The 113,213-nt window shown below is 62.2% G+C and carries 106 protein-coding genes, 2 tRNA genes and 1 pseudogene (1 of these 109 running past the window's edge); 55 read left to right on the top strand and 54 right to left on the bottom strand.

Annotated elements, in window-relative coordinates:
* On the top strand, nt 1-1,135 hold the 3' portion of the coding sequence (locus tag Q0974_RS04235; RefSeq protein WP_299323019.1) for an acetyl-CoA acetyltransferase. It extends 398 nt beyond the left edge of the window; the window shows 1,135 of its 1,533 coding nt (coding positions 399-1,533); its start codon lies beyond the left edge, outside the window; the stop codon is at nt 1,133-1,135.
* A gap of 3 nt (nt 1,136-1,138) precedes the next feature.
* Here the strand turns inward: Q0974_RS04235 and Q0974_RS04230 are convergent, their stop codons facing one another.
* Both Q0974_RS04230 and Q0974_RS04225 read right to left on the bottom strand, forming a co-directional pair.
* Nucleotides 1,139-1,648 carry a flavin reductase family protein gene (locus Q0974_RS04230; RefSeq protein ID WP_299323017.1) on the bottom strand — a complete coding sequence of 170 codons (510 nt, stop codon included), beginning with the start codon at nt 1,646-1,648 and terminating at the stop codon, nt 1,139-1,141.
* A gap of 37 nt (nt 1,649-1,685) precedes the next feature.
* The gene (locus tag Q0974_RS04225) at nt 1,686-2,846 is read right to left on the bottom strand and encodes an acyl-CoA dehydrogenase family protein (RefSeq protein ID WP_299323015.1); all 1,161 of its coding nucleotides are present in this window, start codon (nt 2,844-2,846) and stop codon (nt 1,686-1,688) included.
* A gap of 219 nt (nt 2,847-3,065) precedes the next feature.
* Between Q0974_RS04225 and Q0974_RS04220 the strand changes: the two genes are divergently transcribed.
* Nucleotides 3,066-3,521, top strand: a complete 456-nt coding sequence (locus tag Q0974_RS04220) for a MaoC family dehydratase (RefSeq protein ID WP_299323013.1) — start codon at nt 3,066-3,068, stop codon at nt 3,519-3,521.
* On the opposite strand, the gene Q0974_RS04215 is transcribed toward Q0974_RS04220, so the two are convergent.
* The 3 genes from Q0974_RS04215 to Q0974_RS04205 form a co-directional block, all read right to left on the bottom strand.
* Entirely contained in the window at nt 3,518-5,152 is a 1,635-nt protein-coding gene (locus tag Q0974_RS04215) for a tetratricopeptide repeat protein (protein WP_299323011.1), read from the bottom strand. The two genes, Q0974_RS04220 and Q0974_RS04215, sit on opposite strands and share 4 nt — an antisense overlap.
* Nucleotides 5,153-5,291: 139 nt before the next feature.
* Complete coding sequence (locus Q0974_RS04210; RefSeq protein WP_299323009.1) at nt 5,292-5,960, bottom strand: PEP-CTERM sorting domain-containing protein; 669 nt, start codon at nt 5,958-5,960, stop codon at nt 5,292-5,294.
* A gap of 117 nt (nt 5,961-6,077) precedes the next feature.
* Nucleotides 6,078-6,533, bottom strand: a complete 456-nt coding sequence (locus tag Q0974_RS04205) for a hypothetical protein (RefSeq protein WP_299323007.1) — start codon at nt 6,531-6,533, stop codon at nt 6,078-6,080.
* A 106-nt stretch (nt 6,534-6,639) separates the two neighbouring features.
* Here Q0974_RS04205 and Q0974_RS04200 point away from each other — a divergent pair, with 106 nt between their 5' ends.
* The 3 genes from Q0974_RS04200 to Q0974_RS04190 all read left to right on the top strand — a co-directional run bounded on the left by Q0974_RS04200 (nt 6,640) and on the right by Q0974_RS04190 (nt 9,139).
* Nucleotides 6,640-7,020 (top strand): histidine triad nucleotide-binding protein, encoded by a 381-nt coding sequence (locus Q0974_RS04200; RefSeq protein ID WP_299323004.1) that lies wholly within the window; start codon nt 6,640-6,642, stop codon nt 7,018-7,020.
* Nucleotides 7,021-7,146: 126 nt separating this feature from the next.
* Complete coding sequence (locus tag Q0974_RS04195; protein ID WP_299323002.1) at nt 7,147-8,610, top strand: sodium-dependent transporter; 1,464 nt, start codon at nt 7,147-7,149, stop codon at nt 8,608-8,610.
* Nucleotides 8,611-8,614: 4 nt separating this feature from the next.
* Nucleotides 8,615-9,139 (top strand): GrpB family protein, encoded by a 525-nt coding sequence (locus Q0974_RS04190; protein WP_299323000.1) that lies wholly within the window; start codon nt 8,615-8,617, stop codon nt 9,137-9,139.
* On the opposite strand, the gene Q0974_RS04185 is transcribed toward Q0974_RS04190, so the two are convergent.
* Nucleotides 9,136-10,134, bottom strand: coding sequence for an adenosine kinase (locus Q0974_RS04185; RefSeq protein WP_299322998.1), 999 nt, complete (start codon nt 10,132-10,134; stop codon nt 9,136-9,138). The two genes, Q0974_RS04190 and Q0974_RS04185, sit on opposite strands and share 4 nt — an antisense overlap.
* Before the next feature lie 212 nt (nt 10,135-10,346).
* Between Q0974_RS04185 and Q0974_RS04180 the strand changes: the two genes are divergently transcribed.
* Together Q0974_RS04180 and Q0974_RS04175 are read left to right on the top strand one after the other, a co-directional pair.
* On the top strand, nt 10,347-11,033 hold the full coding sequence (locus Q0974_RS04180; RefSeq protein ID WP_299322995.1) for an EI24 domain-containing protein: 687 nt from the start codon (nt 10,347-10,349) through the stop codon (nt 11,031-11,033).
* A complete protein-coding gene (locus Q0974_RS04175) occupies nt 11,026-11,373 on the top strand; it encodes a hypothetical protein (RefSeq protein ID WP_299322992.1) in 348 nt (115 codons plus the stop codon). The genes Q0974_RS04180 and Q0974_RS04175 overlap by 8 nt, the downstream gene beginning before the upstream one ends.
* 85 nt (nt 11,374-11,458) lie before the next feature.
* On the opposite strand, the gene queG is transcribed toward Q0974_RS04175, so the two are convergent.
* Nucleotides 11,459-12,550, bottom strand: a complete 1,092-nt coding sequence (gene queG / locus Q0974_RS04170; protein ID WP_299322990.1) for a tRNA epoxyqueuosine(34) reductase QueG — start codon at nt 12,548-12,550, stop codon at nt 11,459-11,461.
* 89 nt (nt 12,551-12,639) lie between these two features.
* Here queG and Q0974_RS04165 point away from each other — a divergent pair, with 89 nt between their 5' ends.
* The 5 genes from Q0974_RS04165 (at nt 12,640) to Q0974_RS04145 (ending at nt 19,067) form a co-directional block, all read left to right on the top strand.
* Nucleotides 12,640-13,596, top strand: a complete 957-nt coding sequence (locus Q0974_RS04165; RefSeq protein ID WP_299322987.1) for an ATP-binding cassette domain-containing protein — start codon at nt 12,640-12,642, stop codon at nt 13,594-13,596.
* Complete coding sequence (locus Q0974_RS04160) at nt 13,593-14,843, top strand: ABC transporter permease (RefSeq protein ID WP_299322985.1); 1,251 nt, start codon at nt 13,593-13,595, stop codon at nt 14,841-14,843. The genes Q0974_RS04165 and Q0974_RS04160 overlap by 4 nt, the downstream gene beginning before the upstream one ends.
* A gap of 237 nt (nt 14,844-15,080) precedes the next feature.
* Nucleotides 15,081-16,415 carry a cytochrome P450 gene (locus tag Q0974_RS04155; protein WP_299322982.1) on the top strand — a complete coding sequence of 445 codons (1,335 nt, stop codon included), beginning with the start codon at nt 15,081-15,083 and terminating at the stop codon, nt 16,413-16,415.
* 74 nt (nt 16,416-16,489) lie between these two features.
* Nucleotides 16,490-17,764, top strand: coding sequence for a cytochrome P450 (locus Q0974_RS04150; RefSeq protein WP_299322981.1), 1,275 nt, complete (start codon nt 16,490-16,492; stop codon nt 17,762-17,764).
* A gap of 37 nt (nt 17,765-17,801) precedes the next feature.
* On the top strand, nt 17,802-19,067 hold the full coding sequence (locus tag Q0974_RS04145; RefSeq protein ID WP_299322979.1) for a cytochrome P450: 1,266 nt from the start codon (nt 17,802-17,804) through the stop codon (nt 19,065-19,067).
* 140 nt (nt 19,068-19,207) lie between these two features.
* Here Q0974_RS04145 and Q0974_RS04140 read toward each other — a convergent pair whose 3' ends face one another.
* The 4 genes from Q0974_RS04140 to Q0974_RS04125 form a co-directional block, all read right to left on the bottom strand.
* Nucleotides 19,208-20,446 (bottom strand): adenylate/guanylate cyclase domain-containing protein, encoded by a 1,239-nt coding sequence (locus Q0974_RS04140; RefSeq protein ID WP_299322978.1) that lies wholly within the window; start codon nt 20,444-20,446, stop codon nt 19,208-19,210.
* A gap of 71 nt (nt 20,447-20,517) precedes the next feature.
* Complete coding sequence (locus Q0974_RS04135; protein WP_299322976.1) at nt 20,518-21,291, bottom strand: isocitrate lyase/phosphoenolpyruvate mutase family protein; 774 nt, start codon at nt 21,289-21,291, stop codon at nt 20,518-20,520.
* Between the two features lie 170 nt (nt 21,292-21,461).
* The gene (locus Q0974_RS04130; RefSeq protein WP_299322975.1) at nt 21,462-22,262 is read right to left on the bottom strand and encodes a LytTR family DNA-binding domain-containing protein; all 801 of its coding nucleotides are present in this window, start codon (nt 22,260-22,262) and stop codon (nt 21,462-21,464) included.
* Nucleotides 22,259-23,353 (bottom strand): histidine kinase, encoded by a 1,095-nt coding sequence (locus Q0974_RS04125; protein WP_299322971.1) that lies wholly within the window; start codon nt 23,351-23,353, stop codon nt 22,259-22,261. Before Q0974_RS04125 ends, Q0974_RS04130 begins: the two co-directional genes overlap by 4 nt.
* Before the next feature lie 197 nt (nt 23,354-23,550).
* On the opposite strand from Q0974_RS04125, the gene Q0974_RS04120 reads away from it, so the two are divergent.
* From Q0974_RS04120 to Q0974_RS04090, 7 genes are all read left to right on the top strand, one after another.
* A complete protein-coding gene (locus Q0974_RS04120; RefSeq protein ID WP_299322969.1) occupies nt 23,551-24,588 on the top strand; it encodes a substrate-binding domain-containing protein in 1,038 nt (345 codons plus the stop codon).
* A gap of 115 nt (nt 24,589-24,703) precedes the next feature.
* A complete protein-coding gene (gene phoU / locus Q0974_RS04115) occupies nt 24,704-25,402 on the top strand; it encodes a phosphate signaling complex protein PhoU (RefSeq protein ID WP_299322966.1) in 699 nt (232 codons plus the stop codon).
* 98 nt (nt 25,403-25,500) lie between these two features.
* Nucleotides 25,501-26,262, top strand: coding sequence for a thioesterase family protein (locus Q0974_RS04110; RefSeq protein ID WP_299322964.1), 762 nt, complete (start codon nt 25,501-25,503; stop codon nt 26,260-26,262).
* 31 nt (nt 26,263-26,293) lie between these two features.
* Nucleotides 26,294-27,259, top strand: a complete 966-nt coding sequence (locus Q0974_RS04105) for an oxidoreductase (RefSeq protein WP_299322962.1) — start codon at nt 26,294-26,296, stop codon at nt 27,257-27,259.
* 296 nt (nt 27,260-27,555) lie between these two features.
* Nucleotides 27,556-28,458, top strand: a complete 903-nt coding sequence (locus tag Q0974_RS04100) for a hypothetical protein (RefSeq protein ID WP_299322960.1) — start codon at nt 27,556-27,558, stop codon at nt 28,456-28,458.
* Between the two features lie 95 nt (nt 28,459-28,553).
* Complete coding sequence (dcm, locus tag Q0974_RS04095) at nt 28,554-29,756, top strand: DNA (cytosine-5-)-methyltransferase (protein ID WP_299322957.1); 1,203 nt, start codon at nt 28,554-28,556, stop codon at nt 29,754-29,756.
* 4 nt (nt 29,757-29,760) lie between these two features.
* The gene (locus Q0974_RS04090; protein WP_299322955.1) at nt 29,761-30,216 is read left to right on the top strand and encodes a very short patch repair endonuclease; all 456 of its coding nucleotides are present in this window, start codon (nt 29,761-29,763) and stop codon (nt 30,214-30,216) included.
* Here Q0974_RS04090 and Q0974_RS04085 read toward each other — a convergent pair.
* Genes Q0974_RS04085 through lepA form a run of 3 tightly spaced genes read right to left on the bottom strand, consistent with a single transcriptional unit; the run spans nt 30,213 to nt 33,228 of the window.
* The gene (locus Q0974_RS04085; RefSeq protein ID WP_299322952.1) at nt 30,213-31,127 is read right to left on the bottom strand and encodes a hypothetical protein; all 915 of its coding nucleotides are present in this window, start codon (nt 31,125-31,127) and stop codon (nt 30,213-30,215) included. The two genes, Q0974_RS04090 and Q0974_RS04085, sit on opposite strands and share 4 nt — an antisense overlap.
* 54 nt (nt 31,128-31,181) lie before the next feature.
* A complete protein-coding gene (locus Q0974_RS04080; protein ID WP_299322950.1) occupies nt 31,182-31,424 on the bottom strand; it encodes a hypothetical protein in 243 nt (80 codons plus the stop codon).
* Between the two features lies 1 nt (nt 31,425).
* A complete protein-coding gene (gene lepA / locus Q0974_RS04075) occupies nt 31,426-33,228 on the bottom strand; it encodes a translation elongation factor 4 (protein WP_299322948.1) in 1,803 nt (600 codons plus the stop codon).
* A 177-nt stretch (nt 33,229-33,405) separates the two neighbouring features.
* On the opposite strand from lepA, the gene Q0974_RS04070 reads away from it, so the two are divergent.
* Nucleotides 33,406-34,830 carry a S41 family peptidase gene (locus Q0974_RS04070; RefSeq protein ID WP_299322946.1) on the top strand — a complete coding sequence of 475 codons (1,425 nt, stop codon included), beginning with the start codon at nt 33,406-33,408 and terminating at the stop codon, nt 34,828-34,830.
* A 12-nt stretch (nt 34,831-34,842) separates the two neighbouring features.
* On the opposite strand, the gene Q0974_RS04065 is transcribed toward Q0974_RS04070, so the two are convergent.
* The 3 genes from Q0974_RS04065 to Q0974_RS04055 all read right to left on the bottom strand — a co-directional run bounded on the left by Q0974_RS04065 (nt 34,843) and on the right by Q0974_RS04055 (nt 37,104).
* Nucleotides 34,843-35,724 carry an SDR family oxidoreductase gene (locus Q0974_RS04065; protein ID WP_299322945.1) on the bottom strand — a complete coding sequence of 294 codons (882 nt, stop codon included), beginning with the start codon at nt 35,722-35,724 and terminating at the stop codon, nt 34,843-34,845.
* A 135-nt stretch (nt 35,725-35,859) separates the two neighbouring features.
* Entirely contained in the window at nt 35,860-36,546 is a 687-nt protein-coding gene (locus tag Q0974_RS04060) for a hypothetical protein (protein ID WP_299322944.1), read from the bottom strand.
* An 18-nt stretch (nt 36,547-36,564) separates the two neighbouring features.
* Nucleotides 36,565-37,104, bottom strand: coding sequence for a hypothetical protein (locus Q0974_RS04055; protein ID WP_299322942.1), 540 nt, complete (start codon nt 37,102-37,104; stop codon nt 36,565-36,567).
* A 318-nt stretch (nt 37,105-37,422) separates the two neighbouring features.
* Here Q0974_RS04055 and Q0974_RS04050 point away from each other — a divergent pair, with 318 nt between their 5' ends.
* Nucleotides 37,423-38,730, top strand: a complete 1,308-nt coding sequence (locus Q0974_RS04050; protein WP_299322940.1) for an FAD-dependent oxidoreductase — start codon at nt 37,423-37,425, stop codon at nt 38,728-38,730.
* Here Q0974_RS04050 and Q0974_RS04045 read toward each other — a convergent pair.
* Nucleotides 38,727-39,620 carry an alpha/beta hydrolase gene (locus Q0974_RS04045; protein WP_299322938.1) on the bottom strand — a complete coding sequence of 298 codons (894 nt, stop codon included), beginning with the start codon at nt 39,618-39,620 and terminating at the stop codon, nt 38,727-38,729. The genes Q0974_RS04050 and Q0974_RS04045 overlap by 4 nt on opposite strands.
* An 83-nt stretch (nt 39,621-39,703) precedes the next feature.
* On the opposite strand from Q0974_RS04045, the gene Q0974_RS04040 reads away from it, so the two are divergent.
* Together Q0974_RS04040 and Q0974_RS04035 are read left to right on the top strand one after the other, a co-directional pair.
* The gene (locus tag Q0974_RS04040; RefSeq protein ID WP_299322936.1) at nt 39,704-41,449 is read left to right on the top strand and encodes an amidohydrolase family protein; all 1,746 of its coding nucleotides are present in this window, start codon (nt 39,704-39,706) and stop codon (nt 41,447-41,449) included.
* 97 nt (nt 41,450-41,546) lie between these two features.
* A tRNA-Pro gene (locus Q0974_RS04035) sits at nt 41,547-41,623 on the top strand.
* A gap of 158 nt (nt 41,624-41,781) precedes the next feature.
* Here Q0974_RS04035 and Q0974_RS04030 read toward each other — a convergent pair.
* From Q0974_RS04030 to Q0974_RS04020, 3 genes are read right to left on the bottom strand one after another with little or no spacing between them, the layout of a single operon-like run.
* Nucleotides 41,782-45,096, bottom strand: coding sequence for an error-prone DNA polymerase (locus Q0974_RS04030; RefSeq protein ID WP_299322934.1), 3,315 nt, complete (start codon nt 45,094-45,096; stop codon nt 41,782-41,784).
* Nucleotides 45,096-46,634, bottom strand: a complete 1,539-nt coding sequence (locus Q0974_RS04025; protein WP_299322931.1) for a DNA polymerase Y family protein — start codon at nt 46,632-46,634, stop codon at nt 45,096-45,098. The genes Q0974_RS04030 and Q0974_RS04025 overlap by 1 nt, the downstream gene beginning before the upstream one ends.
* A complete protein-coding gene (locus Q0974_RS04020) occupies nt 46,552-47,007 on the bottom strand; it encodes a hypothetical protein (RefSeq protein ID WP_299322929.1) in 456 nt (151 codons plus the stop codon). Before Q0974_RS04020 ends, Q0974_RS04025 begins: the two co-directional genes overlap by 83 nt.
* Nucleotides 47,008-47,316: 309 nt before the next feature.
* Here Q0974_RS04020 and Q0974_RS04015 point away from each other — a divergent pair.
* A pseudogene (locus tag Q0974_RS04015) lies at nt 47,317-47,811 on the top strand (tyrosine-type recombinase/integrase).
* A 63-nt stretch (nt 47,812-47,874) separates the two neighbouring features.
* Here the strand turns inward: Q0974_RS04015 and Q0974_RS04010 are convergent.
* From Q0974_RS04010 to Q0974_RS03985, 6 genes are read right to left on the bottom strand one after another with little or no spacing between them, the layout of a single operon-like run.
* The gene (locus Q0974_RS04010; RefSeq protein WP_299322926.1) at nt 47,875-48,618 is read right to left on the bottom strand and encodes an energy-coupling factor transporter transmembrane protein EcfT; all 744 of its coding nucleotides are present in this window, start codon (nt 48,616-48,618) and stop codon (nt 47,875-47,877) included.
* A complete protein-coding gene (locus Q0974_RS04005; protein ID WP_299322922.1) occupies nt 48,615-50,804 on the bottom strand; it encodes an ATP-binding cassette domain-containing protein in 2,190 nt (729 codons plus the stop codon). The genes Q0974_RS04010 and Q0974_RS04005 overlap by 4 nt, the downstream gene beginning before the upstream one ends.
* On the bottom strand, nt 50,797-51,525 hold the full coding sequence (locus tag Q0974_RS04000) for an energy transducer TonB (RefSeq protein WP_299322919.1): 729 nt from the start codon (nt 51,523-51,525) through the stop codon (nt 50,797-50,799). Before Q0974_RS04000 ends, Q0974_RS04005 begins: the two co-directional genes overlap by 8 nt.
* Nucleotides 51,522-51,938, bottom strand: a complete 417-nt coding sequence (locus Q0974_RS03995) for a biopolymer transporter ExbD (RefSeq protein ID WP_299322917.1) — start codon at nt 51,936-51,938, stop codon at nt 51,522-51,524. Before Q0974_RS03995 ends, Q0974_RS04000 begins: the two co-directional genes overlap by 4 nt.
* Nucleotides 51,935-52,342 (bottom strand): biopolymer transporter ExbD, encoded by a 408-nt coding sequence (locus Q0974_RS03990; RefSeq protein ID WP_299322914.1) that lies wholly within the window; start codon nt 52,340-52,342, stop codon nt 51,935-51,937. Before Q0974_RS03990 ends, Q0974_RS03995 begins: the two co-directional genes overlap by 4 nt.
* Complete coding sequence (locus tag Q0974_RS03985) at nt 52,342-53,103, bottom strand: MotA/TolQ/ExbB proton channel family protein (RefSeq protein ID WP_299322911.1); 762 nt, start codon at nt 53,101-53,103, stop codon at nt 52,342-52,344. The genes Q0974_RS03990 and Q0974_RS03985 overlap by 1 nt, the downstream gene beginning before the upstream one ends.
* 269 nt (nt 53,104-53,372) lie before the next feature.
* Here Q0974_RS03985 and Q0974_RS03980 point away from each other — a divergent pair, with 269 nt between their 5' ends.
* On the top strand, nt 53,373-54,074 hold the full coding sequence (locus Q0974_RS03980; RefSeq protein WP_299322909.1) for a DUF4386 domain-containing protein: 702 nt from the start codon (nt 53,373-53,375) through the stop codon (nt 54,072-54,074).
* Between the two features lie 130 nt (nt 54,075-54,204).
* On the opposite strand, the gene Q0974_RS03975 is transcribed toward Q0974_RS03980, so the two are convergent.
* Both Q0974_RS03975 and Q0974_RS03970 read right to left on the bottom strand, forming a co-directional pair.
* On the bottom strand, nt 54,205-55,851 hold the full coding sequence (locus tag Q0974_RS03975; protein WP_299322906.1) for a M28 family metallopeptidase: 1,647 nt from the start codon (nt 55,849-55,851) through the stop codon (nt 54,205-54,207).
* A 121-nt stretch (nt 55,852-55,972) separates the two neighbouring features.
* On the bottom strand, nt 55,973-56,755 hold the full coding sequence (locus Q0974_RS03970) for a L,D-transpeptidase family protein (protein WP_299322904.1): 783 nt from the start codon (nt 56,753-56,755) through the stop codon (nt 55,973-55,975).
* Between the two features lie 199 nt (nt 56,756-56,954).
* Between Q0974_RS03970 and Q0974_RS03965 the strand changes: the two genes are divergently transcribed.
* Complete coding sequence (locus tag Q0974_RS03965; RefSeq protein WP_299322901.1) at nt 56,955-58,958, top strand: amidohydrolase family protein; 2,004 nt, start codon at nt 56,955-56,957, stop codon at nt 58,956-58,958.
* Between the two features lie 37 nt (nt 58,959-58,995).
* Nucleotides 58,996-59,286 carry a hypothetical protein gene (locus Q0974_RS03960; protein WP_299322899.1) on the top strand — a complete coding sequence of 97 codons (291 nt, stop codon included), beginning with the start codon at nt 58,996-58,998 and terminating at the stop codon, nt 59,284-59,286.
* 47 nt (nt 59,287-59,333) lie between these two features.
* On the opposite strand, the gene Q0974_RS03955 is transcribed toward Q0974_RS03960, so the two are convergent.
* The 4 genes from Q0974_RS03955 to Q0974_RS03940 all read right to left on the bottom strand — a co-directional run bounded on the left by Q0974_RS03955 (nt 59,334) and on the right by Q0974_RS03940 (nt 62,553).
* Nucleotides 59,334-59,663: a PspC domain-containing protein gene (locus Q0974_RS03955; protein WP_299322896.1), complete on the bottom strand. Its 330-nt coding sequence runs from the start codon at nt 59,661-59,663 to the stop codon at nt 59,334-59,336.
* A 16-nt stretch (nt 59,664-59,679) separates the two neighbouring features.
* The gene (locus Q0974_RS03950; RefSeq protein WP_366943573.1) at nt 59,680-60,441 is read right to left on the bottom strand and encodes a PspA/IM30 family protein; all 762 of its coding nucleotides are present in this window, start codon (nt 60,439-60,441) and stop codon (nt 59,680-59,682) included.
* Nucleotides 60,441-60,602, bottom strand: coding sequence for a hypothetical protein (locus tag Q0974_RS03945; RefSeq protein ID WP_299322894.1), 162 nt, complete (start codon nt 60,600-60,602; stop codon nt 60,441-60,443). Before Q0974_RS03945 ends, Q0974_RS03950 begins: the two co-directional genes overlap by 1 nt.
* 190 nt (nt 60,603-60,792) lie before the next feature.
* Entirely contained in the window at nt 60,793-62,553 is a 1,761-nt protein-coding gene (locus Q0974_RS03940; RefSeq protein ID WP_299322891.1) for a DUF885 family protein, read from the bottom strand.
* Between the two features lie 159 nt (nt 62,554-62,712).
* Here Q0974_RS03940 and Q0974_RS03935 point away from each other — a divergent pair, with 159 nt between their 5' ends.
* The 6 genes from Q0974_RS03935 to Q0974_RS03910 are packed head-to-tail and all read left to right on the top strand — an operon-like array spanning nt 62,713 to nt 67,916.
* Nucleotides 62,713-63,777: a phosphotransferase family protein gene (locus tag Q0974_RS03935; protein WP_299322889.1), complete on the top strand. Its 1,065-nt coding sequence runs from the start codon at nt 62,713-62,715 to the stop codon at nt 63,775-63,777.
* Between the two features lie 11 nt (nt 63,778-63,788).
* The gene (locus Q0974_RS03930; RefSeq protein ID WP_299322888.1) at nt 63,789-64,553 is read left to right on the top strand and encodes an SDR family NAD(P)-dependent oxidoreductase; all 765 of its coding nucleotides are present in this window, start codon (nt 63,789-63,791) and stop codon (nt 64,551-64,553) included.
* 19 nt (nt 64,554-64,572) lie between these two features.
* A complete protein-coding gene (locus Q0974_RS03925) occupies nt 64,573-65,376 on the top strand; it encodes an SDR family oxidoreductase (protein ID WP_299322886.1) in 804 nt (267 codons plus the stop codon).
* Nucleotides 65,376-66,173, top strand: a complete 798-nt coding sequence (locus Q0974_RS03920; RefSeq protein WP_299322885.1) for an SDR family oxidoreductase — start codon at nt 65,376-65,378, stop codon at nt 66,171-66,173. Before Q0974_RS03925 ends, Q0974_RS03920 begins: the two co-directional genes overlap by 1 nt.
* A gap of 4 nt (nt 66,174-66,177) precedes the next feature.
* Nucleotides 66,178-67,128 (top strand): aldo/keto reductase family protein, encoded by a 951-nt coding sequence (locus Q0974_RS03915; protein ID WP_299322882.1) that lies wholly within the window; start codon nt 66,178-66,180, stop codon nt 67,126-67,128.
* 14 nt (nt 67,129-67,142) lie between these two features.
* Complete coding sequence (locus tag Q0974_RS03910; RefSeq protein ID WP_299322880.1) at nt 67,143-67,916, top strand: thioesterase family protein; 774 nt, start codon at nt 67,143-67,145, stop codon at nt 67,914-67,916.
* 175 nt (nt 67,917-68,091) lie between these two features.
* On the opposite strand, the gene Q0974_RS03905 is transcribed toward Q0974_RS03910, so the two are convergent.
* Nucleotides 68,092-69,810, bottom strand: a complete 1,719-nt coding sequence (locus Q0974_RS03905) for a class I adenylate-forming enzyme family protein (RefSeq protein WP_299323065.1) — start codon at nt 69,808-69,810, stop codon at nt 68,092-68,094.
* 228 nt (nt 69,811-70,038) lie between these two features.
* Here Q0974_RS03905 and Q0974_RS03900 point away from each other — a divergent pair, with 228 nt between their 5' ends.
* The 6 genes from Q0974_RS03900 (at nt 70,039) to Q0974_RS03875 (ending at nt 76,996) form a co-directional block, all read left to right on the top strand.
* On the top strand, nt 70,039-72,090 hold the full coding sequence (locus Q0974_RS03900; protein ID WP_299322877.1) for a 3-hydroxyacyl-CoA dehydrogenase NAD-binding domain-containing protein: 2,052 nt from the start codon (nt 70,039-70,041) through the stop codon (nt 72,088-72,090).
* Between the two features lie 43 nt (nt 72,091-72,133).
* Nucleotides 72,134-72,784, top strand: a complete 651-nt coding sequence (locus Q0974_RS03895) for a class I SAM-dependent methyltransferase (protein ID WP_299322874.1) — start codon at nt 72,134-72,136, stop codon at nt 72,782-72,784.
* A complete protein-coding gene (locus Q0974_RS03890; protein WP_299322872.1) occupies nt 72,781-74,106 on the top strand; it encodes an amidase family protein in 1,326 nt (441 codons plus the stop codon). Before Q0974_RS03895 ends, Q0974_RS03890 begins: the two co-directional genes overlap by 4 nt.
* Complete coding sequence (locus Q0974_RS03885) at nt 74,099-74,512, top strand: hypothetical protein (protein ID WP_299322869.1); 414 nt, start codon at nt 74,099-74,101, stop codon at nt 74,510-74,512. The genes Q0974_RS03890 and Q0974_RS03885 overlap by 8 nt, the downstream gene beginning before the upstream one ends.
* A 93-nt stretch (nt 74,513-74,605) precedes the next feature.
* Entirely contained in the window at nt 74,606-75,691 is a 1,086-nt protein-coding gene (locus tag Q0974_RS03880; protein ID WP_299322866.1) for an acyl-CoA dehydrogenase family protein, read from the top strand.
* Between the two features lie 27 nt (nt 75,692-75,718).
* Complete coding sequence (locus Q0974_RS03875; protein ID WP_299322864.1) at nt 75,719-76,996, top strand: MFS transporter; 1,278 nt, start codon at nt 75,719-75,721, stop codon at nt 76,994-76,996.
* Here Q0974_RS03875 and hmgA read toward each other — a convergent pair.
* From hmgA to Q0974_RS03855, 4 genes are all read right to left on the bottom strand, one after another.
* A complete protein-coding gene (hmgA, locus tag Q0974_RS03870) occupies nt 76,993-78,279 on the bottom strand; it encodes a homogentisate 1,2-dioxygenase (RefSeq protein WP_299322862.1) in 1,287 nt (428 codons plus the stop codon). The genes Q0974_RS03875 and hmgA overlap by 4 nt on opposite strands.
* Before the next feature lie 18 nt (nt 78,280-78,297).
* A complete protein-coding gene (gene hppD, locus Q0974_RS03865) occupies nt 78,298-79,371 on the bottom strand; it encodes a 4-hydroxyphenylpyruvate dioxygenase (RefSeq protein ID WP_299322861.1) in 1,074 nt (357 codons plus the stop codon).
* A 214-nt stretch (nt 79,372-79,585) separates the two neighbouring features.
* Nucleotides 79,586-80,767 (bottom strand): CaiB/BaiF CoA-transferase family protein, encoded by a 1,182-nt coding sequence (locus Q0974_RS03860; protein WP_299322858.1) that lies wholly within the window; start codon nt 80,765-80,767, stop codon nt 79,586-79,588.
* A complete protein-coding gene (locus Q0974_RS03855; protein WP_299322856.1) occupies nt 80,767-82,017 on the bottom strand; it encodes an acyl-CoA dehydrogenase in 1,251 nt (416 codons plus the stop codon). Before Q0974_RS03855 ends, Q0974_RS03860 begins: the two co-directional genes overlap by 1 nt.
* A gap of 311 nt (nt 82,018-82,328) precedes the next feature.
* On the opposite strand from Q0974_RS03855, the gene Q0974_RS03850 reads away from it, so the two are divergent.
* Nucleotides 82,329-82,808 carry a DUF4440 domain-containing protein gene (locus tag Q0974_RS03850; RefSeq protein WP_299322854.1) on the top strand — a complete coding sequence of 160 codons (480 nt, stop codon included), beginning with the start codon at nt 82,329-82,331 and terminating at the stop codon, nt 82,806-82,808.
* Here Q0974_RS03850 and Q0974_RS03845 read toward each other — a convergent pair.
* Nucleotides 82,805-83,989, bottom strand: a complete 1,185-nt coding sequence (locus tag Q0974_RS03845) for an acetyl-CoA C-acyltransferase (RefSeq protein WP_299322851.1) — start codon at nt 83,987-83,989, stop codon at nt 82,805-82,807. The two genes, Q0974_RS03850 and Q0974_RS03845, sit on opposite strands and share 4 nt — an antisense overlap.
* A 321-nt stretch (nt 83,990-84,310) precedes the next feature.
* Between Q0974_RS03845 and Q0974_RS03840 the strand changes: the two genes are divergently transcribed.
* A complete protein-coding gene (locus Q0974_RS03840; protein ID WP_299322850.1) occupies nt 84,311-85,474 on the top strand; it encodes a serine hydrolase in 1,164 nt (387 codons plus the stop codon).
* 9 nt (nt 85,475-85,483) lie between these two features.
* On the opposite strand, the gene Q0974_RS03835 is transcribed toward Q0974_RS03840, so the two are convergent.
* From Q0974_RS03835 to Q0974_RS03820, 4 genes are all read right to left on the bottom strand, one after another.
* Nucleotides 85,484-87,103, bottom strand: a complete 1,620-nt coding sequence (locus tag Q0974_RS03835; protein ID WP_299322849.1) for an alkaline phosphatase D family protein — start codon at nt 87,101-87,103, stop codon at nt 85,484-85,486.
* Nucleotides 87,104-87,167: 64 nt separating this feature from the next.
* Nucleotides 87,168-87,968 carry a tryptophan 2,3-dioxygenase family protein gene (locus Q0974_RS03830; protein WP_299322847.1) on the bottom strand — a complete coding sequence of 267 codons (801 nt, stop codon included), beginning with the start codon at nt 87,966-87,968 and terminating at the stop codon, nt 87,168-87,170.
* Between the two features lie 60 nt (nt 87,969-88,028).
* Nucleotides 88,029-90,119 carry a bifunctional (p)ppGpp synthetase/guanosine-3',5'-bis(diphosphate) 3'-pyrophosphohydrolase gene (locus tag Q0974_RS03825; protein WP_299322845.1) on the bottom strand — a complete coding sequence of 697 codons (2,091 nt, stop codon included), beginning with the start codon at nt 90,117-90,119 and terminating at the stop codon, nt 88,029-88,031.
* 57 nt (nt 90,120-90,176) lie between these two features.
* The gene (locus tag Q0974_RS03820) at nt 90,177-90,485 is read right to left on the bottom strand and encodes a hypothetical protein (protein ID WP_299322843.1); all 309 of its coding nucleotides are present in this window, start codon (nt 90,483-90,485) and stop codon (nt 90,177-90,179) included.
* 241 nt (nt 90,486-90,726) lie between these two features.
* Here Q0974_RS03820 and Q0974_RS03815 point away from each other — a divergent pair, with 241 nt between their 5' ends.
* Nucleotides 90,727-91,206: a helix-turn-helix domain-containing protein gene (locus Q0974_RS03815; protein WP_299322840.1), complete on the top strand. Its 480-nt coding sequence runs from the start codon at nt 90,727-90,729 to the stop codon at nt 91,204-91,206.
* A 72-nt stretch (nt 91,207-91,278) separates the two neighbouring features.
* Here Q0974_RS03815 and rpoZ read toward each other — a convergent pair whose 3' ends face one another.
* Nucleotides 91,279-91,623, bottom strand: coding sequence for a DNA-directed RNA polymerase subunit omega (rpoZ, locus tag Q0974_RS03810; protein WP_299322839.1), 345 nt, complete (start codon nt 91,621-91,623; stop codon nt 91,279-91,281).
* A 118-nt stretch (nt 91,624-91,741) separates the two neighbouring features.
* On the opposite strand from rpoZ, the gene Q0974_RS03805 reads away from it, so the two are divergent.
* Nucleotides 91,742-92,908, top strand: a complete 1,167-nt coding sequence (locus Q0974_RS03805) for a phosphatidylserine/phosphatidylglycerophosphate/cardiolipin synthase family protein (protein WP_299322837.1) — start codon at nt 91,742-91,744, stop codon at nt 92,906-92,908.
* A gap of 22 nt (nt 92,909-92,930) precedes the next feature.
* Here the strand turns inward: Q0974_RS03805 and Q0974_RS03800 are convergent, their stop codons facing one another.
* The gene (locus Q0974_RS03800; protein WP_299322835.1) at nt 92,931-93,554 is read right to left on the bottom strand and encodes a methyltransferase domain-containing protein; all 624 of its coding nucleotides are present in this window, start codon (nt 93,552-93,554) and stop codon (nt 92,931-92,933) included.
* 166 nt (nt 93,555-93,720) lie between these two features.
* Between Q0974_RS03800 and Q0974_RS03795 the strand changes: the two genes are divergently transcribed.
* The gene (locus tag Q0974_RS03795; RefSeq protein ID WP_299322834.1) at nt 93,721-95,016 is read left to right on the top strand and encodes an MFS transporter; all 1,296 of its coding nucleotides are present in this window, start codon (nt 93,721-93,723) and stop codon (nt 95,014-95,016) included.
* Nucleotides 95,017-95,169: 153 nt separating this feature from the next.
* On the opposite strand, the gene Q0974_RS03790 is transcribed toward Q0974_RS03795, so the two are convergent.
* Nucleotides 95,170-97,482 (bottom strand): CDC48 family AAA ATPase, encoded by a 2,313-nt coding sequence (locus tag Q0974_RS03790; protein WP_299322832.1) that lies wholly within the window; start codon nt 97,480-97,482, stop codon nt 95,170-95,172.
* A gap of 262 nt (nt 97,483-97,744) precedes the next feature.
* Here Q0974_RS03790 and Q0974_RS03785 point away from each other — a divergent pair, with 262 nt between their 5' ends.
* Nucleotides 97,745-98,674, top strand: coding sequence for a LysR substrate-binding domain-containing protein (locus Q0974_RS03785; protein ID WP_299322830.1), 930 nt, complete (start codon nt 97,745-97,747; stop codon nt 98,672-98,674).
* Here Q0974_RS03785 and Q0974_RS03780 read toward each other — a convergent pair.
* The 3 genes from Q0974_RS03780 to Q0974_RS03770 are packed head-to-tail and all read right to left on the bottom strand — an operon-like array spanning nt 98,655 to nt 100,930.
* Nucleotides 98,655-99,416: an SDR family oxidoreductase gene (locus Q0974_RS03780; RefSeq protein WP_299322828.1), complete on the bottom strand. Its 762-nt coding sequence runs from the start codon at nt 99,414-99,416 to the stop codon at nt 98,655-98,657. The genes Q0974_RS03785 and Q0974_RS03780 overlap by 20 nt on opposite strands.
* A gap of 4 nt (nt 99,417-99,420) precedes the next feature.
* Complete coding sequence (locus tag Q0974_RS03775) at nt 99,421-99,867, bottom strand: peptidylprolyl isomerase (protein WP_299322825.1); 447 nt, start codon at nt 99,865-99,867, stop codon at nt 99,421-99,423.
* A 37-nt stretch (nt 99,868-99,904) separates the two neighbouring features.
* Nucleotides 99,905-100,930: an LLM class flavin-dependent oxidoreductase gene (locus Q0974_RS03770; protein ID WP_299322822.1), complete on the bottom strand. Its 1,026-nt coding sequence runs from the start codon at nt 100,928-100,930 to the stop codon at nt 99,905-99,907.
* Nucleotides 100,931-101,049: 119 nt separating this feature from the next.
* Here Q0974_RS03770 and mgtE point away from each other — a divergent pair, with 119 nt between their 5' ends.
* The 3 genes from mgtE to Q0974_RS03755 all read left to right on the top strand — a co-directional run bounded on the left by mgtE (nt 101,050) and on the right by Q0974_RS03755 (nt 103,093).
* A complete protein-coding gene (mgtE, locus tag Q0974_RS03765; protein ID WP_299322821.1) occupies nt 101,050-102,456 on the top strand; it encodes a magnesium transporter in 1,407 nt (468 codons plus the stop codon).
* Between the two features lie 83 nt (nt 102,457-102,539).
* Nucleotides 102,540-102,610: transfer RNA gene (locus Q0974_RS03760), tRNA-Leu, on the top strand.
* A gap of 78 nt (nt 102,611-102,688) precedes the next feature.
* Nucleotides 102,689-103,093, top strand: coding sequence for a DUF1489 domain-containing protein (locus tag Q0974_RS03755; protein ID WP_299322818.1), 405 nt, complete (start codon nt 102,689-102,691; stop codon nt 103,091-103,093).
* A gap of 1 nt (nt 103,094) precedes the next feature.
* Here Q0974_RS03755 and Q0974_RS03750 read toward each other — a convergent pair whose 3' ends face one another.
* Nucleotides 103,095-103,823: a DUF2807 domain-containing protein gene (locus Q0974_RS03750; RefSeq protein WP_299322815.1), complete on the bottom strand. Its 729-nt coding sequence runs from the start codon at nt 103,821-103,823 to the stop codon at nt 103,095-103,097.
* The gene (locus tag Q0974_RS03745; protein WP_299322813.1) at nt 103,820-104,440 is read right to left on the bottom strand and encodes a class I SAM-dependent methyltransferase; all 621 of its coding nucleotides are present in this window, start codon (nt 104,438-104,440) and stop codon (nt 103,820-103,822) included. The genes Q0974_RS03750 and Q0974_RS03745 overlap by 4 nt, the downstream gene beginning before the upstream one ends.
* An 89-nt stretch (nt 104,441-104,529) precedes the next feature.
* Here Q0974_RS03745 and Q0974_RS03740 point away from each other — a divergent pair, with 89 nt between their 5' ends.
* Nucleotides 104,530-104,838 carry a metalloregulator ArsR/SmtB family transcription factor gene (locus tag Q0974_RS03740; RefSeq protein WP_299322811.1) on the top strand — a complete coding sequence of 103 codons (309 nt, stop codon included), beginning with the start codon at nt 104,530-104,532 and terminating at the stop codon, nt 104,836-104,838.
* Nucleotides 104,835-105,389 (top strand): SRPBCC family protein, encoded by a 555-nt coding sequence (locus Q0974_RS03735; protein WP_299322807.1) that lies wholly within the window; start codon nt 104,835-104,837, stop codon nt 105,387-105,389. The genes Q0974_RS03740 and Q0974_RS03735 overlap by 4 nt, the downstream gene beginning before the upstream one ends.
* A gap of 13 nt (nt 105,390-105,402) precedes the next feature.
* Here the strand turns inward: Q0974_RS03735 and Q0974_RS03730 are convergent, their stop codons facing one another.
* Nucleotides 105,403-105,615 carry a hypothetical protein gene (locus Q0974_RS03730; protein WP_299322805.1) on the bottom strand — a complete coding sequence of 71 codons (213 nt, stop codon included), beginning with the start codon at nt 105,613-105,615 and terminating at the stop codon, nt 105,403-105,405.
* Nucleotides 105,616-105,743: 128 nt separating this feature from the next.
* On the bottom strand, nt 105,744-106,397 hold the full coding sequence (locus Q0974_RS03725; RefSeq protein WP_299322802.1) for a cell wall hydrolase: 654 nt from the start codon (nt 106,395-106,397) through the stop codon (nt 105,744-105,746).
* Nucleotides 106,398-106,716: 319 nt separating this feature from the next.
* On the opposite strand from Q0974_RS03725, the gene Q0974_RS03720 reads away from it, so the two are divergent.
* Genes Q0974_RS03720 through Q0974_RS03705 form a run of 4 tightly spaced genes read left to right on the top strand, consistent with a single transcriptional unit; the run spans nt 106,717 to nt 110,750 of the window.
* Nucleotides 106,717-107,634 carry a GDSL-type esterase/lipase family protein gene (locus Q0974_RS03720; protein WP_299322800.1) on the top strand — a complete coding sequence of 306 codons (918 nt, stop codon included), beginning with the start codon at nt 106,717-106,719 and terminating at the stop codon, nt 107,632-107,634.
* The gene (locus Q0974_RS03715) at nt 107,631-108,878 is read left to right on the top strand and encodes a GDSL-type esterase/lipase family protein (RefSeq protein WP_299322797.1); all 1,248 of its coding nucleotides are present in this window, start codon (nt 107,631-107,633) and stop codon (nt 108,876-108,878) included. Before Q0974_RS03720 ends, Q0974_RS03715 begins: the two co-directional genes overlap by 4 nt.
* A 6-nt stretch (nt 108,879-108,884) precedes the next feature.
* A complete protein-coding gene (locus Q0974_RS03710) occupies nt 108,885-110,294 on the top strand; it encodes an MBOAT family protein (RefSeq protein WP_299322794.1) in 1,410 nt (469 codons plus the stop codon).
* 15 nt (nt 110,295-110,309) lie between these two features.
* Nucleotides 110,310-110,750: a hypothetical protein gene (locus Q0974_RS03705; protein WP_299322792.1), complete on the top strand. Its 441-nt coding sequence runs from the start codon at nt 110,310-110,312 to the stop codon at nt 110,748-110,750.
* Nucleotides 110,751-110,810: 60 nt separating this feature from the next.
* On the opposite strand, the gene Q0974_RS03700 is transcribed toward Q0974_RS03705, so the two are convergent.
* Nucleotides 110,811-111,452, bottom strand: coding sequence for a cell wall hydrolase (locus tag Q0974_RS03700; RefSeq protein ID WP_299322789.1), 642 nt, complete (start codon nt 111,450-111,452; stop codon nt 110,811-110,813).
* Between the two features lie 377 nt (nt 111,453-111,829).
* On the opposite strand from Q0974_RS03700, the gene Q0974_RS03695 reads away from it, so the two are divergent.
* Entirely contained in the window at nt 111,830-113,077 is a 1,248-nt protein-coding gene (locus tag Q0974_RS03695) for a CapA family protein (RefSeq protein ID WP_299322787.1), read from the top strand.
* Nucleotides 113,078-113,213 lie beyond the last annotated feature (136 nt).

Raw genomic sequence — 113,213 nt, 5'->3', positions numbered from 1 at the left:
GATTTCGACGGTGCTGACGCTGAGCAAGTCCGGTGAAAAGCCGGACTGGTCGGAAGAGGTGGACGGGAGCCTCGAGGATCGCGGTCTCGGCATGCGCGGCCTGCTCGATAAGACTTTGATCGCGCATGGCCTTGTGACACCGATCTCGCTTTACGCGCTGTTCGAGAATGCCCGGCGTGCCGAACGGGGCATGGGGCTGGATGCCTATCGCCAGGAGATTGGCGAGCTGTTCGCGCCTTTCAGCCAAGTCGCGGCGCGTAACCCCTATGCGGCGGCGCCCGTCGCCCGGACGGCCGAGGAACTGGCGACCGTCACCGAGCGCAACCGGATCGTCGCCGAACCCTATACGCGGATGACGGTCGCGCGCGACCAGGTGAACCAGGCCGCCGCGATCCTGATCGCTTCGGCTGCCCGGGCGCGCGAGCTCGGCGTACCGGAGGAGCAATGGGTGCATATCCATGCCGTCACCGATGCAAAGGAGCTGTCAGTGCTCGAACGCCCCGATATGGCGGTGAGCCCGGCCTCGATCGCTTCGGTGCGCGACGCGCTGGAGATTGCCGGGATCGACATGGATGCGATTGGCTATTTCGATCTTTACAGCTGTTTCGCGATCGCGGTCACCAATGTTAGCGAGGCGTTCGGCATCGCGCCCGACGATCCGCGCGGCCTGACGCTGACGGGCGGACTGCCCTTTTTCGGCGGGGCCGGGAACAATTATTCCGCGCACGCAGTTGCCGAGGCCGTGCAGAAGGTCCGCGCCGACGAGAACGCCTATGCGCTGGTCGGCGCAAATGGCGGCTTCATGAGCAAATATGCGACCGGCATCTATTCCCGGCTGCCCGCCGATTGGATTGAGGGTGAACGGTTCCGGAAGCTGCCGGAACAAACGGAAAAGCTGTTGGTGCAGGACGAGTATGCGGGCGAAGCGGTGGTCGACACATATACGATTGTGCCGGGCAAGCAGGGGACGGTCGCAACGGTCGTTGCGCGGACACAGGCGGATGCACGGATCGCGGCGAACGCCGCGTCTGACGACGCGGAGACGCTGGCGGTCTTGCAGGAGGGCGCGCCGTTCGGGCGGACAATTACGGTGCGGGCCGAGGGCGGCCGCAATCTCTTTACCTTCGCCGACTAGACGCTAGTCGAAGTGCAGCTCGCGATAGCTGCCGCGATAATAGAGGAGCGGGTCGAGATCGGCATCGAAGCGGACCCGGATCACGCGTCCCAGCAGGATCAGATGATCGCCGCCGTCATATTCGGCGAATTTCGCGCATTCGAAATTGGCGAGCGAATCGCCGAGCATCGGCACGCCCGTCGACCAGGCCTCCCAATCGGTATCCTTGAACCGGTCGGCATCGGGTGTCGCGAAGCGCTGGGCGAGTTCCATCTGGCCGATATGGAGGACGTTGACCGCGAAGGCTTCGGCGCGCTCGAACCAAGGCAGCTGGGTCGATTTGCGGTTGAGGCAGACGAGCAGCAGTTCGGGATCGAGCGAGACGGACGTGAAGCTGTTTGCAGTCAGCCCGATCGGCCGGTCGTCTCGGTCCAGCGTCGTGACGACCGTGACGCCCGTGCCGAAACAGCCCAGCGCATCGCGCAGGGTGCGGCTGTCGGAACCGGTGCGGAAATCATGGGTGTCGGACGGCATGGCGCGGATATAGGGCGCGTGCCGGAGTACGCCAAGCTTAGCTTCTCTGGTTGAACCGCCGCCCGATTAGCGCCGCCGCGATGTTGGTTTTCTGCACATCGGTCGTGCCGCCCGCGATGCCCCAGGCGAAGCCGTCGCGGACACGCTGTTCCATCCCATATTCCTTCGAATAGCCGTATCCGCCCATGATCTGCATGCCATCGGCGGTCACCTCACGGACCATCTCATTGGCGAAGCATTTGCCGACGCTGCTCTCAAAGATATTCGGCAGACCCTGCGAGGCGTTGACTGCCGCGCGATAGATGAGGAGCCGCGACGCCTCGACTTTCATCGCCATGCTGGCGAGCTTCAATTGAATCGCCTGAAAATCGACGATCGGCTTGCCGAACTGCTCGCGCTCCTGCGCATATGCCGTCGCTTCTTCGAGCGCGGCGGCGGCAAGGCCGAGCGACATGGTCGCATTGCCGCACCGTTCGAGACTGAACGCCTGCATCAGCTTGGCGAAACCCCCGGCCGGCACGATCATATTGCCCTTCGGTACGCGCACTTCGTCGAGGAAGATGTCGGCGGAGGGAATGCCGCGAAAGCCCATCAGCTCTTCCTGGCTGCCAAAGCTCACGCCCTCGCGGTCCTTCTCGACCAGCACCGCACCGATGCCCTTCGCGCCCGGTTCGTCGGAGAGGCGGCAATAGACGATATAGACGTCTGAATGACCAGCGCCCGAGGTCCAGCGCTTCTGGCCGCTCATCACGATTTCCTCGCCTTCGATCCGCGCGCTGGTCTTGAGGTCCGTCAGCGCCGTCCCGGCATCGGGCTCGGACATGGAGACGGCGACGATCGTCTCGCCCTTCACGACATCGGGGATGATCTGGGCCTTCAATTCGTCCGAGGCGAAATGCTGGATCGTGCGGACCGGGCCGGTCAGCGCCTCGAAGATCGGAAAGGCGACCGCGACCGAGACCATCGCAAACTGTTCGAGCACGAGCAAAGCCTCGAGATGGCCGAGCCCCAGCCCGCCATATTCCTCAGGCAGATTGACACCGAGAAAGCCCATCTCGCCATAGCGGCGGCGCATTTCGGGCGGCACGGGCGTGTTCGTGGCCTCAAGTTCGCGTGCCAGCTCAACGGTCTCCGCGCGCGCGAACTTGCGCGCTGCTTCCTGCAATTCGGCTTGTGCGTCGGTGAGCTGGAAATCCATCGGAGGTGGTCCTTATCCTGTGTGCGGCGACTGTATGGTTTGGTTGGCGCGACACAAGCCCAATACGCATTCATCATTCCGGACTTGATCCGGAATCTAGGGCAAAAACGATAGCGCTTGCTGCCCTGGACCCCGGATCAAGTCCGGGGTGACGGTGGGGTTTAATTGCAAGCGGGCTGGTTCTAGGACGTGCCAAAGACATTATCCGGAGCAGCGACAATGGCAGGCAAATGGTTCGACGAACTCGAAGTGGGGCAGACCTTCGATCATCCGATCCGACGGACGATTACCGAGACCGACAATGTCCTCTTCACGACGATGACGCACAATCCGGCCCAGCTCCATCTCGACGAGGAATATTGCAAGGTGGAAACCGAGTTCGGCACGCGGATCGTCAACAGCTGTTACACGCTGTCGCTCATGGTCGGCGTGTCGGTCGGCGATACGACGCTCGGCACGGCGGTCGCCAATCTCGGCTGGGACGAGGTGCGCTTTCCGAAACCGCTCTTTCACGGCGATACGGTGCGTGTCGAGACCGAGGTGATCGCGCTGCGCGAAAGCAAATCGCGGCCCGATCAGGGCATCGTGACCTTTGAGCACCGCGCCTATAATCAGCATGACGAGCTGGTCGCGACCTGCAAACGTTCGGGGCTCCAGAAGAAGAGGCCGGCCTAACCCAGCCCTTCGCGGAACGCTTCTATCTGCTCGCGCTGTTCGCCGGATATGAGGGCGAGCAATGTGCCGGCCAGCCTGCGCGCATCCTCGCGCTGGCCGTTGATCGCAAGCGCCTGAGCGAGGTGCCAGCGGATTTGCGCATTGCCGGGATCGAGCCGTGCCGCGCGGCGCAGCATCGTCAGCGCTTCCGATCGGTTGCCGCCGGTTTCGAGCGTCACCCAGCCCAGCGTGTCGAGCACGGACGGGTCGTCGGGCACGAGCGCATGGGCGCGCTCCGCAAGCTCGAGTGCCGTCTCGCCCCGCTCGGCGCGCAGATTCGCCATTGCTGCATTGTTGAGGATCAGCGGATGGTCGCCATAGCCCCGCTGGATCAGCGCGCCATAGTGGCGGGCCGCGGCCGGCCAGTCATTCTGCGTCATCGCCTGCTGCGCCGCGCGCAAACCATCGGCTGCTTCGGCGAGATCGGGCGCGGCGGCGCGGCGCGCGAGCATCTCCGCGCTCTCATGGCTCAGCTCGTCGGCAAGCCGCGCGGCCAGCGCCACGACCTGCGGCGAAGCAGTCGCCCGGCCGGCGGCCGTTGCAATCGCCGCATGGGCTTGGCGCGCGCTGCCCGTATCCATCAGAGCATGGGCGAGCAGGAAGGCGGCTTTCGAATGATAGGGATCGAAGCGGCGGAATTCGGTAAGCCAGCGAATGCCCTGCTCATTATTGCCAAGCCGGATCGCGAGTTCGCCGAGCAATAGTTGGAGCGGTGGTGCGTCGCGCGCGGCCTCTTCCAGCGCTGGCGCCAGTTCGCGGGCGCGATCGAGCTCGCCGCGGTTCAGCGCATCCTTCGCCGCGATGAAGATCGCGGCCGGATGGCCGGGTGCGATACGCTCGATCTGCGCCATGGCGACGTCCATCTCGTCGGCTTCACCGCGATCGGCATGGATAGCGGCGCGTGCGATATGCAGCTGCACATGTTCGGGAAAACGCTCGACGCCCGCCGCATAATGGCCAAGCGCACCCTGGAGATCGCCGCGGATCGACGCGATGCGGCCCATCAGCAGATAGGATTCGACGCTCGGCGTATCGCTGGCGAGCGAGCGCCGCGCATAGTGTTCGGCATCGGCGATATTGCCGGTCGACAGCCGATATTGTCCGGCCAGCGCGAGCAGATCGGGATCGTCGCCCGCCGCGCTCAGCGCTGTCTCGATGATATCCCAGGCCGCGTCCGCTTCGCCTTTCTGCAGATGCGCCTGGGCACGGATGCGCTGAGCATAGAGCGTGCTGCCGCCCGCTTCGCCGAGCCGGGCGAGCGCTGCATCGGCTTCGCCCTGAAGCAGATGCGCATGGGCGAGATAGGGTGCGAGTTCGTCGGCGCGGTCGCTATCGAGCTCCAGCGCGCGCTCGAACGCGGTCTCAGCGACAACACCGTCACCCTGGGCGAGCGCGGCGCGGCCGAGAAATATCCGCAAATCGGGATCGTTGGGCGCCGCATCGATGGCGTTGGCGAGATGGACGCGGGCTTCGGCATAATGGCCGTTGGCAAAGGCGGCTTCGGCGCGTTCGGCCGGCGGCCGATTGTCGACGCCGCATGAAGCGAGCATCGCCATGACGGCGGTCAGCGCGACGATAAGATGCCATGGCACGATCTGCTTCCCCCGAACGGTTATTCCCTCAAGAAAGCCTATAGCTGCAGAGGGTTAAGGCGCGGTTAGGTGCGCTCACAAGAAAAAGCCCGTCCCGCGCAGCTGGCGGAACGGGCTTTTCGGGTCCGCTAATACGGCTTCAAGCCTGGGCGGCCGTCTTTTTCCGGCGGCGCCGGCCATAGACGAGGCCAGCCATGCCGAGCGCGAGCAGCGCGATCGGCGCGGGCTCGGGCACTTCGGTCGGCCGCCGCACGAGCTTGGCGTTGACGTCCCAATGCCGCTCGGCATCGCCGTTGGGATTGAGGACGTTCAGCCAGGCCGACAGGCCGAATTCCGGCCGCTTGTCGTTCGCGCCGAAACCGAACTGCACCGTCGTATTGCCGGTCAGCGGATCGTTCGGGTCCAGCGTGAACGGATTGCTGAAACCGGCGAAATCGAACGTGCCGCTGGCATTGGTGAAATAGTCCTGCCGCAACGGATCGGCGGGGCCGCCGCCGGCCTTGTAGCTGAAACCGGTGCCGACCAGCGAATCGAGCAACCCGCTGAACTGCAGTTCGAGCGGGGTCAACCGGCCGATATTGTTGACGACGGTCGCGGACAGCGTGCCTGTGCCGGTGTCGGTATCGAGCACGAATGTCGAACCTGGCTGGAACGCCCAGCTGCGATCGGAAAAGGTATTGTTCGTCCACAGGCCATGGCCGCCGCCTGTATAGTTGAACACGTCATAGGTGATGATTTCCGCCTGAGCCGGCTGGCTCAGGGCGAGGGCGGACGATGCCGCCAAGATTGCCAGAATGCCCTTGTTCATTGGTATGCCTCCCAATTAGCGAGGCCGTTAATATTTTCTAAATCTTAATTAAGTCCTTATGAACAAGGTAAATTTCGAAAATTTTCGTTTACCATAAGCAGTTTGCGATCTCGCCGATTATGGCAGCGGCGTCAATGTGCCCGCAGCGACATTGAGACGGAACCGGAGCGTTCCCTCGATCAGGCTGCCATCCTCCTGGCTGTAGCTGCGCGTCGGAACGGACAGGGTCAGCCCTTCGGCCGGATCGTAGCTGGATTCGGTTGCATCGACATCGATTCCGCCATGGCCGGCAGTAACCCAGCAATGCCTCTCGATATCGCTAAGCTCCGAACCGGTCCACATCATCACGATGATCCCGCCCGAACCCGCGGCCGGTTCGATCGTATCGATCTGCAAAAGGGTGACAGCCCCGTTGTAAAATGTCCGGATACCCTCGCCATTCTCGCCTATCGCTAGATTCTGGAGCTGGGCGGGCCAAGCATCTTCGCAATCCTCAAAGCCGGTCGGTTGCGCCTGTGCGGCAATAGGCAGGCTCAGCGCAGCCATAAGTGCGGCGGTTCGTATCGTGGTCATTTTGCTCTCTCCCCCCCGATGTCAGACGCCGACGCTATCATCGCCGCACTGGATATGCTGTGATCGCAATCATAGGATGGCGCAAGCCAATGACAAAGGATTATCCATGCCTATCGATGCCACCCAGCCCTATGATCCCGACAATATCTTCGCCAAGATACTGCGCGGGGAGATCCCCAACGAGACGGTCTATGAGGACGAGCATGTGCTCGCCTTCAAGGATATAAATCCGCAGGCGCCGATCCATGTGCTGGTGATCCCCAAAGGCGACTATGTGAGCTGGGACGATTTCAGTGCCAGGGCCAGCGACGTGGAAATCGGTCATTTCGTCCGCAAGGTCGGCGAGATCGCCCGCGACCTCGATCTCGTCGAACCCGGCTATCGCCTGCTCGCCAATATCGGCGGCCATGGCCATCAGGAAGTCCCGCATTTGCATGTGCACCTGTTCGGCGGCCGCCCGCTTGGGCCTATGCTTGCGCGGATTTAGGTTTGTCAGACCTTCGGCTTCGCCTCAGGCGCCGCACTGGCGAACACCTTCCCCCGCTTCCCCTAGCGCGCACGACCCGCTAGGTAGCCGCGTAACAAAAGCATAGAGTTTTCGGGGAGAGTGAGTGTGGCGGTAGCAACGCAAGGGGGCGAGGGCTGGTCTTCGCGCTGGGCGTTCGTCATGGCGGCGGTCGGTTCGGCCGTCGGTCTTGGCAATCTCGTGCGCTTTCCAGCCGAAGCCGGGGCGAATGGCGGTGGGGCGTTCGTCATCTTCTATATATTTTGCGTGGCGCTGATCGGCTTGCCGGTGCTGCTTTCAGAAACGCTGATCGGCCGGCACGGAAAATCCTCGGCAATCGAGAGCGTCAAGCGCGTTGCCGCTGAATCGAACGCGTCAGGATGGTGGTCTGTTGCGGCGGGCGTCGGCATGGTCGCGGCTTTCCTGATTCTCACCTATTATAGCGTTCTTGCCGGTTGGATAGTCTATTTCATCGGCGTATTCGCCAGCGATTTCGCTGGCGCAATCGGATCGGGAGCCCCTTTTGCGGGGGCGCTGCCGGACAGAACGGTCGAAGAGGTGCGGGGCATTCTCCCAGCGCTGCAGGCAGACAGCATGACGATGCTCGTGATGCATGCAATCTTCATGGCTGTGACAGTGTTCGTCGTCGCGCGCGGCGTTTTGGACGGGATTGAGAAGATCGCGGTCTGGCTGATGCCAGCCTTTTTTGTCCTGCTACTGAGCATTACGGTTTACGGCGCATTCTCCGGTGCTTTCGGCGCAGCGCTGGAGTTCCTTTTCGCTTTTGACGCCAACCGGCTGCTCGACCCGACCGTCCAGCTTTCCGCGCTCGGCCAAGCGCTGTTTTCGCTCTCTTTGGGGTCGGCGATGATGATCACCTATGGGGCCTATGCGTCACGCGAAACCAATCTCGCAAAGACGTCCGGGCAGATCGCGACGGCCGACACATCGGTTGCGATCATCGCCGGATTGGCGATTTTTCCGATCGTTTTCGGCGCAATGGCGGCAAGCGATGTCAGCGCCGTTCTTTCGGGCGAGCAGCAGGTCCAAGGCGGGCTTGGACTGCTGTTCATCAACCTGCCGGTTGCCTTTCAGACAATGCCGGCCGGATCGTTGATCGGCCTGCTATTCTTCATCATGGTGGTTTTCGCCGCGCTCACCAGTTCGGTCGCCCTGCTTGAGGCCTCGGTGAGCTGGGCTATTCGCCGCTTCAATTTGTCGCGGCCCGTGGCGACGCTAATCCTCGGCGGCACGGCCTATCTGATCGGCGCCTGGGCGAGCTTCTCGTTCAACAGCCAGGCCGAATTTACACCGCTCGATTTCCTGATCTTCTCGGGGCAGCCTGTATTCGGCATAATCGATGAATTGACGGCCAAGATCATGCTGCCGGTGTCGGCGCTGCTCGTCGCGCTATTTGTCGGCTGGATTGCCGATAAGAAGTTGATCGACAGCGAGAATGGGCTCAGCGGAGGGCTGCACCTGTTTTGGCGGTTTCTTGTGCGTTGGCTCTGCCCGCTCGTGATCGCCGCGATCCTGCTATTCGGCCTGTTCCCGGGTCTCCTCGGCAATTAGCGAGATGGCGTCGGACAGGATTGAGTTCGTCGATCCTGATCCGCAATGGTCGGCACAGTTCGAAGCCGAAAAATGCCGGATAGCCGAAACGCTGGCGGATGAAACAGTGTTGGCTATCGAACATGTCGGGAGCACGGCGGTACCGGGTCTGGCGGCCAAGCCGATCATCGACATCATGATCGCCGTTCCGTCGGTCGAGCAGGCGCGGGGCCGCTTTCCCGAGGCGCTTAAGCCGCTCGATTATGTCTTCTGGGCCGATAACCCCGATGCCGACCGGTTGTTCTTCGTGAAGGGCATGCCGCCCTTTGGCGAGCGGCGGACGCATCATGTGCATGTGTGCGAGCCCGGCCCGTTGATGACGGATCGGCTTGCGTTTCGCGATCATCTGCGCGCCCATCCGGACGAAGCACGCCGCTACGCCGACCTTAAGGCCGAACTTTCCAGGCGGCATGGGGACGATCGGGAGGCCTATACGCGCGGCAAGGACGATTTCGTCGCGCGGATTTTGGCGCTGGCCGGGGCGGACTAGCCGAGCCGTTGCCGGACGAGTTCTTTGATGTCCGCTTCGGGCCGCGGGCCATAATGCTGGATCACTTCGGCGGCGCAGACGGCGCCCATGATGAGGCTGTCTTCGATCGACCGGCCCTCGGCCTGGCCGGCGAGGAAGCCGGCAGCGAACTGGTCGCCCGCGCCCGTCGCGTCGACGACCCGGTCGATCGGTTCGGCGGAGACGGTGACGCGTTCGCCATCCTTCACGGCGATCGCTCCCTTCTCGCTGCGCGTGACGACGAGGAGCGGTGTTTTGGCGGCAGTCGCGGCGACGGCGGCGTCGAAATCGTCGGTTTCGTGCAGCGACATTATTTCGTCCTCATTGGCGAAGAGGATGTCGATTCGTCCATCGTCGAGCAGTTTCAGGAAGTCGCCGCGATGGCGGTCGACGCAAAAACCGTCGGAGAGGGTGAAGGCGACCCGGCCGCCCGCATTCCGCGCGATATCGATCGCCTTGTCCATCGCCGCGCGCGGGTCTTCGGGGTCCCAGAGATAGCCTTCGAGATAGAGGATCGCCGCGCTCTCGATCAGGTTTGTATCGAGCGCGGATGCCGGCAGGTGCTGCGACGCTCCGAGGAAAGTGTTCATCGTTCGCTCGCCATCCGGCGTGACGAGGATCAGGCTGCGCGCCGTCGCCGGTTCGCCGGACCGGACGGGCGTATCGAAGGCGACGCCGAGCGCTGTGATATCGTGCCGGAAGACCTTGCCGAGCTCGTCATCCGCAACCTGCCCGATAAAGCCGCATCTGCCGCCCAGCGCCGCTATGCCGGCGACCGTATTCGCCGCCGAACCGCCGCTCGCTTCCACGCCCGGGCCCATCTTGGCGTAAAGCGCTTCGGCTTCCTCGGTCGTGAACAGCAATTGCATCGCGCCTTTGGAGAGGCCCTCGGAGGCGATAAACGCATCGTCAGCCTGGGCGATCACATCGACAATGGCATTGCCGATGGCGACGATATCGAGAGCGGGTTCGGACATTGGGTCTCCTCGGGCGCTGCGCGCTAAACAATAGACAAACGTCATTCCGGACTTGATCCGGAATCCAAGGCTAAAAGCGATGCCGCCGGCTGCCCTGGATTCCGGATCAAGTCCGGAATGACGGAAATGTGAACTGCCCCTAGTCGCCTGTTCTGCCGGGCGCAACTCCACAGGCGATTGACGCGCCAAATCCCGGTCTGCATCACACTCGCATGTTCCGCGCGCTGCTCCTCTCGCTTGGCCAGCTTGGCGATCCGGCCTTCCTCAAGGTGCTCGCCAAGTCGCTGGGCCTGACGATCCTGCTGTTCCTGATCGGCGGGTTCGCCGTCTATTGGGCGCTGATCTGGCTGTTCGACTGGCTGGGCTGGGGCGAGGGCGGGGGGCTCGCGGCGGCGGCCAGCGCGGTGGTGATCGCCGGCTTGAGCTTCTGGCTGATGTTCCGCGCGGTCGCGATGGGCGTCATCTCCATCTTCACCGACGAGATCGTCGATGCCGTCGAGCGCAAACATTATCCCGACAAGGCTGAAGTCGCGCAGGTTGCGGGCTATAGTGATCAAATCCGCGTCGGCCTCGCCTCGGCGGGCCGGGCGATCGGCTGGAACCTGCTCGTCCTGCCGCTCTACCTCGTGCTGCTGGTGACGGGCGTCGGCACGGTGCTGCTCTTTATCGGGCTCAATACGATCCTGCTCGCGCGCGATCTTGGCGAGCTAATCGCGATCCGCCATGTGCCGCGTGCCGAATGGGGCGACTGGCGGAGGGAGACGCGCGGTAAACGGATGCAGATCGGGCTTGTCGCGGCGGTGTTATTCGTGATTCCTGTCGCCAATCTGCTCGCGCCGATCCTGAGCGCGGCCATGGCAGCCCATATGCTGCACGGGGGAGATGGTGACGATGCGTAGGATAATCGCGCTTGGTGCGCTGATGGCGGTGGCGGGGTGCGCAAGCACGCCGACGGTGATCCCGGCGACGCCCAGCCAACCGATGACCGCGACCGGGCTCGAACGTGTGATCGGCAGCAATGCGGCGCAATTGGTCCGGCTGTTCGGCGAAGCGGTGCAGGATTTTCGCGAAAACGATGCGCGCAAGCTGCAATTCACCGGCGATGCCTGCGTCCTCGACACCTATCTCTATCCGGAGAATGGCAATCGCGAACCAGTGGTCACCTATGTCGACGCCCGCAACGCGGCCGGCGAGGATGTAGACCGAGCGGCCTGTGTGGAAGCGCTAGCAAGGCGGTAGTCAGACGTCATGCTGAACTTGTTTCAGCATCCACCTCTCCTCCTGAGACGCCGGCGCTGATGGAGGAGTGGACCCTGAAACAAGTTCAGGGTGACGATAGGGAGAGCCTTTCCATCGCCCATTCGGCCGCCTCGCGCACCACATCATCCGGATCGGCGAGCAGCGCCCGCACCGGCTCCGCCAGCGCCGCCTCCCCGCTATTGCCTGCTGCGATCAGGCAGTTGCGGACCATCCGGTTCCGCCCGATCCGCTTGATCGGCGAGCCGGCGAAAATCTTGCGAAAGCCAGTATCGTCGAGCGCCAACAGATCGGCGAGCTTGGGCGCGGCGAGTTCGGCGCGGGCGGCGAAATGTTTGTTCGCCTCGGCCTGTTCGGCGAACTTGTTCCACGGGCAGACGGCCAGGCAATCGTCGCAGCCATAGATGCGGTTGCCCATCGCTTGGCGGAATTCTTGCGGGATTGGGCCTTTATGCTCAATCGTCAGATAGGAGATGCAGCGGCGCGCATCGAGCTGATAGGGCGCGGGAAAGGCGTCGGTCGGGCAGGCAGTCTGGCAGGCGACGCAGGACCCGCAGCGGTCCTCGCCCGGCGTATCGGGTTCGAGCTCGAGCGTCGTGTAGATCGCGCCGAGGAACAGCCAGTTGCCATGATCACGCGATAGCAGGTTCGTATGCTTGCCCTGCCAGCCGATCCCGGCCGCTTCGGCCAGCGGCTTTTCCATGACCGGCGCAGTATCGACGAAGACTTTGACGCCTGGCCCGGACTCCGACCCGGGCTCCCCCCCGATGCCGTCCGCTGCCGCCTCCGCGACGAGCCAGCGCGCGAGCCGTTTCAGCGCCTTTTTGACGACATCATGATAATCCTTGCCCTGCGCATAGACGGAAATCCGACCGATATCGGTTTCGCCTTCGAGCCGCAGCGGGTCCTCTTTCGGCGCATAGCTCATGCCGAGCATCACGACCGAGCGCGCCTCGGGCCAGAGTGCTTTGGGCCGCTCGCGGTGATGCGCGCGGCTTTCCATCCAGTCCATCCCGCCATGCGCGCCGGATGCCAGCCAGTCGCGCAGCCGGCCGGCGCTTTCCGGCGCGGCATCGGCGGAGGCTATCCCGCACGCGGCAAAGCCTTCGGCCTCGGCCTGTGCCTTGAGGCGTTCCGGCAGGGTAGGGCGATCTTCCACCCGCTCTCTCTATCGCCAATCCGGCTGGCGCGGCAATCGGCGACGGATTGAGGCTATTCTCTTAACCATCCTGCGGCTAAGGGCGGGGCATGGCATCCGGTTTCGCCCTCACGGCAGATCATCTCATCAAGGATTTCGGCGCGAAGCGCGCGGTCGACGGTGTCGATATCGCCGTGCCCGAGGGTAGCATCTACGGCATTTTGGGCCCCAATGGCGCGGGCAAGACGACGACCTTGCGCATGCTGCTCGGCATTATCGATCCCGATAGCGGCACGCGCGAACTGCTCGGCACGACGCGGCCGCGCAGCGTCAGCGACCGGGTCGGCTATCTGCCCGAGGAGCGCGGCCTCTATCCGGGGATGAAATCGCGCGATGCTATTGCGTTCATGGGCGCGCTCCGCGGGCTGCCCTGGGCCGAAGGGCGGGCCCGGGCCGACGATATGCTCGCCGATGCCGGGCTCGGCCATGCGGCGGGCGACAAGATCAAGAAGCTCTCCAAGGGCATGGCGCAGTTCGTCCAATTGCTCGGCTCTATAGTCCACCGGCCCGAACTGATCGTGCTCGACGAGCCTTTTTCCGGGCTGGACCCGGTCAACCAGGAACGGCTCGAGGCGCTGATCCTCGCCGAGCGGGATCGCGGCGCGACGATCCTCTTTTCGACGCATATCATGGGCCATGCCGAGCGGCTGTGCGACCGGTTGGCGATCATCGCGGGCGGCAAGCTGCGCTATGAAGGCAGCGTCGCCGAGGCGCGCGCGACCATGCCGATTCAAGCGCATTACACGCCGCGCGAGGACAGCCCGGCGCTCGCCAAGCTGCTCCCGCCCGAGGCCGCGCGCGACAATGGCGGCTATGTGTTCGACGTGCCCGATAGCGGGATGGAGGCGCTGCTCGCCACATTGCTCGAATGCGGCCATGGCGTGGCCGGTCTCTCGCTCGAACGGCCGAGCCTGCACGATGTGTTCGTCAAGCTGGTCGGCGAGGAGACGGTCGAGAAAATGGAAGCCGAGGCCGAAGCGGAAGCAAAAATGGAAGCTGGCGCATGACCAGCCATTTCCGCCAGGCTGCCGTGATCGCGCGCCGCGATTTTATCGCGACAGTCGCCACACCGGCGTTCCTCATGTTCCTGCTTGCGCCGCTCTTCATGCTGATGTTCGCGCTGGTCGGCGGTACGGGCGCGCGGATGATCGCCGATAGCGGGGACGATGCACAGCGCCTCGTAATCCTTGCCGATGCCGACTATGCCGCGCGGATCGAAGCGGCCGATGCGCGGATCCGCCCGACTTTCCCGCTTGGCATCGCCCCGCCCGCGCTCGAACGCCGGTCGCCGGTGCACGATGTCAGCGGGGCGGGCACCGAAGCCGAGGCGCGCGCTTTGTTTTCCGATAGCGGTGTCGATGTCGCCGCCGTGCTCTATGGTTCGCCGGATGCGCCGCGCCTGCTGATCGGCTCGGGCAGCGATCGTTATGCCGATTATCTCGCCCTGCTTGCCGAAACCGCCGCGCGCGACGTCCGCAGCGGTGTGCCGCCGGGCGACGCGGTCACGGAAATCACCCGCGAGCCCTTCGAACGCACGAGCGCGACGATTGGCGGCCAGCAATCGCTGGGCTTTACTGCGCTGTTCCTGCTGTTCCTGCTCACGCTGTTGCTCGCCGGGCAGACGGTGAGCGTGCTCGCCGAGGAGAAGGGCAACAAGGTCATCGAAATCCTCGCCGCCGCTGTGCCGCTCGAGGCTGTGTTTCTCGGCAAGCTGATCGGGCTGTTCGGCGTGGCGCTGCTGTTTATCGCCTTTTGGGGCGGCATCGCGATGATCGGCTTGGCCGCCGTGCCGGACAGCCGCGCGACGATGGTCGCCTTCGATCCGGCGATCGGTTTCGGCCCGTTCCTTGCACTCGGCGTCCTCTATTTCGCGATGGGCTATCTGCTGCTCGGCGCGGTTTTTCTCGCTGTGGGCGGTCAGGCCAATTCGATGCGGGAGATTCAGATGCTCTCGCTGCCAATCACCTTTTTTCAGATGGGCATGTTCGGCCTTGCCTCGGCCGCCGCCGCCAGCCCGGGCAGCGGCCTTGCGCTGTTCGCCGAGCTTTTTCCGTTCAGCTCGCCCTTTGCGATGGTCGCCAAAGGCGCGTCGGACCCGGCACTCTGGCCCCATCTGGCCGCCATTGCCTGGCAATTGCTCTGGGTGTCGATCACCATCGCGCTCGGCGCGCGCTGGTTCCGCAAGGGCGTGCTTAAATCGGGACCGTCGGTGTTCCGGCGGCTCGGCCAGGCTTTGCGTGGCAAGGCGGCCTGAGCGCGGCCGCGTACGCCCGTTAAGCTCGGGCTAACCGCGAATAGATAGAATCCATCGGCGAACAGGGCGAAATACAGTCGGATCGCTATTGACATTCGTGTCAATTGTGTCAGTCTCAATTTGCTACTGATCGCGGCGAGTCTATACTCGCGCGAGAGAATCATTGGGCCGTGGCACAGCGCTAGTCCGGTTCGCGCGCCCGGCCGCTGAGGAGATATCCTCGATAGGGAGAGAGTTATGGCGACGCAGCCCGATACCGAAGGCATGACTGCCGAACAAAAATATCGCGAGGAATATGCACGCGAATGGCGCGAGGGGATCGACCGGTCCACGCTCGAAAAGCCGCTCGCGACGGGCGATACGCCGATTGACGAGATCGATGTGAGCCGGCCCGAGCTTTACGCGCTCGATCGCTGGCAGCCGGTGTTCGAAAAGCTGCGCGCCGAAGATCCAATCCATTGGTGCGAAGACAGCGTGTTTGGCGGCTTCTGGTCGCTGACGACGTACAAGCCGATCGTCCATGTCGAGGCGCTGCCCGATATTTTCAGCTCGGCCTGGTATAATGGCGGCTTCACGATCCTCGATTCCACCGACGACAAGGAACTCGCGCTGCCGATGTTTATCGGCATGGACCGGCCCGAACATACCGCCCAGCGCCGCACCGTCTCGCCGGCCTTCACGCCGAGCGAGATCACCCGGCTCGAAGTCGATGTCCGCAAGCGCACCGAGGAACTGCTCGACAGTCTGCCGCGCGGCGAGGAATTCGACTGGGTCGATACGGTCTCGATCGAGCTGACGACCGGCATGCTCGCGATCCTGTTCGGCTTCCCCTGGGAAGACCGGCGCAAGCTGACCGAATGGTCGGACTGGATGGGCGATGTCGTCGCAGCGATGGACCCTGAACTCGGCCCGATCCGTATGCAGAAAATGTGGGAAGCGGCCGCTTATTTCCAAGAGCTTTGGAAACAGCGCAAGGCGAGTCCGCCGGCGCCCGATCTCCTCTCGATGATGGCGCATTCCGATGCGCTGGGCGAGATGGACGACCGCAACTTCCTCGGCAATATCACGCTCCTGATCGTCGGCGGCAACGATACGACGCGCAACACCATGTCGGCCTATGCCTATGCGCTGAACCAGTTCCCCGAAGAGGCGCGCAAGCTCGAAGAAAATCCCGATCTCGCGGCCAATGCGGGGCAGGAGCTGATCCGCTGGCAGACGCCGCTCGCCCATATGCGGCGCACGGCGATGGAGGACTATGACCTCTTCGGCAAGCAGATCAAAAAGGGCGACAAGCTCGTCATGTGGTATCTCTCGGCCAACCGCGACGCGGACGTGTTCGAAGATGCCGACGAGATCAAGTTCGACCGCGACAATGCGCGCCGCCAGCTCGCCTTCGGTTACGGCATTCACCGCTGTGTCGGCGCCCGGCTCGCCGAGCTGCAGATTCGCGTGCTGATCGAAGAGATGGCGAAGCGCCGCCTGCGGCCCGAGATCACCGGGGAGATCGAGCGGGTGAATTCGAACTTCGTCCATGGCTATAAGAAGATGCCGGTGACGCTGTCCGAATATTGAGGATAACCGGCGGCGCGGTTTGACTTGCGCTTCTTCAAAGCGGACACTCTGCCGGTTCCATAAGGAGGACGGCGATGGCGACGGCTGCGGAGTCTGAAACGGAGAAACCGGAAACGGTCGTCGTAGAAGCGCCGCATCCCTGGGACGTTACCGTTCCCGAGATTTACGCCGAAAATCGCTGGCAGCCGATCTTCAAGGAGATGCGTGAGACCGCGCCGATCAACAAGGTGACGGGATCGGCATTTGGCGATTATTGGAACATCGCCGCGCACAAGCCGATCCAGCATGTCGAGGCGCTGCCCGAGATTTACTCCTCCGATTCCGCGCATGGCGGCATCACCATCTACGGCAATGCCGATACGCTGCCCGAAGAGCTGCGCCGCGAAACGCCGAGTTTTATCGCGATGGACCGGCCCGAGCATACGGCCCAGCGTCGCACCGTTGCCCCGGCCTTTACGCCGGCCGAGATGGAGCGGCTGTCGGGCGATATTCGGGCGCGGACCGGCAAGCTGCTGGACTCGCTGCCGCGCGGCGAGGCGTTCGACTGGGTCGATACGGTGTCGATCGAGCTGACCACCGGCATGCTCGCCATCCTGTTCGACTTTCCCTGGGAAGACCGGCGCAAGCTGACCCTGTGGTCGGACTGGATCAGCGATATCGATTATCTCGACGATCTCGATCGGGCGTACGAACGCCGCGAGCATCTGCGCGCGATGACGGCCTATTTCTCCGATCTCTGGGATCAGCGCGTCGACAAGGATGAGACGCCCGATCTGATTTCGCGGATGATCCATAGCGAGGCGATGGCGGATATGGACCGCTATACCTTTATCGGCAATCTCACCCTGCTGATCGTTGGCGGCAACGATACGACGCGCAATTCAATGTCGGCCTATGCCTATGGGCTCGAGCGGTTTGCGGACGAACGCGCCCGCCTTGAGGCCGATCCCGAGCTGATTCCCAATACGGTGCAGGAACTGATCCGCTGGCAGACGCCGCTCGCCCATATGCGTCGCACGGCGGTCGAGGATCATGAACTGTTCGGGCATGATATCCGTGCCGGCGATGCGGTCGTGCTCTGGTATATTTCGGCCAATCGCGATGAGAGCGTGTTTGAGCGGGCGGATGACATTATCGTCGATCGGGAGAATGCCCGGCGGCATCTGGCCTTCGGCTACGGCATCCACCGCTGTGTCGGCGCGCGTCTCGCCGAGCTGCAATTGCGGATACTGCTCGAGGAAATGGCGGCCCGGCGGTTGCGCCCCAATGTGATCGGCGAGCCCGAGCGCGTCTCGTCCTGCTTCGTCAATGGCTATCGGTCGATGCAGGTGGAACTGAGCGAATATTGAGAGAGCGGCGGCTGGCCGCCCGTGAGGAGAGAAGAGAATGGCAACTGCGGCGAAACCCGAACCGGTCGAAACCATCGTCACCGATGTGAGCGAAACGCCGCATCCCTGGGACGTCAGCGTGTCGGACATTTACGTCGAAGACCGCTGGCAGCCGATCTTCAAGGAAATGCGCGAGAAAGCGCCGGTCAACAAGGTCGTGGGCTCCGCCTATGGCGATTATTGGAACGTCACGACCTATAAGGAAATCCAGCATATCGAGGCGCTGCCGGATCTCTACAGCTCGGCCAAGGGCATCACGATCATCACCGATCCCGACAATCTGCCCGACGATCTCAATATCCAGCTGCCGATGTTCATCGCCATGGACCGGCCCGAACATACCGAGCAGCGCCGCGTGATTGCGCCCGCCTTTACCCCGGCGGAAATGACCCGGATGACGGACGAGATACGCGGGCGGACGGCCGAGATCCTCGACGCGCTGCCCGTCGGCGAGACATTCGACTGGGTCGACAAGGTCTCGATCGAATTGACCACGCAGATGCTCGCCATCCTGTTCGATTTTCCCTGGGAGGACCGTCGCAAGCTCACCGAATGGTCGGACTGGATGGGCGATGTCGAAAGCTCATTATCGATCGAAAGCCGCCGCGAACAGCTCGAACATGTCTATGAGGCCGGCGCCTATTTCCAGCGGCTCTGGGACGAACGGCTCGAAAAGGGTGAAGCACCGGACCTGCTCAGCCGCATGATCCATAGCGAGATGCGCAACATGGATCAGTTCACTTTCATGGGGAATCTGATGCTGCTGATCGTCGGCGGCAACGATACGACGCGCAACTCCATGTCCGGCTACGCCTATGGGTTCGAACAGTTCCCCGAGCAGCGCAAGATGCTCGAGGACGATCCGGAGCTGATCCCGGCGGCCGTGCAGGAACTCATCCGCTGGCAGACGCCGCTCGCCCATATGCGGCGGACCGTGACCGAGGATCATCAGATGTTCGGCCATGAGGTGAAGGAAGGGGATGCGGTCATCCTCTGGTATATCTCGGCCAATCGCGACGAGAATTTCTTCGATCGCCCCGACGATATCTGGCTCGAACGGCCCAAGCCCGGCCGGCATCTCTCCTTCGGCTATGGCATCCATCGCTGCGTCGGCGCGCGGCTCGCCGAGCTGCAGCTGCGCCTGCTGCTCGAGGAAATGGCGAAGCGGAAGCTGCGTGTGAACGTGCTCGGCGAACCCGACCGCGTGTCGGCCTGTTTCGTCCATGGCTACAAGAAGATGGACGTCGAACTCAGCACCTATTGAGCGATCGTTCCTTCTCCGATGGGGCGAAGTTGGATGAGGGGTTTAGAGCTGACAGATAGCGCGCAACCCCTCACCCAGCTCCGCCTAAATTCACTCCGCTCACTAAGGCTACACAACCCTCTCCCTGTGGGAGAGGGTTCTTACATCTTCACCCGATAGACTTCGGTCTCGCCGATGCCCTTGAGCGTCAACGTTTCGGGCGAGTCATAGTCCACCGCATCCCGGGTCTGGTGATAGGTCGCCGCTGACACCGCGATGCCGTTGTGCGCCGCCGTGCCTTCGATCCGGCTCGCGATGTTCATCGTGTCGCCCCAATAGTCATAGGCAAGCCGGCTGCTGCCGATAACCCCGCCGACCACGGGCCCCGTATGAATGCCGACGCGCAGCTTGACGTCCACACCTTCGGCTTCGGTGATCTCTTCGAGCGCGGCGATCAGATCGCGGCCGAAGGCGATGGCGGCGAGCGCGTCGCTGGCGGTCGATGCCGTACCACCCGAAACGGCGAGATAAGCGTCGCCGATTGTCTTCACCTTTTCGATCCCGTGCCGCTCGGCAACCTCGTCGGCGAGCAGGAAGAAGCGGTTGAGCTGCGCCACCAGCTCGCTTGCCGGCATCGTCTTCGCGAGCGTCGAAAAGCCCACCACATCGACGAAGATCACCGACACATTGTTGAATGAATCGGCGACCGTCTCCCCGCTCTTGATCCGCGCCGCGACATGTTCGGGCAGGACATTGTAGAGCAACTCCTCGGACCGCCGTTTCTCCGCGTCGAGCGCCATATTGGCGGCGAAGGTCTTGCGCGCGCGCCGGTCGATATCCCAGTTCACGAAAGTCGCGAACACGAAGAAGGTCGAGAAATTCGTGAAAGTATAGACTTTCGAGATGAACGCCCGGTCGGCCTGCAGCAGGAAACCGATATAGAGCAGCAGTATCGTTACGGCCCAGAGCAGGTACAGCCGCGTATTAGCGACGAAACCGATGCTCGCAAACACGACGAGGATCCCCATATTGACGATCGCCATGCCGAAGCGGGAAATGCCGGTGACCGCCGCCTGTGCCGCCAGCGCCTCGATCAGCATCCCCATCGCGACGGTCAGCGCGATGAACAGCACAAGGTCGATCCAGGGTTTTTCGATATAGAAGCGCGTGCGGATCACCAGCAGGAAGCTGCCGAGCACGCCCATGAACACGCCGGCCGCGATATTGTATTGGATCACGCCCTCGCGCGGGAAATACATCGGGTTGAGGGTGAGATAGGTGACGAAAGTGAGGAGGCCGATCCATAGCAGCGCGCGGCTCGCCGGGATGCGCGCGATGCGCTCGCTCTCGACATAGCGGCGCTCGACTTCGGGATCTTCGAAACGATTGATCAGCGCCAACGGTGCCCCCTACCGGCCTGTGGGAAGCCGCTATGCCATCAATTGACGGGACGCGCCACGCCCTTGCGGGGTCAGCCCTCGAACACTGCCCGCGCCGCCTCGGTCAGCGCGGCCATCGCGTCGCGCCACGGGCCGGGGCCGTAGCTGATCCGCGCAACGCCGAGTTCGGCAAGCCGCCTGCTATCGGGCATGCCGTCGAACATCATCACGTTTACCGGTAGCGGGCTCGCTTCGCACAATGCGCCGATCTGGTCCGCATCGGTGAGGCCGGGTGCGAAAAAGCCGCTGGCGCCGGCATCGGCATAGGCTTGGGCGCGTTCGACGGCCGCGTCGAAGCGATCCTCCTCGGCGACCGTCGATACGCCCGCCCGCAGCCACATGTCCGTGCGCGCATTGATGAAGAAGTCGATGTCCGCATTGTCGGCGACCGTGCGGATCGCGGCAATGCGTTCGACCTGCAGATCGACCGGGTGCAGCCCGTCGCCGCCGACGACCTGGTCCTCGAAATTGATGCCGATCGCGCCGGTTTCAATGATCGCCTGGGCATGGACACCGACGAGCACCGGCTTGACCGCATATCCGCCCTCGAAATCGACGGTGAGCGGGAGGTTCACGGCCTCGACGATCCGCTCGGCATTGGTCAGCGCCTGCTGCATCGGCAGCGATTCGGCATCCGCATAGCCGCGCGCGCCCGCGACCGAGGCGCTGCCCGTCGCGAGTGCCTTGGCTCCGGCTTCGGCTACCGCGAGCGCGCTGCCTGCGTCCCAGATATTGAACAGGATCACCGGATCGCCGGGCACATGCAGGGCGTGAAAGGCGCGGGCGCGGTCTTGCTGGTCGGTCATGAATATCTCCCGAAGCCGGTGTTAGCGGATCGGCCGGTCAGCGTCCCCCCGAAAGTTGCGATGAAAGGATGCAATACACTCTTGTGCTCCTGCGCAGGCAGGAACTGAGGGCGGTACGGAATATCGCGTGAGGCTCCAGGTTCCTGCCTGCGCAGGAGCACAAGTAACGCCTAATGCACGAACCGCGCGACCACGTCCCGGTAGCTGCGGCTGACTTTCACCTGCGCGCCGCTCTCCAGCACCAGGAAGCACTCGCCATTCGTATGCGGCTTCACCTGCCGCACCTGGTCGAGGTTCACGATCGTCGAGCGGTGGACGCGCTGGAAGGTGCGGGGGTCGAGGCGTTTTTCGAGATCCTTCATCGTCTCGCGCAGGATCAGCGTATTATCGCCGGTATAGATGCACATATAGTCGCCGGCCGCGTCGATCCGTTCGATGCTCTCGACATCGACGCGGAAAATCTGGCCGCGATCCTTGACGTTGATGAGCTTTTCGTAGCGGCTGGCCGCGGGCGCATCGCCTTCGCTCGCCAGGTCTTCGGCTGCATCCGGCGCGACTTCGGACAGCACCTCTTTCAGCCGCGTAATCTCTTCGCTGCTATTCTTCTCGGCCAGCCGCTCGCGCACGCGCGCCAGCGTATCGGCGAGCCGGTCTTCCTCGACCGGCTTCATCAGATAGTCGACGGCTTGGGCCTCGAAGGCGCGGATCGCGTGATCGGAATAGGCCGTGACGAAGACGAAGAGCGGCGGCTCGATATCCATCAGCCCCTGGACGACGGAAAAACCGTCGAAACCCGGCATCTGGATATCGAGAAACACGACATCGGGTTTGTGGGTCTTGACCGAGCGGATCGCCTCGCGGCCATTGGTGCAGGTGTCGACGATTTCGACATCGTCATGCGGTTCGAGTCTGACTTGCAGGCCCTGAATGGCGAGCGGTTCGTCATCGACGATGATAGCGCGGATGGTCATGCGGCTTCCTTTGCCTCTTCGAACTGGAGCGGGATTTCGATTTCGACGCAGAAACCGCCGCTGTCATTCGCTTTAATCTCAAATCTTTGTTCTTCGCCAAAAGCCTGGACCAGACGGTCCCGGATATTGGCGAGCCCCACGCCCGTCGAAGAGTGGCGCGTCACGGCGCCTTCTTGCAAGCCCGGGCCGGTGTCGGACACGGTGATCTGCACGCGATTTCCGACCTGTTGCGCCGAAATGCGGATTTCCGCGCCTTCTTCCTGCGGCGTCACGGCATATTTGATCGCATTCTCGACCAGTGGTTGCAGCAACAGCGAGGGCAGCCGCGCCCGGGTCACACGCGGGTCGATCTCGAAACTTGGACGCAGCCGGTCCTCGAACCGCATCCGCTCTATTTCGAGATAGAGCTTCAAAGTTTCAACCTCCTGCGCCAATGGCACGCGCGCGGTCGGCTCATTGGCCAATGTGTATCGCAAGAAGGACGATAATCGCGACAGCATGGCATTGGCGCGCTCGGTCTGTTTCAAGAGCACGAGCGTCGAGATCGAATTCAGCGTGTTGAACAGGAAATGCGGATTGAGCTGGTAGCGCAGCATGGCGAGATGCGCGTTGGAGCTTTGCGTTTCGAGGCGCAGCAGCTGATCATTCTGCTCCTCGATCAGGATGTAGAAATTGATCCCGTAATAGAGGCCGGACCAGGCGACGAGCAGGGTGAAGTCCAAGAGGATCGCGCCGAAAAACTGCAATCCGGAGGGCATTTCGCCGCCGCGATAAAAGGCGGTAAAAGCCCAGACCTCGATAAAGGAGAAGATCGCCGAAGCGATGAGCACGACGGTGACCGATCCGCCCCAGGTAACGCGCGGAGTCTTGGTAATCAGCTGGCGGAAGATCACCGCCATGATCAGCGTCAGGCAATATCCGGTCGCCGTCGCGATCGCCGTCGGCAGGATGAAGAGCGGCCCCATATTGTTCGCGATCCCGCCCAGCGAACGCAGGATGAAATAGCCCGACCAGCCGACCGACTGGAGCACCCAGAATGCCCGGTTCTTGTCGACGAAGAACGGCTTTTTGGTCAGGTCTTCAAGCGCCATGGCCTCTATCTAGTCGATTTCATGGGGTGCGGGAAGCAATTGCGCATCTCGCTTGCGCCCGCCCCGGGGGCGCATCGGCGCAGGCCGGTGTAACTTCCCTGTCATATAGAGGCCGCATAGGGTTTGCATTCGCGTCGCTTGACGGAACTGCCCGGATCGGGCCCTCATAACCCGCATATTCGCTCATGGAGGAAAATGTGCGCGCTCCAATCACCGGATTATTGGCGGCGATGGCCGCGACGCTTGCGGCCTGCGGCGGCGGCGATGGCGGCGTGCGCGCCATCACGGTCGTCGGCAGCTCGACCGTCTATCCCTTCACCCGCGCCGTTGCCGAGAATTTCGCCCGCAACAATCCGGAATTCCGCTCGCCTGTCGTGGAATCGACGGGCACGGGCGGCGGGATCGAGCTGTTCTGCTCGGGCGTCGGCGCCGATCATCCCGATATCGTGAACGCCTCGCGCCGCATGCGGATGAGCGAGTTCGAGACCTGCAATGCCAATGGCGTCGACCATATTATCGAGCTGCGCGTCGGCATCGACGGGCTCGCGGTTGTGGAATCGCCCGAAGGCCCGGAAATCGCGCTGACCCGCGCGCAGATTTACGAAGCGCTCGCCGCCGAACCCTATGGCGGGGCGCAGACCACCGAGACTTGGTCCGATGTCGATCCGTCGCTGCCCGACATTCCGATCCGCGTCTATGGCCCGCCGACGACGAGCGGCACCCGCGACGCCTTTATCGAACTGATCATGGAAGCCGGCTGCGAAACCAATCCCGCCATCGTCGCGATGGAAGAGGACGATGAGGACCGCAAGGACCGGATCTGCACCACCGTGCGCGACGATCAGGCCTTTATCGAGGCGGGCGAGAACGACAATCTGATTATCCAGCGCGTCGCCCAGAATCCCGGCTATCTCGGCCTGCTCGGTTATAGCTTTATGGCGGAGAATGAAGACGAGGTGATCGGCGTGACGATCGACGGGGTCGAGCCGACCTATGACAGTATCGCCAATTTCGAATATCCGGGCGCCCGGCCGCTCTACGTCTATATCAAGGGCAACCACCTCCAGGCGATCCGGGGCTTGCGCGAATTTGTGCTGGAATATGTCTCCGCCTGGGGGCCGGATGGCTATCTGGTGCAGGAGGGCATGATCGCCAATCCGGAGGAAACGCGCGCGCATTTCGCCGCGATCGCCGAGGAGATGCGGCCGCTGACCGCTGAAGACGTTCAAAGCTGAGCAATCATCGATATTGTATGCGGGGTGGGCGATCGCTGCCTGGCCCCGCTTTTCCGCCATGTGGAGCGGTTATTTGCCCGGCCGGGGCGTTTGGTGTAACATAAGTGTAATATTTATGGCGAGTGAAGCAAAACATACGGTTTCGGCGTTCGACGACGAACTTGGCGCGCTGCGCGCAAACATCCTCGAACTGGGGTGGCGCACCTCGCTCGCCATGGCGGATGCGATCCGTGCGCTGGAAGAGCGCGACACGGCGCTTGCCGAGGCCGTCATCGCCAGCGATCCGGAAATCGACGCGCTGGCCACGCAGATCGAGGCGGCGGCGGTCAATGTCATCGCCCTGCGCGCGCCGATGGCCGACGATCTGCGCGTGCTCATCTCCGCCATCAAGATCGCCGCGACGTTGGAGCGGACGGCTGACTATGCCCGCAATATCGCCCGCGTCGTCCCGCAATTCACGGGCAAATATCCGAAGAAACTCCGCAAGCGGATCGCGACGATGAACGATGCCGCAAAGACCATGCTCGGCGATGTCGTGCGCGCCTATGCCGATGGCGATGTCGAGCTCGCCCGCGAGGTCCGCACGCGCGACGATGCGGTCGACCGGCTGCACGACGAGGTTACCGAGATGCTCATGGCCTATATGATCGCCAAGCCCGAGCGCATCAGCCAGGCCGCGCATCTGCTGTTCGTCAGCAAGCATCTGGAACGGATCGGCGACCAGGCGACGAATATTGCCGAGATGGTCACCTATTCGGTCACCGGCAACCAGCTGCGCGTCCGCGATACGGAAAGCGAGCGGCTCGCGGCGTAACCCCGCCACTTTGCCGGGTTGAACCGGCGCCCGATAATCGACAGGATGGACGCTCGCGAAGGTGCGGCTCTGCGCAGCCGTATGGCTGTGGAGTGTGCATGCAATTCTGGACTCCCGAACCGGCGATCGACGATCCCAATCACTATTTTTACCGTCCACCGCCAACCGCCTTTGTTGGTACGCCGGCGCGGACATTTTTGATGGGCGGGGTCGGCTTTGCGACGATGCTTGAAGCGCTCGAAAAGACCGCGGACAGGCCGTTGCTCTGGGCGACGACGCAATTTGTGTCGAGTGCGGTGCCGGGCGCCGAACTGGAGATCGATATCGAACCGGCGATGGTCGGGCGCAGCGTCATCCAGGCACGGGTGACCTTGCGAGAGGGCAACCGCATCATTCAGCAAGCGCTGGCCGCGCTCGGCGGGCGTTCGGATGCCGTCGACCATGTTTTCGGCACGATGCCCGCCGTGCCGCAGCCGGAAGACTGTCGGTTGGCCGAGGATCGCGGCGCGATGCCGGACTCGCTGGTCACCCAGTTCGAACAGCGTATCGCCGCGCAAGACGAAGACGCCGGTGCGGCCCATATCTGGTATCGCGAGGTCGATGGCGCGCCGATGAGCGTCGGGCTGATCGCGATCATCGCCGATTTCATGGGCGGCGCGCATCCCGCGACGATGGGCTGTACCAGCCTCGACAACACCTTGCGTATCTTCACCGTGAAACCGGCCGACTGGGTGCTTGGCGTGACCGAATTTTCCGGCTTCGCCAAGGGGGTCTTTCACGGCACAATGCATCTCTATTCCGAAGACGGTACATTGCTTGCCAAGGCCAGCCAGACGGCGCTTATCGGACGCGGGGGCTGAGCGAACGGCGTACGGATAGAGGAGAGATATCATGACCAGCGATCGTAGCGCATTCGGCGCGGAAACCACGGCAGACGAAGTGCTCGACGGCACGGACCTTGGCGGCAAGCTCGCCTTCATCACCGGCGGTGCTTCGGGCCTTGGCGCCGAAACCGCCCGGGCGCTCGCCAGTCGCGGAGCGGCGATCATCATTGCCGCGCGGGATGTCGACAAAGGCGAAGAGGCCGCGCAATCGATCCGCGATGCGGTCGATGGCGCGCAAGTCGAGGTGATCGCGCTCGATCTCACCTCGCTCGACAGCATCCGCAGCTGTGCGGAGGAATTCCTCGCTTCCCATGACAGGCTCGACCTGCTGATCAACAATGCCGGCGTCATGGCCTGTCCGAAGATGCAGACCGCCGACGGCTTCGAAATGCAATTCGGCACCAATCATGTCGGCCATTTCCTGCTGACCAATTTGCTGAGCCCCACGCTGATCGCTGCGGCGCCGTCGCGGGTCGTCAATCTCAGTTCGCGCGGTCATCACCGCGACAGCGTCCATTTCGACGATCTGCATTTTGCCGATCGCGACTATGATAAGTGGCAGGCCTATGGCCAGTCCAAGACCGCCAATGTCCTTTTCACCGTCGGCCTCGACAAGCGACTGCGGGAGCAGGGCGTACGGTCCTATGCCGTGCATCCGGGCGGCATCGTCACCAATCTCGGCCGCCATCTGAACGACGAGGATGTCCAGTTCCTGATGGCCCAGATGCAAAAACACAGCGGCGGCAAGGCGACGCTTAAAACCATTCCCCAGGGCGCCGCGACGAGCTGCTATGCCGCCACAGCGCCCGAGCTGGACGGCGAGGGCGGCGTCTATCTCGAAGACTGCCATGTCGCGGCCCAGGACAACGAGGATATGACCGGCGGTGTCCGATCCTACGCGATCGATCCGGACAATGCCGAGAAGCTCTGGGCGGTGTCGGAAAAGCTGGTCGGCGAAAAATTCGCTTATTAGGCGAGTTCATTGTCAGAAACTTCCTGTCGGAAGTTCGCCGCACCGGGTTTTGATTGTCAGAACATTGCTCTCGCAATGTCGCGGCACCAGCCCGCGCGCCCTCCCGACCTCCCATGAGTGTACCCTGTTTGGGAGGTCGGGAGGGGGTGCGGGCCGGTGCCGCGCCGAGGCGAAGCCGAGGTCTGACAAAGAAACCTGCCGCGCCTGAGCGAAGCGAAGGTCTGACAAAACCCCTCCTTGCAATGTTGGAGAAACGCGCGTCCCTATCCGCGTCCGAAAGGATGAGGCCGCCCCGCATGAAAAACCGCACCCCCGTTATCTGCGATCGCTGCCGCGCCACCGGCTATCTCGGCGAAGGCAAGTTCGCCCAGCTCAAGCCCCGGCTCGATTTCACCCCCGTGCCCCGCAAGACGCAGCGCCATGACGGCTGGACGCCCGAGCGGCAGCGCGGCTTTATCGAGGCGCTGGCCCGCACCGGCTCCGTCACCCGCGCGGCCGCGGCCGTCAACATGGCCAAGGAAGGCGCCTATCAGCTCCGCCTCCACCCGGAGGCCGCCGAGTTCCGCGATGCCTGGGCCGCCGCGCTCGACTATGGCACGCACGTCCTCGCCGATGCCGCGCTCGATCGCGCGATCCACGGCGTCCCCATCCCCATCATGCATGATGGCAAGCAGGTCGCCGAGCGCCGTACCTTCAACGAACGCCTGACCATGTGGCAGCTTCAGCACCGGATGCCCGAAACCTATGGCAAACCCGGCGGCGCGGGCACCAAATCCCCCGAGACCAATGCGCGCGAGGATTGGGAGGCGCGCGCCGACGATCGCCTGCGCGCGCTGGAGATCATGCTGATCCACTATCGTAACCGCGTGCAGATGGAGCGCGAACACCGCCGCGCCGGCGAGATCGACGAGGCCGATTTCTACGCGCGCCAGCTGACGCATATCGAGGTGCTGATCGAAGCCGGCGGCGGCGCGAACGACCTGATGGACATCGCCAACGGCAAACGCGATTCCGACCGCCCCTGGACGCTCACCGATGACGACGCGCGCAAAAGCACGGTGCTGACCGACCTGCTCGCCCAGATGCGCGCAGAGGCCTGGGCCGCCGACGCGGCGGGCGAAGAGCTGATCGGCCAGCACGGCCATGAGCAAGAACTGCGCGCGATCGCGCGGCGGGGGCGGGAGGGTGGGGATGAATAGGATTCACCCACAACTAAGTTACTTGATTCATGTTTTGTTCTTGTCAAAAGGGACGGATTTATGCAATCTGACACAAATCGTCCCAGGAGCTTTCCATGCCCCAACAACCCTCACAATTTTCACATCTGAGGAAGACAGCAGGACTTGGGATTGATGAAATAGCGAATGAGTTCGGCTTTTCACGAAGTACGGTTTACCGTTGGGAACGGGGCGAGGCCGAGCCGCGCAAGGTTGTCATGCAGTCACTTTCTGTGTTGGCCAAATTTCCGGGTGCAGAGAAAGGCGAACAGATTTCGTTCAACTTCATAGACCTTTTTGCCGGTATTGGTGGGCTTCGAATCGGTTTTCAGGGAATAGGCGGGCATTGCGTTTTTACGTCCGAATGGGACAAGTTCGCGCAGAAAACCTATCAAGCAAATTTTCGTGATAATCACCCGGTTGCAGGCGATATTCGAGAATATTCCGACGATCCGGACCGCATTCCTGAGCACGATCTCCTTTTGGCCGGATTCCCCTGCCAACCATTCTCGATTGCAGGAGTATCAAAAAAAAATGCTCTGGGGCGGCCGCATGGATTTCTCTGTGACACGCAGGGTACGCTCTTCTTCGACACTGCGAAAATAATCGCTCATCACGAGCCGGCGGCCTTTGTGCTTGAGAACGTAAAAAATCTCGAGCGTCATGATAGAGGCCAGACGTTCAGGACGATCATGAACGTCCTTGAAAACGAGCTCGGCTACAAGGTGCAATCAAGGGTGATAAATGCCCGGCATTGGGTGCCGCAAAAACGGGAACGAATTTTCATCGTTGGCTTCAAAAATCCAACTGCGTTTAATCTTAACAGCCTTGAGTTGCCTGATACCAACCCAACTTTGGGCAGCGTTCTTGATTGTAATGAAGATGTTGATCCCAAATACACGCTCACACCAAGGTTGTGGGAGTATCTGCAGGCCTATCGTGCAAAGCATGAAGCCAAAGGAAACGGCTTCGGTTTTGGCCTTTGTGGTCCGGACGATGTCGCTCGAACGCTGTCGGCTAGATACTACAAGGACGGCTCCGAAATCCTGATCGCTCAGGAGGGAAACAGACCTCGTCGATTGACACCACAGGAATGTGGACGGTTGATGGGTTTCGAGCGGGAAGGACGAAAATGGCAAATTCCTGTGTCCGATACGCAAGCGTACCGGCAGTTTGGGAATGCCGTTGTCGTTCCGGTGGTCGAATTCATCGCGAACGCGATGAAACCTCATCTAATGTCTGCGCTTGCACAGGAATCCGTCGAGACCAGAGCGGCTTAATCTGATGGCCGACGTTGTTTCGAAAGAAGTTCGGAGCCGGATGATGTCCGGCATACGCTCGAAAGATACGAAACCAGAGTTGATGTTAAGGCGTGGATTGCACGCGAGGGGTTTTCGTTTTCGTCTGCACCAGAGCGATCTGCCGGGCAAACCTGATATAGTTCTCCGAAAACACCATGCAGTCGTGTTCGTCCATGGGTGTTTCTGGCACGGTCACGGTTGTAGCTTGTTCAAATGGCCAAGCACTAAAGCAGAATTCTGGAGGGGAAAGATTGAAGGAAACCGCAGGCGAGATCAGAACCATATCGACTGCTTAACAAAACTTGGTTGGCGTACTGCTATCGTCTGGGAATGCGCTTTGCGTGGGAAGCATCAGCTTGGAATTGGACAAACCGTCGACGAAGTCGAAGCTTGGTTGTTATCACAACGGCCGACTGTTGAGGTTTCCGAGCGCGTTTAAGGATAGGAAGGAAGCTCGCCAGATTTCGAATACGACAGCATATCGGTCGCGAAAATTTCAATTGGGCGATAGAATCGGCTCCCAAAACTGATGATGTCTTGGCTTGTTATCGATCGTGCATCTGAGGCCAAGAGATCCAAGGTTTCTTGAGGCATATATATTGCGGCCGCTTGTGTCTGAAGGAGCAAGCGGGTTCTGCCTTCGTTAAATTCGCTTGCATCGATGAAATATCCAGCGCCAACTTTCGGACGATTCAGATCTCTCAACCCTCTAAGCAACCGCTCACGCGCGTGGTAACTTTTGATTTCAATTCCCAAGTTACCTTTGTTTGACGACGTGGAGTGGACAATTATGTCCCCTTCTGATTCGGCCCCAGTCTGACTGAATGAAGTGCTTTCCATTCCGATGTTTTCGAGGCATCGAATAAGGAGAAGTTCGTTTAAGGTACCAGCAACTGAAACAAGGCCATTGCCCGCGCCTTTTGAAAACTCGGCGAAATCACCGAGCAAGAAAGTCATCAATTCCTTGAGCGGAATGGTACAAATATCGCTTTCTATATGCTCGAACAAACCTTCTCGGACGACTTGTTCTACAACAGGTTCAAATGCAGCTTTGACTATGTCAGCACAGGCTCGATTCATGGAAACAACGTTATCTTCCGTGACTGGCTCGCCTAGGCGTTTCTCAGCCATATCGATAATCGAGTTCGACGGCGGCAGTACTCCAAGAACTGAGCCGAAAAATTCCGGTTTTTCCTGAAAGAACTTTTTCAGATGCTTTAGTTTGGTAGCGTCCTTTGCCGTCCCGAGCGATGGGTGGGCGAATAAGGACTCTTTGGAGATTGGAACTCCAGAATCCAGATAACCCAGCAAGAGTTGGCTGAAGGTTTTTTGATAATCAACTCTTGCCAACTGTTGCACTCCTTTGTTGTGCACCAAGCTTGGGTAGCCGGACCCCCCGGACGATCACGCTAGTTTAAAAGGCTTTCTCCCGTCCACATCTTCTCTCTTAACCAAGCCGCGCTTCATCAGTCCTCCTAGAAGCGAATAGCTCAGGTAGTTCTTTTGCCGCCCGTCGAAATCAGATTCCAGCCCCAACTCGCGCGCGATCTGGTTGTTGATTGCACCTTCTGGATGATTTCTGAGATAGTCCAGTATTGCTTGTTCAAGCTCGGCTCGCGCTGCGGCAGCCCGTTCCTTCGGTTTCATCTCACTCCTCCCCCATCTTCAACGCCGCAATAAACGCCTCCTGCGGGATGCTGACGTTGCCATACTCCCGCATCTTCGCCTTCCCCTTTTTCTGCTTCTCAAGCAGCTTCTTCTTCCGCGTAATATCCCCGCCATAGCATTTCGCGGTCACGTCCTTGCGCATCGCGCCGATCGTTTCGCGGGCGATGACTTTGCCGCCGATCGCGGCCTGGATGGGGATTTTGAACAGGTGGCGGGGGATCAGGTCTTTGAGGCGCTCGCACATATGGCGGCCGCGGGTCTCCGCCGCGTCGCGGTGGACGATCATGCTCAGCGCGTCGACGGGTTCCTGGTTGACGAGGATGTTCATTTTGACCAGATCGCCCTCGCGATAGCCGATAGCCTCGTAATCGAAGGAAGCGTAGCCGCGCGAAATGCTCTTCAGCCGGTCGTAAAAGTCGAAGACCACTTCGTTGAGCGGTAGCTCGTAAACGAGCTGGGCGCGGCCGCCGACATAGGTCAGCTGCTTCTGGATGCCGCGCCGGTCCTGGCAGAGTTTGAGGATGGGGCCGAGATAATCGTCGGGCACATAGATGGTCGCCTTGATCCAGGGCTCCTCGATATGCGCGATCTTCACGACGTCCGGCATGTCGGCCGGGTTGTGCAGCTCTTGCGTCGCGCCGTCGGTCATGGTCAGCTTGTAGACCACCGAGGGCGCAGTCGTGATCAGGTCGAGATCATATTCGCGCGTCAACCGTTCCTGGATGATCTCGAGATGCAGCAGGCCGAGAAAGCCGGCGCGAAAGCCCTGGCCGAGCGCGGCGCTCGTCTCCATCTCGAAGGTGAAGCTCGCATCGTTGAGGCGGAGCTTGGAGATGCTCTCGCGGAGTTTCTCGAAGTCCGCCGCATCCACCGGGAAGAGCCCGCAAAAGACGACCGACTGGACTTCGCGGAAACCGGGCAGGGGCTCGGTCGCGCCATTCTTGACGGTCGTGATCGTGTCGCCGACCGCGGTGTCCGCGACCTCCTTGATCTGCGCGGTGATGAAGCCGATTTCGCCGGGGCCGAGTTCTTCGAGCTGCTCGATCTTGGGGCGCATGCAGCCGACGCGGTCCACCAGATGCTGGGTGCCGTTCTGCATGAATTTGATCTGGAGGCCCTTGCGCAGGACGCCGTCGATCACGCGGACGAGGATGACGACGCCGAGATAGGGATCGTACCAGCTGTCGACGAGCATGGCCTTGAGCGGCGCGTCGCGGTCGCCGCCCGGGGGCGGGATTTTCTGGACGATCTGTTCGAGGATGGCCTCGATGCCTTCGCCCGTCTTGGCGCTGGCGAGGACGGCGTCATCGGCGGGGATGCCGATCACTTCCTCGATCTCGGCGCGGACCTTTTTGGGGTCGGCGGCGGGGAGGTCGATCTTGTTGATGACGGGGAGGATCTCGTGATCATGCTCGATCGACTGGTAGACATTGGCGAGCGTCTGGGCTTCGACGCCCTGGGCCGCGTCGACGACGAGCAGCGCGCCCTCGCAGGCGGCGAGGCTGCGGGAGACCTCATAGGCGAAATCGACATGGCCGGGCGTGTCCATGAGGCTGAGCTGATAGGTCTCGCCGTCCTGCGCGGTGTAGGTGAGGCGGACGGTCTGGGCCTTGATCGTGATCCCGCGCTCGCGCTCGATATCCATATTGTCGAGCACCTGCTCCTCCATCTCGCGTTCAGACAAACCGCCGGTTTGCTGAATAAGACGGTCGGCCAGCGTCGACTTCCCATGGTCGATATGCGCGATAATCGAGAAGTTCCGGATATGCGAAAGGTCTGTCATCGCCAGCCGATTAGCCGGGGCAGCCGCTCCTGTCATCCGCCAAATCGCGGCGCCGGCAATTTGACGACATGGGTCGTAATTCCTATCCCCGCACGTAACACGACAGACGGGGAGGGAATGGCGATGCTGGTGTTGCGGCAGATTGGTTGCGCGTTCGCGTTCGTCCTAGGGGTTGGCTTGACCGGCTCACCACCAGCAGCGGCACAGGACGACGGTGCGTCGATATGGGCGGAATTGGCGCTAGGTGATCTGGAGGCGATCCGGGATCTGCTCGCCGAAAATCATCCTGGCCCCGTCGATCTGGAGAACAGCCGCTATGGCGAATGGCTGCGCGATGGTTTCGCCGAAGCGTCGCAGCGAGCGGGTAGAGCAGACTCGATGGCCGATTATGAGCGCACATTGCGCTTTTTCGTCAACGGCTTTCGCGACGGCCATATCGCGCTTGGACTCAACTATCAGCCGCGCATCTATTCCTGGCCGCGTTTTCTCGTTCGGCGCTCGGTCGACGGAAACGCTGATTCCGTTTTTTATTCGAATACCGATGCGGTTCCGGTGGGAGCCAAACTGCAATCTTGCGACGGGCAGGCGGTGGACGCGCTACTTGGCGAGCGCGTTGATCCCTATTTTTTTAACGCCGATATCCCGCATACGCGCCGTTGGTACGTGCCGCGCCTCTTCACCCTCGATCCGGGCGATGAGGAACTGCAACTCGCCCAATGCACGTTTCTGATTGATGGAGAGACGCGTGCGGTCGATCTAGAATGGGCGCGTCTGTCGGCCAGAACGCGGTCCGAACAATTCGCATCGCTCCGGTCCGACCGACCCGAGCTCGGCATTGCCGAACGCGACGGCATAGTCTTCGTTGGCCTGCCAAGCTTCGTGCAGACAGGATCGCGAGCTCGGACCATGCAGGCCGTCATTGACGAGATTGGGGAGCGGCGAGATGAGTTGCGCAGCCGGGCCGTCGTGTTCGACGTGCGCGGCAATGGCGGCGGCAACAGCGCCTGGGGCGTCGCCGTGGCGCAGGCGCTTTACGGCGAGGAATGGGTTAGCCGGATCACCGAAAGTTTCGACGCCACCGTCGATTGGCGCGTCTCGGCGGCGAATATGGCGCATCTCGACGGCATTTTCGAAACGGTAAGCCGGGACGGGCTCGCCGATGCGGCGGAATATGTGGACGGGGTACGCACGGCGATGGCGGCAGCACTCGAGCGCGACGAGGCGCTGGTCCGTACATCAGACCCCGGCACCGAACCGTCCGGGCCGCCGCCCGCCAATCCGATTTCGGGCCGCGTCTATTTCCTGACCGATTCCCGCTGCGGCAGCGCCTGTCTCGATTTCGCCGATGTTATGCGCAGGTTGCCCGGCGTCACGCATATTGGCCTCCCGACCTATGCGGACGCCATCTATATCGACAATACGGTAGCGCTGCTCCCGAGCGGTCTCGCCCGCTTCTCCTACTCGCTGAAAGTGTATCGCAATCGGGTACGCGGCAACAATGAATTCTACACGCCGGAGATACCATGGCCCGGCGGCCCAATGACCGACGAGGCGGTTACGGCGTGGATTGGCGAACTAGCGGGTCACACGCGGTCGGAATGAAGACGTTGCCGATCAGGTCTCCATAGTCGGTACCGCATTCTCGACGAACTCGCGCGTCAGGACATATTTGGGATCGGTGCGTGTCGCGGCGTCGAGCATCTTCGCGTCATCGCCGACCAATATCCGCCATTCCTCTTCGCGCACGCCATCGAGGATGATCTTTGCCGCCTCGGCCGGTTCCATGCCGTTGTCGCGGAAATCCACCATGCGCTGGCGCACTTCCTCCTCGCTTTCGCCGGGGCCGAGGATATCGGTGACGCCATGCTCGCGGACCGAATTGATCGCGATCGACGTGCCGATATGGCCGGGCATCACGACGCTCGCTTTCACATGCGGCGCGTTGATCGCGAGGTCCGTGAGCAGCGCCTCGGTAAAGCCCTTCACCGCGAATTTGGCGGCGCAATAGGCGGTGTGCGGCGTATCCGGCCCGATGCTCGCCCAGAAGCCGTTGACTGAACTGACATTGACGATGTGCGCCTCATTGGCCTTGACGAGCAGCGGCATAAAAGCCCGGGCCGTCAGATAGACCCCATCCCAGCAGACGTTGAAAGTCCGCTCCCATTGCCCGCGATCCCCGGCAACGAAACTGCCGCCGCCGCCGATGCCGGCATTGTTGAAGAGCAGGTGGATATGGTCCTCGCCGGTCTCGGCGAGCACATAATCGCGAAAGGCTATGATATCATCCTCATTACCGACATCGGCGTGGAAGCTGATGATTTTCGCGCCCTGCGTCGCTTGCGCTTCGGCGAGCGCTGTGGTTTCGGCCATGTCTTCGTCGCCGATATCGCACATCGCGATGGAACAGCCTTCGGCGACGAGTTGCAGCACCAGCGCGCGCCCGATTCCCGATCCGCCGCCGGTCACGACCGCTATCTTGCCCGAAAAATCCTGCATGTCTTTTTCCCTCCCGGCCCGGTTTCGCGGGCCATCTTGCTCTGCAAAAAGGGAACCCTAGGGATACGGATACCGTGCGCCAAGCACCTATTGAGCAGGCGCGGTCGTTACCGGATTGGTCGATATTGTAGCCCGCTATTCGCGGACATTCGCCACGTTATAGCTATAGGCTTCGTCTTGCGTCAGGCAGCGGCGCGTTTCGCCGTCGCCAACGGCCTGGGTCGCGTACATCACCTCGCTGAGCAGACGGCGCGAGACGCCCATACGGATCAGAAAGTCATTATCTTCGGTGGCGAGCTGGGCGCTCGATTGCTCGATCTCGCCGATCAGTTCCAATGTGCTGTCGGTCCCCGCTTCCACTTCCTGCCGGATGATATCGCGATTGCCGGTATGGGTGAACATATGGACCATGAATTGGCCCTGGGGCTCCACGATCCGCAACTGCCCGCCCATAAACGCGAAATTGCAGGCCGAGAAACAGGCCCAGCCTGACGGTATCCGCGTGATAATGCCGGGAAATTCCGAGCGCAGCATCCGGCCCGCCTCATTGCCGGCATAGGCGTCGCCGCCCGGCGAGCGGAACCAGATCTCCGATATCTGGTCGTCTTCTGCGAGCGCGTCGCGCAATCGATCGGCAAGGCCCGGCGTGATCACGCCCTCGGCCAGCAAGACACGTTGATTGCCCCGGTCGACCGGCGTTAGGGACATGACCTGATTGGCCGCCCAATTGGGCGATGCCGGGCAGGTCGGATTCGCGGAATCGGATTGCGCGCCGGGGGCGGCGCTGGCGCACAGCAAGGCCGCGCCTGTTGCAATCGCCATCCGCAAACGCTTCATGGTTTAGGCCGCCAGCACATACCGGGTTGAGGGCGGAACGCGGCACATCGTCTTGGGAACGGTCGTCTCCTCGCCATCCACGATGATGACATCGGTGACCTGTAGGCAATCGCCGCCGCCCGCCTGCTCGGTCCGGCCGGTTACGGTCGACGAGCCGCTGACGCCGGAACGTGTGTCGCTCGTCCAGGTTGCCGTCGATCCGACCTCGCCGCTGCGCGTCGCTTCGACAGTCGCCGCTGCGGCCTTTTCCTGTTCCTCAGGTTCTAGGCGGCAGGCGATTTCCGTCGCCAGCGTATCGGCGAACTGGGCCGACGGTACGAAAGTCGGAATGCCGATCGAGCGTGCGGCACTGCCGAGCAGGCCGCCTATGACCGACCGCCCGACCGATTCTCCGGCGGTGTTGCAATGATTGGTATCGTCGCTCGAACTCGACGAGCGCCCGCCCAATATGCCGCCGAACTGATAGGCGGCGACAGGCTGCGTCGCCAGTGCGGCAACGAGAACGAAACCGATAAAGCGATTGTCGCGGCTAGAAAAAACCATGCTACTCTCCTTGCCGACCCAGCGATCTTGGTTGGTCATGCGCCTACCGTTTACAGGCCCAAATATCAAGATTTTCCCAATATCCGCGCTGTGCTGCGTATCACGGGAAATCGCGAAATCTGCGGCTTCGATGCAGCCAGAAGGGGTTTTAAGCGAACATATCCGGACAAAGCGGCCACGCTATATGTGTTGCGCGCCGATATTTCGCTGGAACCCTTTTTGACGACACTCTTGCGGCCAACAGGGCGATACGCCCTTTTGCTTGCCTCGGCGGCACAGCCCGCTAGCATCGCGCCGAAAATCAGAGGGGAGTGGCCCATGCGCCATATCGCGATCGTCGGCACGGGGCCGGCGGGCTATTATTCTGCCGAAGCCGCGCAGAAACTGTTCGGTGATGGCGTATCCATCGACATGATCGATCGGCTTCCCGTTCCCTATGGTCTGATCCGCTTCGGCGTCGCGCCTGATCATCAGTCGATCAAGAATGTCGCCCGGCGCTATGAAAAGGTGGCGCTGTCCGACAATGTCCGCTTCGTCGGCAATCTCACGATCGGCGGACAGATCAGCATCGCCGAATTGCAGGACCTCTACGATGCGGTGATTATCGCGACTGGCGCGCCGCATGACCGGGAGCTCGGGATTCCGGGTGCCGATCTGCCCGATGTATTCGGGAGCGCTGCCTTTGTCGGTTGGTATAACGGCCATCCCGATCATGCCGAGGTCGATCCGCCGCTTGATGGCACGCATGTCGTCGTCATCGGCAATGGCAATGTCGCGCTCGATGTCGCGCGCGTGCTTTCCAAGACGCCCGATGAATTCGCCGGGTCGGACATCGTGCTCCATGCCTATGAAGAGCTGGAAAAGGCGAAGACCGAGCATATTGCGCTGCTCGGCCGGCGGGGTCCGCATCAGATTGCGATGACGCCAAAGGAACTGGGCGAATTGGGGCGGCTGGAGCGCGCCGCGCCGCGTGTCGATCCCAACGACCTGCCAGAAGAGGGTGCCGATGCGCTCCTCGAGCCGGGCATGCGCAAATCGGTGACGTTCCTGCGCGAGTTTGCGGCGATTCCGGAATCGTTCCGGGCCGACAAAACGGTCGAGATAGATTTCGACTTTTTCGCCGCGCCCGTGCGGATCGAAGGCGATGGCAAGGTCGAACGAGTCGTTGTCGAGCGCACCGAACTCGATGCCGATCTGCGGAGCGTCGGCACCGGAGAGACCTATACGATTCCTGCCTCAATGGTCGTCACCTGTATTGGCTACCAGACGCCGGAGATGGAAGGCGTGCCGTTCGAACATGGCCGCGGCCGCTTCGCGAACGATGAGGGGCGGATATTGCCGGGCCTCTATTGCGTCGGCTGGGCGAAGCGCGGCCCGACCGGCACGATCGGCACGAACAGGCCGGACGGCTATGCCGTGGTCGACCTGATCGCCGAGGATATTGGCGAAGGCGCGGGCAAGGCGGGCCGCAAGGGGCTCGACGCATTGCTTGCCGAGCGCAACGTGGAAGTTGTCACCTTCCGCGACTGGAAGAAGATCGAAGAGGCGGAAGCCGAGCGCGCTCGCGAAGGCAGCCCGCGCGAAAAATTCGTCGCCATCGAAGAAATGATCGCGGCGCGCGACTAGCGGCTTAGCCAGTCCTCGAGGATCGCATTGACCTGTTCTGGCGCTTCCTGCTGGACCCAGTGCGATACGCCGGGCAGCCGATGCAGTTCGAGTTTCGGCACCCATTCCTCCGTGCCCTCGGTGCAGCGGATGTTGAGCGCGACATCTTCCTCGCCCCAGATCATCAGCGTCGGTATCTCGATCCGGCCGTCGCCGAGATCGAAGCTGTCCTGATGACGCAGCAGCGCGCGATAATAGTTGAGCATGGCGGTCAGCGCGCTCGGCCGGGCCGCGGCCGCAGCGTAGACCGCCTGCACGTCGGGCCCGAAATTTCTCTGGTCGCAGCTCGATCTCACGAAGATTTCGCCGATCGCCTTCCCGTTGCCGCGGCCGAGCATCTTTTCAGGCAGCCAGGGAAGCTGGAAAAAGAAGATGTACCAGCTCTTTTTGAGCTGTCGCCAATGCCGGATTTCGCGCCGCCCGACCATCGGATGCGGTACGTTCAATATGACGAGCTTTTCAAGCGGCCGGACTTTGCCGATCGCAAAAGCCCAGGCGATAATCGCGCCCCAGTCATGCGCGATCAGCGTGACCTCTTTCGCGCCGCTCGCATCGATCAGCGCGGCGACATCCTGGGTGAGATGATCGAGTGCATAGGCGCGCACGCCGTCGGGCCGGCTCGATCCACCATAACCGCGCAGGTTGGGCGCCCAGACGCGATAGCCGAGCCGGGCGAGCAGCGGCATCTGGTAGCGCCACGAGAAATGCAGCTCGGGAAAGCCGTGCAGGCAGAGCGCAAGCCGGTCGCCGCTCCCGGTTTCGGCCAGTTCAAACCGCTGCCCGTTGGCCTCGATCCAGCGCATCGCGATGCCGCTGTCCGGGTCGGGGTTCCAGCTGAATCCGTCGTCCATCCGTCGAACGTAGCAGCCTGGGCGCTTTTCTGCTAACGTCTACGTAAACCAAAAATCAGGCCAGAGAATCAGGAGAGATTTTGATGCACGATATCGTTATTCGGGGCGGCACGATCGTTGACGGTTTGGGCGGCGAACCTTTTCAGGCGGACATCGCGGTTGATGGCAATCTGATCACGCAGATCGGCGAAGTCAGCGGCGAGGGCCGTGAGGAAATCGATGCGAGCGGCAAGATCGTCGCGCCGGGCTGGGTCGATATCCACACGCACTATGATGGCCAGGCGACCTGGGACGACGAGATGGGCCCGTCGAGCTGGCACGGCGTGACCACGGTCGTCATGGGCAATTGCGGTGTCGGCTTTGCGCCGGCCAAGCCGGACAAGCATGACTGGCTGATCGGCCTGATGGAGGGCGTCGAGGATATCCCGGGCACCGCGCTCGCCGAAGGCATGACCTGGAACTGGGAGAGCTTCCCCGAATATATGGACGAGCTCGAAAAGATGCCGCGCACCGTCGATGTGGCAACACATGTCCCGCATGGCGCGATCCGTGCCTATGTGCTTGGCGACCGCGAAAGGCCGGGCGCCGTGCCCACAGATGATGATATTGAGCAGATGTCGGCCATCGTCGAAGAAGGCCTGCGCGCCGGCGCACTCGGTTTCTCGACCTCGCGTACGACGCTCCACCGGGACGTCGATGGCGAACTCGTGCCCGGCACGACGGCGACCAAGGAAGAGCTGATCGGCATCGGTCGCGCGATGGGCCGCGTCGGCCATGGCGTTTTCGAAATGGCCTCGGACATGAAGAAGGAGTGGAACGAATTCGGCTGGATGGGCGACCTGAGCCGCGAGACCGGGCTGCCCTGCACCTTTGCCGCGCTCCAGTCGATCGCCAAGGAAATGACGCTCGACGAGCAAATCGCGGCGACGGCCGAGGAGAACGCCAAGGGCGCGAATATCGTCGCGCAGATCGCGCTGCGCGGAAACGGCATCATCATGGCCTGGCAGGGGACGGTCCATCCGTTCGTATTCAAGTCGGCCTGGAAGGAAATCGCTGAACTCTCTTGGGAGGAGAAATACGCCAAGCTTCAGGATCCCGATTTCCGCAAGCGGATGATCGAGGAGGAGTCCGATTACAGCGAGACCAATCCAGATCTGCTGCCGCTTGCGATGGTCATCGCCAATGGCTGGATGCTCCAGTTCGAGATGATGGACGGTTTCAATTACGAGCCAACCGCGGAGGAAAGCGTCGCCGCGCGGGCAGAAGCCGCCGGCATGACGGGTCCCGAATATGCCTATGAGCTGCTGATGCGCGAAGACGGGAAGGGCTTCATCTACTATCCGATCCTCAACTATGCGGACGGCAATCTCGATTTCCTGCATCCGCTCCAGCATCGCGACGATACGGTGAACTCGCTGTCGGACGGCGGCGCGCATTGCGGCACCATCTGCGATGCGGCCTCGCCGACTTTCATGCTCGAGCATTGGGTGCGGGACCGTGAGCGTGGGACGATATCGATCCAGAATGCCGTGAAGCGGCAATGCCACGATACAGCGCGCCTCTACGGCCTCAACGATCGCGGTGTGCTCGCGCCCGGTTTTCTGGCTGATATTAACGTGATCGATCTCGATAATATCAAGCTCGAAAAGCCGTGGCTCGCCTTCGATCTTCCGGCCGGCGGCAAGCGGTTACTGCAGAAGGCGCACGGCTATGATTACACGATCAAGTCGGGCGAGATCACCTTCGTGAAGGGCGAGGTGACCGAGGCGCGGCCGGGCGGCCTGATCCGCGGTCCGCAGACAGTGGAGATGGCCGAGGCAGCCGAGTAGGCGCTGCGAAATCAGCGGTTGAAAGCACGGGCGCTCGCCCGTATAGAGCCGCGTCTGCCTCCGAGGCGGCCTGCGAGTGCGGGCCGGACGCATCGGTCGGGGAGTAGCTCAGCCAGGTAGAGCACTGTCTTCGGGAGGCAGGGGCCGGAGGTTCGAATCCTCTCTCCCCGACCAGCTTTTCATATCCCCAGAAAACTGCGATTTTCAGACACAGCGATGTAACAAGTGCTGTAGCAACCGCTGTAGCAAATTTGCTTGCTCTGACATGCGACTTTTCGGTCTATCGAATATCTGCTTTGCGCCCAAAGCGGACATTTGGTGTTTCAACAGCATCAATGAAAATCCCGTGAGGCCGGGATGATTTGCACATTGCGCGGGTGCCGATGGAGACCGGACGGGATCGGATTGACGACGTGATCGGCGCGGTCGACATCGGTTTCGAGGAGGTCGTCGGATAGCGCGAGCAGCTGGGGCGTCGCATCAATAAGCTTTTCGGCGACGATGTGGATGACATCCTCATCTTTTTGCACTGTACCGTGTACCTCGATCATCCGGGCGCTCATAATCGTCTTGCGGTAGCACGTCATGACATCGGGCCAGACGACGAGATTGGCGATGCCGCTTTCGTCTTCGAGGGTGATGAAGCAGACGCCCTTGGCGCTGCCCGGCCGCTGGCGGATCAGGACGATTCCGGCAACGCTGACGCGATCACCGAAGGATTTTTCGCCCAAAGCGGCAGTACGGATGAAGCCGCGTTGCTCATATTCGCCGCGCAAAAACTCAAACGGGTGCGCCTTTAGCGAAAGCCGTAGCGTCTGGTAATCGGCGACAACATGCTCGCAGATCGGCATGATTGGCAGCGTTACGGGCGTTTCGCTGCCCTCGTCGCGCTCCTCGGCAAAGGTGAAGAGCGGCAGATCGGGCGCCTGTTTGAGGGCGCGGCTGTCCCATAGCGCTTGACGCCGGTCGAGACCTATCGAACGGAACGCATCGGCGGCAGCAAGCTTTTGAACGGCAGCTACGGGAATGCGCGTACGCGCCTTGAGGTCTTCGATATCGCCATAAGGGCGGTCACGGCGGTGCATAATCGCTTCGGCATTGTCTTTCGCGATGCCGCTGATCTGCCTTAAGCCGAGGCGAACCGCCCAGCGGCCCGGTGCGATGGGTTCGAGCAAATTGTCCCAATCGCTGTAATTTATGTCCGGTGCACGCACTTCGACACCGTGCTCGCTCGCATCACGGACAATCTGCGCGGGCGCGTAAAAGCCCATTGGTTGCGAATTGAGCAAGGCTGCGCAGAATACGTCTGGATAAAAGCATTTGATCCAACTCGACACGTAAACGAGATGCGCAAAACTCGCCGCATGGCTTTCGGGAAAACCGTAATCGCCGAACCCTTTGATCTGGTCGAAACAGCGTTTGGCAAAATCGGGATCGTAGCCGCGTTCGATCATCCGGCTTACCATCTTGTCCTCAAGGCGGTAAATCGTCCCGCGCGAGCGGAAGGTCGCCATCGCCTTGCGCAGCTCATTGGCTTCGTCGGCGGTGAACTTGGCGGCGTCGATCGCGATCTTCATCGCCTGTTCCTGGAAGATCGGCACGCCCTTGGTGCGTTCGAGGATTTTTTCGAGCTCGTCGGCCGGGCCGTGATCGGGATGCGGCGAAGGATAGTCCACCCGTTCCTTGCCCGAACGTCTTTTCAGGTACGGATGTACCATGTCGCCCTGGATCGGGCCGGGCCGGACAATCGCGACCTCGATGACAAGGTCATAATATGAGCGTGGCTTAAGGCGTGGCAGCATATTCATCTGCGCGCGGCTTTCGACCTGAAAGACACCGATACTGTCCGCTTTGCAAAGCATGTCGTACACGGCGGGGTCTTCTTTGGGCACGCTCGCCAGCGTGTAGCGTTCGCCAAAATGCGCTTCGATGAGGTCAAAGGCTTTTTGGATGCAGGTCAACATGCCGAGCGCGAGAACATCGACCTTGAGGATGCCGAGTTCGTCGATATCGTCCTTGTCCCATTCGATGAAGCTGCGGTCGGCCATCGCGCCGTTGCCGATCGGCACGGTTCCCACGAGCGGGCCTTGGGTCAGGATAAAGCCGCCGACATGCTGCGAGAGATGGCGCGGCATCCCGATCAGCTGATCGGTCAGCGCGATGACGCGCCGGAGATAGGGATCGCTGAGATCGAGTCCCGCCTCTTCGGTCTTGGCCTCATCGACCGAACTGCCCCAACTGCCCCAGACAGTGCGTGCCAGCGCCGAGGTTACATCCTCGGAGAGGCCCATTGCCTTGCCGATCTCGCGGATGGCGGAACGCGGGCGGTAATGGATAACGGTGGCGCAGAGACCCGCGCGATGGCGGCCATATTTTGCGTAAATATGCTGGATAACCTCTTCGCGCCGCTCATGCTCGAAATCGACGTCGATATCGGGCGGTTCCTTGCGCTCTTCGGAAATAAACCGCTCGAACAGCAATTCGACTTCGGACGGATCGACCGCGGTGATACCGAGGCAATAGCAGACCGCGCTGTTCGCCGCCGAACCGCGCCCCTGACACAAGATCGGCGGCTCGCAACCGCGCGCATAATCGACAACGTCTTTGATGGTGAGGAAATAGCGGGCGATGTCGAGTTTGCCGATCAGCTTTAGCTCATGCGCAATCAGTCCCCGCACCTTGTCCGGTATCCCGTCGGGATAGCGCCTTGCTGCCCCTTCCCACGCCACTTCTTCGAGATATTCCTGTGGCGTCCGACCACCCGGCACAGTTTCCTCAGGATATTCGTATTTGAGTTCGTCGAGCGAGAAATTGCACTGATCCGCCACCTCGCGCGTCGCGGCGATGGCGTGTGGCCAATCGGCAAAGAGCCGAACCATTTCGTATGGCGATTTTAGATGCCGCTCGGCATTGGCGTTGAGGAGATAGCCCGCTTCGTGGATCGTCGTCTTCTCGCGGATGCAGCTCATCACGTCCTGCAAGGGCCTACTTTCGGGCGCGTGATAGTGCACGTCGTTGGTCGCCAGGATCGACAGGCCATTGGCACGGGCCAGATCGTCAAGGTACGCGATCCGCGCTCTGTCGTCACCGCGATAGAGATAGGCAGCGGCGATATGACGCAGCGTGGATAGCCGTTCGACAAGACTAGGCAATGTTGCAGCGAAAGCCGCGAGATCGTCTGGCGGTAGCGCTATGAGCTGCACATCCTCGCTATGCGCGGCGAGCATATCGAGCGTCAGATGGCATTCGCCCTTATCCTGCCAATCGCCTTCGACCGTCTCCATCTTGCCCTTGGAGAGCAAGGTGCAGAGGCGACCATAGGCGGCGCGGTTTTTCGGATAGGCGAGAAAAGCATGGTCCCCGATTAAATCGAGGCGGCAACCGATAATCGGTTGTAGCTTCGCTGCCTTGGCTTCGCTGTGCAGTCGGACGATACCGGCCATCGTGTTGCGATCGGCGATGCCAAGCGCGTCATAGCCATGACCTAGCGCTGCGAGTACGAGATCGACGGCATCCGACGCCCCGCGCAGAAAAGAAAAGCAGCTTGTAACACCAAGCTCGACGAACGGGTTGGATGGGTTGGGAGTAAAATCGTCGCCCATTTGCTTGAGCGAGCGTTTGGGGGGCGTGAGTGGCGTATCGGGCATCAGGCGAACAGCCCGTGCAGAAACCAATCGGGCGAGCCGCCGCGCCCGTCATCGGTAAGGCCGTTGCGATATATCCAATAACGACGGCCCTCTTCGTCCTCGATCTGGTAATAGTCGCGCAGCCGCACCGTCGATCGCTCGCGCCACCATTCGGGCGCAATCCGTTCCGGCCCTTCGACTTTGACGACGTCGTGCAGCTTGCGCCGCCAGCGAAAGCGTTTGGGCGGGCCTTCGGGCGTCGCATAAATGACGGTGATCGGTTCGGGATGATCGAACAGGCGTATCGGGCGTTTGCGCTCTGGTCCTAGTGTCGAGATCGGTGGGTTTTGTTCTAGCGCCGGACGCCAGACGACCGAGCGTTCGGGGATATGGCTGGGGTAGGCTATCGGACGCCTGACATTGCGCGCACCGATACGCGCGCTCAGCCGGTCGATCAGATGCGGCGGCGAAAGGCCTTCCGCCTCATCATCTTCCAGCCCCTTTTGATGGGCGGGCATCGCCTCATGCCATAGTGCGGTTAGCGCAAACGCATCGAAGCCAAAGCCCGCATCGAGCGTTTCAAGCCGCTCGGCGAATAGGCGGCAGATATGATCCGGCGTGCGCACCACTGCGGCAGTCTCAGCGGCCAGCACCGCGATATGGCCATCGACGCGGAACGCTTCGAAACGCATCCGCCGCAAGCCGCGCTGGGCGGTTTCGAGTTTGCGGCACAGCTTCTCAGCAAGATCGGCGAGTATCGGTTTCAAGATGGCAACGTAGAGTACGGGTTCGGCAACCCGCTTTGCCGCACGATACAGCGTTTGCGGGATCAACGGTTCGACGACCTCCTCGATCCGCCCGCGCGCCTGTTCGAGCCGGTGCAGCGGATTAGTACGGCTCTCCTCCTTCTCGCGAAACCGCCGCGCCAGCGACACTATAGGTATATCGGCCAGCGCCCCGACGGTTTTGAGGCCCAGCCGTCGGAGCAGTAGAACATCGTCGCTATCTATCCGGAGACTCGCAACGGGCAGCGGCGCTAGCATCGTGTCGAGCGTATCGCTGCTAGCGATCATCCTGTCTCGCTCGCCAAAATGCGCCAACGCCCAAGCACAGCCAATGGTGGGTGCCATGGCGATCCGGCTGGTAAAACCGAGATCGTCGAACCGGCGCTGTATATCGCCGAGCATAGCCGGTTCGCCACCGAACAGATGCGATACACCGGTACTATCGAGCAACAGGCCATCGGTACCATCGACCGCTGTCCACGGGCTCCAGCGCTGGGTCCATAGGCCAAGCCGCGCCAGCCAATCGGCATCGCCCTCGGTGTCCGAAGGCTCGATTATCAAATCAGGGCAGATGGCGCGTGCATCGGTGAGTTTCTGCCCGGCCTTCGCTCCGCCCTCTCGCGCGGCATCATTGACGGCGTCGATTACCGTGCCGCGTGTGCCCTTGGAGGCAAGCGCCAGCGGCAGGCTGTCATCCGTATCGGCGCGCGCCGTCCGCCACCGCTCCATCGCATATCGGGGAAACCAGATCGAGATGATGCGCCGCTGCGTCATACACTGCGTCCCATTGGCCGGGGCGCATATCGCGTGCGCGGAACAGATCGAGCGACCAGACGGGCGTACCAGGCGCTTTGGGATTGTAGGGATGCGGAACAGAGGGTTGGCTCTTCACACGCCAGCGCCGCCGCGCCCCGCTCAGATCGGCCTGGCCGCCGACCCGCACGAGGAACGCTGGGACACCATAGCGCTCGGCTGCCACCGCCAGCCGCCGCGTTGCGGTAAAATCGAGCGCGCGCGGATCGCCATAAATCTCGCCGATCACGGCTGAGAGCGACGGGCATTTGAGGCCCTCTTCCATCGCCCATAGCGCGTCCTTGGCATTGCGCGCGGTGACGTGAATCGGCTCCGTTCCTAAGGAGACAGGCAAGCCGTGAATATAGGGGCGTCCGAAGTCGCTGAGTACCCGTGTTTCTTGAACCCATAGGAGCGGGGCGGGTTTTTGCTTGTCTATTTGCGATAGCGATAGGCCAATTGCCGAAGCATCGGCGCTCGCTGCAAATATCTCCTGCAACGTCGCACCAATATGCATGAACCCATTTGCCAAATCGTTTGGCGCAGGAAGAGTATCTACAAGGTATCGGCACCGGCTATCGACCATCGAAAGAATCACAATGTTCCTATTTTGTTCTATTTTGCTATAAACTGCAATCTCACGGCTGCAAAATAGGAGTGGGCTATGTTGTCCGGCAGGAACTCTTGGAACTGCGGACACAAGACAGGCGTCAAGAAACCACTAAAACCCAAAGAGATATGGGCGATCCGTTTTTGGCTTCAGCAGCAAAGCGGTTGCGAGATCAAGCCTTGTTCGACCTTGCGATCGACAGCAAGCTGAGAGGCTGAGACCTGGTCGAGCTCAAGATTGGTGACTTGGTCAGCAAACCGGAAGTCAGAACGCGCGCCACGATCACACAGCGAAAGACTGGGCGACCTGTGCAATTTGAGATCGCAGCAGATGCCAGAACGAGCCTATTTGCCTGGCTTGAACTCAGAGGTGGTGGTGTCGAGGACTTCGTCTTTCCAAGCCGGGTGGATCAGTCCCGGCGCCTAAGCACTCGGCAATATAGAGGCAATCTAGATCTTGCTCGGCCATTCGAAGATTGAGAACACGGTGTGCTACCTTGGCGTCGACATTGAGGACGCATTGACCTTGGCGGAGAAGACTGAGATCTGACCACTCTCGGGCGCCCGTCCGTCAATGGCTGGCGCCCGACTATTGTTTCGTCGGCACTCAAGTTTAGCCGATGTAGAGACCGGTGCGGAAGACGATTGCCGCAACAAGGCAGGCCGCCCCTAATATTGCAACGAGCACGTCCAAGCCGTCCAGGGGGCGCGTTCTCTGGCGCACTGTGGCCCCGCTTCCGATGCCCCTGGCCTCGAGCGCGGCCGTCATCGATCCGCCGCGGCGCACGATTGTGATAAGGGCCGGAATGAAGAGCTTGGCCAGCCCGCCGACAAAGGCGATTGGCCGGCGGATCGAGAGCGTCACCCCCTTGAGACGCATCGAATCGAGCACGCGGCCGAGGTCGCTGACGCTCAGATAGATGAGAACGAAGGCATAGCCGACGACGAAGGCGAAGCCACTCGGCAGCCCGAGGCCGCGCAAACCTTGGACCATCTCGTCGATATCCATGGTCGAAAAGAGGCTGACGCCGATCAGTATTGCCGCAACCCAGCCGAGCGCCAGCCGGAGGCCAAAACGAAACTCATCGTCGAAACGGAAATCGCCGCCCAGCATCGGTATGATCAGCAAGGCCAGAATTGTCGGAAGCTGGATGAGCAGGAGGAGTGCCAGCCAGCCGAGCGGTGCGCGTGCCGTAATGGCGAGTAAGACGCCGAAGAGGGTCGCGGCTCCCATCCAGGTCCAGTCGGGTGCGATATAGATCAACAGAATCAGAAGGAAGAAGAGCAACCATTTGACCCGCGGATCGCGGCGGCGCCAGAAACTGTCGCGCCCTGTATGGAGGACAGGTACTTTCATGCGGAGGTTTCCTCGGCCCTGTCGGACCGATTGGCCCGGCCGTCTGCCGCTTCGAAGCGATGCGGCACGCGAAGATCTAGCATTTTCAGCAGCGCGCGATTGGCCGGGCCCAAACCCTCGCCCGGCGTGCCGGCTTCGGTCAGCGCGCCATCGGCGAGGAAATAGATGTGGTCCGCCAGTTCCGCGATCAGGTCCGTGTCATGATCGAGCAACAGTATCGCGGTCCCCATGGCGGCGAGGCCACGAATGGCGTTTTTGAGCAGTGCGCGTTCGACCGGGTCCATCCGGACGGCGGGTTCGTCGAGAATCAGAATATGCGCGCCGTTGGCAAGCATGGTAGCGATTTGCACACGCTTGGCGATGCCATTGGCGAGGGTTAGCGGGTCTTCCTCCAGCGTATCGCCGAGATCAAGCGCTTCGGCCACCGCCGCAGTGCGCGTGCGGATTTCCTCCGCAGCCAGACCGGCGCGACGCAGGGGCAAGGCGATTTCCGCCGCGACGCTGCGTTCGCTGAAAAAGGCTGATGGCGTGTGGATCACGGCGGCCACATGGTCGAACCGGTCCTCGCCTTCCCTCTGGTTTGCGATGACGATCTGCCCCGCCGACGGTTCGGCGAGTCCCACTGCGAGCCGGGCGAGACTGGTCTTGCCGCTGCCATTGGCGCCAGCCACTGCCACGATTTCGCCGGCGCGGACGGTCAGGCTCGCGCCATCAAGGATCGGCGTGTTGTCCTCATAGGCAAAGCAGATTGCGTCCATCGCCAGACATTCAATGCCGGGCGGGGCCGATGGTGGGATGTCCTCGGCGTCCAGAGTGGCGCTACCAGCGAGCGCGAGCGGTTGCGGAAAACCGATGGCCGCAAGTGGCTCATCGTCGTTCAGAAGTTCGTGAGTCGCGTCGATACGCTCGAGGCGGCCGCCGTCGAGTATCGCGATGCGGTCGGACCAGGCGAACTGGCGATCGACATCATTGTCGACGAGGATCACCGCGCCGTCCCTGTCCCGGATCGCATCGACGACGGAATGAAGCAGCGCGAGGCCGGCGGCATCAAGTTCGGCGGCCACCTCGTCGAGGATCAGTATATCCGGCTCGATGACGGTAGCCGCAGCAAGCGCGATCATCAGCTGCGCCCGCGCCGGCAATTCCCACACATAGCGTCGGGCATCGGCCTCGCCGATCCCCAATTCGGCGAGCGCGGCCAACGCTTTCGTCTCGGCGTCTTCCGCGGTCGTCGCTTCATGAGCAAGAGCCGCTTCGACTTCGCGGATCGGTCGGGTTTGCGTCATCAGGGCGGAGGGATTGTCGGACACGAAGCCGATCTTCACCGCCTCGCCCCGGGTCTCGAGCCACCCCGCGATTTCGCCGCCGGTTGCCTTCGGCGCGAGCCCGGCCATTACCCGGCACAATGTCGATTTGCCCGATTCCGAGCGGCCGATGACGCCCAGAACCTCTCCGCGCCGGACGTCGAACGAAAGCCGGTCGAGCGCAGCCGATCTGCGCCCGGGATAGCGGAAGGACAGGCCGTCTGCCCAGGCGATGGCATCAGGGCTGGCGGAGAAGCCGGTTTCGGGTTGCGGCAGGGGATCGGCGTCTGTGTGGCGGCCTTTGGGCGCGAAGCCGAGGAACCGCTCGAACCGCCCGTGCAAGGCAGGCACGAGAAAGACGAGCGGCAACGCGCCCCAGATGATGCCGTGTGTAATCGTGTTGCCGATCGCGCTCTGGACCGCGATGGCGATGCTCTCCTCGCCGAACAGCAGGAAGGAAGACGCTTCGAACGCCGCTTGTATGAACGCACAAAATATGGCGCCGAATGACAGGAGAAGAGGATTGAGCGGCCGACCGGCAATGACATAGCTGGTCAGCGGGAAAGCGATTGCATAGCCGATGAAGCCGATCGGATCGTCGAGTTCATAGCCTTCCATGAGATCGCGCAGACCTTCACCGAGCGCCACGCCCAGTCCGATCGCGATCCCGGGCTTCCCGGCGGGCAGCAATGCGGTGAGGACAAGCGGAATGAAGAAGGGCTTGCTATCGATATCAACCGGGATTTCGGGAATGGCCTCGAGCGGCAAGAGGCACAGAAAGAAGAGCACCGCCGTTACGCCGACCAGCATTACAAAGCGCGAGGAACTCAAACTACCGGACGAAGATTGCGGCACGGCGCGGTCGGTCATTTGCTCAGCCATCGTCCGGATACTCGATGAAGAAGATAATCGGAATGCGTGCTTCGGCGCGATTGCCCGCATAGTCGCTCGGCAGCGGGTCGAGCTGGCGAACCTCCCGGGCGACGCGTTCGATCTCGGCGTCGAGACGGCGATGACCGGTCGACTGGACCAGCTGCCATTCCACTACCCGGCCGCTGCGATCGATGACGACGCGCAATATGCCGGTTCCCTGCTGCTGCCGGGAGAGCGCATCGCGGGGATAGACGATCCGACCCATATAAGCGCGCTGCGATATGTCGATGAATCTGCGACTGAGCTGTGTCGTCCGGGCAGGCGGCGGAGGCGGCGGCGGGCGGGCCGCAGGCGGCGGTGACGGGATACGGCCCGCACCTGTGCCTGAACTCGGCCGGCCGTCGCTTGCCGAGAAACTGGGCAGCGCGCGTGGTTGCGGCGGCGCGGTGGGTGGCGGCGCGTCCTCGGCGCGCTCGGCGGGCACGCTCGGCTGATCGGTCGTTTCGACGCCGGGCGGCGGCGGTTCCAGCGTACGCGCGCCGCCGCCCAGCGAAACGACCATGGCTTCGACATCCTCGCCGGCGTCGGGAATGGCGCGCTCGGCGAAACCGAGGGCGGTCGCAACCAGTATCAGCGCGGCGACGCCAAGGCCTGCCATCCAGTGCCAGTCCTTCGGTATCGGCGGGTGTTCGGGGGCGATCGCGCTCGTCCAACTGGTCTCCCGGTTCATACGCCGCTTACCTCCGGCTGACCGACGGTCAGCAATACGATATATTCGGCGCCTGCACTGCGGACATCCTCCATGATGTCGATCAACGCCACGGCATCGGCGTCGGCATCGGGTTTGACCTGAATGAGCGCGTCGGGCTGGTTCGTCAGTATCTTGCGTACAGCCGCTTCCAGGCCGCCGGTCGGTATGGCGCGGTCCCCCAAAGCGACACGGCCGTCCTCGTCGACAAGGATGACAACGTCCTGAATATCCCCGCGAATATCGCTGACCGATGCGGCCGGCGAGACAGGGAAGGCGTCTTCGGGTTCGATCGACCCAGCCAGCATGAAGAAGACGAGCAGAATAAAGACCACATCGATCAGCGGGGTGATGTTGATGAGCTCGCGCTTCGGCCTTTCCCGGTCCAGTTTCACGCCCCGTCCTCCCCGGAGCCCGCGAAGGAGACGGAATAGGCGCCGGAATCGCGCGTCAGCTGGAAGATATCGACAGCTTCCTGAACAGTGACGCCGAGCTCGGGCCGCACCAGAAAGGTACGGCCCGGATCGACCGACACCATGGCCTCGACATTGTCGCGTATCGCCGCGCGGCTCATCGGGTCGCCGTCATATTCGAGATCGCCATTTGCCTTGACCAGGATGACGATGGCGGCGGTCGGATCTTCGACCACCTCTCGATCCTGTGGCGTTTCAACGCCGATCAACCGGAACCGGGCGAAATTGGTTGTCAGCATGAAGAAGACGAGCAGGATGAAGACCACATCGATCAGCGGCGTGACATTGAGCAACGTGATGTTGCGCCGGTGTCGACCGAAATGCATCAGGCCATTACCGGCTCTGCAGTGGGCGCTGCTTCATAAAGCGACGCGGTGAAGACCTGCGTCGCCGCGTCTTCCATGCGCTGTGCCTCGACATCGACCGATCGCTGGAGCCAAGTGAAGAACACCGCCGCCGGGATAGCAACGCTGAGCCCGGCGGCTGTGGTCAGCAGAGCCTCCCAGATGCCGCCGGCCAGCACCGCCGGCTCGATCCGGTCGCCGACCGTTTCCATCTGCTGGAACGCTTCGATCATGCCGAGCACCGTGCCGAGCAGACCGAGCAGGGGCGCGATGGTGGCGATCAGGCTCAGCAAGGCGAGGCCTCGTTCCAGCCCGTCGAGCTGCGCCTCTGCGACACGTGCAACTTCCTCGCGCACGACCGTGTCGTTCATTCTTTCATTGGTCTTGCCCCGAATTGCCGCGACCATGACGCGGGCCACCGGATTGCGCCGAGGTTCGAGATCGCGGACTGCATCGTCGTAGCGGTTGTCCTGTATCGAACCGACGATGCCGGATACGAACCCGGAGCGGCCCACACCCAGGCGGGTGAATTGGACGAATTTAACAAGCGCCACACCGAGCGCGACCAATGCCAATATCGCGAGAATGACGATGATCGGCCCGCCGGCCTCAAACAGGCGCTGGAGCGGCGATACCTCTGCGGCCGGCGCTTCCACGGCGGCATGCGCGGCTGCCGACAGCGTCAGTCCGGAGACAATGACAAGGACAACGGCAGGCAACGCAGCCATGGTTAAACGCGGCATGTCCGACCCTCCCAGATTTTTTGTCTTGGTTTTGGGTAGCCGCCGGACACGATGGTTTTGTTACGATTTCGAGAGGCTTATGTGACAACCGGAGCTCGTCCGGACGACGGGCGGCCAAAGACTTCGAGCAGCTATGCTGCCAGGTTTGGCGAAACGTCTGCGCGCCGCCCTTTTCTCGCTGGATCGAAATACACCCAGTGTATCTCGCAGATTGACTACACTGTATTGCTGCAATAATACAGCAAGCCTATTTGACGGGAGCGAAACCAATGGAAATCGTCGAACAGTCCAATGCCGATACGGTAGCGAGATGGGTCGGCTGTTCACTGCTCGCGACAATCGTCGTCGGCGTTCTTGCTGCTGTGTTCCTGGTCTCCGACATCGACATCAACCTGTCGGCCGATATCGCGGCCGTCGCCGAAAACATGCTCGAAGCCGAGCAACGGTTGCGGGCCAAAGCTTACATCGCGCTCCTCACCTTCGGGCTGGACGTGCTGATCGCCGTTGGCCTGTTTCTGATCCTCCGCAGCGCCGGGCCTTTGCTCGCAGTCTGGAGCCTGTTCGTTGGCCTGTCGGCATCGATACTCGTGCTGCTCGGCGCGGTATTCGCGCTCAACGCGGCCGAGTTTGCTGGCGATCGGGCCTATGACACGATGGCCGGCGATATGCGCCTGACGCTGGCAAGCCTCCAGGCGACCTCGGACTATACGTCCTTCCATCTCGGGCTGATCCTCGGATCGCTGGCGAAAGCCGGTTTCTTCTACCTGTTCGTGAAATCGAGACTGATCCCCGCGCTCATTGCCGGGTGGGGGCTGTTTGCCAGTCTGTTTGTCGCATTCGCGATTGTGGCGCGCGATTTCGTGCCGGTACTTGGCCATGAAATAGTCACGGCGGCATTCATGATTTCAAACCTGATCGCGCTGGTGTCTACCGGCTTCTATCTCGGGATATTGGGCGTTCGCAGCCGCTGAACCGCTTCGCTTACGCGGACAGCGCGGCTATTGCCGCGCTATCTTCGATCCAATCCGTTAATCTCGTCGAGATAGCGAACTCACCCATAACGTTGGGTGCCGCCGTGAAACAGGTGATGTGGACCGGACGTCAATCCCGCGCGTCCGCGCTAGCATCGCGCCGCGCCCTGAATTCGCTGTCTTCCGACCAGTTGGGCCACTCCGTGCTGTTGCCGAGCCGCTCGGCCACCCCGTAGATCAATTGGGCGTCGTTCACGATGCCGGTCAGGTCCCAATCGGGCGACCATTCGTCGCTCTGCTGGTGATAATATTCGGCGGCATAGGTCGCAGCGATCTCTGCCGCGCGCTCGGTCCCGCCTTCGACCATATCGCTCCCCGAGCGGAAGCTGACGGCTGGTACGCCGGCCTGCGCGAAGGGGAAATGGTCGGAGCGGAAAAAGCTACCCGCGGCCGGATTGGGGTCGGCGCTGTAGCTGCGCCCGCGCGCCGCCGCTTCTTCGGTCAGTATGTCGAGCAGGCCGAGCCGCGCGCTGCCCGAAATCGAGAAATCGCGCGTGGGGCCATGGACGCCCGGCCCGTCGACATTGAGTACGCCCACCGTCGTCTCCAGTGGATAGAGCGGATTGGCGGCATAATATCTGGCGCCCAGCAGCCCGCTCTCCTCCGCCCCGACGGCGAGGAAGACGAGGCTACGCTCAGTCCCGCCATTCTCGGCGAAAGCGCGGGCCATCTCGATCATGAAAGCGAGGCCCGCCGCATTGTCGATTGCGCCATTATAGATGGTATCGCCCGTCTCGTCGGGCTCGCCCGTTCCGAGATGGTCATGATGGCCGGTGAACAGGATATGTTCGTCGGGGCGCGTGGTTCCGGGCAGGATGCCGACGACATTCATGGCGGCAATATGTTCGCTTTCGGACACCAACGTCGCATCGATGGTCGCGCCCAGTTCCATCGGCCGGAAATCGCGGCGCTGGGCCATCGCCTTGGCCTCTTCATAGCTTATGCCTGCGGCCTCGAAGAGCCGGCTTGCCACATCGACATGCATCCATCCCTGCAACGCCGTATGCGCGGCGCCAGGATCTTCGCGGACGATATCCAGCGTCACATCATTGCCGTTCGAGATGACGCCCCAGGGATAGCTGGCCGGTTCGGTTTCGTGGATGACCAGCACGCCCGCCGCACCGCGCCGCGCGGCTTCCTCATATTTGTACGTCCAGCGCCCGTAATAGGTCATCGCCTCGCCGCCGAAATCACCTTCCCCGCCTTCGAAATCGGGATCGTTGACGAGGACCACGATGACCTTGCCCGTGACATCGACATCCCCGAAGTCAGACCAGTCGCGCTCGGGCGCGTGCGTGCCATATCCGGCGAAGACCAGCGGCACATCGTCAAGTTCGACCCGCGCCATGCCGTTAACCGGCGCGCGCACCGCGAGATCCTGATCCTGGACCATGGCGACCTCTTCGCCATCAATCGTGATGGAAAGCTGCGGCGGCTGGGTCATGGTCGATCGATTGAGGATAACGTCTTGCGTCCAGGCGCGCGATCCGTCCTCGCGCAGATCACCGCCCGGCTGGAGCCCGATGCTGGCAAAGGCACCGGACAGATAGGCGACGGTCTTGTCCTCGCCCGGCGTGCCCGGCGCGCGCCCTTCGAACCAATCGTCCGAGATAGTGCGGATATGCTGGTCGATGCGCTCGATAGAGAACTCCTGCGCAGCGGCGGGAACGGAGGCGACAAGCGCAATGGCACTGGTGGCGGCAAGCAAGCGGATCATGAATCTCTCCTGGAATTGTATTGGGTCGAACCTCTCGCCGGAGCGTCGGTCTTTCTCAAACACGTAGATTGATAATGCACAGTAGCAATGGCCATGGCTTTAGCAATATTGCCCGATCAGCCTAGCTTCGATCACGCCCGTAAATATCGTCCAGATAGCTGAGCTCGCCCGCTTCGCCCGGTACGGCGGTGAAATAGGTGATGTGAACGGGCACAGGCTCCGCGAGCTGCAGAGTGCGGGTTTCGCCATTGGCCGCCATCGCCTCCAGTTCGGTCCGTGTCATGCCGGCGAGCGTTGCGGCAAAATCCATCGCATCCTGCACGCGGATGCAGCCATGGCTGAACGTGCGCTCGGTCTCAGCGAACAGATGGCGCTGCGGCGTATCGTGCAGGTAGATGGCGTGCCGGTTCGGCATGACGAGCTTCATCCGGCCCAGCGCATTGCTGGGGCCCGGGCGCTGGCGATAACTGCCGCCGGAAACGACATAGCCGCGCCGCCGCGCCTCGGCGGGATTGGTGCGGACGAGCCGGCCGACGCTCTCGCGCACGATGCTCTGCGGGATATACCACCAGGGGTTGAGATTGACGCCCGTCACCTCGGTGCTGAACGACACGGTCGGCGTGCGCGCCCGTCCGACGATTGCGCGCCAGCGCTGCACGGGCATGCCATTCTCCCACAACACAACCTCTTGCGCGGGGACATTGACCAGCAGGTAACGGCGGCCGAGCCGCGCGGGCAGGTCGCGCCAGCGATCGAGATTGGTCGCGATGATCGCGCGGCGCGCCATGTTTGTTTCGGCGCCATAGGCGGCTTCGAGCGCGGCGCGGTGCGGATGGATCGGGCCATTGGATGTCGCCGTGACGACGACGTCTTCCGGACCCAGCCAGCGGGCCTCTGCTGGCATCCAGGCCATTGCAAGCAGAAGCAGAAACGCAAGAATTTTAACCGGTAACGACATCACGAATCCGTACGATAGCGGCAAATGCCGCGTAAATATATATGGTTAAGCGTGCGTGAATTCTGGCCGCCGCTCGCGCAGTTGACGCCCGCCAAGGCGGCTGGAAGGGTGCGCGCGATTTTTCCGGTCGTTCGAGGGTTTCTTCATGCTCAAACATCTGTTTCTCGCCACCGTCTTGGTCGCCGCGCCCGCATCGGCGGAGATGCGCGAGTATCGGGTGCTGTCGGGCGGCAACGATGTCGGCCATCTCAATGTGGATGCCGAGCCGGGGCAGGTCGTGATCGACTATGATTTCAAGAATAATGGCCGCGGCCCGACGATCGCGGAAACCGTTTCGCTCGATGAGAACGGCCTGCCGACCGCATGGACGGTCGAGGGATCGACGACGTTCGGCAATCTGGTCGATGAGATGTTCGCCTGGAATGAAGGCGATCCGAACTGGCGCGATGCGACGGGCGAGGGCACGGCGGGAGCGTCGGAAGCGCAATTCTATATCCCGCAGAGCGGCAGCCCCTGGATGCTGGCATTGCTCGCCCGCGCGCTGCTCGCGGACGAGGATCAGAGCCTCGATGTGCTCCCTGGGGGCACGGCGACTTTGACCGCGCATGCGACGGTTAGCTTCGACGGGCCGGACGGGCCGGTTGAGGCGACGACCTATGAGATAGCCGGGCTCGATCTCAATCCGAGCTATGTGATGCTCGACGGCGATAACATTATGTTTGCCGTGGCGAATCCGCGATTCGCGATCATCCGCGCGGGATACGAAACGGCGGACGCACAGCTGCGCGATTACACCCAATCGCTTTCCACCGAGCGCTTCGTGCGCATCCAGGCGGAATCGGCACGCAACTTCGATGGCCCGGTGCGCGTGCGCAACGCTTATGTCTTCAATCCCGAAACGATGACGCGCGAAGGGCCGTTCGATGTCGTCTGGCATGGCGAGCGGATCGCGAGCGTCCAGCCCAGCGGTTCGCCGGTCACCGAGGGCGAAACCGTGATCGACGGAGCCGGCGGCACGTTGGTGCCTGGCATGTACGAGATGCACGGCCATATCTCGCAGAATGTGGCGCTCCTGAATATCGCCGCGGGTGTCACGTCCGTGCGCGATATGGGCAATGAGAATGACGTGCTCGCTGGCCTGATCGCGCGGATCGCGGACGGAACGATCGCCGGGCCGCGCATCACGCGCAGCGGCTTTATCGAGGGGCTGAGCCAATTCAGCTCGCAGACGGGCGAGCTGGTCGAAACCGAGGAAGAGGCGCTCGATCAGGTCCGCTGGTATGCGGCGCGCGGCTTCCACCAGATCAAGCTCTATAACTCGATGACACCTGAATGGGCGCCGCGGCTCGCCGAGGAAGCGCACCGGCTGGGGATGCGGGTGACCGGCCATGTTCCGGCTTTCTCGAACGCCAATGCCATGATCGCGGCCGGGTTCGACGAGCTCACCCATATCAATCAGGTCATGCTCGGCTGGGTGCTCGAACCGCATGAGGATACGCGTACGTTGCTCCGTCTGACCGCGCTCGACCGGCTGCCGGCGCTCGATCTAGCCAGCGCGCCCGTCCAGCAAACGATCGACCTGATGGTCGAGAACAGCATCGTTCTCGATCCGACGGTTGCCATTCATGAAGCCCTGCTGCTCAGCCGCGATGGCGAGATTTCACCGGGTTTCGTCGATGTCTTTGACCATATGCCGATCGGTCAGCAGCGCAGCTTGCGCCAGGCCTGGTCCGATGTGTCGGCGGAAGGCGCGGACGAACGCTATCGCGGCGCTTTCGATCAGATCATGCGGACGCTATCGATGATGCGCGAACGCGGTATCTTCCTCGTACCAGGCACCGATATGGGCGGCTCCTTCTCCTATCACCGCGAGCTCGAACTGTTCGAAAGGGCTGGCTATTCGACCCCCGAAGTGCTGCGCCTCGCGACGCTCGGCATGGCCGAATATCTGGGGCAGGACGAGGATCTGGGCTCGATCGAAGGCGGCAAATATGCGGACTTCTTCCTCGTGCCCGGCGATCCCACAACAGACCTCGGCGCGATCAAATCCATCGCGATGGTCGTTGCCAATGGCACCGTCTATTTCCCGAGCGACATCTATCCGCACTTCGGAATCCGGCCATTTGCCGGTGCGCCAGCGGTAGAGTAAGTTTGCATCTCGCAGTTTGCAGTGGGGGAGGCTACCGATGCCTGAGGGGCGTGCGCTCGGTATACTATTTGTCGTTATCGGTATTCTGGCGACCGGCATTGCCTGGTGGCTGCTCAACAGCAATGGCTCGGCACCGCGCATTCTCGTCGCCGGCCCCGTCTTTCTGACCCTGGGGCTATCGCTGATCATCCTGCCGGGTTCGACACGCGTATCGACGACGGCTTACGGGCGGTGGTTCAAGGATTCGCCGTGGCTGCACAAGATCGTCTGGATCGCCAGCGCCATCGGCGGTTTTTATCTGGCGATCCACTACCTGTTGGGCGGTTAGTCCGCGCTCTTCTACAGTGACTGCGTTTCGGCCGATTTTGGCTCGGCTTAGCGCAGCGAGTCGATCTCGCGGGCCAGTTCGCTGTCGCGATGGGCGAGCATCCGGTCGGTGTCCGACAGATAGCGGCTGCGGGACGAGCCGATATAGCTGGAGCGCGTCGAGCGGTCCGCCCGCTTGTTCTTCTCCGCCCGGGTCAGCGCCCAGCCGCAGAGCAGATAGACGGGGATCGTCCAGAAGGTGACGAACAGAGTCAGCGCGATGGCTGCGATGCGGACCCAGAGCCCGTTAACGCCGAGCGTATTGCCGATGGCGGCGCACACGCCGAGCAGCTTGCGCTCCTGGCTCACGATCACGTTTTTTCCCATACGATAACCCATTGTCCGTCTCCCTTTCCTAATGCGATTTGCCGGCCTTCATCGCTGCCAGTTCGGCATCGACCTTGGCGTTGAGTTTACGATTGCGGGCGATTTCTTCGCTGTCGTCATATCCGATCATCGCCGCTTCGGCGTGGCCTTCGGCCTCGTCCACCTTGCGCTCGAGCGTGTCGAACCGCGAAAAGGCGTCCTTGAGCGCGCCGCCATTCAATAGCTCGCGCATCTTGATGCTGTTTTCCGCCGATTCCAGCCGCGCGCGGATATTGCCGCGCCGGGCACAGGCCTCGCTGAGCTTCGCCTGCAGCCGGGCGATATCGGTATGGTTCGCGGTGAGCGTCTGTTCGAGCGCGGTAATCTCTTCGTCGAGTTCCGTTGCGCGGTCCTCGGCCTTGGTCTTTTCGGCGAGCGCCTGGCGGGCCAGGTCTTCGCGGTCGGCAGCAAGGGCGAACTCGGCCTTTTCGCGCCAACCCGCGGCGATCTCGCGCAGGCGCTGTTGCGCAGCCTTCAATTCCTTCTGATCCGCGATCGCGCGGGCAGTCGAGGCGCGGACATGGACCAGCGTCTCTTCCATCTCGCAGATAATCATGCGGATCATCTGTTCCGGCTCGGGGCTGTGATCCAGCATCTCGCCCAGATTGGCCGCGAGAATATCGCGCATCCGGGAGAAGAGACGGGCGCTCCGGCTGCGGATCTGGGGCCGCTCGTAACTGCCCGAAACGACGGGCAGCGAGTGGAACCGGTCCGCGGTGGACGCCGTATCAAGGTCGAGCCGGGTTGCCATTAGGCTGCAACCCGCTGCGTGTCAGCCTGGGCAACCTGCGTCGGGGCGATCAGTTCGCCGGCCTGAACCGGGCCGATCGTGCCGAGCACGCACATTGCCGAAACCGCGGCCGCAGCGACGGCGGCGAAAAACCGGCTTTGGAAGTTCTGTTCGGTATTCATCTTGGGTCTCCTGAACCTTGGCCTGTGTCTCCGTTCCGGCTTGTGCCGGTAACGCCCCACATTATGCAGGGGGTGTGCCAATTTTCAGGAAACCAGCATTATCAACGACTTAGAGATATTCGAGACGTCGATGCGATCATATGAATCCGAACATATGGGAAATTTCACCAATCCATAGGTGTCGATGACTTCAGTCCCCGGATTGCTGATCTGCGATCCAGCGGCGCATTTCGCTTTCCAGCGTGCTCAATGGCACCGATCCGAGCGCGAGGATCGCGTCGTGGAAAGGCCGTCGGTCGAAATCCTCACCCAATGCCGCTTCGGCGTCGGCGCGCAATTCCCGGATCTTGAGCTCGCCGAGCTTGTAGGCCAGCGCCTGTCCGGGCCAGCTGATATAGCGGTCGATCTCGGTCGCCACCTCATGGTCCGAAAGCGCGGTGTTCGACGCCAGATAATCGATCGCCTGCTGGCGCGACCAGCCATAATGATGCAGACCCGTGTCGATCACGAGCCGCGCGGCGCGCCACATCTCATAGGTCATCCGGCCGAAATGCTCATAGGGCGTGCGATAGATACCCATCTCGGTGCCCAGATATTCGACATAGAGGCCCCAGCCTTCGCCATAGCCGGAAAAATAGGTGTAGCGTCGGAATTCGGGACCCGCTTCCTGTTCCTCGGCCAGCGCGAACTGCATCGAATGGCCGGGCGCGCATTCGTGCAGCGTCAGTGCGGGGAGATTGTAGAGCGGGCGGCTCGGCAAATTATAGGTGTTCATAAGGCAGCTTTCGAGACCGCCACGCCCGGCTGTATAGAAAGGCGCGATCTCGTCCGGTACGGGCAGGATCGTAAAGCGGCGGCGCGGTAGCAACCCGATCACATCGCCAAGCGTCGCATTTACGCGCACTGCGACCCAGGCGACGAACATCATCAGTTCTTCGGGTGTTTCGGCGTAGAATTGCGGATCGGTCCGCAGGAATTCGAGAAACTCGTCGAACGATCCCTCGAAGCCGGTTTCGGCGATCGTCGCTTCCATATCGGCGCGGATACGCGCGACCTCGGCGAGGCCGATCTGGTGGATTTCCTCGGCCGTCATGTCGAGCGTCGTATATTCGCGGACCTGGGCGGCGTAATAGTCCGCGCCATTAGGGAGAGCGCTAGCGGCCGTGTCGGGCCGCGCGCCCGGGTAATAGTCCTCGCGATAAAAGCGCAGCAGATCGGCGAAGGCGGGAGCCACGGCATCGCGGATCACGGTGCGGGCCTCGGCACGCAACGCCTCCTGTTCGGCCGCAGGGATCGTCATCGGCATGCGCGCGAAGCTGGCGAAGAAGGGATTGGCCTCGGGATCGGTCTCGGCAAAGGGCACGATTGCTGCATCGCGCCCGGCCAGCGTGACCTGCGGCACGGTAAAGCCGCGCGCGAGCCCGGCGCGCATATTGGCGATATTCTCGGCGAAGAAGCGCGGGATATCAGCAAGACGACCGAGAAAGCGGCGATAATCCTCGGCCGTGGTGAGCTGGCCGGGTCGCGGATTGAGTCCGGTCCAAAAGGCCGTGTCGCTGTTAAGCGGCATCTCCCATTCGCGAAAGCGCGCATCGGCGATCGCGATTTCGAGATTGGTACGAAAGACCGCGGCGTTGATACGTTCGTTATCCGACAGCACTTCGACAGGAATTGCATCGAGCTGCCGTAATGTGTCCTCGCGATGGGCGAGGCGGCGCATCTGGGCTTCGGGCGTGACGACGGGCAGGCCGCTGCCCGGTGTCAGCTCGCCATCCGCGTTCCGCGTTACGGCGAACTCCTGCATCTGCCATTCCCAGTCCGCCTCATAGAGCGCGCGCAACTGTTCGTCGGCGCTCACTTGGGCTTCGGCTTGGGCAAGGGCGGGTACTGTCAGCGCGGGAAGCGGCAGCGCCGTGCAGGCGAGGGCGATCAGGGACGGACAAATTTTCATGGCTTGCGGTACCCTCTGGCTGCAACGGTCGACCGCCATGAATGGGCACCCAGCGCCGCCCGTCAAGTTTTCGCGATGCGGCTTTCCAGCGCACTCGACTCATTCGTGAGCGCACGTTACGCCTCCGTAAACCTCAAAACATGAAAACGGGATGCAGCGATGGGCGAGAAAGCAATCAAGGCGGAAGGGGTAGCCGAAGAACATCGGATGGACGAGGACAGTCTCGATGCCTGGCTGCGCGAGAATGTCGAGGGGTTTCACGGCCTCGCCGCCTACACCAAATTTGCCGACGGACAATCCAACCCGACATATCGGCTGGAAGACGAAGCCGGGCAGACATTCGTGCTGCGCCGCAAGCCGTTCGGCAAATTGCTGCCTTCGGCGCATCAGGTCGAACGGGAATACCGGGCTATCGCTGCGCTCCACCCGGTCGGCTATCCGGTCGCCAAGCCCTTTGCGCTATGCGAAGACGATAGCGTTATCGGCGCGGCATTCTACATCATGGACCTCGTCGACGGACGTGTGTTGTGGGACGGGATGCTGCCCGGCATAGAGCCCAAAGAGCGCACATCCATCTATCGCGCGATGATCGGTACGCTCGCCCGGCTGCACAATCTCGATTACAAGGAAATCGGCCTCGAAAATCACGGCAAGCCCGGCAACTATTTCGAGCGCCAGGTTCACACCTGGACCAAGCTCTATCGGATGGCCGAGACCGAGACGATCCCCGAGGTCGAGAAGCTGATCGAATGGCTGCCGACGACCGTGCCCGAACAGATGCGGACCAGCGTGATTCATGGCGATTACCGGCTCGACAATATGATCTTCGCGCCCGACCGGCCCGAGGTCGCCGCCGTGCTCGACTGGGAACTCTCGACGATCGGCGACCCGCTGGCCGATTTCACCTATCTTGCACAGAATTGGGTAATGCATGGCGAGGGCGGGTCGGCGCTGGCCGATCACGATCTGGAGGGCACGGGCATTCCGACCCTCGAGGAAGCGACGGCGCTCTATTGCGAGTTGACCGAGCGGGACACGGTGCCCGATCTCAACTGGTACTTTTCATACAATCTGTTCCGACTGACGGGCATCTTGCAGGGGATCAAGAAACGCTGGCTCGACGGCACGGCATCCTCCGCCGAGGCCGAGGAACGATCGAAGCGCGTACCGGAACTGGCGCAAGCCGCTTGGGGTTTCGCCCGCGCCGCCGGCGCACCGGAATAGGAGGAAGGCTCATGTCACTCTTCAATCTCGACGGCAAAGTCGTGATCATCACCGGCTCCTCGCGCGGGATCGGCAAGGCCACAGCCGAGGAAATAGCCGCCAATGGCGGCAAGGTCGTCATTTCAAGCCGCAAGAAGGAGCCGTGCGACGAAGTCGCCGCTGCGATCAATGCCGAGCATGGCGAGGGTACGGCAATCTCCGTGCCCGCCAATATCTCGTCGAAAGAGGATTTGCGGAACCTCGTGGACGAGACGCGCAAGGCGTTCGGCCGGATCGATGTTGTCGTCTGCAACGCGGCGAGCAACCCGCATTTCGGCCCGATGGCCGAGATTGCCGACGAACAGTTCCGCAAGATTCTCGACAACAATATCCTCTCGAACCACTGGCTGATCCAGATGGTCGCGCCCGAGATGCGCGAGCGGAAGGAAGGCTCGATCATCATCGTTTCGTCAATCGGCGGGCTAAGGGGTTCGGTCGATATCGGCACCTATTGCATCTCCAAGGCCGCCGATATGCAGATGGCGCGCAACCTCGCGCATGAGTTCGGCGACGACAATGTGCGCGTGAACTGCATCGCACCCGGCCTCATCCGCACCGATATGGCGCGCGCGCTCTGGGAAAATCCCGAGATCGAAAAGGCCGTGACCGCGACGACCCCGCTCCACCGGATCGGCGAACCGCATGAAATCGCCGGCGCCGCTGTCTATCTCGCGTCTCCCGCCTCCACATACATGACCGGACAGGTGCTGGTCGTGGATGGCGGGCGTACGATCTAACGCAAAAAAGGACTATGTTATGAGCCGCTTCGAAGGAAAATCGATCATCGTAACGGGCGCCGGGTCCGGCATTGGCCGGGCGACCGCCAAGCGCTTCGCGGCCGAGGGCGGCAAGCTCGTCTGCGCCGACAAGATGCCGACCGTGCACGAAACGGTCGAGGAGATCACGGCCGATGGCGGCACAGCGATCGGCGTCGAAATGGATGCGGGCAGCGAAAGCGATGTGCAGGCGCTGGTTGAACGCGCGGTCAGCGAATATGGCGGGTTGGACGTGCTCTTTGCCAATGCCGGGATTACCGGCGGCCTGCAGGGCGGGCTGTTCGACAGCGATGCCGAGAGCTGGGCGGAGGTGTTGCGCGTCAATCTGATCGGCCCCTTCCTCGCGATTAAATATGGCGCGCCGGAGATCGAAAAGCGCGGCGGCGGAGCGATCATCTGCACGGCCTCGGTCGCTGGCATCCGCTCCGGCGCCGGGCCGAGCAGCTATTCGGCATCCAAGGCGGGCGTCATCAATCTGGTGAAGACGGCCGCGCAGCAGATGACGGGCAGCAATGTCCGCATCAACGCGGTCTGTCCGGGCATCATCGAGACGGGCATGACCAAGCCCGTCTATGACTATGCGCGCGAAAAGGGCGTCGAAGGCAAGATCGGCCAGCTCAACCCGTTGAAGCGTGGCGGGCAGCCGGAGGAACTGGCAGGCGCCGTGACCTTCCTCGCCTCGGACGATGCCAGCTATATCAACGGTCAGGCGCTCGCGGTCGATGGCGGGCTGTCCTCTTCGCATCCGGTTACGCGGCAGATGCCGAAGCAGGCGGCGGTCTAATGGCGGAGGATTTTTTCGACGGGAAAGTCGTGATCGTCACCGGCGGCGGGCGCGGGATTGGCGCGGCGACAGTGAAGGTCCTTGCGGCGCGCGGCGCAAAGGTCGCGATCAACTATTCCAAGAGCAAGGATGACGCCGAAGCACTGGCGGCCGAATGCGGCGGCACCGCCAAAGCCTTCCTGGCCGATCTCGCGGCGGGCGAAGCCGATGCATTGGCCAAAGCGGTCCAGGACGAATGGGGCCGGATCGATCTGCTGGTCAACAATGCCGGCACGACCAAATTCGCCAATCATGAGGATATGGACGCGCTGTCGGCCGAGGATTTTCTCGACATCTACCGCCTCAACACCGTCGCCGCGTTCGAGATGATCCGCGCCTGCGCTCCGGCCATGCGCGAGGCGGGCGGCGGCACGGTCGTCAACGTCGCTTCGGTCGCGGGCATCTTCGGCAATGGCTCGTCTGTCGCCTATGCGGCGTCGAAAGGCGCGATGGTGACGATGACCCGCTCGCTGGCGCGCGTTCTCGCGCCGGAGATACGGATCAACGCCGTATGCCCCGGCTATGTCGGAACCGGCTGGTTCGCGGACCGGTTCGGCGAAGAGGGATTGAAGGCGCTCAACGAATCCATCGCGCAGAAAGTGCCGCTCGGTATTGCAGGGCAGGCGGAGGATGTCGCCGATGGCATCGTCAGCCTGCTCGATGGAGCGACCCGGCTGGCGACCGGCGAAACGCTCCTGCTCGACGCGGGCGCGCATCTGGATGTCGGCCTGTCGCGGCGGCCGGGCAAGGAGATTTGATCGAATGCAATATCGCAAGCTCGGATCGAGCGATCTCGAAGTCTCGGAAATCTCCCTCGGCACATGGCTGACGACCGGGGTCGGGATCGAGAAGGAGACGGCGATCGCCTGTATCGACCGCGCCTTCGATCTCGGGATCAACTTCATCGATACCGCCAATGCCTATGGCCGGGGGGCTTCGGAAACGGTGATCGGCGAGGCGCTGAAGGATCGGGCGCGCGACAGCTATGTGCTTGCAACGAAGGTCTATTTCCCGATGTCGCGCGAGGATCGCGGCCTGTCGCGGCCGCAGATATTGAAGCAAATCGACGCCTCGCTGGAGCGGTTGCAGACCGATTATGTCGATCTCTACCAGTGTCACCGGTACGATGAAGATATACCGCTCGAAGAGACGATGACGGCGCTGACCGATATCGTGCAGGCCGGCAAGGTTCGCTATATCGGCTTTTCCGAATGGGAACCCGAGCAGATCCGCGCGGCCCTCGACATGGTGCCCGAGGTCGAAAAGTTCGTCTCGAGCCAGCCACAATATTCGCTGCTCTGGCGGCGGCCTGAAAAGGCCGTGATCCCGCTGTGCGCGGACAATGGTGTATCGCAGATCGTCTGGTCGCCCTTGGGGCAGGGCGTGCTGACGGGCAAGTACGACGCCGACAGCCCGCCGCCCGAAGACAGCCGCGCGGCGAGCGACGATATGGGCGGCTTTATGGAGCGGTTGATGAGGCCCGAAGTCATTCGGGGCGTCGATGCGATCAAACCGCTGGCCGCGGAAGCCGGTTGCACGATGGCGCAGTTCGCGCTCGCCTGGGTGTTGCGCGAACCCAATGTCGCATCGGCGATCGTCGGCGCGAGCCGCCCGGACCAGCTCGATGATAATGCGGCGGCAAGCGGGCTGGAGATCGATTCCGCGCTGTTCGAGAAAGCCGAAGCCATCGTCACTGCCATCCCGCGCGATTGACTACAGGAATTGAAATGAATTTGCAGCAGATTCTGGCGAGCTTTGCGCCTGCCGCGGACGGCCACACCGTCGCAATCCCTTCGACATGGATGCAGGGGCGGACGGCCTATGGCGGGCTGAGCGCTGCGCTCGGCCTCCATGCGGCGCAGCAATCGGAAGAGGATTTGCCGCCGCTCCGCTCGGCGCAGGTCTCTTTCATCGGCCCGCTCGCCGGCGAGGTGACGATCACGACCAAGCTGTTGCGGCGCGGACGTACAGCGGCCTTTATCCAGTCCGATATCCACTCAGAAAAAGGGCTGGGCCTGCGCGCGATTTACGTCTTCATGCAGGCGCTCGAGTCCGAGGTCGATTATGCGCATCACGACGCACCCGATATCGGCGCGCCGCCACCCGACGACGAACTGCGGTCCGGCCCGCCCGAATTCTTCACCTATAATTTCGAATATCGCGAAAGCCGCCATCCAGATGTGGAAGGTAAACCCCGCTTCACCCGCTGGATGCGCTTGCGGGAACGCGACGGGCTCGATCCGATGATCGAACTGATGGCGATGGGCGATGCCCTGCCGCCCGCCGCCGTGGCCCTGCAATCGCGCGGCGCGCCGGTCAGCTCGATCACCTGGTTCGCCAACGTGCTCGAGCCCAAGCCGGTGACCGAGAATGGCTGGTGGATCGTGCAGACGGACAGCGACATGGCGCGCCACGGCAATAGCAGCCAGTATAATGGGTTATGGGCGAGCGACGGCACACCCGTGCTGGCGGGCATGCAGAGCGTCGCCCTGTTCAGTTGAGTAAATCCTCCCTGCGCGAAGCGGGGGGAGGGGGATCGCCGAAGGCGGTGGAGGGGCAATGCGACCGGCAGGTGGTTTAGAATAAAGCTAGCGGAAGCACGCTCGCTGCGCTCGCGCCCCTCCACCACGCCGCTGCGCGTCGCGGTCCCCCTCCCCTGATTCTCAGGAGAGGATTTTAGGCCGCTTCTTCGACCCCGAAATACAGCTTCGGCAGGTCCTTTTTCAGGATCTTGCCGTTTGCGTTGCGCGGCAGGGTTTCCTCCACGAAGACGATCTTCACCGGCACCTTGAACTTGGCCAGCCGTTCGGCGACCCAGCCCTGTAGTTCGGCTTCCGAAACATCGTGTCCCGGCGAACAATGGACGACCGCCGCCGGCTCTTCGCCGAGCTGTTTGTGCGGAATGCCGACCAGCGCTGCGTCGGTGACGGCCGGGTGGTCGTACAGGCAGTTCTCGACTTCGGACGAATAGATATTTTCGCCGCCGCGGATGATCATGTCCTTGGCGCGGTCGCAGATATAGCAGAAGCCTTCCTCGTCAAGCCGGGCGAGATCGCCTGTGCGGATCCAGCCGTCGACGAAGGTTTCCGCGTTCGCTTCGGGCTTGTTCCAATAGCCTTTGACGACCATCGCGCCGAACGCCCAGAGCTCGCCGATCTCGCCGGTCGGCATTTCGCGCGTGCCATCTTCCGACATGATCTTGAGCTTGGCGACGGGCACGGGCGGGCCGCAGCTGTCGGGCCGGTTCAGATAGTCTTCGGCGCTATGGCCGGTGACGGTGCCCGACGTTTCCGTCATGCCCCAACCCATGGCCGGCGAGGATTTGAACTCGCTCTTGATCTTGCGGACAAGATCGGGCGAGGCCGGCGCGCCGCCATAGGTGATGCTGTCGAGGCTCGACAGGTCATATTGGTCGCGGTCCGGATGTTCGAGGATCTGCCAGGCGATGGTCGGCACGCCGCCGGTCATCGTCACCTTTTCCCGCTCGATCAGCTCCATCGCGCGCACCGTGTCCCATTTGTGCATGAGCACCAGTTTCGAACCACCGGCGATCACCGGCCCCATCAGCGCTGTGCAGCCGGTCACATGGAACAGCGGAATGACGAGCAGGATGCATATCGGGTCCGGCAGCGTGCCGGGCGGGGGCGGTGTCTCGCCGCGCCGCAACGCGCCGCGCGTCGTCGCAAAAGCCGATGACAGCAGGTTGGTCAGCGAGTTGCGATGTGTGGCGACCGCACCCTTGGGCCGGCCCGTCGTGCCGCTGGTGTAGAGGATCGACGCCTCGGTTTCCGGGTGCACATCGGCTGCCGGAAAATCCGTTTCTTCCAGCTCCGGCCAGTCATGGCTTGATCCGATCAGATCGGTCAGGGCAACCAGGCCCTCGTCCAGCTCGCCTCCGGGGCGGGTGACGATGATCTTTTCGATCGCGGGCAGATTGTCGAGATGCGGCTTGATCCGTTCGTAGCGCTCGCCATCGGCGATCAGGAACTTGGCACCCGAGTCTTGAAGACCATATTCGAGCTCTCCGCCTGTCCACCAGCCGTTAAGCGGAACCACGATCGCGCCCAGCGAGAGCGTGGCAAAATAGATGACCGGCCATTCGGGAAGATTGCGGGCGGCCAGCGCGACCCGGTCGCCTTTTTCGACGCCCAGCTCCTGCAGCTTGTGCGCGAGCGTGGCCGATGCCTTGAACCAGGAGTTGTAGGTTACGCGCTCATCTTCGAAGACGATGAATTCGCGGTCCGCATAGGCCATCCGCGCCATCCGCGCGAAATCGGCGAAAGTCGGCGGGATGCTCTTCCAGACGGTCGTCGGACGGCCTTCGATCTCGACCACGTCGGTCTCGAACGGACTGCCTTCGGAGGTGAGCATGGCCGTCGCGTCGTCGAGCGACATGACCGGCCAATCGGGATGGTCGGGATTGAGGTTGATTTCCGTCACGTACAGTCTCTCCATAAAAATCGGCCGGTGGATTCGCGAATCCCCGGCTTCTGCGTTTCGTTCTAGCTATGGTGCACGCGGCGTAATCTCAAGGGAAACCGGTCGCTTTCCGTAACGACAGCCTTGCCAGCGGCGTCTGCGATGCGCGAGAAGCGAAAGAAAAGCGCTGCAGGAGATTCCCCCATGTCCGTAATCACCACCGAACGTCATGACGATGTGCTCGTCATCATTTCCGACAATCCGCCGGTCAATGCACTCGGCCAGGCCGTCCGGCAGGGACTGGCCGATGGCATCGCGGAAGCGCTGGGCGACGACAGCGTGAAGGCCGTCGTCATTAGCTGCGACGGGCGCACATTCTTTGCCGGCGCCGACATCACCGAATTCGGCAAGCCGCCACAAGGTCCTGGGCTTGGCGATGTGCTCGACCAGATCGAAGCGAGCGACAAGCCGGTCGTCGCAGCGATCCATGGCACGGCACTGGGCGGCGGATGCGAAGTCGCGCTCGCCTGCCACTATCGCGTCGCCGTGCCCTCCGCGAAGCTCGGCCTGCCAGAAGTGAAGCTAGGCCTGATACCGGGTGCAGCCGGCACACAGCGTCTGCCGCGTGTCGTCGGCGCGGAGGCGGCGCTGCCTATGGTAGTGGTCGGCAATCCGATTGCGGCGAAAAAGGCCGAAAGCATCGGTCTCGTCGATAGGATCGTCGGCGAAGAAAGTCTGGCGGACGATGCGATCGCCTTCGCGCGCGAACAGATCGGCAAACCCGTGCCGCGCGCCAGCGAGGGCACGGCCAATCGTGACGGCGTCGAAAATCCGGCGATCTTCGACGAATTTCGCGCCAAGCATGGCCGCAAGTTGCGCGGTTTCGATGCGCCCGAGGCCGGTATTCAGGCGGTCAAGGCGGCTGGTGAGATGTCGTACGAGGACGGCGTCAAGAAAGAGCGCGAGCTCTTCATGGGGCTGATGGCGGGCACCCAGTCCGCGGCCATGCGCCACTATTTCTTCGCAGAGCGCGCGGCCAACAAGATTGAGGGGATCGCCAAGGATATCGAGCTTATCCCGATCAAGAAGGTCGGCGTGATCGGCGCCGGCACGATGGGTGGCGGAATTTCGATGAACTTCCTCTCCGCCGGAATCCCGGTGACGATCCTCGAAATGGAGCAGGACGCGCTAGACCGCGGCACGGGCGTGATGCGCAAGAATTACGAGCGCACGGCATCGCGCGGCCGGATGACGGAAGAGCAGGTCGAGCAGGCGATGGGTCTGCTGACGCCGACGCTCGACTATGCCGATCTCGCCGAATGCGATCTCGTTATCGAGGCGGTGTTCGAAAATATGGATGTGAAGAAGGAGGTCTTCGCTAAGCTCGACGAGACGGTGAAAGACGGCGCGATACTCGCGTCCAACACCAGCTATCTGAATGTGGACGAAATCGCGATGGCGACCGACCGGCCGGACCATGTTCTCGGTCTGCACTTCTTCTCGCCAGCAAATATCATGAAGTTGCTCGAGGTCGTGCGTGGCGACAAGACGTCGGACCAGGTGCTCGCGACCTGCATGAAACTCGCCAAGAAGATCGGCAAGATCGCCGTCGTCGCCGGAGTGTGCGACGGGTTTATCGGCAACCGGATGCTCAGCCCGCGCCAGCAACAGGCCAATGCGCTGATCATGGAAGGTGCCAATTACTGGGAAGTGGACGAAGTGTTGCTCGATTTCGGTTTCCCGATGGGACCGTTTCAGATGTCCGACCTCGCCGGGCTCGATATCGGCTGGCACCGCGATCCGAGCCGGATCGAAAGCGTGCGTGACGCATTGTGCGCGATGGACCGCCGCGGTCAAAAGACGGGCGCGGGCTTCTATGATTATAACGAGGCCCGCCAGCGGACGCCGTCCGATGATGTGAAGAAGGTCATCGCCGAATTCGCAGAGAAACAGGGCGTCGAGCAGCGCGAAATCTCCAAGGAAGAGATTCAGGAACGGCTGCTCTATCCGATGGTCAATGAAGGCGCGCTGATCCTTGAAGAAGGCATGGCGCAGCGTGCGAGCGATATCGATGTCGTCTGGATCAACGGCTATGGCTGGCCGCTCTACACCGGCGGCCCGATGTTCTGGGCCGATACGGTCGGCCTCGATACCGTGGTCGCGGGCCTTGAGAAGCATCGCAACCGGCTCGGCGAGAATTTCAAGCTATCGCAACTGCTGGCCGATAAGGCGGAAAAGGACGAACGGTTCAATTGATCCCTGCGAAGGCGATAAGGGCCACGTTTCGATGACAGGCAAGATGGAAACCGTTTTCGCCGATATCTTCGCGCGCGGCGGTTGGAAATCGGAGAATAATGAATCCGCTTCGGGCCCCGGTTCGACGCTGGCGTTCACCGAAAATCTGCGCGCGAAGCTGCCGGGCGTCCTGCGGGATTTGCACGTCGATACGCTGCTCGATGCGCCGTGCGGCGATCTTAACTGGCTGAGCGAGATCGATCTCGGGGAGATACGCTATATCGGTATGGATATCGTGCCGGAACTGATCGCGCAGAACCAGGCGCGTTTCGGCGACGAGTCTCGATCCTTCGCGGTCGCGGACATTACGCGCGATCCGCTGCCGTCGGCCGATCTGATCCTTGTGCGAGACTTCTTCATTCACATGCCCTTCGACAGTATTTGGGCGTTCTTCAGGAATTTCGCCACGTCCGATATCGAATGGGCGCTGCTATCCTCATACCCGAACGATGAGAATAACGAGCAAAAGCTCAATGGGCGCTCCCGCCCGCTCAATCTTCAGGTAGCGCCCTTTTCGCTGCCCGAACCCGCGCGTACGATCGACGATTATGTGCCCGGTCGCTGGCAGCGCTATATCGGGCTCTGGTCGCGCGCGCAGATCCGAGAAGCGCTCGAGCGAAGGGGTGAGCAAAGCGACAAGGGGACCATGGAATGATTGACTGTACCGAAGCGAGCGCCATCGAAACAGCCCGCGCCATCGCCAAGGGCGAAACCAGCGCTGTTGCCGAATGCGAGGCAGCGATCGCGCGGATCGAAGCGCGGGACGCGGATATCAACGCGGTCGTCGTCCGCGATTTCGACCGTGCGCGCGAGGCGGCGAAGGCAGCGGACGCAGCAGTTGCGACAGGCGAAGCGAAGCCGCTGCTCGGCGTGCCGATGACGATCAAGGAATCGCATGACATGGCCGGCTTGCCGACCACCTGGGGCGTAGAATCGGCCAGGGATTTTATTGCGCAACAGGATTCGCTCGTTGTCCGGCGGTTGAAGGCGGCTGGCGCCGTGTTTCTCGGCAAGACCAATGTGCCGCCGATGCTTGCCGACTGGCAGTCGGACAATCCGATCTATGGCCGCACCAGCAATCCGCATGATCTGTCGCGCGTCGTTGGTGGCTCTTCGGGTGGGTCGGCGGCTGCGCTCGCGGCCGGCATGGTACCGCTCGAATATGGGTCGGATATCGGCGGCTCCATCCGCATCCCGGCCAATTTCTGCGGCGTGTACGGCCTCAAACCGACCTACGGGATCGTCCCGCTCGAAGGGCATTATTTCCCGGGGACGGACGGCGCGGATATCCCGCTCTCGGTGACCGGGCCTATGGCGCGCACGGCCGAAGATCTGGCGCTGGCGATCAATCTGACGTCGGATATCGCGCTGCCCGGTGCACCGTCGCGGGACCTCAAAGATTATCGCCTGCTTGTCGTGACCGATACCGATCTGGCGATCGTCGATGATCAAATTTCCGCAGCGGTCGAACGCGTCGCCGAGCAGTGTGCACAGGCCGGTGCGACGGTGGCGCGATCCAGCGATCTGCTTCCCAATCTGGCCGCTTTGCACGGAGAATATCTGCATATGTTGCTGACCGTGCTGGCCGTGCGCGATCCGGCATCCGATTATCCGCTGCCTGGTCTGCCAGGCTGGTGCGAGATGCTCGACAAGCAGGCGCGGGCTCGCCGGCAATATCGCGCGCTATTTGAGGAGTTCGACGCGATCCTGTGCCCCAATGCGGGCGTTACGGCGTTCGAACATACGCCCGTGCCGATGCGCGACCGCAAGCTGGTCATCAACGGCGAGGAACGCGATTTCGGCGAACAGTTCGGCTGGGTCAGCATCGCCACCTATCCGGGCCTCCCGGCGACCAGCGCGCCGATCGGGCAGGATGCGGACGGCCTGCCGATCGGGCTCCAGATTATCGGCGATATCCATGCCGATCATACGGTGGTGGAGTTGGCGCGGCTGATCGGTGCTGTCGCCGATGGTTGAGCGGCACGCGTCGGAAACGCCGCTCGCATGGCTGACGCTGCTCTCGACCAGCCTCCATTTCATCCTCGAGACCTGGTATCATCTGACCTGGGGCCAACCGCTACAGGCGCTGATCGTAGACTATATCTGCGTTGCGTTGATGGTCTTCGGCGCCGTCGCTTCCCTGCGGCTGCGTCCGCGCAGCGCGGCGGGGTTGCTCGCGACCGGATGGGCTTTTGCGCTGGGCTTCGGCTGGCGCAGCGGGTTCGGGCGGCTTGAGTTGCGCAACAGCGGCGCGGACAATGTGCAGGGCGAAGCCGATTTCGTCCTGCCGATCGTGATGGCGTCGCTTGCCTTTGTCGTGATCGGCTTGCTCTGGTCGCTTTGGCTGACCTGGCGTCAGGCGCGCGGTGTGCCCGACCGATAGTGCTAACCCGCTATCCCTTGCCATCGCCGGGCAGCTATGCTTGACGTTAACGGAAACCAGCTGCGGGGAGCGGCGAGCGAAAAGAGGATTCCAATGGCAGGGTACAGCGACGAACAGGTGATGCTGCGCGATATGGCGCGCGAATGGTCGGACAAGGAAAATCCGGTCGGTGCGTTCCGCCAGATGCGCGATGCGGAGCATGTGGAGGGCTATGATCCGGCCATCTATAGCCAGATGGCCGAGATGGGCTGGACGGGGATCATCATTCCCGAAGAACATGGCGGCAGCGGGTTTGGCTTTACCGGGCTCGGGCTCGTGCTCGAGGAACTGGGACGCAATGTCGCGGCCGCGCCGCTTGCCGCTTCTTCGGCGGCGGCTGTGGCGATCATGCTCGGCGGGTCGGACGAACAGAAGGCCAAATATCTGCCCAAGATCGCCAGCGGCGAACTGGTCGCGGCGCTCGCGATCGACGAGGGCGCGCATCACGATCCGGAAAAAATCGAAACCGCAGTCGAAGGCGGCAAGCTTAACGGCAAAAAGGCGTTCGTCGCGGAGGGCGATAGCGCCGGCCTGTTCGTCGTGGCGGCGAAGGACGGGCTCTATCTGGTCGATGGCACTGCGGACGGCGTGTCGCGTTCGACGCGCAAGATCGTCGATTCACGCAGCCATGCGGAGATCACGCTCAAGGACGTCGCCATGGGGAACGATTCCCGGCTGGCCGAAGGCGGCGACGATCTGCTCGCCAAGGTTCTGGATTGCGCGCGCGTCATCGGCTGCGCGGAAATGCTGGGCCTCGCGGTGCAGGCGTTTCACACGACCAACGATTATCTCAAGACCCGGGTCCAGTTCGGGCAGGTGCTGTCGAGCTTTCAGGCGCTCCAGCATCGCATGGCCGAGATGTTCGGCGATATCGAGATGATGCGTTCGTCGGTGGAGGCGGCGCTGACGGCGCTCGATCACGATATCGGCAGTGCGGGGCAAGCCGTGGCGATCGCCAAGGCGACGGCCAACGATGTCGTCCATCGCATCACCCGCGAGATGATCCAGATGCATGGCGGCATCGGCATGACCGACGAGCATGATGCCGGATTCTATTTCAAGCGCGCGCGTGTGCTGGAAACCCAATGGGGCAATTCCGGCTTCCATCGCGAACGCTTTGCGCAGTTCAACGGCTATTGATCCGCTGCCTGCCATCGCTCGCCGCGCGTGACGGATAGCGCCGCCGATCTCGAGCGGCGCGAAGCCGAATATGAGCGGTTCGTCGAGAAGAATCTGCGCCGCAATTACATAGCGCATTTCGCGCATGGCATGCTCGGGATGACGGGGTTCCGCATCCTGATGGCGCCGACATTCCTGCCCGCCTATCTGTACGCGCTGACCGGATCGAATTTCCTCGTCGGCGTCGGCCAGTCGCTGATGCAGGCGGGCGCGGCCGTCTCCCCGGTCATGAGCGCGTCGAATATCGAGCATCGTACGCGCGTGATGCCGGCGGCGCTATGGATCGGCATCGCGATGCGCGTCCAGATATTGGGCCTTGCGCTCGCCGGCTATTTCCTCACCGGCTCGCCGCTGCTGCTGGCGACGTTCCTGTTTCTCTTCCTGCTCGGCTTCTTTCAGGGGCAGCAGCGGGTCGTCTTTCAAATGCTGCTGTCGAAAGTCATTCCGATCGCCAAACGCGGCCGCCTGCAAGCGTATCGCAATGTCGCGGGCGCGGGGATCGCGGCCCTGCTGTCCTATTTCGCGGGCGCCTGGTTCATCGAGCAGGACGTGCTCGGCAATGGCTATGCGACCACGTTCCTTCTGTCTTTCGTCCTCACCAGCTTCGGCCTCGTCGTGCTCTACCGTTTCGTGCGCGAGCCCGAGCCGCCGACCGTGCGTCCGCAAATGTCGATGCGCGAGCGGCTGCGGGATTTTCCGGAGCTGCTGTCGGACCGGGACTATCGCTGGTTCCTGATCGCGCAGCTCTTTGCGGTCGCGGCGCGCGTGTCGCTGCCCTTCTACATTCTCTACGCCGCCGATGTGATGGATATGAGCGGTGCGGCGATCGGCCTGCTGACGGTCGCCTTTCTCGGCGCGGATACGATCTCCAACATTCTCTGGGGCCATCTCGGCGATCGCTTCGGCTACCGGCTGACGATGATCCTCGCCTTGCTTATCTGGCTCGTCGCACTCGGCTTGCTGCTCGTCGCGAACGGCCCGATACCCATCTTCATGGCCTTTTTCGGGATCGGCGCGTCGATGTCCGGCTATATGATGAGCGCGACGACCATCGTGCTGGAATTCGGCAGTCGGGAAGACCTGCCGATGCGCCTTGCGCTTTCGACATCGGCCGAGACGACGATGGCAGCAATCGGGCCGCTGCTGGGCGGCGTTATCGCGAGCGCTTTCGGCTATGTCCCGCTATTCTGGCTCTCGATTGGCCTGCTGGCAGTCGCGCTGGCAGTGCTCCTGTTCGCCGTCCGCGAACCGCGCAACCGGCGCTAGGGCAACTCCGCCTTTTCGAACCCGTCCCAGCAGCCGTCATAATCGAGCTGCAGCAGCGGCGTATCCATGGCGAAGCGGCTCGGGCGGATCGGTAGGCAGCTTTCGAACATAAAGGCCATCGTATCGTCGATCTTCTGCGGTTCGAGATCGGCTGCCATCGCGGCTTCGGTCGAGGCCTTGTCCGGTCCGTGCGCGTTCATGCAATTGTGCAGGCTCGCGCCGCCGGGTGCGAAGCCGCCGACCTTGGCATCATACTCGCCATGAATCAGCCCCATAAACTCGCTCATGATGTTGCGATGGAACCAGGGCGGGCGGAACGTATCCTCGCCGACCAGCCAGCGCGGCGGGAAGATCACGAAATCGCAATTGGCCGTGCCCGGGCTGTTCGATGGCGAGGTCAGCACCGTGAAGATCGACGGATCGGGATGGTCGAAACTGATCGAGCCGATCGTATTGAAATGCGCGAGATCGTACTTCACCGGCGCGAGATTGCCGTGCCAGGCGACGACGTCGAAGGGCGAATGATCGAGCGTCGTCGACCAGAGCTTGCCGGAGAATTTCTGGATCAGTTTGACCTGTTCGTCGCTATCCTCGAACGCCGCGACGGGGGTCAGAAAATCGCGCGGATTGGCGAGTCCGTTGGCGCCGATCGGGCCAAGGTCCGGCAGCCGGAACGGTGCGCCGTAATTTTCGCAGACATAGCCACGCGCCGCGCCGTCGGTCAGGTTCACGCGGAACTTCACGCCGCGTGGAACGACGCAGATTTCGTTCGGCGCGACATCGAGCACGCCCATCTCGGTCACGATGCGGAGCGTGCCCTGTTGCGGCACGATCAGCAGCTCGCCATCGGCGTTGAAGAATGCGCGGCCGTCCATCGATCGGTTGGCGGCATAGAGATGGATGCCGATACCGGCCTGGCCGTCCGCAGCGCCATTGCCCGCCCAGGTGACGAGGCCGTCTACCCAATCGAGTTCCGCTTCGGGCAGGGGCAGCGGGTCCCAGCGCAGCCGGTTGGGTTCGAAATCCGTCCCCGTGATCGGCGCGGTTTCGATCCGCTCGCCGCCGCGATACGGCTCGAATCGGCCATGCATGGCGCTCGGCCGCATCCGGTAGAGCCAGCTCCGGCGGTTGTGATCGCGCGGCACGGTGAAGGCAGTGCCCGAAAGCTGTTCGGCGTAGAGACCGAACGCCGGTCGCTGCGGGCTGTTACGGCCCTCGGGCAACGCGCCCGCAACCGCTTCGGTCGCGAACTCGTTGCCGAAGCCGGACATATAGTCAGTCATCGATCTCGTCTCCGAAGGCTAGGCTTCTTCTTTCGCGGGGATCACGCCGCGGTTGATCTGGTCGAGTTCGATGCTCTCGAACAGCGCCTTGAAATTGCCCTCGCCAAAGCCGTCATTGCCCTTGCGCTGGATGATCTCAAAGAAAATAGGGCCGACCATATTCTCGGTGAAAATCTGCAGGAGGAGGCCGCCGCCGGTTTCCGGCGCGCCGTCGATCAGGATCTTGCGTTCGCGCATCGCGTCCACGTCATGGCCATGGCCCGGCAGACGCTTGTCGAGCAGGTCGTAATATGTGTCGGGCGTATCCTGGAAGCGTACGCCGCGTTCGCGCAGCGCATCGACCGTGCCGAAAATATCGTCGGTCGAGAGCGCGATATGCTGGATGCCTTCGCCTTTATAGTCGCGGATGAACTCCTCGATCTGCGAATGTTCGTCTTGGCTTTCGTTCAGCGGGATTCGGATCTTATCGTCCGGCGCCGTCATGGCGCGGCTGAACAGGCCCGTCGCCTGGCCCTCGATATCGAAATAGCGAATCTCGCGGAAATTGAAGATGCGCTCATAATATTCGGACCAGACGTCCATCTGGCCGCGGCGGAGATTGTGCGTCAGATGATCGAGCGTGTGCAGGCCGACGCTGTTGTCGTCCGCCGATGCGCCTTGCACGGGCTCGAAATCGATATCGTAGATCGTCGCCGCGCCGCGCTTGTCGACGAGATAGAGATTGGCGCCGCCGATCCCCTCGATCGCCGGGATGTTGAGCTCCGCCGGGCCGACTTTGCCTTCGACGGGCACCGCGCCGCGCTCCACAGCGAGATCGAGCGCCTTGGCGGCATCGGCAACGCGGAACGCCATCGCATTCGCCGAAGGTCCGTGGCTTTCGCGGAATTTCGCGGCCTGGCCATCAGGCTCCATGTTGAGAATGAAGTTGATGTCGCCCTGTGCATAGTGGCGGACATTTTTCGAGCGATGGTTGCCGACATGGGTGAAGCCGAGCTTCACGAACAGATCGGCCAGCGCTTCGGGATCGGGGCTTGTATATTCGACGAATTCGAAGCCGTTCAGGCCCATCAGATTTTCTTGCGTATCGGTCATGTGACTATTCCTGTAAAAGCGTGGGTTAGGCTCAAAGCCGCCAAGTTTTCACGGGATTTTCGGCGGCGAGCGTGAAGCGCGCGCACGGGGCGCGCAAAGGGCTAGCGCGCGAGCGAGCGGCTCAGCCGATGGACCGTCCAGTAAGCGTTGGAATAGCAATGTCGGTTCATACTGACAGATATAGCGCAGAAATCGCGATTTGTCAGCTTTTGGGTCAGATTATGCCGCTTGCCCGCAGCGCTTCGCGTGCGTCGGCCGATATGCCGAGCAACGCCTCAAGAACCGCATCCGTGTCCTGCCCCAAGGCGGGCGGCGGTATCGCTCCGTCCATCGGCGATGCGCCCAGCCGCAAGGGACTCGCGACCTGCGGCACGCCCTCAATCTCGTGACTGAGCCTGCGATGGATGGCTTGGGGCTCGGCGAAAGCCTCTTGAATCGTGTTGATCGGTCCATTGGGGACGTTCGCCTCGATCAGCGCTTCGGTCCATTCGGCCGTGGTGCGGGTTTTCATCGCTTCGGTGAGCGGCGGGATCAGCGTGTCGCGATTTTCGACGCGCGCGCCGTTGGTGCGATAGCGCGCATCGCTCGCCATTTCGCCATGGCCGAGCAGCGCGGCAAAACGCGCAAACTGGTTATCATTGCCGACCGCGACGATGATCCAGCCGTCTGCGGTCTCGAAAGGCTGGTACGGCACGACATTGGGGTGGGCATTCCCCGTGCGGCCGGGCGCTTCGCCAGAAACGAGGTAATTGAGCGCCTGATTGCCGAGACTCGACAGCGCGACGTCGAACAGCGCGATATCGATATGCTGACCTTCGCCCGTCCGTTCGCGCTGGTATAGCGCGGCTAGGATCGCGGCGGCGGCGTTCATGCCGGTGGTGAGATCGACCATTGCGACGCCCATCCGGCGCGGCGGGCCGTCCGCATTGCCGGTGATCGACATGAAACCGCTCATCGCCTGAACCATAAGGTCGTAGCCGGGTTTGTCCGCATCGGGGCCGTCCTGTCCGAAGCCGGTGATCGAACAGCAGATGAGTTTCGGATTTTCCGCACGCAGGCTTTCGTGATCGAGGCCATATTTCCTGAGACCGCCGCGCTTGAAATTTTCGACGACGATATCGCTCCGCGCGGCGAGATCGCGGATCAGCTTCTGTCCCTCGGGTTTCGCGATATCGATCGCGACCGATTTCTTGTTGCGGTTGGCGGCCAGATAATAGCCGGCCGTGCGGTCCTCGCCGTGCCAGGGCGGTCCCCAGCCGCGCGTATCGTCGCCGACACCGGGTTTTTCGATCTTGATGATCTCCGCGCCCAGATCGCCGAGCATCTGCGTCGCCCAGGGCCCGGCGAGCACGCGGGAAAGGTCGAGGACGCGAACGCCCGACAGCGCTTTCGTCATTAGCCGGTGAAGGCCTGAATGCCGGTGATCGCGCGGCCGAGGATCAGCGCATGGACGTCATGCGTGCCCTCATAGGTGTTCACCGTTTCGAGATTCACCAGATGGCGGATCACGTGATATTCGTCGGCAATGCCGTTACCGCCATGCATGTCGCGGGCGTTGCGCGTGATATCGAGCGCTTTGCCGCAATTGTTGCGCTTGATCAGGCTGATCATTTCCGGCGCCCATGTGCCTGCATCGATGTTACGCCCGACCGCGAGCGCGGCGTTGAGCCCGAGCGCAATTTCCGTCTGCATGTCGGCGAGCTTCTTCTGCACAAGCTGGGTCGCGGCGAGCGGGCGGCCGAACTGCTGGCGTTCGAGCGTGTAGTCGCGCGCGCGGTGCCAGCAATCCTCGGCCGCCCCCATCGAGCCCCAGGCGATGCCGTAGCGTGCCTTGTTGAGGCAACCGAACGGGCCGCCCAGTCCTCGGGCATTTGGCAGCTTATTCTCTTCCGGCACGAAGACTTCGTCCATCACGATCTCGCCGGTGATCGAGGCGCGCAGGCTCATCTTCCCTTCGATCTTCGGGAAAGACAGGCCGTCCATGCCGCGCTCGACGATGAAACCGCGAATCACGCCGTCATCGTCCTTGGCCCAGACGACGCCGATATCGGCGATCGGCGAGTTGGTGATCCACATCTTCGCGCCGGTCAGGCTGTATCCGCCATCGACCGATTTGGCGCGGGTCTTCATGCTGCCGGGATCGGAACCCGCATCGGGCTCGGTCAGTCCGAAACAGCCGACCATTTCGCCGGTCGCCAGCTTAGGCAGATATTTCTCGCGCTGTTCCTCGGTGCCATATGCGTGGATCGGGTGCATGACGAGCGAGGACTGGACGCTCATCGCCGAGCGATAGCCGGAATCCACGGCTTCGACCGCCCGGGCGACAAGGCCATAGGCGACATGGGATACGCCGGCGCAGCCATAACCCTCGATCGTACAGCCCAAAAGGCCGAGTTCGCCGAGCTCGTTCATGATTTCGCGGTCGAACCGTTCTTCCCGAGTCGCGGTCAAAACGCGCGGCAGCAGCTTTTCCTGCGCATAATTGCGCGCCGTGTCATACACCATCTTTTCTTCGTCGCTGAGCTGGCTTTCGAGCAGAAAGGGGTCGTCCCAGCGATAGGTGAAGCTTGGCTTTTCCGCTGACTTTACAGGGGTTTCGATATTCACTTCGGGTTCCTCGAGCTGATCCTGGGGCGGCATTAGCATAGTGCGCGGGCCAGCGCGACCATTCTGCGGGGGCGCCATTGTCGCGCAAATGCGTGATGTGCGTCACATGCGGTTCATCGGTTTTCGGCAATAAGGGGGCATCCGGACAGGGGCGCAACACGCGAATTTGTTCGGCACAAGCCATCATGGGATGACCCGGTTTTATGCGACCCGGCCGGGCTTTCCATGGTGGCTTGACCATTTTTGGGGTTCCGCTCAGCCTCCTCGTCGACCATCGCGATGTGTTTGTCGAATAGCGTTGTCGCAGCGCGCATCGAGCCGATGTGATGCGACGATAAGCGGAGGCGCATATGAAAATCATCACCGGGGCCGCTCTGTTGTCGGCATTGATCGTCGCTTCGCCGGCGGCTGCTAATGACCGCGCTGCGGACGAGGCGCAGCTGCGGCATATCAAGACGGAGACTTGGCCCGGCTTCTACCGCAATCAGGATGTCGAAGGCCTGTCCGCCTATCTCGCGCCCGGTTTCGTCAACATCGCGCCGGATGGATCGGCGAGCGAGCGCGCGGCGGAAATCGGCTGGGTGGCCGAGAACCAGTGGAACCCGACCAACTTCCGTTACATCGTCGACCGGATCGACTGGTTCGGGCCCGACCTCGTGATGGTAACGGGGCGAGGCCTGAGCGAACGGACGGACGAGCAGGGCCGCCCGTGCGATCACAGCTATGCCTCCACCAATATGGTTCGCCGCGCGCCGGATACGGCCTTAGGCTGGCAGGCGCTTGCCAGCCATGTCTCGGGAACGCGTTGTGTCGTTCGCGTGGAGGACTAGACCAGTTCCACCGCCACGGCAGTCGCCTCGCCGCCGCCGATGCACAGGCTTGCGACGCCGCGCTTGAGGCCGCGTTTCTCGAGCGCATTCAGCAGCGTCGCCATGATCCGCGCGCCCGACGCGCCGATCGGGTGGCCGAGCGCGCAGGCGCCGCCATTCACGTTGATCTTGTCGTGCGGGATGCCGAGTTCCTGCATCGCAATCATCGCGACCACGGCAAAGGCCTCGTTGACCTCGAACAGATCGACATCGTCGACGCTCCAGCCGGCCTTGTCGAGCACCTTGCGGATCGCCGGAACCGGGGCCGAGGTGAACTTGCCGGGCTCGTGCGCATGGGCGGCATGGGCGATAATCCGCGCCTTGATCGGCATGCCTTTCTCGTTCGCGACGCTCTCGCGCGTGAGTACCAGCGCCGCCGCACCATCGGAGATCGAGGAGGCGTTGGCCGCCGTCACCGTGCCATCCTTGGCGAAGGCGGGGCGTAGCGTCGGGATCTTGTCGGGCCGGGCATTGCCGGGCTGTTCGTCGGTGTCGACGGTTTCGCTGCCCTTGCGCGTTTTTACCTCGACCGCGACTACCTCCCCGTCGAAAGCGCCGCTCTCGATCGCGGCATTGGCCCGCGACAGGCTCTCGATCGCATAATCATCCTGCCGTTCGCGGGTGAACTGATATTCCTGCGCGGCTTCCTCGGCGAAGCTGCCCATCAGACGCCCCTCTTCATAGGCATCTTCGAGCCCGTCGAGGAACATGGAATCCTTGATCGCGTCATGGCCGATCCGCGCGCCGCCGCGATGCTTTTTGAGGAGATAGGGCGCGTTGGTCATGCTCTCCATGCCGCCGGCGACGATGATGTCGGCGGTGCCGGCCTTGAGGGCGTCATGCGCCATGATAGCAGCCTGCATGCCGCTGCCGCACATCTTGTTGACCGTCGTCGCTTCGGTGGAGATCGGGAGCCCGGCACCCATGCCGGCCTGGCGCGCCGGCGCTTGACCGAGGCCGGCGGGCAGTACGCAGCCCATGAAAATCTGCTCGACATCGTCGCCATCGACGCCGGCCCGTTCGATTGCCGCTTTTACGGCGGTAGCACCCAGCGCGGGTGCTTCGACGGCGGACAGGCTGCCTTGGAAACCACCCATCGGCGTGCGGGCATAGGCGGAAATGACGATAGGATCGGCGGACATAGGCGACTCTCTGGCTCTGAAGGAAAGTGATGTCCTTCAGTTAAACCTTCGGCCAACGGCTTTCCAGAGCCGATACTCAACCTTTATTATGCGATGGCCAATACTCGCTATATTCTCGGACTGCTGAGACAGCGTTCCCTCAACCCGTCCTGATCGCTCGCACCGTCAATTTCGGCGTGATTACGACGAACCGACTCATCTTTGCGGCATGTTGTTGGTGGGCGCGGGCTTCGCTCATTCGCGCGCAAGCAAGCGCGGCCTATAGTCTGGTGCCAAGCGGCGGGCGGGGGCTTGCCGAATATTTGCGAGGGAATGTTCGCCATGCGTCAGAAATTTTCCGCCCGAATATCATTCATTTGCCGGCGTGTCCTGGTCGCAGGGCTGATTGCGCTGCCCGTTGCGGGTTGCGGCGGGATCATCCCTCAAGCTGCCGCCCAGAGCACCCAGTCGAACACGCCCTATGTCGCCCCGCCCCCTGCCGAAACGCGGCAGCCGACCCGGGCTGAAGTACCGCGCGGGCCGTCCCGCCAGCTCACGGATTCCATCGAAGCATTGGGCCGGGATTTCAGCGGCGAAGTCGGGATAGCGGTACGCGATATCGAAGAGGGCTGGACCGTATCCTGGAACGGCGAGCGCTGGTTGCCCCAGCAAAGCGTCAGCAAGACCTGGGTCGCGATGACCGTGCTCGACCAGGTCGATCGCGGCGAAATGTCGCTCGATCGCATGGTGCGCGTGCGACCCGAGGACGCGGTCGTCTTCCACCAGCCGATGCTCTCGCGCATGGGCAATGCAGGCTTTCGCGCGCCGATCCGCGAACTGTTCGTCCAGGCGATGACGCGCAGCGACAATCTCGCCAATGACCGTCTGCTCTGGCTCGCTGGCGGGCCGGAAGCGGTGCGCGCTTTCTTCGCGCGGAACAATCTCGAAGGCCTGCGCTTCGGACCCGGCGAACGCGAATTGCAGGCCGGGATCGCGGGGCTGACCTGGCGGCAGGCCATGGCCCGCGGCCGCGCCTTCTATACAGCCCGCTCCAATCTCGCGCAGAGCGTCCGGCGGGCGGCGATGGACCGCTATCTTGCCGATCCCGTCGATGGTGCGACCGCCAACGGTATGGTCGAGGCGCTGGCGCGGCTGGCGCAGGGCGAACTGCTATCCGAACAGTCCACGCGTCTGATGATCGATACGATGCGCGCCTCGCGCACCGGGCCGCAACGGCTGAGCGGCGGCGTACCGCGCGGCTGGCAGTTCGGCCACAAAACGGGAACCGGCCAGAATCTGAATGGTATGGTTGCGGGCTACAACGATGTCGGCATTCTGACGACGCCAGACGGGCGCAACTATGCGGTGGCCGTGCTGATCGGCAATACGCGGGTCGGCATCCCGACGCGGCAGCAATTGATGCAGCGTGTGATGGGGCAAGTCGTCAGCCACCATCTGCGCCGGCGATACGAACTGTTTACGGGCGGTATCCAGACCTCGGACTAGCGTTATTCGCTAGGCATCCAGCATCCGCGCGCCATGGGCGGCGCGCATCATGTGCCGCCCGGCGACCGCCGTGGAGCGCTCGCGGATCGTTTCCATGAACGTCCACTCTCCATGCGCGGCTTCCGGCGTCAGCGTGACGGTCAGATAACCGCGCTGCGATGTGTCGGCCCAGCGCATGTCCGGGCTCGCCTCCACCATCGCCTGCGCCAATGCGGAAGGCGGTATCTGGGGTAGCAGACCGTCGAAACCCGGTGACGTGACGCTCTGGCCCGCAAATTCGACGCCGACAGGCGCGCCATCCTGTTGCAGGTCATAGGCCCAGGCATTGTGCGTATCCCCGGTGAGAACCAAAAGATTGGCGTCGGCCTCTTGCGCCGCGCGGAAGAGGCGCGCGCGGGCGGCCGGATAGCCGTCCCAGGCATCGAGGTTGAGCGGCAGGCCGGCGCGCGTTGCGGCGGCGAAGAGGTTTGCGCGTTGCCGTACCAGTTCGTTCTCGCTGTTCGCGATTTCTTCGGCCAGCGGCAGCGGGAAATGCGTCCGGCCCATGACGACCTGCTGCGCGAGCACCTGCCAGCGTGTGCCCGATGCGGTCGAGGCGGCCATCTGCGCGCCGACCCAGGCTTCCTGCTCCGCACCCATGATCGTCCGCGCTTCGTCTGACCAGGGCCCGTCGCGAAAGGCCACGAGGTTGCTGGCCATGCCGCCGCCATCGCCGATTGCGGCGACATAATCGAGCTGTTGACTGCGCGCCGTGATCCGCGTTTCGGGCAATATGATCGTCGCCAGATCGCCGATCTGATAGCTGTCCCAAGGTGCGTCGGAGACGGGCATCCAGTCCCGATAGGCTTGCAGGGCCATCCGCTTGCGCGCCTCCCAGTCACCCTCGTCGGGCTGGTGGTTTTCCGCCCCGCCGACCCAAGGGTCGTTGGTGATCTCGTGATCGTCCCAGCGCGCGACCATCGGATAGAGGCGATGCAGCGCCGCGAGATTGGGATCGGCGCGGTAGGTCGCATAGCGCAGCCAATAATCGGCCAGCACCAGCGTCTCGTAGGACGGCATCAGATCGCGCCCGGCGAGCGCCTGCTCCTCGGACGGGTAGCGCCCCATTTCATATTCGTAGAAATAGTCGCCGGTATGGATCATCAGATCGACATCGTTGCGCGCGACTGCATGGCCGTAAGCGTTGAAATGGCCGAAGCGGAAATTGGAGCAGGAAAAGACACCGAGCCGGAACCGGCTGGTCGGGCCGTCGGGCAAGGTGCGGGTGCGGCCGATCGGCGAGGCTGTGCCGTCCGGTGCAACGAAGCGGTAGAAATACCAGCGATTGGGCGCGAGCCCGTCTACCGTCACCTTGGCCGTGAAATCATGCGCATTACGTGCCGGAGTCTCACCGCTTCCGACGATACGGCCGAACTCGGCGTCTTCGGCGACTTCCGCGCGCAATGTGGGTTCGCCTTCCGAGACATAGCGCGTCCAGAGCAGCACCGAGTCCGCCGATGGCTCGCCCGATGCAACCTGATGGGTGAAACCGCGCGCCGAAATCAGTCTCGCGCCTGCCGGTGTGGCGAGCGCGCCAAGCCCGAAAAGGCCGGTCTGCAGCAAGAGCCGTCTGTCCATCATGATCGTCATCGCGAATCCCTTTCTTTTTTGCTTCTTATCCCTTGTCAGCGTTGCAGCGCGATGACGGCGCGGGTCAAAGCTGCGTCCTCAGGCTCCATAACTCCGGAAAGGCGCGCTTCGACAGTGTCGATTGCAGATAGGGCACGCCAGCCGTGCCGCCCGTCCCCCGTTTGCCGCCGATGACGCGCTCGACCGTCACCACATGTTTGTGTCGCCAGCTTGCCATGGCATCGTCCATATCGACGAGTTTTTCGGCGAGTTGGTAGAGTTCCCACCAGCGCTCCGTGTCCCGATACACGGCCGCCCAGGCATCTTCGACCGCCGCGTTCGGCGTATAGGCGGTGGTCCAGTCGCGTTCGAGTACATCGTCCGGAATGGGCAGGCCCGCCCGCGCCGCCGCGCGGTTGGCCTCGTCCCACAGGCTCGGCGCGTTCAGCGCGGCGCGCATCGCCTGCTGTTCCGGGCTGTCTTCGTCCTGATGTTTGAGATGGCTGGTATCCTTGAGGCCGAGCATGAACTCGACCTGTCGGAACTGGGCGGACTGGAAGCCCGAACTCGTGCCGAGCACATTGCGAAAGCGCGTATAATCTGCCGGCGTCATCGTCGCGAGCACGTCCCAGCTCAACGTCATCACCGCCTGGATCCGGCTGATCCGCGCCAGTCCCTTGTACGCAGGCACCAGCGCATCCTCGCGAACCAGCGCCAGCGCCTGCTCCATCTCGAAAATAATCTGCTTGAGCCAGAGCTCCTTGGTCTGGTGGATGATGATAAACAGCATCTCGTCATGCCGCCCGGAAATCGGATGCTGGGCGGAGAGCAGCGGATCGAGCGCGAGGTAGCGCCCATAGGTCATATCATCGGATGATTGGGTCATGGAGCCGGACTAGCCGATTGCAGGCGGGTACCCAAGCCTCCTCACGTCGAGGCAGTTGGACTAAACCCGCTCCGCCTGGCTCACCACATCCGCAGCACGTAGCGCCGCGAGGATGCGCATCAGGTGGGCGCGGTTGTGGACCTCGATATCGACGTAGAAGCTGTGGAAGCTGCCGTCGCGATTTTCGAGCTTTACGTTGAGAATGTTGGCGCCGTGCGTGCCGTATATGCCGGCCATCACGGCGAGCGCGCCGGGTTCGTTCTTGAGGACCACTCGCATCGGCACGGTGCCGCCGTCAGACCCGTCGCCCCAATTGACGGCCAGCCAGTCCGCGTCGTTACCGTCTGCGAGCGTTTCGCAATCGATGGTGTGAATTTCGATATCCTCGCCCGTGCGCCTTATGCCGACGATCCGATCGCCCGGGATCGGGTGGCAGCATTGGGCGAGCTGGAAAGCGACGCCCGGGGTCAGCCCTTTGATCGAGATCGCCTGACCCTTGGGCGGCACGGCGCTGTGCAGATCGCCTGAGCCCATACCCGGCATCAGCGCTTCCATCAGCGCGCGATCGTCGATCTCCTTGCGCGCGATCTTCTCCATCAGCGCGTCTTCTTTGGCGAGCTTCAAGCGCTTCAGCGCGGCCTTGGTCGCACCGCGGCCGAGCGGGGCGGGGAGACGGGCGACGACCTGGTCGAACAGCTTGCGGCCGAGCGAGATCGTCTCTTCTTTCTCCTTCTGCCGGACGAAGCGGCGGATCGCCGCGCGCGCCTTGCCGGTGACGACGAAGCTCAGCCAGCCGGGATCGGGATGCTGATTGTCGGAGCGCAGGATGCGCACCTGATCGCCATTTTCGAGCTGCGTGCGTAGCGGCACGACCCGGCCGTTGACCTTGGCGCCGACCGTCTGTTTACCGAGATCGGTATGCACTTCGAAGGCGAAATCGACAACGGTTGCGCCCTTGGGGAGCTGGATCAGCTCGCCGGCCGGGGTGAAGGCGAAGATGCGGTCCTGATACATCGCCATGCGCGTATGTTCGAGTAGCTCTTCGGGGCTCTCGGTCGTCTCGAGAATCTCGATCAGATCGCGCAGCCAGGCCGCCTGCCCATCCGGGCGATCGCCCTGTTTGTAGCTCCAATGCGCGGCCAGGCCGTTTTCCGCCTGTTCGTGCATCGCCTTGCTGCGGATCTGGATTTCGATGCGCCGGTCCTCGCCATATTGGACCGCCGTATGGATCGAGCGATAGCCGTTGCGCTTGGGCGTCGAGATATAGTCTTTGAAGCGGCCCGGCACCATGTGCCATTTTTCGTGGAGAATGCCGAGCGCCTGGTAGCAGGCCGCGACATCGGGTACGATCGCGCGGAACGCCATCACATCGGTCAGCGTCTCGAACGAGACGTGGCGCTCGGCCATTTTCCGCCATATCGAATAGGGATGTTTCTCCCGACCCGTGACTTCGGCATCGACGCCATGGCTGCCGAGCACGAGCTTCAATTCCTCGGCGATGCGTTCGATCGTCGCCGCGCCCTCGCCCTCGCGCAGCCGCTCCAGCCGGGTCGAGATGGATTCATAGGCATCGGGCTCGAGATGCTGGAAGGCGAGCGTCTGCATCTCCTTCATGAACTCGTACATGCCGATCCGCTCGGCGAGCGGCGCGTAGATATCCATCGTCTCGCGGGCGATGCGGCGGCGCTTCTCCTCCTTCTTGATGAAGTGGAGCGTGCGCATATTGTGGAGCCGGTCGGCGAGTTTGACGAGCAGAACCCGGATATCACCCGACATGGCGAGCAGGAATTTGCGCAAGTTTTCGGCCGCCCGCTCGGTATCGGACTGGGCTTCGATGGTTGAGAGCTTGGTGACACCGTCGACGAGCCGCGCGACATTTTCCCCGAACAGATCTTCGATCTCGCCTTGGGTCGCGACCGTGTCTTCGATGGTGTCGTGGAGGATCGCCGTGGCGATGGTTTCGTCGTCGAGCCGCAGATCGGTCAGGATGCCGGCGACTTCGATCGGATGGCTGAAATAGGGATCGCCCGAGGCGCGCTTCTGCGTGCCATGGGCGTTGACCGAGAAGACATAGGCGCGGTTGATCAGCGCCTCGTCCGCGTCAGGGTCGTAACTTTTGACCCGCTCGATCAGTTCATATTGTCTCAGCACCCGGCCAAAATGGCCGGGTGCTGAAATAATGCAACCGATTTAACGGTTGCGGGGAGCTTAGCCGGCGGCTTCGTTGCAGCGCGCCAGTTCTTCTTCGGTCATCGCTTCGCTGTCGACGATGAAGGAAGTGACCGCGCCGAGTTCGCGCACGAACGCGTGGCAGACATTGGCCGGGCGGCTGCGCGCGCCATCCGTGGAGCATTCCGTGCCGTCGCAGACCCAAGGAGCGTTGCGGATAACGAGCACGCGTTCGTCGGTCGCTTCGGCGAGCGTTGCCTGATAGGGCGTGCGCGCTTCCGCGCCGGTCGCCGTGAACAGGAAGGCGACGGTCATCAGGGAGAGGATCAGGGAGAGGGAGCGTTGCATGATAATGATCTTCCTATTGGAGGGGATTAGAAAGAAGGTGCGAACTATGCGGAAGCGACCGCGAGCAGCGCCATGGTGCTCACGAAGGAGACAAGCGCGATCAGAAACTGTTGCATGATTTTCGGTCTTCCACTTTAAGTTGCGAATCACTACCTAGTTGATCCAGTTTTAAGTTGCAACTAAAAACGGTTTGAGGCAGTAATTTTGCGAATCCGGACTTTTGCAGTAGGCTGATCACGACATGGGCAAACTCACAGAACCACTCGGCGACATTGGCGATGACGAATGCGGGCTCCCCTGCGCGTTGCAGGCCATGGGCGAACGCTGGTCATTTATGATTCTTCGGGCCTGTTTCAATGGTCTGAAACATTTTGAGGAAATGCAGTCCAATCTGGGGATTGCGCGCAACATTCTCGCCAACCGGCTTGGCCGGCTCGTCGAGAGCGAAATTCTCGAACGCCAGCCTTGCGCCGACGACCGTCGCAAGATCGAATATAAGCTGACCGAGAAGGGTGAGGCTTTGCTCCCCGCGATGATTGCGCTCAGGCAGTGGGGTGAACAATGGGGTATCGGCGTGCCGTCCAACCCCGTGCTGTGTGACCAACGCGATCGGCAGCCGGTGCAGCAGATTCGCGTCCATGCCCATGACGGGCGGCCGCTCGACTGGCACGATCTGCTTTGGGTCGATCAGAGCGAGGTTGTGGCGGAAGCCGCCGAATAGAGCGCAAATCTAGCGCAGATATGAAAAGGCCCGCATCGCGCGGGCCTTTTTCGTTATCGATATGTCCGAAGATCAGCCGTCATAATCGGCCGCGACGTTGGTGTTGCGTGGCGGCGCGGAGGCGGTCAGGCGCAGCGCCTCGGCGGACTGGGACAGCGAACCGACCTCGTCGGGTGCTTCCTCATCGTCAATCTGCACGCGTTGCAGGCTCTGCACAAGCGCTTCTTCCAGATGCTTGGGCTTGACCGTCTGCTCGGCGATTTCGCGCAGAGCGACGACCGGGTTCTTGTCACGGTCGCGGTCCAGAGTCAGCTCGGCGCCGCCCGAAATCTGACGGGCGCGCTGTGCGGACAGCAGCACGAGATCGAAACGGTTGGGGACCTTGTCGACACAATCTTCGACGGTTACGCGCGCCATGGCTTGTTTCCATTAATCAGCAAAACGGGAAGAGCGGCGAAATAGGCACGCGGCCGCCGATTGTCAAGAAATCGCGGCGGCTTGCGGCGCCCGCAGGTTGCGGCGTAGAGCGGGTTTCATGGCAGATCGAGAGAGCCCGGACTATCCTTTGCCGCCCGTAGACGGGCATCGCTTCCGGCTGCTTGCCGATGGACCGGAACGGCTGGAGGCGTTGATCGCGCTGATCGATGGCGCGCAGCGCAGCGTCAGGCTGCTTTACTATATCTTCGTGGACGATGCGGCGTCCGCGCGTGTGCGCGATGCGCTGATCGCCGCGCAGAGACGCGGTGTGGACGTGGCGCTGCTCGTCGACGGATTTGGCAGTTCGAAAACCGGCGATGCGTTCTTCGCGCCGCTGGTCGAAAGCGATTGCACATTCTGCCGGTACGAACCAAAGCGCAGCCGCCGCTATCTACTGCGCAACCACCAGAAGATGGCGATCGCCGACGAAGCAACCGCGCTGATCGGCGGTTTCAACGTGGAGCAATCCTATTTCGTTGCCAACGGCACGGAAGATGGCTGGCGCGATCTCGGACTGACTGTCGAGGGACCGGTTGCGGCGTGTCTCGCTGCCTATTTCGACGATATTCTGCGCTGGTCCATGAACGTGCAATCCGAGATGGAAGAGTTGCGGGCAATCCTACGCCGTCATCATCAGCAGGACGGGGCCGTGCGCCTGTTGCTCGGCGGGCCGACCCGCGAGCTTAGCCCCTGGGCTCAGGCTCTTCAGAATGATTTCGGCGCGGCCAGCCGGATAGATATCGCGGCTGCCTATTTTGCGCCCTATGCGCCCCTGATGCGGCCGATCCGCCATGCCGCGCTAAACGGACGGTCGCGCATTATCACGGCCGCGAAGTCCGACAATGCCGTTCCGATCGCCGCCGCGCGCAACCGGTATCGCCATTTGCTACCCGAGGTCGAGATCTACGAATATCAGCCGATGATGCTCCACACGAAGCTCTATGTCGTGGACGATATCGTCTATATCGGTTCGGCCAATTTCGACGTGCGCAGCCTCTATCTCAACCTAGAGGTCATGGTTCGCATCCGCGACGCCGGATTTGCCGATATGATGCGCCGGTTGGTCGACAACGAGATCGCCGACAGCATCCGTATCACGCCGGAAAAGCATGCCCGCCGCCAGACCCTGTGGCGGCGGATCAAGGGCCGGATATCCTATTTCCTGATGTCGGTGCTCGATTATAACGTGTCCCGCCGGTTGAACTTCGGCATCGACGGGCAATAGCGCACTGAGGCTGGAACGGGCCTTAGGCCTCGTCCTTCCATCCCCAGAACAATACGGCTGGCGGGATGTTCCAGATCTCCCGGCCTTTATCGATCCGGTCGAAATTGGGTTCGATATAGTCGCGGCATTTGGGCGAGAACTGATAGACGAGAAAGGCGCCGCCCGGGCGGACAACGCGTCCTGTCGCCGCACCGATCTCCTCGCCGACGCCGTCGGGCAATGTCGAAAAGGGCAGGCCGGAGACGACATAATCGGCTTTGTCGAAACCCTTATCGGCGATGATCGATTCCACATCGACGGCCGAGCCGTGCACGACATGAAAGCGCGGATCGCGAATATCGCGTTTGAGATAGTCGACGAAGTCCGGATTGGTATCGATCGCGATCAGCGTTGCATCGGGCGCGAGCCGATCAAGGATCGGGCGGCAGAATGTGCCCACGCCCGGGCCATATTCGACGAACAGCCGGGTATTCTCCCAATCGACCGGCGCCAGCATCTTCTCGATCAGCCGTTTTGACGACGGGATGACGGAGCCCACCATCACCGGGTGTTTGAGAAAGCCCTTGAAGAAGAGACCAAGCGGTCCGGGTCCGCGAGAGCGCGACGGCCTTCTCCGTTCGACGACATTGGACGCTGTGTGGGTCATTCGTTTCCAATTGCTTGCAATTTTGTTACGTCTGCGTTCGCAAATGCGGAGCCGGATGGCAAGCCATTGGTCACTATCGCGCCGTGGCGGTTGCCGTTAAGGGAAGCCGGATGCGCGCAGCCGATCACCTCCATTTTTATGCTTGTCCCGGCCGGAGATCAGCCTGATGGCGGGCTCGCCGAGCGTCCAGATTCGCCGCGACCGGTTCGCGGTCCTCTTCCTCGTCATGCTGACGGCGGCGGCGGGGAATACGGCCATGCAGTCGGTCATGCCGACGATCGGCCGGGCGCTGGAAATTCCCGATTTCTGGGTATCGCTCGCCTATACCTGGTCGGCCCTGCTCTGGGTGCTGCTCGCGCCCTATTGGGCGCGCCAGTCGGACCGCCGCGGACGCAAGCCGTTGATGCTGCTCGGCACGGTGGGTTTCATCGCATCGATGGCGATCTGCGGGGTCATCCTGTGGATGGGTCTCGCGGGATGGCTGTTGCCGGCTACAACCTTCGTGATCTTCGCGATAGCGCGCAGTCTCTATGGCGGCTTCGGATCCGCCGCGCCGCCGGCCGTCCAGGCCTATGTCGCGGCCCGTACGGATCGCGAGAATCGCACGTCCGCGCTATCGATCATCGCCTCGTCCTTCGGACTCGGCACGATTATCGGACCGGCGCTGGCCCCGGCCTTCGTCTTCCCGATCACGGGCGGGCTGGCCGGTCCACTGATCGTTTTCGCGCTGCTGGGCTGTCTCGTCTGGCTGGCGGTCGCGCTGCTGCTGCCCAATGATATGCCGCGTCATGAGGCGCGCGGCGTCATTTCGAGTGAACCCTCGATCGGCGGTCTCTCCGGCGCATCGGCGCCTACCGACGATGACGATGATGATATGGAGACCGGGGCGCTTGCCGAACGGCTGCGCTGGCGCGACCGGCGGACTTTGCCGTGGATGATCGTCGGTGTGCTGGGCGGCCATGGCCATGCCGCGTTTCTGGGTGTCATCGGCTTTCTGGTGATCGACCGCCTCTCCGTGCCGCTCAATGAGGCGCAGCAGGCGATCGGCATCGTGCTGATGGCCGGGGCGGGGGCGACTTTGCTCGCCCAATGGGGCCTGATCCCGCAGATGAAAGTGCCGCCGAAACGGCTCGTGATCTGGGGCTTCATCCTCGGCGCGGTTGGCTGTGTAATCATGGCATTCATCACGACGCTGCACGGGATCACGCTCGGCTTTGCGATCGCATCGCTCGGCATGGGCCTTTTCCGTCCCGGCTTTACGAGCGGCGCATCGCTCGCCGTCAGCCGCGCCGAGCAGGGGCAGGTGGCCGGTATGGTCGCATCGGTAAACGGCATGGCGTTCATTGCCGCGCCGGCCATCGGCGTGCTGATCTACGGCATATCGATGCCGCTCCCATTTCTCGTCTGCGCGGCCCTGTTCGGGCTCTTGACGCTCTGGGCGGCGTTCAAGCTCGAAAACTAGCTAGCTATCTGTCAGAAACTTTCTGGCGAAAGTTCGCGGCACCGGCCCGCTCCCCCTTCCGACCTCCCATTAAGTGTACCCTGTGGGAGGCCGAGAGGGGGTGCGGGCCGGTGCCGCGCTCGAACGTATGTGAGAGTCTGACAAACAGAAACGCTAGTCGTGCTTGTCTTGGTTTGCCGGGTTCAGCATCCCGGGCGCGATGAAACCGATCGGGTTGATCGCCAGCGAATCCTGTTTCAGTTTTGCGGCCATCACCTCATATTCGCGTTCCATTTCGCTGGTGACACTGGCCCGCGCATCGGCCAGGGCCAATTCGAAATCGGCCATGGTGACCGTCTCCGAATCGCGCGACCGCCGCAGTGCGTATAGGCCTGCGCGGCGCGTCAGGTCTTCGAGATCGGCGCCCGTAAAGCGATCGGTCCGCTCGGCCAGCGAATCGAGATCGACATCCTCGGCAAGCGGCATGGTTGCCGTATGGATCGCCAAGATGCGCCGTCTGCCAGAGGCTTCGGGCACTGGCACATAGATGAGTTCGTCGAAACGGCCGGGCCGGATCAGCGCCGGGTTGATAAGGTTAGGCCGGTTGGTCGCGCCGATCACGACAACGGACTGCAGCTCTTCCAGCCCGTCCATCTCCGCGAGGATCGTGTTGACGATCCGCTCGGTCACCTGCGGTTCGCCAAGGCCGCCGCCGCGGGCCGGCACGAGACTGTCCAGCTCGTCGAAAAAGATCACCGTGGGCGCGACCTGCCGGGCGCGGGCGAAAAGCCGGGCGATCTGCTGCTCGCTCTCGCCATACCATTTGGAGAGCAGATCGGACGATTTGGTCGCGATGAAATTGGCGTTCGATTCATGCGCCGTCGCCTTGGCGAGCAAGGTCTTGCCGGTGCCGGGCGGGCCATAAAGCAGGAAGCCTTTTGCCGGCCGGATACCGAGCCGGCGGAACGCGTCCGGGTCCTTGAGCGGCAGTTCGACGCCTTCTTTGAGCCGCTTCTGTACCTCGTCGAGCCCCCCGATATCGTCCCAGCCGACATTGGGCGCCTGCACCATCACCTCGCGCAGCGCCGAGGGCTGGATGCGTTTGAGCGCTTCCTCGAAATCGCATCGATCGACCGAGAGCGTGTCGAGCACTTCGGTCGGAACCGTGCGCTCTTCGAGGTTGAGCTTCGGCATGATCCGGCGCACGGCCTCGATCGCCGCTTCCCGGGTCAGCGCGCCAAGATCGGCGCCGACGAAACCATATGTCTGCCGCGCCAGCGATTTCAGGCTGACATCTTCGGCGAGCGGCATGCCGCGCGTGTGGATCGCGAGAATCTCGCGGCGGCCGGCTTCGTCGGGCACGCCGATGATGATCTCGCGGTCGAAGCGTCCGGGTCGTCGCAGCGCCTCGTCGATTGCGTCGGGCCGGTTGGTGGCCGCAACGACGATCAGGTTCGCGCGCTTCTGGAGGCCGTCCATCAGCGTCAGCAGCTGGGCGACGAGCCGCTTTTCGGCTTCGCCGGCCACCTTGTCCCGCTTGGGCGTAATCGAGTCGATCTCGTCGATAAACACAATGGAGGGCTGCGCTGCGGTTGCCTGCTCGAATACCTCGCGCAGTTTCTTCTCGCTCTCGCCATAGGCCGAGCCCATGATCTCCGGGCCGTTGATAAGGAAAAACTCGGCATCGCTCTCATTGGCGACCGCGCGGGCGAGCAAGGTCTTGCCCGTGCCGGGCGGGCCATGAAGGAGCACACCCTTGGGCGGTTCGACGCCGAGCCGCTGGAAGAGTTCGGGATAGCGCAAAGGCAGCTCGACCATCTCGCGCACCTGGTCGATCGTATCGCCCAGACCGCCCAAATCGTCATAGGTGACGTCCGCGCGGCGCGCGTCTGTCGGTTCGGTATATTCGGCCTTGAGTTCGACGACCGTATTCTCGTCGATATGGACGATGCCCTTGGGCGTCGTACCGGCAACGACAAGGCGGACCTCCTGCAGTGCATAGGCCGGCGCATTCATCATCTGGCGCAGCTGCTGCGGCATGTCCCCGCGTTCGACCGGGCGCTGACCCGCGGTGGCGACGACATCGCCCTTGGTCAGCGGCTTCATGCCGAAACTGCGCTTCAGCGCCTCGGCATTGCCGTGCAGACGCAGATTGCGCTGCGCGGGCGCGAATACGACCTTCTTCGCGGCTTGCGATTCGGCTTTCGCCACGGTCACGAAATCGCCCGAGCCCGCGCCGGCATTGGCGCGCTGCAACCCGTCGATGCGCAGGATCGCAAGCCCTTCATCCTCTTGATAGGGCAGCACGGCGCGTGCGGGCGTCGTGCGCTTGCCTGTAATCGATACAACATCACCCTCGGTCAGGCCGAGCGCACCCATAGTCTCGCGGGACATGCGGGCGAGGCCGCGACCGGAATCCTCCGGGCGCGCATTGGCGACCTGCAGCTTGTGTTCTTTGGTGGCGGTCGGGGTTTCGGCGTCGGCCATGAGGACTCCGTGACTGTGGAGAAACCTACATAGGGGCCGTGACGCGCATTGCGAACCGTTGCCGACACGCAAAAAAAACGGGCCGGCCAAGAGGGGCAAGGCCAGCCCGAAGGGTCTTAGGAGAGGATGCCTGATAAGGCCCCGCCTAAATGCGTTTCAATTTGCAATTGTGCAAGTGCGAAAAACTTGCTATGGATTGCACAAATTGCAACTCACTATCCGCGGGTTCGGGATAGGATAACGACAGGGAAGGAGCAACGCGATGCGCAGATTGCCGCCTCTGACGGCCATCGAAGCCTTTGTGCAGGTTGCGCGACTCGGATCGGTCAAATCGGCAGCCGAGGAATTGTCGCTCTCTTCGCCGGCGCTGAGCCGTAGAGTTCAGAATTTAGAGCATTTTCTTGGCCGTTCACTGTTCGAGCGCCGGCATCATGCGATGGTCCTGACCGAGGATGGCGAAGCCTTGCTGGGCCGCGTTTCGGGACCGCTGGACGAGCTTGCAAACGCGATCGAGGTGTCCACGGGACAGGCCGATCTCCTGCGATTACGGCTCGGTGTGCTCCCGCTTTTTGCGTCGCAGCGCCTGATCGGTAAACTGCCGGAATTGCGCGAGATGCATCCGGAGCTGCATATCGACATCGATACGGCCGCCCATGGCACGGCGCGTCTTGGCGACGGGCTCGATGCGGCGATCACGCTCGCCCAGTCGGTCGATCCGGGGCTCTATTCGCGCGAAATCGACCATAATGTCATCACGCCGATCGGCGCGCGCGGGCTCGAAGTACGTGGCGCGCCGGTGACCGAGCCCGAGCAGCTGGCTGGGCTCACCATCCTGCTGCACCGGGATATGCCCGAGACCTTCCATTATTGGCGTAACGCCATCGGCTATCCCAATCTCGAACCCGCGGCCGAGGATCATTTCGACTCGGGCCAGTTGATGCTGGATGCGGCCGCGCAGGGCTTGGGCGTTGCCTTCATGCTCGATTCGCACCTGCAGGATTCGGATGACGAGCGGCTCGTCCGCCTGTTCGCTACCGAAGTCGAAAGCCCGTACAGCTATTGGTTCGCCTGCCGGCGCTCGGCGCTACGCCGGAAACCGGTCAAGCTGTTCCATGACTGGCTATTCAGCCATGTCTGCCGGCAGGCCAATGGGCGGCCAGCTTCCGGCCCGGCTATTGCTGCAGCAGTTTGACGAGTTCGCGCGTCACGCTGCGCGGCGTTACGCGGTTCGACTGAACCATCGCCTTGTTGAGGAAGCCGGGCACGACGATGGCCTTGTTCTTGGCCAATCCTTCCAGCCCCGCTTTCACGACCGCCTCGGGTTCGCCCGCGAATTTCTCGAACAGCGTCGTTTCCGCCATATCGGCGCGATAGGCGAATTCGGTTTTTGTGGCGCCAGGGCAAAGCGCCGTCACCGCGATATTGTGCGGTAGCAATTCTTCGTGCAGCGCTTCGGACAGAGACAGCACATAGGCCTTGCTCGCATAATAGACGGCCATGCCTGGTCCCGCTTGGAAGGCCGCCGTGGAGGCCACGTTGAGGATCGATCCCCCGCCCATTGCGATCATCGCGGGAATGACGCGGTGGCAGAGTTGGGTCACGGCGATAGCGTTGACTTGCAACATGTCGGTCTGGTCGCCGATCGCCAGTTTCTGGAACTCGCCGCGCGCACCGAAACCGGCATTGTTGATCAGCGTGCCGACATAGGTGTTTTCATCCTCGATGGCCTCGATGATCGCGTCGGCGGCGTCATAATCGCTCAGATCTTCGGTGATGATGATCGTGTCCGGTCCAAGTTCGTCGGCGAGCTTCTTCAACCGTTTCTTGCGGCGCGCGACCAGCGCCACCCGATCGCCGCGCGCGGCGCAGGCACGGGCGAAAAGCCGGCCGAGCCCGCTCGACGCGCCGGTGATCAGAGTGACGGGATTGGCCATATGTCTAGCCGACGGTCATCGACTTGATGACGCCGGGATTGGCCGGCGGTTCGCCCTTGGGCAGCGCGTCGATATGCTCCATGCCTTCGGTCACCTGACCCCAGACCGTATATTGGCCGTCGAGAAACTCGGCATCGCCAAAGCAGATGAAGAACTGGCTGTTCGCGCTGTTCGGGTCCTGCGCGCGCGCCATGGAACAGGTGCCGCGAACATGCGGCTCGCTGTTGAATTCCTGTTCGAGATTCGGCTTGTCCGAGCCGTGCATGCCGGTACCTGTCGGGTCGCCGCCCTGGGCCATGAAGCCGTCGATCACGCGATGAAAGATGACGCCGTCGTAAAAGCCGTCCTTGGCGAGTTCGGTAATCCGCGCGACATGGTTGGGCGCCAGATCGGGGCGCAGCTTGATGACGACATCGCCGCTATCGAGCGACATGGTGAGGGTGTCGGACATTTCGATTTTCTCCTGATGAATCGGTATTGCGCAGTCCCTAGGCAGCCTTGGCGCGCGGCGCCAGCCCATATTCCTCCGCGATCAGCCGGTAGCTGTCCCGCCGCGCCGGATGATCGCCCATGATATTGACGAGCATCATCTCGTCCGCAGCATAATCGCTGGCGACATCGTCAAGCGCCACGCGGCATTCCTTGGGCGTACCGAGAATGACGCGGCGTTTGCGGCTTTCCAGCGCTGCGGGGTTTTTCGCGAGCCAGTCTTCGGCCGTGTCGATCGACGGCACAGGGATGAGGACGTTGCGCCTGAGCAGCGCACCGAGCATTGCCGCGGGCTTGCCCAGCCGGACTGCCGCCTCCGCACTATCGGCCGCGATGATCCAGCTCGCGACCATCACATGCGGTTCGGCGAGACGCGAGGACGGCCTGAACCGCTTGCGATATTCGGCCGTCATGGCTTGGCCTTCGGGATTAATAAAATCCGCGAAACAGTAAGGCAGGCCCGCCTCCGCTGCCCAGAGCGCGCTGTCCATCGAGGAGCCGAGCAGCCACATTTCGGGCGCGCCGCCGCCTGAGGGCAGCGTATCGGCGAGTGGCGCGAAGGGATGATCTTCCGGGAGCGTCCCGTCGAAATAGGCCATCAATTCGGCGAGATTGTTCGGGAAATCGTCATGCGGCATGCGCCGGCTGCGATCGCGCTGCAGCGCCATCATGATCCGTCCGTCGCCGCCGGGCGCGCGGCCCAGACCGAGATCGATGCGTCCCGGCGCCATAGCGCTCAGCAGTGCGAAGGTCTCGGCGACCTTGAAGGGCGAATAATGCGGCAGCATGATTCCGCCCGAGCCGACCCGGATCTGCGTGGTCGCCTGAGCAATCGGGCCGATCAGCGCTTCCGGCGCGGCTCCGGCCAGCGCCGGGCTCGCATGATGCTCGGCGACCCAATAGCGATGATAGCCAAGCGCATCGGTCGTGCGCGCCAGATCCAGCGTGTCGGCGATGGCATCGGCGGAGGTCCGGCCTTCGGCGATTGGGGACTGGTCGAGCACGGAAAGGGTGTAGTCGGGCATAGCGAACAGTGTAGCGGATCGTTCATAGGGGGAAAGGGCAGCGAACAAAGGCTGACAAGCGCCACGTTTTCGGTCTAAGCCGCAGCCGGGCCACGGGATCGTATGAGGGAGGGCGCCGCATGAGTGACACCGCCACCGACGCTCCCGAAACGGAAGAGGCCGAAACCGATCTCGACAAAGACGACCGGCTGAAACCCGAGTTCGTCGCCTCGGTCGTCAACTCGCTGGAATCGGGTGACGACGAGGCTGCGCGCGAACTGGCCGGCCGCCTCCATCCCGCCGATATCGCCGACCTGTTCGAACAGGTGGACCGCGATCAGCGCGCCGATCTGGCCGCCGTCCTGTCCGAAATGCTGGACGGCGAAGTTCTCGCCGAGATGAACGATTTCGTTCGCGAGGCGCTGGTCGACGAGCTCGACAATATCCAGGTCGCCGATCTCGCTGCCAATCTCGAAACCGACGATGCGGTCGCGATCATCGAGGATATGGTTGCTAGCGATCAGCGCGAGGTGCTCGAAGCGCTTGAGCCGGACGACCGGGCGGCGATCGAGGAAGCGCTCACCTATCCCGAAGAGTCCGCTGGCCGTGTCATGCAGCGCGAACTGGTCGCTGTTTACGAGAATATGTCGGTTGGTGACGTCATCGATTTCCTGCGCCAGAATCAGGAAGACACGATGGATTTCTGGGAAATATTCGTCGTCGATACCGCCCATCACCCGGTCGGCACCTGTGCGCTGAGCTGGATACTGCGCACCCCGCGCCATTTCTCGATTTCCGACGTGATGAAGCGCGAACAGACGCTGATCCCCGTCGATATGGATCAGGAAGAGGTGGCGCTGCGCTTCCAGAAATACGGGCTGATCTCGGCTGCCGTGGTCGACGATGCGGGGCGGCTCGTTGGGATGATCACGGTCGACGATATCGTCGATATTATCTCCGAGGAGGCGGGTGAGGATATTCTCCGGCTTTCCGGCGCGGGCGAGGGCGATATCAACCAGCCAATCGGCGAAGCCTATAGCGGGCGCGTCCGCTGGCTGATCGCCAATCTCGGCACGGCACTGGTCGCGAGCTTCGTGATCGCGCTGTTCGGCGCGGCGATCGAGGAAATGGTCGCGCTTGCCATCCTCATGCCAATTGTTGCCTCGATCGGCGGCAATGCGGGCACGCAGACCATGGCGGTCGCGGTGCGCGCGCTCGCGATCAACGAGCTGACGCGATCCAACACATGGCGCACGATCCGGCAAGAGCTGGCGGTCGCGCTGCTCAACGGGACGACCATCGCCATACTGATCGGGATAGGCGCGGCGCTCGTCTTTTCGGACTGGGCGCTGGGCGGTGTGATAGCGGCGGCCATGTTGATCAATATCGTGATCGCGGGTCTTGCCGGCGTGTTCGTGCCAGTGATTCTCGAGCGGCTGAAACAGGACCCGGCCGTCGCCTCATCGGTGTTCGTGACGATGATCACGGACTCGGTCGGCTTTCTGGCATTTCTTGGTCTTGCGGTTGCTTCCGGGTTGGTCGGTTGAAGATCTCGTGGCCAACAACGAAATAGCTCCGCCCAAAACCAGGTGCATACAATAAGCGCGCAGCCTGATACTCGCTTATCGGCGGTCCTGTAGCTCAGCTGAGTAGAGCGCCGGTTAAGCCCGGAGATCCCCAGTTCGCGACTGGGCGGGGCCGTCACTGGATTTCAAACTGCGATAATTCTCGAGGTCTACAGAACTTGATCGTCGCGGCCATGCCGCCCAGATGGCAGGCATGGCGACGCTCCATATCACCAAGCCGGCGGTCGGCTGCGATTCGATCAAGCGGATTCAGCAGCGTCAGTCGCCGCGCGTCGCCGATGGCGAGGTTACGATCACAACGCGTTACCGCCCGACGCGCCACAAAGAGCTGATCGGCGGTTCGATCTTCTGGATTATCAAGCACCGCCTCGTCGTGCGGCAGCGCATATTGGGCTTCGTCGAAAGCGATGACGGCCGCTGGAACATTCGGCTCGACCCGAAGCTGATACCGGTTCGCGCCCGGCCCAAGCGCGCGCATCAGGGCTGGCGCTATCTCAAGGGCGAAGACGCGCCGGAGGATTTCGATGGCGACGAGGACGGGATCGCGGAGATGCCGCCCAAGATGCTGAACGAACTCGCGCGGCTCGGCTTGGTGTAGACTATCTTCGGTTTACGAAACCGCCACAGCTGACCTGGCCGGATCCAATGCTGCGATCGGTACAAGAGGCGTTGCCGCTGACATTTACGACGCCGTTGCCGACCGCGATCACCTCCGCCTCGCGTTCGGCGGATATCTCGATGCTGCCCGGGCCGTTGAGATTGACCGTCAGATTGTCGATCGTCAGCCCGGCGCCGTCGAGCGTGCCCGGGCCTTCGACAGTCACGCGTCCGACTTCGGCCCGTCCGCCGACCTCCATGACGCCCGCGCCGGTCAGCGCCAGCGCGAGATTGTCGGCCGCGATTTCGCCGATCGCAAGCCGGCCGTTGCCGCCCAGGCTGACGACGAGCCGTCCGCCCTCCATCCGGTCGATCTCGAGATCGCCGGTGCCGATGACGGTCGCCTGTTCGAGCCGGTGCGTCGTCAGATAGAGGATCGCCGACTGGTTCTGGCGTTCGCCCGGATAGCCACCCCAACTGTTCGAGACGTTGCGGCGCACGCGCAGCGTATTGCCGACGACCTGCACCGAAAGCTCGTCTATCGCGCGCTGATCGCCCTCGGCGCGTGCCGAAGAGCCGCGTCCGGTCTCCACGCGCACGACGAACGGCCCCTGAACCTGAATCCGGTCGAAACTGGTGACGGAATATCCGCGTTGCGCCGCATCGGCGGGCGGTGCGGATGCCATCGCCGTTGCGGCGGCAAGGGCTGCGATCGCGATCGGCATCCTCATATCCGGGCTTCTCCCCATTCGAGCCATCCTGCCCAACTGGGCGTTTTCTCCATATAGCCCTGATCTTGCTCGACGATGCTGAATCCCGCCTGAGCGACGGCGGAGCCGATTGGCCGGGTGAGGTGACAGCCGCCGGCGATCCGCTTCCAGACGGGCTCGATCCGGCGCTGCCATTTCGCCACCTTGGCGTCGGGCGCCGCACCATGTTCGCAGAAGAGAAAGGTGCCACCGGGCTTCAGAGCGCGCCGGGCCTCGGCGAGGCATTGCGCCTGATCCTGCACCGAACAGAGCGTGAAGGTCGCGAGCACCGTATCGAAGCTGTCATCTGCGAAAGGCAGGTTTTCGGCAACGCCTTCCTTGATGTCGAACTCGATGCCTTCGGCTTTGGCGGCATCGCGAGCCCGATCCAGCAGGCCGGGCGAGGGGTCTACGCCTTCTACGCTGTCGACCTTGGCCGGATCGTATAGCGCGAAATTCGCGCCGCCGCCCGCGCCGAGCTCCAGCACCCGGCCATGCGCGCGCGGCACGACCTTGGCGCGGCGCTTCATGATCGGCGGCTGCGTACAGCAAAAGCCGATCAGGCGCGGTACGACATATCGATCCCAAAGCCCTGCCATCGTCGGAACCGTGCCACGGGCATTGCCGTCTGCCCAGCGCTATTTATTTAAGCATTGACTTAATTAAATTATCGCTTAAATATATTCCGATGGACAGATTCGCAGCTCTGGGCGATCCGACACGCCGCGCGATTGTAGGGCTCCTCTCGCAGGCGGACCGGCGCGCGGGCGATATCGCGGCGCATTTCGATGCGACGCCGCCGGCCATTTCCCAGCATTTGAAAGTGCTGCGCGATGCGTCCCTGGTGCGGGTCGAGAGGCGGGGGCGAGAGCGCATCTACAGCCTCGATCCAGACGGGTTGGCTGCGATGGAGGCCTGGATCGGCGAGACACGCCGCGTTTGGAACGGGCGTCTCGACGCGCTCAAAACGGTTCTCGATCAGGAGGAAAGGCAATGAAGGAAGAATTCGGCACACAATTGGAGAGTGGCGCGTTACGCTTCGTTCGCGACTTGCCCGGGCCGATCGAGCGCGTCTGGGAGCATTTTGTCGACCCCGAAAAGCGCGCCCTCTGGTTCTGCGGCGGCACGATGACGGAAACGCCGGGCGAGACCTTCACCTTGGCGTTCGATCACGGCCAGCTATCCGACGAAGCGTTTCCCGACCGGTTCGCAGAGCTGAAAGGCGGCGTTTCATTCGCGGTCACGCTTGTCGAGTTCGATCCGCCGCGCCGCCTCGTGTTTCGTGATTTCGGAGGCGACGATTTCGGCAGTGCGGAGGACGAAGGCAAAGTCAGCATCGAGCTGGCTGCCATCGGCGATCGCGTGAAGCTGACGCTGATTCAGTCGCCGCACAGCGATTTTGCGCATCTGATCAGCGCGGCCGCCGGCTGGCAGTCGCATCTCGGCATTCTTATCGACGAACTCACCGGCGAGCCCCGCCGTGCCTTTTGGGCCGAACATGCGGAGGCAGAAGAGCATTATCGCGACAGACTGAAATCGGCCGCCTGACTCCCCGGCGTGGCTATTCTTGGCTTTTCTTCCAGGCCGCCATACGCTGCGAATAGGGAATGCTGCCGAGCGCCGCGCCGAGGCCGATAATGCCGCCGCCGATCGCGCCGCCAATGCCGAGCAGGCCGAAGGTGATAGTCGCCGCGACAACAGCCCCCGCTATGATGAAGGCGATATCCTTGCCGGTCATTTTCGGTTTATCGGTCGGTTGCGGTGTGCTGCTCATAATTGCTCTCCCCCAAATTAGAACGCGCCCCAGTTAGAACGCGCATAGTCTGCGCGATGACTGGCGGCTGCGCAATATTCCGGCCCGCAAGACCTGGGAGAGAGCGTTCGCCGTGGGGTCGGACCGGGTTACCGGTAGAAGATATGGCCGCCGATCTGTGCGACGCGTTCGCGCGTACGCGAAAAGCGGGGGCGGACATAACCGGCATGGAAGAACAGCGCATTGCCAACGACGGGTTCGCTAACCCCGTTGCGGGCATCTATCGCGATCTCGACCATACGGTCCCAGAGCGGGCCCGAGCGGTTCGGCTGGTGGCGGCGGATATTCGAGAACTGATGCCGCTGATAGACGACGCCGCAGATCGTATTCGGGAATAGCGGAGAGGCGACGCGGTTCATGACGACCTGCGCCACGGCAAGCTGCCCCTCGCGCGGTTCGCCGCGCGCTTCGTTGCTGATCGTGCGGACGAGGCATTCCAGTTCCTCGTCATGGGCATCGTTGATCGTGGCCGCGGCTGCTTCGCTTTCGGAAGGCGCATCCTCTTCGGGCGCGTTTCCGCTCATCGCGTCGAGGTCGATCACCTGTTCCTCGACCGGTGCGATGAAGCGTTCGGGCAGGGAGGCGTCGAGCCCGGCTTCGGCCAACAGGGCCGCGTCATCTGTCGCTGAAATCGCGCTTTCGCTGTTCTCCGAGGCGACACCAGAGGTCATCGGCATGCTTGCGCCCAATATGGTCGCGAGCGCCGACAGGCCGAAAATCAGTCTTTTGCGTCCAAAGGACATCGTCTGCTCCAATTGAATGCCGGACGGGTTACGCAGGCGCGCAGGCCCATTCTCGGTTTCACGCTATCTGCCGACCGCCCATGGCGATTTCAAATCGCATTCGGACGAACGGACTGGGGAATGCGATCAGCCGTGTAATAATGTTGCAGGATCGAAGTGATTAATTTCACGCGATATGGGCCGGTAGGTCAGGCGAAATCCGGTCTTTTCGTATCGCGTGCGTTCACCTAACCCAAGCTATCGATGGGTTGCGTGGCGCGGCGCTTGCCAAGCCAAGCGCCATTGGACATGAACGCGCGGCAAGAGACGGAGAGGCGCTTTGGACAAGTTGATTCTGTTGCTTGATCGCACGGCCGTGCTGTTCATCGGCGTCGCGGTCGGAGCGGTAATCGGATTGGCCTTTCTCGGCGGCGGCGAGACGGACGAGGCCGTCGCGAGTGCCCCGGCCCCGATCGTTCTGCCGGCCGAGACCGAGTCTTCGGAGGCCACGCCGACCGAGTGCGCGGTGCAGTTCAACCGCAGCCTGACCAATTCGCTGGCCGAGGGCGAACCGGTGCAGATCGGCGTGTTCGGGGACAGTTTCGGCGACGGGCTTTGGGCAGCGCTCTATCGATCCTTTCGTGGCGACGAGGATTTCGTCGTCCACCAATTTTCCCAGCAATCGACAGGCTTCACCCGCTATCGCAGCATGAACATTCTCGAGGATATCGAGGACAAGCTCGATATCCAGCCGATCGATATTGCCGTCCTGTCCTTCGGCGCCAACGATACGCAGGGCATTTATTCCGGCGGATCCGGCGCGGAATTCATGAGCGCGGAATGGCAGGAGATTGTCGGTGGCCGTGTCGATGCCGTCGTGCAGCTGCTGCGCGATCGCGGCGCGATCGTTTACTGGGTCGGACTGCCCCGGATGCGGCGCGCCAATTTCGATGCGCAGATCCAGCAGCAGAACGCTTTTTACGCCGCGCGCATGCGCGAACTCGGCGTGCCGTTCATCGATACGGTGCCGCTGAGCGTCGACGAGAACGGCCAATATGCGGCCTATCTGCCCGATCCCGAGACCGGCGAACGTACCATGGCGCGGGCCAATGACGGTATTCACATGACGGGGCAGGGCTATGGCTTCCTGACCCGCGGGCTCGAGCAGCGCATCCGCGGCTATGTCGACAATGCGCGGGCCGAAGCGATGCGCGAGCGCGAACGGCGCGGCGAAGGTTCGGAGCAAGCGGCCGGATGAAGGCCGGCATCGTTATCGCGGCGCTGGCGGCGAGCCAGTCGACCCCCGAAGTCTGCACCGAGCGGCTTTGCTACGCCGACAATATCGCGCCCTTCTTCGAGGCGCTGGCGGAGAGCGAACGGGATGACGGCGATCCCGTCCATATCCTCCAGCTCGGCGACAGCCACACTGCGGGCGACATGATCACCAATGGCTGGCGCGAGGAACTGCGCGAGCGATACGGCCATGGCGGTCGCGGGGTATTGGCGGCCGGCCGGCCCTATGGCGGCTATCTGACCTGGGGCGTCACCGCGTCGCAGACGAGCGGCTGGGAGGTGAATTCCACCTTCGGGCGCGGCTATGCCAATTATGGCCGCCCGCTCGGCCTCTCCGGTTTTAGCCAGACGGCGCGCGCCGAGGGCGAGATGCTCGGCATCTCCGCCGATACGCCGGACCAGGGCTTCAACCGCATCATCGTCTGCGCGATCAGCCAGCCTGACGCCGGCACGCTGACGATGCGGCTCGGCTTCGAGACCGAACGGTTCGAGCTGGACGGGCCGGGCCAGCGTACGGTGTGCCGGACCATGGATAGCGATTTCCCGCAGCTTGGCGCATCGGTGACGACCGAAGACGACCGGGTCGTGACCGTCACCTCCTTCGCGACGATGATGCGCGAGGGTGGGGTCGCGCTCTCCAATCTCGGTGTCAGCGGTTCGCAATTCGTCCATGTCGGCCGGTCGAGCGACGAAGTCGTTCGAGCCGAGCTTGCTGCCTATGATCCCGATCTGCTGGTCATCGCTTTCGGAACCAATGAGGGTTTTTCGCAACAACTCGCACCATCCGAATTTGAAGGCGATCTGCGCGTGCAAGTGAACCGTCTGCGCCGCCTCGCCGGGCGAGATATCCCGATTTTGCTTATCGGCGCGCCCGACGCGAATACGCGCAATCGCGGACTTGCCGATAACTTCGGCGCGCCCGTACCCTGCGCGGACCCGCCAGGCGTGAATAGCGGCGGGCGGCCCTGGTATACGCCGACCTTGCTTGCCGAACTCAGGGACCGGCAGCGGCGCGTCGCGCGCGATATGGGTCTCGCATTTTGGGACTGGAACGCGGCGATGGGCGGCCGGTGTGGCGCGCATCGCTGGCGCAGCCGTGAGCTGATGCGCGGCGACAGAGTGCATTTCAATCAGACCGGGGGCGCAAGGATCGGTCAAATGCTGTTTGCCGATCTGGAAAGAGCGGCGGCGGCGAGCAGCGAACGCTAACGCTGCATGCTGTTTCCGACCCTTACCTTCGGGCTGTTCTTTCTGGCCGTCTATATCGTTGCATGGGGGCTCAAGGCGTCCAACGAATGGCGCAAGATATTCCTGCTGATCGCGAGCTGGTTCTTCTATGGGGCCTGGGACTGGCGTTTCGTCGCCCTGCTCATCCTGTCGGGTTTTCTGAACTGGGGCGCGGCCTGGCTGATCATTCACTTCCAGGACGATCAGAAGCGGCGCAAGCTGTTCCTCGTCCTCGGCGTGATTGCGAACCTCTGCATACTCGGTTGGTTCAAATATTACGGCTTCTTCATGGAGCAGTTCGCGGCGCTGCTGACGGGGCTGGGCTGGGAACGCGACCTCACCATTATGCAGGTCGTCCTGCCGGTCGGCATCTCCTTCTTCACCTTCCAGGGCATGAGCTACCTGATCGACATCTACCGGCGGCAGACAGAGCCGGCGAAGCTGCTCGATATGGTCTTGCTGATGAGCTTCTTCCCGCATCTTGTCGCGGGCCCGATTGTCCGTGCTTCGCACCTGATCCCGCAATTCCAGAGCGTCCCGAAAATCACCCAGGGCATGGCGGCGATCGGTATCCTGCTGATCGTCTGGGGGCTGTTCAAGAAAGCGGTGATCGCTTCCTATCTGGCGACAGAGTTCGTCGATCCGGTCTTTTTCGATCCCAGCGCGCATTCGACGCTCGATTTGATCCTCGCGGCCTATGGTTATGCCGTGCAGATCTATTGCGACTTCTCGGCCTATAGCGATATGGCGATTGGACTGGCTGCGCTGCTCGGCTATCGCTTTCCGCACAATTTCAACCAGCCCTATCGGGCCGCGAGCCTGCAGGATTTCTGGCGGCGCTGGCATATCAGCCTGTCGAGTTGGCTGCGCGATTATCTCTACATTTCGCTCGGCGGCAGCCGCCACGGCCGCAGGCGGCTTTACTTCGCTCTGATGACAACGATGCTGCTCGGCGGCCTCTGGCACGGCGCGAGCTGGAACTTCGTGATCTGGGGCGCGATCCATGGCGGGGTGCTGGTCGCCGAACGCGTCTGGCGCGAATATCGGCCAGATCACTGGCCACAACTGCCCGCCGCGGCCGGGATCATCATCACCTTCCATATCGTGACTTTGGCCTGGATATTCTTCCGCTCGGCAACCTTCGCGGACGCCAGCCAGTATCTGGCCGGTCTCGCCGCGTTCGATTTCTCGACGACGACGCTGACGCCGCTCGGCCTCGCGCTGATCATTTTCGGTACCGCGCTTCATACACTGCCGCCCGATGCGATCCAGCGCGCGGCGATCAAGGTCCGCACCCAATCGGCGGCGCTGGTCGGGCTCGCGACCGGTTTCCTGATTCTCATTATCGACGCGATGCGGCCCGAGGGCGTCGAACCGTTTATCTACTACCAGTTTTAGGCGGAAAGCAGAGCGATGACCGATACCGACAAATTGCTGACCGAACCCGCCGACAAGGCGCCGCTCACCAATCCGAGCGGCGGTGCGGACATGACGTCGCCCGTCGACCTGCCGGAGTCCGAAGAAGAGGAGCGGAATCCGCTGCTCTGGACGTCGATCGCCATCGCGGTGGCCACAGGCGTATTGATGCTGTTTAATGCCGATGCGTTGCGCGGCTGGGCGTTCGAACTTGAGCCCGGGCCGCAAAGCGAGCGGATCGTCGCGATCACCGATGGCTGGTACCGGCAGACCGAGCGCTTCTATCTCGACCGGCCGGTCGCGGCGATGAGCGAATGGTGGGACGGCATCAAGGCTATCGAGTTCGGTTCGGACGATCAGCGCGGCGATACTGTGGAGCCCGGCGGCCAAACTTCAGAGTCTGAAGGCGCGGACAGCCCGGGCTTCTCGCCCGAATAGCAAAAGGCCGCCTTCCCGAGATGGGAAGACGGCCCCTGCGACCCGTAGAGAGGGGGAACTCTACCGGTAAAAGATATGATCTTCGATCTGCGTCACGCGCGGGCGCGACCGGTGAAAACGCGGGCTGACATAGGCCGCGTGGTAGAAGACTGCATCGCCGACAACCGGATCGCTGATCCCGTTGCGCGCGTCGATCGCGGCTTCCAGTGCATTGGCCCAGCGCTGGTCGTTGCGCGAAGGGTTATAGGCGTTCGTATTGAAGAACTGCCCACTCTGATGCGCGACTGCGCAGATTGTATTCGGGAAGCGCGGCGAATTGACGCGGTTCATGACGAGCTGCGCGACGGCGAGCTGGCCCGTCATCGATTGATTGGCCGCCTCGTGGCGAACGATCTTGGTCAGGCAGATCAGATCGGCATCGACCGTATCGTTGATCGCCGTAACCTCGACCGGCGCCGCTTCGGCGTCCGCGGCAACAGCCTCGACTTCCGCGTCAAGCGCGATAACCGGCTCGACGACTTCGCCGTCCTGTACCGGGACTTCGGTTTCAACGCCGCCCGCGGCAAGCAATTCGCTATCGGCTTCCGCGCTGATCTGCTCATCGCTTCCGAATGCGAAACCGGTGGCCATCGGCAACGCGACTACCGTGGCCGCGACCATCGCCGACACTCCAAAAATCACATGTTTACGTCCGAAGGACATAAAATCTCCATTCCGTGCGCGAAAGAGGCGCGGGCCAGCGCCAAAAACACACTCACACTATATGCTGACCCACCCGCATTTCACGGCTTGCACAGCGGACGCCCATGCGACGCACCTGTGCCTTTTTTGCTGATGCCTATCTGCATTGTGCAGTGCAGCATTACAAGCGGATTACGATGAGTGGAGAACCCAACGCGACGACTTGCGCAACATAATTACAAGGATTTTTCAGCTCCATTTCTCCTAAGCTATTCTAAAACATGGGCTGTTAACCAGTTTCAAAAAGAAACTTAGCAAATTTTCGATGAATCCGGCCGGGAGTCGAAACGACTCGCCGATCGCCCGTCCGGTCTGCTAAATATTCGAGAGAATCGAGCTTGGACCGCGATTTCGGACCATCTGATGAGGAAGAAATGCATCGATTGCCGCTGATCCTGACGATTGCCCTGGGCGTAGCGGCAGGCACGGCGCTCGGTTCCTGCACGGATGGGCATAGCGCGCCCGCTGCGATGGTCGTCGATGAGATTTTGGGCGACCGGATATCAGATCAGCCGATCCAGAATTCAGCCGATGAACAAGCGCCGGCACAGGCAGAGCCGGAAACGGTCACCGAACCTGAAGAACGCACTTATGCGATCCTCGGTGTCGGCGACATCATGATGGGCAGCGACTGGCCACAGCCTGGCATGGATCCACGCGTAACGCCGAACGGCGATCCGGTGACGGTGATGGGCCCGGAACTCGTGGAAATGTTCGGCGCGGCCGATGTCGTGTTCGGCAATTATGAAGGCACCATCCATTCGAGCGATGAGGATGCCAAGACCTGCGGCAATCCGCGCTTTTGCTATGTGTTCCGCAGCCCACCATTCCATGCCGATTATCTCCGGCGCGTCGGCTTTACGCTGATGTCGCATGCGAACAACCATGCGCGCGATTTCGGCGAGAGTGGGCGCACGGCGACCGTCGACAATCTGCGCCGGGTAGGCATCGTCGTTGCCGGCGGGGATCGGGATGGCATGCGGATCGGCGTCCAGACGCTGGACGATGGGCGGCGGGTCGCGCTGGTCGCCTTTGGTCATAATCCGGGGCTTCTAAGCGTGGGCAATTATGCGCGCGTGAGGGAAATGGTGCAGGCGGCCGATGCGCAGGCCGATATCGTTATCGTCTCTTGCCATATTGGCGCGGAAGGGGCGGACTATCATCGCGTGACCCGCGAGACCGAGACGTATCTTGATGAAAATCGCGGCAATCCGTTCCTGTTCGCGCGTACGGCCGTTAGTGCCGGCGCCGATATCGTTTTTTGCCACGGGCCGCACATCCCGCGCGCCGTCGAAGTCTATCAGGGCCGATTCATAGCCTACAGTCTCGGCAATTTCTGGACCTATGGCCGGTTCAACGTGCGTGGTCATAACGGTCTCGCCCCGATCGCGCGGCTGGAAGTCGATGCGGAGGGGGCGTTGGTTTCGGCCGATATCGTCTCGGCGCGGCAGGATCGCCCCGGCGGCCCCTATCTTGATCGCAGCAACGCCGCCGCTCAACGGACGGCCGAGCTGACGGTGCGCGATTTCCCCGAGACCGGCGTGAGGATCGACGCTAGCGGACGGGTAAGCTGGCCGGGTAGCTAAGGGTTATTTGTCAGAATTTTCCTATCGGAAAATCGCGGCACCGGCCCACTCCCCCTCCCGACCTCCCATTAAGTGTACCCTGTGGGAGGTCGGGAGGGGGAGTGGGCCGGTGCCGCGCTCGACCGAAAGGTCGAGT

The organism is Parasphingopyxis sp. (genome assembly GCF_028279465.1).
In the GTDB taxonomy this organism is placed as follows: Bacteria; Pseudomonadota; Alphaproteobacteria; order Sphingomonadales; family Sphingomonadaceae; genus Parasphingopyxis.
Note: the sequence above shows the minus strand (reverse complement) of the source record. Positions and strands in the feature narration are given on the sequence as shown.

Coding starts and splice junctions, on each gene's coding strand:
- Q0974_RS04230 (WP_299323017.1), bottom strand. CDS start 1,648: ATGCCGTCCGACACCCATGATTTCCGCACCGGTTCCGACAGCCGCACC.
- Q0974_RS04225 (WP_299323015.1), bottom strand. CDS start 2,846: ATGGATTTCCAGCTCACCGACGCACAAGCCGAATTGCAGGAAGCAGCG.
- Q0974_RS04220 (WP_299323013.1), top strand. CDS start 3,066: ATGGCAGGCAAATGGTTCGACGAACTCGAAGTGGGGCAGACCTTCGAT.
- Q0974_RS04210 (WP_299323009.1), bottom strand. CDS start 5,960: ATGAACAAGGGCATTCTGGCAATCTTGGCGGCATCGTCCGCCCTCGCC.
- Q0974_RS04205 (WP_299323007.1), bottom strand. CDS start 6,533: ATGACCACGATACGAACCGCCGCACTTATGGCTGCGCTGAGCCTGCCT.
- Q0974_RS04200 (WP_299323004.1), top strand. CDS start 6,640: ATGCCTATCGATGCCACCCAGCCCTATGATCCCGACAATATCTTCGCC.
- Q0974_RS04190 (WP_299323000.1), top strand. CDS start 8,615: ATGGCGTCGGACAGGATTGAGTTCGTCGATCCTGATCCGCAATGGTCG.
- Q0974_RS04185 (WP_299322998.1), bottom strand. CDS start 10,134: ATGTCCGAACCCGCTCTCGATATCGTCGCCATCGGCAATGCCATTGTC.
- Q0974_RS04180 (WP_299322995.1), top strand. CDS start 10,347: ATGTTCCGCGCGCTGCTCCTCTCGCTTGGCCAGCTTGGCGATCCGGCC.
- Q0974_RS04175 (WP_299322992.1), top strand. CDS start 11,026: ATGCGTAGGATAATCGCGCTTGGTGCGCTGATGGCGGTGGCGGGGTGC.
- Q0974_RS04165 (WP_299322987.1), top strand. CDS start 12,640: ATGGCATCCGGTTTCGCCCTCACGGCAGATCATCTCATCAAGGATTTC.
- Q0974_RS04160 (WP_299322985.1), top strand. CDS start 13,593: ATGACCAGCCATTTCCGCCAGGCTGCCGTGATCGCGCGCCGCGATTTT.
- Q0974_RS04155 (WP_299322982.1), top strand. CDS start 15,081: ATGGCGACGCAGCCCGATACCGAAGGCATGACTGCCGAACAAAAATAT.
- Q0974_RS04150 (WP_299322981.1), top strand. CDS start 16,490: ATGGCGACGGCTGCGGAGTCTGAAACGGAGAAACCGGAAACGGTCGTC.
- Q0974_RS04145 (WP_299322979.1), top strand. CDS start 17,802: ATGGCAACTGCGGCGAAACCCGAACCGGTCGAAACCATCGTCACCGAT.
- Q0974_RS04135 (WP_299322976.1), bottom strand. CDS start 21,291: ATGACCGACCAGCAAGACCGCGCCCGCGCCTTTCACGCCCTGCATGTG.
- Q0974_RS04130 (WP_299322975.1), bottom strand. CDS start 22,262: ATGACCATCCGCGCTATCATCGTCGATGACGAACCGCTCGCCATTCAG.
- Q0974_RS04125 (WP_299322971.1), bottom strand. CDS start 23,353: ATGGCGCTTGAAGACCTGACCAAAAAGCCGTTCTTCGTCGACAAGAAC.
- phoU (WP_299322966.1), top strand. CDS start 24,704: ATGGCGAGTGAAGCAAAACATACGGTTTCGGCGTTCGACGACGAACTT.
- Q0974_RS04110 (WP_299322964.1), top strand. CDS start 25,501: ATGCAATTCTGGACTCCCGAACCGGCGATCGACGATCCCAATCACTAT.
- Q0974_RS04105 (WP_299322962.1), top strand. CDS start 26,294: ATGACCAGCGATCGTAGCGCATTCGGCGCGGAAACCACGGCAGACGAA.
- Q0974_RS04100 (WP_299322960.1), top strand. CDS start 27,556: ATGAAAAACCGCACCCCCGTTATCTGCGATCGCTGCCGCGCCACCGGC.
- dcm (WP_299322957.1), top strand. CDS start 28,554: ATGCCCCAACAACCCTCACAATTTTCACATCTGAGGAAGACAGCAGGA.
- Q0974_RS04090 (WP_299322955.1), top strand. CDS start 29,761: ATGGCCGACGTTGTTTCGAAAGAAGTTCGGAGCCGGATGATGTCCGGC.
- Q0974_RS04080 (WP_299322950.1), bottom strand. CDS start 31,424: ATGAAACCGAAGGAACGGGCTGCCGCAGCGCGAGCCGAGCTTGAACAA.
- lepA (WP_299322948.1), bottom strand. CDS start 33,228: ATGACAGACCTTTCGCATATCCGGAACTTCTCGATTATCGCGCATATC.
- Q0974_RS04065 (WP_299322945.1), bottom strand. CDS start 35,724: ATGCAGGATTTTTCGGGCAAGATAGCGGTCGTGACCGGCGGCGGATCG.
- Q0974_RS04060 (WP_299322944.1), bottom strand. CDS start 36,546: ATGGCGATTGCAACAGGCGCGGCCTTGCTGTGCGCCAGCGCCGCCCCC.
- Q0974_RS04055 (WP_299322942.1), bottom strand. CDS start 37,104: ATGGTTTTTTCTAGCCGCGACAATCGCTTTATCGGTTTCGTTCTCGTT.
- Q0974_RS04050 (WP_299322940.1), top strand. CDS start 37,423: ATGCGCCATATCGCGATCGTCGGCACGGGGCCGGCGGGCTATTATTCT.
- Q0974_RS04045 (WP_299322938.1), bottom strand. CDS start 39,620: ATGGACGACGGATTCAGCTGGAACCCCGACCCGGACAGCGGCATCGCG.
- Q0974_RS04040 (WP_299322936.1), top strand. CDS start 39,704: ATGCACGATATCGTTATTCGGGGCGGCACGATCGTTGACGGTTTGGGC.
- Q0974_RS04030 (WP_299322934.1), bottom strand. CDS start 45,096: ATGCCCGATACGCCACTCACGCCCCCCAAACGCTCGCTCAAGCAAATG.
- Q0974_RS04025 (WP_299322931.1), bottom strand. CDS start 46,634: ATGACGCAGCGGCGCATCATCTCGATCTGGTTTCCCCGATATGCGATG.
- Q0974_RS04010 (WP_299322926.1), bottom strand. CDS start 48,618: ATGAAAGTACCTGTCCTCCATACAGGGCGCGACAGTTTCTGGCGCCGC.
- Q0974_RS04005 (WP_299322922.1), bottom strand. CDS start 50,804: ATGGCTGAGCAAATGACCGACCGCGCCGTGCCGCAATCTTCGTCCGGT.
- Q0974_RS04000 (WP_299322919.1), bottom strand. CDS start 51,525: ATGAACCGGGAGACCAGTTGGACGAGCGCGATCGCCCCCGAACACCCG.
- Q0974_RS03990 (WP_299322914.1), bottom strand. CDS start 52,342: ATGCATTTCGGTCGACACCGGCGCAACATCACGTTGCTCAATGTCACG.
- Q0974_RS03985 (WP_299322911.1), bottom strand. CDS start 53,103: ATGCCGCGTTTAACCATGGCTGCGTTGCCTGCCGTTGTCCTTGTCATT.
- Q0974_RS03980 (WP_299322909.1), top strand. CDS start 53,373: ATGGAAATCGTCGAACAGTCCAATGCCGATACGGTAGCGAGATGGGTC.
- Q0974_RS03975 (WP_299322906.1), bottom strand. CDS start 55,851: ATGATCCGCTTGCTTGCCGCCACCAGTGCCATTGCGCTTGTCGCCTCC.
- Q0974_RS03970 (WP_299322904.1), bottom strand. CDS start 56,755: ATGCCAGCAGAGGCCCGCTGGCTGGGTCCGGAAGACGTCGTCGTCACG.
- Q0974_RS03965 (WP_299322901.1), top strand. CDS start 56,955: ATGCTCAAACATCTGTTTCTCGCCACCGTCTTGGTCGCCGCGCCCGCA.
- Q0974_RS03960 (WP_299322899.1), top strand. CDS start 58,996: ATGCCTGAGGGGCGTGCGCTCGGTATACTATTTGTCGTTATCGGTATT.
- Q0974_RS03955 (WP_299322896.1), bottom strand. CDS start 59,663: ATGGGTTATCGTATGGGAAAAAACGTGATCGTGAGCCAGGAGCGCAAG.
- Q0974_RS03950 (WP_366943573.1), bottom strand. CDS start 60,441: ATGGCAACCCGGCTCGACCTTGATACGGCGTCCACCGCGGACCGGTTC.
- Q0974_RS03945 (WP_299322894.1), bottom strand. CDS start 60,602: ATGAATACCGAACAGAACTTCCAAAGCCGGTTTTTCGCCGCCGTCGCT.
- Q0974_RS03940 (WP_299322891.1), bottom strand. CDS start 62,553: ATGAAAATTTGTCCGTCCCTGATCGCCCTCGCCTGCACGGCGCTGCCG.
- Q0974_RS03935 (WP_299322889.1), top strand. CDS start 62,713: ATGGGCGAGAAAGCAATCAAGGCGGAAGGGGTAGCCGAAGAACATCGG.
- Q0974_RS03930 (WP_299322888.1), top strand. CDS start 63,789: ATGTCACTCTTCAATCTCGACGGCAAAGTCGTGATCATCACCGGCTCC.
- Q0974_RS03925 (WP_299322886.1), top strand. CDS start 64,573: ATGAGCCGCTTCGAAGGAAAATCGATCATCGTAACGGGCGCCGGGTCC.
- Q0974_RS03920 (WP_299322885.1), top strand. CDS start 65,376: ATGGCGGAGGATTTTTTCGACGGGAAAGTCGTGATCGTCACCGGCGGC.
- Q0974_RS03915 (WP_299322882.1), top strand. CDS start 66,178: ATGCAATATCGCAAGCTCGGATCGAGCGATCTCGAAGTCTCGGAAATC.
- Q0974_RS03910 (WP_299322880.1), top strand. CDS start 67,143: ATGAATTTGCAGCAGATTCTGGCGAGCTTTGCGCCTGCCGCGGACGGC.
- Q0974_RS03905 (WP_299323065.1), bottom strand. CDS start 69,810: ATGTCGCTCGACGACGCGACGGCCATGCTCACCTCCGAAGGCAGTCCG.
- Q0974_RS03900 (WP_299322877.1), top strand. CDS start 70,039: ATGTCCGTAATCACCACCGAACGTCATGACGATGTGCTCGTCATCATT.
- Q0974_RS03895 (WP_299322874.1), top strand. CDS start 72,134: ATGGAAACCGTTTTCGCCGATATCTTCGCGCGCGGCGGTTGGAAATCG.
- Q0974_RS03890 (WP_299322872.1), top strand. CDS start 72,781: ATGATTGACTGTACCGAAGCGAGCGCCATCGAAACAGCCCGCGCCATC.
- Q0974_RS03885 (WP_299322869.1), top strand. CDS start 74,099: ATGGTTGAGCGGCACGCGTCGGAAACGCCGCTCGCATGGCTGACGCTG.
- Q0974_RS03880 (WP_299322866.1), top strand. CDS start 74,606: ATGGCAGGGTACAGCGACGAACAGGTGATGCTGCGCGATATGGCGCGC.
- hmgA (WP_299322862.1), bottom strand. CDS start 78,279: ATGACTGACTATATGTCCGGCTTCGGCAACGAGTTCGCGACCGAAGCG.
- hppD (WP_299322861.1), bottom strand. CDS start 79,371: ATGACCGATACGCAAGAAAATCTGATGGGCCTGAACGGCTTCGAATTC.
- Q0974_RS03860 (WP_299322858.1), bottom strand. CDS start 80,767: ATGACGAAAGCGCTGTCGGGCGTTCGCGTCCTCGACCTTTCCCGCGTG.
- Q0974_RS03855 (WP_299322856.1), bottom strand. CDS start 82,017: ATGCTAATGCCGCCCCAGGATCAGCTCGAGGAACCCGAAGTGAATATC.
- Q0974_RS03850 (WP_299322854.1), top strand. CDS start 82,329: ATGAAAATCATCACCGGGGCCGCTCTGTTGTCGGCATTGATCGTCGCT.
- Q0974_RS03845 (WP_299322851.1), bottom strand. CDS start 83,989: ATGTCCGCCGATCCTATCGTCATTTCCGCCTATGCCCGCACGCCGATG.
- Q0974_RS03840 (WP_299322850.1), top strand. CDS start 84,311: ATGCGTCAGAAATTTTCCGCCCGAATATCATTCATTTGCCGGCGTGTC.
- Q0974_RS03835 (WP_299322849.1), bottom strand. CDS start 87,103: ATGACGATCATGATGGACAGACGGCTCTTGCTGCAGACCGGCCTTTTC.
- Q0974_RS03830 (WP_299322847.1), bottom strand. CDS start 87,968: ATGACCCAATCATCCGATGATATGACCTATGGGCGCTACCTCGCGCTC.
- Q0974_RS03820 (WP_299322843.1), bottom strand. CDS start 90,485: ATGCAACGCTCCCTCTCCCTGATCCTCTCCCTGATGACCGTCGCCTTC.
- Q0974_RS03815 (WP_299322840.1), top strand. CDS start 90,727: ATGGGCAAACTCACAGAACCACTCGGCGACATTGGCGATGACGAATGC.
- rpoZ (WP_299322839.1), bottom strand. CDS start 91,623: ATGGCGCGCGTAACCGTCGAAGATTGTGTCGACAAGGTCCCCAACCGT.
- Q0974_RS03805 (WP_299322837.1), top strand. CDS start 91,742: ATGGCAGATCGAGAGAGCCCGGACTATCCTTTGCCGCCCGTAGACGGG.
- Q0974_RS03800 (WP_299322835.1), bottom strand. CDS start 93,554: ATGACCCACACAGCGTCCAATGTCGTCGAACGGAGAAGGCCGTCGCGC.
- Q0974_RS03795 (WP_299322834.1), top strand. CDS start 93,721: ATGGCGGGCTCGCCGAGCGTCCAGATTCGCCGCGACCGGTTCGCGGTC.
- Q0974_RS03790 (WP_299322832.1), bottom strand. CDS start 97,482: ATGGCCGACGCCGAAACCCCGACCGCCACCAAAGAACACAAGCTGCAG.
- Q0974_RS03785 (WP_299322830.1), top strand. CDS start 97,745: ATGCGCAGATTGCCGCCTCTGACGGCCATCGAAGCCTTTGTGCAGGTT.
- Q0974_RS03780 (WP_299322828.1), bottom strand. CDS start 99,416: ATGGCCAATCCCGTCACTCTGATCACCGGCGCGTCGAGCGGGCTCGGC.
- Q0974_RS03775 (WP_299322825.1), bottom strand. CDS start 99,867: ATGTCCGACACCCTCACCATGTCGCTCGATAGCGGCGATGTCGTCATC.
- Q0974_RS03770 (WP_299322822.1), bottom strand. CDS start 100,930: ATGCCCGACTACACCCTTTCCGTGCTCGACCAGTCCCCAATCGCCGAA.
- mgtE (WP_299322821.1), top strand. CDS start 101,050: ATGAGTGACACCGCCACCGACGCTCCCGAAACGGAAGAGGCCGAAACC.
- Q0974_RS03755 (WP_299322818.1), top strand. CDS start 102,689: ATGGCGACGCTCCATATCACCAAGCCGGCGGTCGGCTGCGATTCGATC.
- Q0974_RS03750 (WP_299322815.1), bottom strand. CDS start 103,823: ATGAGGATGCCGATCGCGATCGCAGCCCTTGCCGCCGCAACGGCGATG.
- Q0974_RS03745 (WP_299322813.1), bottom strand. CDS start 104,440: ATGGCAGGGCTTTGGGATCGATATGTCGTACCGCGCCTGATCGGCTTT.
- Q0974_RS03740 (WP_299322811.1), top strand. CDS start 104,530: ATGGACAGATTCGCAGCTCTGGGCGATCCGACACGCCGCGCGATTGTA.
- Q0974_RS03735 (WP_299322807.1), top strand. CDS start 104,835: ATGAAGGAAGAATTCGGCACACAATTGGAGAGTGGCGCGTTACGCTTC.
- Q0974_RS03730 (WP_299322805.1), bottom strand. CDS start 105,615: ATGAGCAGCACACCGCAACCGACCGATAAACCGAAAATGACCGGCAAG.
- Q0974_RS03725 (WP_299322802.1), bottom strand. CDS start 106,397: ATGTCCTTTGGACGCAAAAGACTGATTTTCGGCCTGTCGGCGCTCGCG.
- Q0974_RS03715 (WP_299322797.1), top strand. CDS start 107,631: ATGAAGGCCGGCATCGTTATCGCGGCGCTGGCGGCGAGCCAGTCGACC.
- Q0974_RS03710 (WP_299322794.1), top strand. CDS start 108,885: ATGCTGTTTCCGACCCTTACCTTCGGGCTGTTCTTTCTGGCCGTCTAT.
- Q0974_RS03705 (WP_299322792.1), top strand. CDS start 110,310: ATGACCGATACCGACAAATTGCTGACCGAACCCGCCGACAAGGCGCCG.
- Q0974_RS03700 (WP_299322789.1), bottom strand. CDS start 111,452: ATGTCCTTCGGACGTAAACATGTGATTTTTGGAGTGTCGGCGATGGTC.